The sequence below is a fragment of the Williamsia sp. 1135 genome, from assembly GCF_002095395.1.
In the GTDB taxonomy this organism is placed as follows: domain Bacteria; phylum Actinomycetota; class Actinomycetes; order Mycobacteriales; family Mycobacteriaceae; genus Williamsia.
In genome coordinates, this window is the sequence record NZ_MJEI01000094.1 from 1 (window position 1) to 115,343 (window position 115,343).

Annotated in this window: 94 protein-coding genes, 1 tRNA gene and 5 pseudogenes (1 of these 100 running past the window's edge); 47 read left to right on the forward strand and 53 right to left on the reverse strand. The window is 65.4% G+C overall.

The window, feature by feature from the left end; translation table 11 throughout:
- Positions 1 to 385 precede the first annotated feature (385 nt).
- The 11 genes and pseudogenes from BFL43_RS14115 to BFL43_RS14165 all read left to right on the forward strand — a co-directional run bounded on the left by BFL43_RS14115 (position 386) and on the right by BFL43_RS14165 (position 13,808).
- Complete coding sequence (locus tag BFL43_RS14115) at positions 386 to 1,513, forward strand: NDMA-dependent alcohol dehydrogenase (protein ID WP_084893268.1); 1,128 nt, start codon at positions 386 to 388, stop codon at positions 1,511 to 1,513.
- 274 nt (positions 1,514 to 1,787) lie between these two features.
- The gene (locus BFL43_RS14120; protein ID WP_240498267.1) at positions 1,788 to 3,380 is read left to right on the forward strand and encodes an SMP-30/gluconolactonase/LRE family protein; all 1,593 of its coding nucleotides are present in this window, start codon (positions 1,788 to 1,790) and stop codon (positions 3,378 to 3,380) included.
- Positions 3,380 to 4,233: pseudogene (locus tag BFL43_RS14125) on the forward strand (SDR family oxidoreductase). Before BFL43_RS14120 ends, BFL43_RS14125 begins: the two are co-directional and overlap by 1 nt.
- A 25-nt stretch (positions 4,234 to 4,258) precedes the next feature.
- Positions 4,259 to 5,653 carry an aromatic ring-hydroxylating dioxygenase subunit alpha gene (locus BFL43_RS14130; RefSeq protein ID WP_084893169.1) on the forward strand — a complete coding sequence of 465 codons (1,395 nt, stop codon included), beginning with the start codon at positions 4,259 to 4,261 and terminating at the stop codon, positions 5,651 to 5,653.
- Positions 5,654 to 5,699: 46 nt separating this feature from the next.
- Positions 5,700 to 7,533: pseudogene (locus tag BFL43_RS14135) on the forward strand (NAD(P)/FAD-dependent oxidoreductase).
- Positions 7,530 to 8,471, forward strand: coding sequence for an SDR family NAD(P)-dependent oxidoreductase (locus BFL43_RS14140; RefSeq protein ID WP_084893170.1), 942 nt, complete (start codon positions 7,530 to 7,532; stop codon positions 8,469 to 8,471). The pseudogene BFL43_RS14135 and the gene BFL43_RS14140 overlap by 4 nt, the downstream one beginning before the upstream one ends.
- Positions 8,461 to 10,166 (forward strand): annotated as a pseudogene (locus BFL43_RS14145) (thiamine pyrophosphate-binding protein). The gene BFL43_RS14140 and the pseudogene BFL43_RS14145 overlap by 11 nt, the downstream one beginning before the upstream one ends.
- A gap of 40 nt (positions 10,167 to 10,206) precedes the next feature.
- Positions 10,207 to 11,630, forward strand: a pseudogene (locus BFL43_RS14150) (aldehyde dehydrogenase family protein).
- A 17-nt stretch (positions 11,631 to 11,647) separates the two neighbouring features.
- Positions 11,648 to 12,481 carry a TauD/TfdA family dioxygenase gene (locus tag BFL43_RS14155; protein WP_084893171.1) on the forward strand — a complete coding sequence of 278 codons (834 nt, stop codon included), beginning with the start codon at positions 11,648 to 11,650 and terminating at the stop codon, positions 12,479 to 12,481.
- Positions 12,478 to 13,221, forward strand: coding sequence for an SDR family NAD(P)-dependent oxidoreductase (locus BFL43_RS14160; RefSeq protein ID WP_084893172.1), 744 nt, complete (start codon positions 12,478 to 12,480; stop codon positions 13,219 to 13,221). Before BFL43_RS14155 ends, BFL43_RS14160 begins: the two co-directional genes overlap by 4 nt.
- Entirely contained in the window at positions 13,218 to 13,808 is a 591-nt protein-coding gene (locus tag BFL43_RS14165) for a carboxymuconolactone decarboxylase family protein (protein ID WP_240498255.1), read from the forward strand. The genes BFL43_RS14160 and BFL43_RS14165 overlap by 4 nt, the downstream gene beginning before the upstream one ends.
- 388 nt (positions 13,809 to 14,196) lie before the next feature.
- Here the strand turns inward: BFL43_RS14165 and BFL43_RS14170 are convergent, their stop codons facing one another.
- From BFL43_RS14170 to BFL43_RS14185, 4 genes are read right to left on the reverse strand one after another with little or no spacing between them, the layout of a single operon-like run.
- Positions 14,197 to 14,961 carry an enoyl-CoA hydratase-related protein gene (locus tag BFL43_RS14170; RefSeq protein ID WP_084893174.1) on the reverse strand — a complete coding sequence of 255 codons (765 nt, stop codon included), beginning with the start codon at positions 14,959 to 14,961 and terminating at the stop codon, positions 14,197 to 14,199.
- Positions 14,962 to 16,233, reverse strand: coding sequence for an acetyl-CoA hydrolase/transferase C-terminal domain-containing protein (locus BFL43_RS14175; RefSeq protein WP_084893175.1), 1,272 nt, complete (start codon positions 16,231 to 16,233; stop codon positions 14,962 to 14,964).
- On the reverse strand, positions 16,230 to 17,117 hold the full coding sequence (locus BFL43_RS14180; protein WP_084893176.1) for a CoA ester lyase: 888 nt from the start codon (positions 17,115 to 17,117) through the stop codon (positions 16,230 to 16,232). Before BFL43_RS14180 ends, BFL43_RS14175 begins: the two co-directional genes overlap by 4 nt.
- Complete coding sequence (locus BFL43_RS14185) at positions 17,114 to 18,268, reverse strand: CoA transferase (protein WP_084893177.1); 1,155 nt, start codon at positions 18,266 to 18,268, stop codon at positions 17,114 to 17,116. The genes BFL43_RS14180 and BFL43_RS14185 overlap by 4 nt, the downstream gene beginning before the upstream one ends.
- A 60-nt stretch (positions 18,269 to 18,328) precedes the next feature.
- Between BFL43_RS14185 and BFL43_RS14190 the strand changes: the two genes are divergently transcribed.
- The 6 genes from BFL43_RS14190 (at position 18,329) to BFL43_RS29775 (ending at position 24,639) form a co-directional block, all read left to right on the forward strand.
- A complete protein-coding gene (locus tag BFL43_RS14190) occupies positions 18,329 to 19,861 on the forward strand; it encodes a class I adenylate-forming enzyme family protein (RefSeq protein WP_084893269.1) in 1,533 nt (510 codons plus the stop codon).
- Entirely contained in the window at positions 19,858 to 20,619 is a 762-nt protein-coding gene (locus BFL43_RS14195; RefSeq protein WP_240498256.1) for an SDR family oxidoreductase, read from the forward strand. Before BFL43_RS14190 ends, BFL43_RS14195 begins: the two co-directional genes overlap by 4 nt.
- 87 nt (positions 20,620 to 20,706) lie before the next feature.
- On the forward strand, positions 20,707 to 21,690 hold the full coding sequence (locus BFL43_RS14200) for an MDR family oxidoreductase (protein WP_084893271.1): 984 nt from the start codon (positions 20,707 to 20,709) through the stop codon (positions 21,688 to 21,690).
- A 421-nt stretch (positions 21,691 to 22,111) separates the two neighbouring features.
- Positions 22,112 to 22,897 carry a hypothetical protein gene (locus tag BFL43_RS29470; RefSeq protein WP_240498257.1) on the forward strand — a complete coding sequence of 262 codons (786 nt, stop codon included), beginning with the start codon at positions 22,112 to 22,114 and terminating at the stop codon, positions 22,895 to 22,897.
- Between the two features lie 36 nt (positions 22,898 to 22,933).
- A complete protein-coding gene (locus BFL43_RS29175) occupies positions 22,934 to 24,001 on the forward strand; it encodes an AMP-binding protein (protein WP_206186671.1) in 1,068 nt (355 codons plus the stop codon).
- Positions 23,887 to 24,639 carry a fatty acid--CoA ligase family protein gene (locus BFL43_RS29775; RefSeq protein WP_206186672.1) on the forward strand — a complete coding sequence of 251 codons (753 nt, stop codon included), beginning with the start codon at positions 23,887 to 23,889 and terminating at the stop codon, positions 24,637 to 24,639. The genes BFL43_RS29175 and BFL43_RS29775 overlap by 115 nt, the downstream gene beginning before the upstream one ends.
- 7 nt (positions 24,640 to 24,646) lie before the next feature.
- Here the strand turns inward: BFL43_RS29775 and BFL43_RS14215 are convergent, their stop codons facing one another.
- From BFL43_RS14215 to BFL43_RS14235, 5 genes are read right to left on the reverse strand one after another with little or no spacing between them, the layout of a single operon-like run.
- Complete coding sequence (locus BFL43_RS14215; RefSeq protein WP_084893178.1) at positions 24,647 to 25,723, reverse strand: acyl-CoA dehydrogenase family protein; 1,077 nt, start codon at positions 25,721 to 25,723, stop codon at positions 24,647 to 24,649.
- On the reverse strand, positions 25,683 to 26,909 hold the full coding sequence (locus BFL43_RS14220; protein ID WP_084893179.1) for an acyl-CoA dehydrogenase family protein: 1,227 nt from the start codon (positions 26,907 to 26,909) through the stop codon (positions 25,683 to 25,685). The genes BFL43_RS14215 and BFL43_RS14220 overlap by 41 nt, the downstream gene beginning before the upstream one ends.
- A complete protein-coding gene (locus tag BFL43_RS14225) occupies positions 26,906 to 27,688 on the reverse strand; it encodes an enoyl-CoA hydratase/isomerase family protein (RefSeq protein WP_084893180.1) in 783 nt (260 codons plus the stop codon). Before BFL43_RS14225 ends, BFL43_RS14220 begins: the two co-directional genes overlap by 4 nt.
- A complete protein-coding gene (locus tag BFL43_RS14230; RefSeq protein ID WP_084893181.1) occupies positions 27,685 to 28,638 on the reverse strand; it encodes an acyl-CoA dehydrogenase family protein in 954 nt (317 codons plus the stop codon). The genes BFL43_RS14225 and BFL43_RS14230 overlap by 4 nt, the downstream gene beginning before the upstream one ends.
- On the reverse strand, positions 28,635 to 29,774 hold the full coding sequence (locus BFL43_RS14235; protein ID WP_084893272.1) for an acyl-CoA dehydrogenase family protein: 1,140 nt from the start codon (positions 29,772 to 29,774) through the stop codon (positions 28,635 to 28,637). Before BFL43_RS14235 ends, BFL43_RS14230 begins: the two co-directional genes overlap by 4 nt.
- Positions 29,775 to 29,887: 113 nt before the next feature.
- Between BFL43_RS14235 and BFL43_RS14240 the strand changes: the two genes are divergently transcribed.
- Positions 29,888 to 30,691 (forward strand): GntR family transcriptional regulator, encoded by an 804-nt coding sequence (locus BFL43_RS14240; protein WP_084893182.1) that lies wholly within the window; start codon positions 29,888 to 29,890, stop codon positions 30,689 to 30,691.
- 8 nt (positions 30,692 to 30,699) lie between these two features.
- On the opposite strand, the gene BFL43_RS14245 is transcribed toward BFL43_RS14240, so the two are convergent.
- Entirely contained in the window at positions 30,700 to 31,119 is a 420-nt protein-coding gene (locus BFL43_RS14245; RefSeq protein WP_084893183.1) for a hypothetical protein, read from the reverse strand.
- A complete protein-coding gene (locus BFL43_RS14250; RefSeq protein ID WP_084893184.1) occupies positions 31,119 to 32,072 on the reverse strand; it encodes an aldo/keto reductase in 954 nt (317 codons plus the stop codon). Before BFL43_RS14250 ends, BFL43_RS14245 begins: the two co-directional genes overlap by 1 nt.
- Positions 32,073 to 32,153: 81 nt before the next feature.
- On the opposite strand from BFL43_RS14250, the gene BFL43_RS14255 reads away from it, so the two are divergent.
- A complete protein-coding gene (locus BFL43_RS14255) occupies positions 32,154 to 33,641 on the forward strand; it encodes an AMP-binding protein (RefSeq protein WP_168176639.1) in 1,488 nt (495 codons plus the stop codon).
- A 77-nt stretch (positions 33,642 to 33,718) separates the two neighbouring features.
- On the opposite strand, the gene ggt is transcribed toward BFL43_RS14255, so the two are convergent.
- A complete protein-coding gene (ggt, locus tag BFL43_RS14260) occupies positions 33,719 to 35,680 on the reverse strand; it encodes a gamma-glutamyltransferase (RefSeq protein ID WP_084893273.1) in 1,962 nt (653 codons plus the stop codon).
- Positions 35,681 to 35,767: 87 nt separating this feature from the next.
- Here ggt and BFL43_RS14265 point away from each other — a divergent pair, with 87 nt between their 5' ends.
- On the forward strand, positions 35,768 to 36,196 hold the full coding sequence (locus BFL43_RS14265) for an SRPBCC family protein (protein WP_084893274.1): 429 nt from the start codon (positions 35,768 to 35,770) through the stop codon (positions 36,194 to 36,196).
- Here BFL43_RS14265 and BFL43_RS14270 read toward each other — a convergent pair whose 3' ends face one another.
- The 6 genes from BFL43_RS14270 to BFL43_RS14295 form a co-directional block, all read right to left on the reverse strand.
- Positions 36,197 to 37,543 carry a lipase family protein gene (locus BFL43_RS14270; protein ID WP_084893186.1) on the reverse strand — a complete coding sequence of 449 codons (1,347 nt, stop codon included), beginning with the start codon at positions 37,541 to 37,543 and terminating at the stop codon, positions 36,197 to 36,199.
- Positions 37,544 to 37,632: 89 nt separating this feature from the next.
- Positions 37,633 to 37,938: a GlsB/YeaQ/YmgE family stress response membrane protein gene (locus BFL43_RS14275; RefSeq protein WP_084893187.1), complete on the reverse strand. Its 306-nt coding sequence runs from the start codon at positions 37,936 to 37,938 to the stop codon at positions 37,633 to 37,635.
- Positions 37,939 to 38,149: 211 nt separating this feature from the next.
- Positions 38,150 to 38,578 (reverse strand): SRPBCC family protein, encoded by a 429-nt coding sequence (locus BFL43_RS14280; protein ID WP_084893188.1) that lies wholly within the window; start codon positions 38,576 to 38,578, stop codon positions 38,150 to 38,152.
- A 39-nt stretch (positions 38,579 to 38,617) separates the two neighbouring features.
- Positions 38,618 to 39,322 (reverse strand): type II CAAX endopeptidase family protein, encoded by a 705-nt coding sequence (locus tag BFL43_RS14285; RefSeq protein WP_084893189.1) that lies wholly within the window; start codon positions 39,320 to 39,322, stop codon positions 38,618 to 38,620.
- Positions 39,319 to 40,392, reverse strand: coding sequence for an NAD(P)H-binding protein (locus BFL43_RS14290; RefSeq protein ID WP_084893190.1), 1,074 nt, complete (start codon positions 40,390 to 40,392; stop codon positions 39,319 to 39,321). The genes BFL43_RS14285 and BFL43_RS14290 overlap by 4 nt, the downstream gene beginning before the upstream one ends.
- A 261-nt stretch (positions 40,393 to 40,653) precedes the next feature.
- Positions 40,654 to 41,037, reverse strand: coding sequence for an SHOCT domain-containing protein (locus BFL43_RS14295; protein WP_084893191.1), 384 nt, complete (start codon positions 41,035 to 41,037; stop codon positions 40,654 to 40,656).
- A gap of 198 nt (positions 41,038 to 41,235) precedes the next feature.
- Between BFL43_RS14295 and BFL43_RS14300 the strand changes: the two genes are divergently transcribed.
- From BFL43_RS14300 to BFL43_RS14320, 5 genes are all read left to right on the forward strand, one after another.
- On the forward strand, positions 41,236 to 41,643 hold the full coding sequence (locus BFL43_RS14300; protein ID WP_084893192.1) for a hypothetical protein: 408 nt from the start codon (positions 41,236 to 41,238) through the stop codon (positions 41,641 to 41,643).
- A gap of 124 nt (positions 41,644 to 41,767) precedes the next feature.
- The gene (locus BFL43_RS14305; RefSeq protein WP_084893193.1) at positions 41,768 to 42,601 is read left to right on the forward strand and encodes a Stf0 family sulfotransferase; all 834 of its coding nucleotides are present in this window, start codon (positions 41,768 to 41,770) and stop codon (positions 42,599 to 42,601) included.
- A complete protein-coding gene (gene cysD / locus BFL43_RS14310) occupies positions 42,598 to 43,527 on the forward strand; it encodes a sulfate adenylyltransferase subunit CysD (RefSeq protein ID WP_084893194.1) in 930 nt (309 codons plus the stop codon). Before BFL43_RS14305 ends, cysD begins: the two co-directional genes overlap by 4 nt.
- Positions 43,527 to 45,464, forward strand: a complete 1,938-nt coding sequence (gene cysC / locus BFL43_RS14315; RefSeq protein ID WP_084893195.1) for an adenylyl-sulfate kinase — start codon at positions 43,527 to 43,529, stop codon at positions 45,462 to 45,464. Before cysD ends, cysC begins: the two co-directional genes overlap by 1 nt.
- A 32-nt stretch (positions 45,465 to 45,496) precedes the next feature.
- Complete coding sequence (locus tag BFL43_RS14320; protein ID WP_084893196.1) at positions 45,497 to 46,903, forward strand: sulfatase; 1,407 nt, start codon at positions 45,497 to 45,499, stop codon at positions 46,901 to 46,903.
- Between the two features lie 16 nt (positions 46,904 to 46,919).
- On the opposite strand, the gene BFL43_RS14325 is transcribed toward BFL43_RS14320, so the two are convergent.
- Positions 46,920 to 47,678: an SDR family oxidoreductase gene (locus BFL43_RS14325; protein ID WP_084893197.1), complete on the reverse strand. Its 759-nt coding sequence runs from the start codon at positions 47,676 to 47,678 to the stop codon at positions 46,920 to 46,922.
- Positions 47,679 to 47,860: 182 nt separating this feature from the next.
- On the reverse strand, positions 47,861 to 49,282 hold the full coding sequence (locus tag BFL43_RS14330; RefSeq protein WP_084893275.1) for an LLM class flavin-dependent oxidoreductase: 1,422 nt from the start codon (positions 49,280 to 49,282) through the stop codon (positions 47,861 to 47,863).
- Positions 49,283 to 49,399: 117 nt separating this feature from the next.
- Here BFL43_RS14330 and BFL43_RS14335 point away from each other — a divergent pair, with 117 nt between their 5' ends.
- Positions 49,400 to 51,133 (forward strand): FAD-dependent oxidoreductase, encoded by a 1,734-nt coding sequence (locus tag BFL43_RS14335; protein WP_084893198.1) that lies wholly within the window; start codon positions 49,400 to 49,402, stop codon positions 51,131 to 51,133.
- Positions 51,134 to 51,153: 20 nt separating this feature from the next.
- On the opposite strand, the gene BFL43_RS14340 is transcribed toward BFL43_RS14335, so the two are convergent.
- Positions 51,154 to 52,410 carry an amidohydrolase family protein gene (locus tag BFL43_RS14340; protein WP_084893199.1) on the reverse strand — a complete coding sequence of 419 codons (1,257 nt, stop codon included), beginning with the start codon at positions 52,408 to 52,410 and terminating at the stop codon, positions 51,154 to 51,156.
- Between the two features lie 122 nt (positions 52,411 to 52,532).
- Between BFL43_RS14340 and BFL43_RS14345 the strand changes: the two genes are divergently transcribed.
- Positions 52,533 to 53,684 carry an FAD-binding oxidoreductase gene (locus tag BFL43_RS14345; protein ID WP_084893200.1) on the forward strand — a complete coding sequence of 384 codons (1,152 nt, stop codon included), beginning with the start codon at positions 52,533 to 52,535 and terminating at the stop codon, positions 53,682 to 53,684.
- A gap of 3 nt (positions 53,685 to 53,687) precedes the next feature.
- Here BFL43_RS14345 and BFL43_RS28985 read toward each other — a convergent pair whose 3' ends face one another.
- From BFL43_RS28985 to dnaK, 5 genes are all read right to left on the reverse strand, one after another.
- On the reverse strand, positions 53,688 to 54,875 hold the full coding sequence (locus BFL43_RS28985; protein WP_168176640.1) for a hypothetical protein: 1,188 nt from the start codon (positions 54,873 to 54,875) through the stop codon (positions 53,688 to 53,690).
- Between the two features lie 30 nt (positions 54,876 to 54,905).
- Positions 54,906 to 55,316: a helix-turn-helix domain-containing protein gene (locus tag BFL43_RS14365; RefSeq protein WP_084893204.1), complete on the reverse strand. Its 411-nt coding sequence runs from the start codon at positions 55,314 to 55,316 to the stop codon at positions 54,906 to 54,908.
- Entirely contained in the window at positions 55,313 to 56,506 is a 1,194-nt protein-coding gene (gene dnaJ, locus BFL43_RS14370) for a molecular chaperone DnaJ (RefSeq protein WP_084893205.1), read from the reverse strand. The genes BFL43_RS14365 and dnaJ overlap by 4 nt, the downstream gene beginning before the upstream one ends.
- 96 nt (positions 56,507 to 56,602) lie before the next feature.
- Complete coding sequence (gene grpE, locus BFL43_RS14375) at positions 56,603 to 57,184, reverse strand: nucleotide exchange factor GrpE (RefSeq protein WP_084893206.1); 582 nt, start codon at positions 57,182 to 57,184, stop codon at positions 56,603 to 56,605.
- The gene (gene dnaK, locus BFL43_RS14380; RefSeq protein ID WP_084893207.1) at positions 57,181 to 59,022 is read right to left on the reverse strand and encodes a molecular chaperone DnaK; all 1,842 of its coding nucleotides are present in this window, start codon (positions 59,020 to 59,022) and stop codon (positions 57,181 to 57,183) included. The genes grpE and dnaK overlap by 4 nt, the downstream gene beginning before the upstream one ends.
- A 352-nt stretch (positions 59,023 to 59,374) precedes the next feature.
- On the opposite strand from dnaK, the gene BFL43_RS14385 reads away from it, so the two are divergent.
- Positions 59,375 to 59,935 (forward strand): hypothetical protein, encoded by a 561-nt coding sequence (locus BFL43_RS14385; protein WP_084893208.1) that lies wholly within the window; start codon positions 59,375 to 59,377, stop codon positions 59,933 to 59,935.
- Here the strand turns inward: BFL43_RS14385 and BFL43_RS14390 are convergent, their stop codons facing one another.
- From BFL43_RS14390 to BFL43_RS14405, 4 genes are all read right to left on the reverse strand, one after another.
- A complete protein-coding gene (locus BFL43_RS14390) occupies positions 59,936 to 60,547 on the reverse strand; it encodes a hypothetical protein (RefSeq protein ID WP_084893209.1) in 612 nt (203 codons plus the stop codon).
- A complete protein-coding gene (locus BFL43_RS14395) occupies positions 60,544 to 62,013 on the reverse strand; it encodes a dynamin family protein (RefSeq protein ID WP_084893210.1) in 1,470 nt (489 codons plus the stop codon). Before BFL43_RS14395 ends, BFL43_RS14390 begins: the two co-directional genes overlap by 4 nt.
- Positions 62,010 to 63,851, reverse strand: a complete 1,842-nt coding sequence (locus BFL43_RS14400) for a dynamin family protein (RefSeq protein ID WP_084893276.1) — start codon at positions 63,849 to 63,851, stop codon at positions 62,010 to 62,012. The genes BFL43_RS14395 and BFL43_RS14400 overlap by 4 nt, the downstream gene beginning before the upstream one ends.
- 172 nt (positions 63,852 to 64,023) lie before the next feature.
- The gene (locus tag BFL43_RS14405) at positions 64,024 to 67,026 is read right to left on the reverse strand and encodes an IniB N-terminal domain-containing protein (RefSeq protein WP_084893211.1); all 3,003 of its coding nucleotides are present in this window, start codon (positions 67,024 to 67,026) and stop codon (positions 64,024 to 64,026) included.
- Between the two features lie 306 nt (positions 67,027 to 67,332).
- Between BFL43_RS14405 and BFL43_RS14410 the strand changes: the two genes are divergently transcribed.
- Both BFL43_RS14410 and BFL43_RS14415 read left to right on the forward strand, forming a co-directional pair.
- Complete coding sequence (locus BFL43_RS14410; RefSeq protein WP_084893212.1) at positions 67,333 to 69,054, forward strand: Hsp70 family protein; 1,722 nt, start codon at positions 67,333 to 67,335, stop codon at positions 69,052 to 69,054.
- A 17-nt stretch (positions 69,055 to 69,071) separates the two neighbouring features.
- Positions 69,072 to 71,516 carry a LuxR C-terminal-related transcriptional regulator gene (locus tag BFL43_RS14415; RefSeq protein ID WP_168176641.1) on the forward strand — a complete coding sequence of 815 codons (2,445 nt, stop codon included), beginning with the start codon at positions 69,072 to 69,074 and terminating at the stop codon, positions 71,514 to 71,516.
- Positions 71,517 to 71,546: 30 nt separating this feature from the next.
- Here the strand turns inward: BFL43_RS14415 and BFL43_RS14420 are convergent, their stop codons facing one another.
- The 3 genes from BFL43_RS14420 to map form a co-directional block, all read right to left on the reverse strand.
- Positions 71,547 to 72,752, reverse strand: coding sequence for a hypothetical protein (locus tag BFL43_RS14420; RefSeq protein ID WP_084893214.1), 1,206 nt, complete (start codon positions 72,750 to 72,752; stop codon positions 71,547 to 71,549).
- 89 nt (positions 72,753 to 72,841) lie between these two features.
- A complete protein-coding gene (locus BFL43_RS14425; RefSeq protein WP_206186673.1) occupies positions 72,842 to 73,795 on the reverse strand; it encodes an alpha/beta hydrolase in 954 nt (317 codons plus the stop codon).
- 34 nt (positions 73,796 to 73,829) lie between these two features.
- Positions 73,830 to 74,597, reverse strand: coding sequence for a type I methionyl aminopeptidase (gene map, locus BFL43_RS14430; protein WP_084893278.1), 768 nt, complete (start codon positions 74,595 to 74,597; stop codon positions 73,830 to 73,832).
- A gap of 51 nt (positions 74,598 to 74,648) precedes the next feature.
- On the opposite strand from map, the gene BFL43_RS14435 reads away from it, so the two are divergent.
- Complete coding sequence (locus BFL43_RS14435) at positions 74,649 to 74,909, forward strand: helix-turn-helix transcriptional regulator (protein WP_084834973.1); 261 nt, start codon at positions 74,649 to 74,651, stop codon at positions 74,907 to 74,909.
- Between the two features lie 63 nt (positions 74,910 to 74,972).
- Positions 74,973 to 77,129 (forward strand): acyltransferase family protein, encoded by a 2,157-nt coding sequence (locus BFL43_RS14440; RefSeq protein ID WP_240498269.1) that lies wholly within the window; start codon positions 74,973 to 74,975, stop codon positions 77,127 to 77,129.
- A 7-nt stretch (positions 77,130 to 77,136) separates the two neighbouring features.
- Here the strand turns inward: BFL43_RS14440 and BFL43_RS14445 are convergent, their stop codons facing one another.
- From BFL43_RS14445 to BFL43_RS14455, 3 genes are read right to left on the reverse strand one after another with little or no spacing between them, the layout of a single operon-like run.
- A complete protein-coding gene (locus BFL43_RS14445; RefSeq protein ID WP_084893216.1) occupies positions 77,137 to 77,601 on the reverse strand; it encodes a VOC family protein in 465 nt (154 codons plus the stop codon).
- A 10-nt stretch (positions 77,602 to 77,611) separates the two neighbouring features.
- On the reverse strand, positions 77,612 to 78,037 hold the full coding sequence (locus BFL43_RS14450; protein ID WP_240498258.1) for an AraC family transcriptional regulator: 426 nt from the start codon (positions 78,035 to 78,037) through the stop codon (positions 77,612 to 77,614).
- Between the two features lie 32 nt (positions 78,038 to 78,069).
- Complete coding sequence (locus BFL43_RS14455) at positions 78,070 to 79,632, reverse strand: HNH endonuclease signature motif containing protein (protein WP_084893217.1); 1,563 nt, start codon at positions 79,630 to 79,632, stop codon at positions 78,070 to 78,072.
- 84 nt (positions 79,633 to 79,716) lie between these two features.
- Between BFL43_RS14455 and BFL43_RS28605 the strand changes: the two genes are divergently transcribed.
- Complete coding sequence (locus BFL43_RS28605) at positions 79,717 to 80,151, forward strand: hypothetical protein (RefSeq protein ID WP_143695319.1); 435 nt, start codon at positions 79,717 to 79,719, stop codon at positions 80,149 to 80,151.
- A 142-nt stretch (positions 80,152 to 80,293) separates the two neighbouring features.
- Here BFL43_RS28605 and BFL43_RS14470 read toward each other — a convergent pair.
- A pseudogene (locus BFL43_RS14470) lies at positions 80,294 to 81,066 on the reverse strand (TSUP family transporter).
- 192 nt (positions 81,067 to 81,258) lie between these two features.
- Here BFL43_RS14470 and BFL43_RS14475 point away from each other — a divergent pair.
- Positions 81,259 to 82,434, forward strand: coding sequence for an acyltransferase (locus BFL43_RS14475; protein WP_346425967.1), 1,176 nt, complete (start codon positions 81,259 to 81,261; stop codon positions 82,432 to 82,434).
- Here BFL43_RS14475 and BFL43_RS14480 read toward each other — a convergent pair.
- Positions 82,420 to 83,025, reverse strand: a complete 606-nt coding sequence (locus BFL43_RS14480) for an ElyC/SanA/YdcF family protein (RefSeq protein ID WP_084893221.1) — start codon at positions 83,023 to 83,025, stop codon at positions 82,420 to 82,422. The two genes, BFL43_RS14475 and BFL43_RS14480, sit on opposite strands and share 15 nt — an antisense overlap.
- Before the next feature lie 187 nt (positions 83,026 to 83,212).
- On the opposite strand from BFL43_RS14480, the gene BFL43_RS14485 reads away from it, so the two are divergent.
- On the forward strand, positions 83,213 to 86,707 hold the full coding sequence (locus BFL43_RS14485) for a (Fe-S)-binding protein (protein ID WP_084893222.1): 3,495 nt from the start codon (positions 83,213 to 83,215) through the stop codon (positions 86,705 to 86,707).
- A 2-nt stretch (positions 86,708 to 86,709) separates the two neighbouring features.
- Here the strand turns inward: BFL43_RS14485 and BFL43_RS14490 are convergent, their stop codons facing one another.
- Positions 86,710 to 87,834, reverse strand: coding sequence for a GGDEF domain-containing protein (locus BFL43_RS14490; protein ID WP_084893223.1), 1,125 nt, complete (start codon positions 87,832 to 87,834; stop codon positions 86,710 to 86,712).
- Positions 87,835 to 88,027: 193 nt separating this feature from the next.
- On the opposite strand from BFL43_RS14490, the gene BFL43_RS14495 reads away from it, so the two are divergent.
- From BFL43_RS14495 to BFL43_RS14515, 5 genes are all read left to right on the forward strand, one after another.
- Positions 88,028 to 89,281, forward strand: a complete 1,254-nt coding sequence (locus BFL43_RS14495; protein ID WP_084893224.1) for a pyridoxal phosphate-dependent aminotransferase — start codon at positions 88,028 to 88,030, stop codon at positions 89,279 to 89,281.
- 128 nt (positions 89,282 to 89,409) lie between these two features.
- On the forward strand, positions 89,410 to 91,194 hold the full coding sequence (locus BFL43_RS14500; protein ID WP_084893225.1) for an SDR family oxidoreductase: 1,785 nt from the start codon (positions 89,410 to 89,412) through the stop codon (positions 91,192 to 91,194).
- A gap of 11 nt (positions 91,195 to 91,205) precedes the next feature.
- Positions 91,206 to 92,111 carry a metal-dependent hydrolase gene (locus BFL43_RS14505; RefSeq protein WP_084893226.1) on the forward strand — a complete coding sequence of 302 codons (906 nt, stop codon included), beginning with the start codon at positions 91,206 to 91,208 and terminating at the stop codon, positions 92,109 to 92,111.
- A gap of 47 nt (positions 92,112 to 92,158) precedes the next feature.
- Positions 92,159 to 93,244, forward strand: a complete 1,086-nt coding sequence (locus tag BFL43_RS14510; protein WP_084893280.1) for a PDR/VanB family oxidoreductase — start codon at positions 92,159 to 92,161, stop codon at positions 93,242 to 93,244.
- A gap of 42 nt (positions 93,245 to 93,286) precedes the next feature.
- Positions 93,287 to 94,777: an NAD(P)/FAD-dependent oxidoreductase gene (locus BFL43_RS14515; protein ID WP_084893227.1), complete on the forward strand. Its 1,491-nt coding sequence runs from the start codon at positions 93,287 to 93,289 to the stop codon at positions 94,775 to 94,777.
- 81 nt (positions 94,778 to 94,858) lie between these two features.
- Here the strand turns inward: BFL43_RS14515 and BFL43_RS14520 are convergent, their stop codons facing one another.
- Together BFL43_RS14520 and BFL43_RS14525 are read right to left on the reverse strand one after the other, a co-directional pair.
- Positions 94,859 to 95,794: a hypothetical protein gene (locus BFL43_RS14520; protein WP_084893228.1), complete on the reverse strand. Its 936-nt coding sequence runs from the start codon at positions 95,792 to 95,794 to the stop codon at positions 94,859 to 94,861.
- Between the two features lie 166 nt (positions 95,795 to 95,960).
- On the reverse strand, positions 95,961 to 97,559 hold the full coding sequence (locus BFL43_RS14525; protein ID WP_084893229.1) for an MFS transporter: 1,599 nt from the start codon (positions 97,557 to 97,559) through the stop codon (positions 95,961 to 95,963).
- Between the two features lie 124 nt (positions 97,560 to 97,683).
- Here BFL43_RS14525 and BFL43_RS14530 point away from each other — a divergent pair, with 124 nt between their 5' ends.
- The gene (locus BFL43_RS14530) at positions 97,684 to 98,271 is read left to right on the forward strand and encodes a TetR/AcrR family transcriptional regulator (protein ID WP_084893230.1); all 588 of its coding nucleotides are present in this window, start codon (positions 97,684 to 97,686) and stop codon (positions 98,269 to 98,271) included.
- Between the two features lie 10 nt (positions 98,272 to 98,281).
- On the opposite strand, the gene BFL43_RS14535 is transcribed toward BFL43_RS14530, so the two are convergent.
- From BFL43_RS14535 to BFL43_RS14555, 5 genes are all read right to left on the reverse strand, one after another.
- A complete protein-coding gene (locus tag BFL43_RS14535; protein ID WP_168176642.1) occupies positions 98,282 to 99,406 on the reverse strand; it encodes a hypothetical protein in 1,125 nt (374 codons plus the stop codon).
- A gap of 85 nt (positions 99,407 to 99,491) precedes the next feature.
- Positions 99,492 to 101,009 (reverse strand): NAD(P)/FAD-dependent oxidoreductase, encoded by a 1,518-nt coding sequence (locus BFL43_RS14540; protein WP_084893232.1) that lies wholly within the window; start codon positions 101,007 to 101,009, stop codon positions 99,492 to 99,494.
- Positions 101,006 to 101,923, reverse strand: coding sequence for a reductase (locus BFL43_RS14545; protein ID WP_084893233.1), 918 nt, complete (start codon positions 101,921 to 101,923; stop codon positions 101,006 to 101,008). Before BFL43_RS14545 ends, BFL43_RS14540 begins: the two co-directional genes overlap by 4 nt.
- Before the next feature lie 2 nt (positions 101,924 to 101,925).
- On the reverse strand, positions 101,926 to 102,786 hold the full coding sequence (locus BFL43_RS14550) for an SDR family NAD(P)-dependent oxidoreductase (RefSeq protein ID WP_084893234.1): 861 nt from the start codon (positions 102,784 to 102,786) through the stop codon (positions 101,926 to 101,928).
- A complete protein-coding gene (locus tag BFL43_RS14555; RefSeq protein ID WP_240498259.1) occupies positions 102,786 to 103,754 on the reverse strand; it encodes an alpha/beta hydrolase in 969 nt (322 codons plus the stop codon). The genes BFL43_RS14550 and BFL43_RS14555 overlap by 1 nt, the downstream gene beginning before the upstream one ends.
- Before the next feature lie 102 nt (positions 103,755 to 103,856).
- Here BFL43_RS14555 and BFL43_RS14560 point away from each other — a divergent pair, with 102 nt between their 5' ends.
- Positions 103,857 to 104,603: a MerR family transcriptional regulator gene (locus BFL43_RS14560; RefSeq protein WP_084893236.1), complete on the forward strand. Its 747-nt coding sequence runs from the start codon at positions 103,857 to 103,859 to the stop codon at positions 104,601 to 104,603.
- Positions 104,604 to 104,610: 7 nt separating this feature from the next.
- Here the strand turns inward: BFL43_RS14560 and BFL43_RS14565 are convergent, their stop codons facing one another.
- The 4 genes from BFL43_RS14565 to BFL43_RS14580 all read right to left on the reverse strand — a co-directional run bounded on the left by BFL43_RS14565 (position 104,611) and on the right by BFL43_RS14580 (position 108,398).
- On the reverse strand, positions 104,611 to 105,798 hold the full coding sequence (locus BFL43_RS14565) for a hypothetical protein (protein ID WP_084893237.1): 1,188 nt from the start codon (positions 105,796 to 105,798) through the stop codon (positions 104,611 to 104,613).
- 76 nt (positions 105,799 to 105,874) lie between these two features.
- On the reverse strand, positions 105,875 to 107,230 hold the full coding sequence (locus tag BFL43_RS14570; RefSeq protein ID WP_084893281.1) for a UDP-glucose/GDP-mannose dehydrogenase family protein: 1,356 nt from the start codon (positions 107,228 to 107,230) through the stop codon (positions 105,875 to 105,877).
- 112 nt (positions 107,231 to 107,342) lie between these two features.
- Positions 107,343 to 107,912 carry a dCTP deaminase gene (gene dcd, locus BFL43_RS14575; RefSeq protein WP_084834277.1) on the reverse strand — a complete coding sequence of 190 codons (570 nt, stop codon included), beginning with the start codon at positions 107,910 to 107,912 and terminating at the stop codon, positions 107,343 to 107,345.
- Positions 107,913 to 107,936: 24 nt separating this feature from the next.
- Positions 107,937 to 108,398 (reverse strand): carboxymuconolactone decarboxylase family protein, encoded by a 462-nt coding sequence (locus tag BFL43_RS14580; RefSeq protein ID WP_084893238.1) that lies wholly within the window; start codon positions 108,396 to 108,398, stop codon positions 107,937 to 107,939.
- A gap of 94 nt (positions 108,399 to 108,492) precedes the next feature.
- Here BFL43_RS14580 and BFL43_RS14585 point away from each other — a divergent pair, with 94 nt between their 5' ends.
- Positions 108,493 to 109,371 carry a sigma-70 family RNA polymerase sigma factor gene (locus tag BFL43_RS14585; protein WP_084893239.1) on the forward strand — a complete coding sequence of 293 codons (879 nt, stop codon included), beginning with the start codon at positions 108,493 to 108,495 and terminating at the stop codon, positions 109,369 to 109,371.
- On the opposite strand, the gene BFL43_RS14590 is transcribed toward BFL43_RS14585, so the two are convergent.
- On the reverse strand, positions 109,368 to 110,789 hold the full coding sequence (locus BFL43_RS14590) for an HNH endonuclease signature motif containing protein (RefSeq protein ID WP_168176643.1): 1,422 nt from the start codon (positions 110,787 to 110,789) through the stop codon (positions 109,368 to 109,370). The two genes, BFL43_RS14585 and BFL43_RS14590, sit on opposite strands and share 4 nt — an antisense overlap.
- 123 nt (positions 110,790 to 110,912) lie before the next feature.
- Between BFL43_RS14590 and BFL43_RS14595 the strand changes: the two genes are divergently transcribed.
- The 3 genes from BFL43_RS14595 (at position 110,913) to BFL43_RS14605 (ending at position 113,076) form a co-directional block, all read left to right on the forward strand.
- Positions 110,913 to 110,986, forward strand: a tRNA-Gly gene (locus BFL43_RS14595).
- Between the two features lie 140 nt (positions 110,987 to 111,126).
- A complete protein-coding gene (locus BFL43_RS14600) occupies positions 111,127 to 111,927 on the forward strand; it encodes an FRG domain-containing protein (RefSeq protein WP_168176644.1) in 801 nt (266 codons plus the stop codon).
- Between the two features lie 3 nt (positions 111,928 to 111,930).
- Positions 111,931 to 113,076 (forward strand): DUF262 domain-containing protein, encoded by a 1,146-nt coding sequence (locus BFL43_RS14605; protein ID WP_084893242.1) that lies wholly within the window; start codon positions 111,931 to 111,933, stop codon positions 113,074 to 113,076.
- 7 nt (positions 113,077 to 113,083) lie between these two features.
- Here the strand turns inward: BFL43_RS14605 and BFL43_RS14610 are convergent, their stop codons facing one another.
- Together BFL43_RS14610 and BFL43_RS29480 are read right to left on the reverse strand one after the other, a co-directional pair.
- Positions 113,084 to 113,917: a hypothetical protein gene (locus BFL43_RS14610; RefSeq protein ID WP_143695321.1), complete on the reverse strand. Its 834-nt coding sequence runs from the start codon at positions 113,915 to 113,917 to the stop codon at positions 113,084 to 113,086.
- 39 nt (positions 113,918 to 113,956) lie between these two features.
- Complete coding sequence (locus BFL43_RS29480) at positions 113,957 to 114,391, reverse strand: tyrosine-type recombinase/integrase (protein WP_240498260.1); 435 nt, start codon at positions 114,389 to 114,391, stop codon at positions 113,957 to 113,959.
- 677 nt (positions 114,392 to 115,068) lie between these two features.
- Here BFL43_RS29480 and BFL43_RS14620 point away from each other — a divergent pair.
- Positions 115,069 to 115,343 carry the 5' portion of a hypothetical protein gene (locus BFL43_RS14620; protein ID WP_084893244.1) on the forward strand. Its footprint extends 232 nt past the window's final position, so only the first 275 of its 507 coding nucleotides appear in the window; the start codon lies at positions 115,069 to 115,071; the stop codon falls past the right edge of the window.

Here is a 115,343-nt window from a genome sequence, read left to right on the forward strand (position 1 = left end):
CGGCGAGGGACTTCTTGATATTCTCGGCAATGGTTTGGTCGATCTCAGACATCAGGACTCCTGTGCGGTGTGTGGGTGCACGATCAAGACAGTGCGAGACTTGGTATTTTCAGCAGCTTCCAAGGGGGCACTCGGCACTTCGATGTGCTGCGTTCGGCCTGACACCAATTACAGGTGCGGATTATTTCTGGATGGTCACGCCGGGACTAACAAGGTGTTTCATAGTGCTCTCAGCACCTCGGCAGAGGGTCTGAGAAGCCGCGTTCTCAGTCTTCGGTGAATCTCAGCCTCGCAGCTTGACACATGAGTACAGTGGCATGAGTCATAGTAGTTGCATGGTCGGGTGCTGCATCACAGCCGCGGCCGCGAGCAGAGAGTCACCGCGATGAAAACAAAGGCTGCAATCCTGACCGAGCTGAACACCGATTGGAAGATCGACGAGATCGACCTCGGCGACCCGGTTGCCGGAGAGGTGCAGGTCAAGCTCGCCGCGTCCGGCCTCTGCCACTCGGACGCACATGTCGTCGACGGCTCGAGCCCGATCCCGATTCTTCCGGTGCTCGGCGGCCACGAGGGTGCGGGCGTCATCACCAAGGTCGGCCCCGGTGTCTCAGGCCTCGAAGAAGGCGACCACGTCGTCCTCGCATTCATCCCCGCCTGCGGCACCTGCCCGTCGTGCGCCAAGGGTCTGCAGAACATCTGCGATCTGGGTGCAGGCCTGCTCACCGGACAGGCGATATCCGATGGCACGTTCCGCGTCACCAAAGACGGTGCGCCCGTTGTCCAGATGTGCCTGCTCGGCACCTTCGCCCCGTACGTCACCGTGCACCAGGCATCGGTGGTCAAGATCGAGAAGGACATCCCCCTGGACAAGGCGGCCCTGCTCGGCTGCGGCGTCTCCACCGGCTGGGGTTCCGCCGTGGACATCGGCAACACCCGTCCCGGTGACACTGTGGTGATCGCGGGGATCGGCGGCGTCGGGATCAACTCGGTCCAGGGTGCGGCCTACGCCGGCGCACGCCACGTCATCGCGATCGACCCCGTTGAGGACAAGAGGAAGAAGGCGCTCGATTTCGGAGCAACCCACACCTACGCGACGATCGAAGAGGCCGCCGCCGAGCTCCCCGATCTCACGTGGGGCGCCATGGCCAACACCGTCATCCTGACGATGGGCGTGGTCAAGGGCGAGTACGTACAGCAAGGTCTGTCGTTGGCCGGCAAGGGCGGCCAGGTCATCGTCACCGCGATGGGACCCTACGACCAGGTCGATGCGCACCTCAATCTGTTCGAGCTGACGCTGCTGCAGAAGCGGGTCCAGGGTGCGATCTTCGGTGGCGTCGGCCCCCGTACCCAGATCCCGAAGCTGCTCAATCTCTACCGCAGCGGCGCCCTCAAGCTCGACGAACTGGTGACCACCACCTACAAGCTCGAGGACATCAACCAGGGTTACCGCGACATGGCCGCAGGCAAGAACCTCCGCGGTGTCGTGATCTACGGAGACGACGACTACTGATCAACCCGCGCCGACTCGGCGCGACCCTTGAACGCCATCAGCGGCGACCGGCAAAGGCCGGTCGCCGCTGATTTTTTGTGCGCCGGCGCATTCCGCCGACCGTGCCGATATCGCCGAGCCCGACCGTTCGGCAGCCACCACAGCGACGTGCTGCGAGAACGCAATTCTTCAATCAAAACATTAATGTTGGTCACATTCGAGCGCTACACTCCAATCCTAACAAGGATAGCAATGATTGAAGAAGTGCAGCTTCTTCGACGAATGGAGGCCCACCTTGACGCAGGCGGCCCGCTACACCGGCACGACATCGATCACCCTCGCCGAAGGGTGGAACCTAGAGCGGGTCACCGCACCCAGCCGGCTGTTCGGCGCGAACGGCATCCGGACCGGCCCGGACGGTCGCATCTACGTCGCCCAGGTGGCGGGCAGTCAGATCAGCGCACTCGACCTCGACACCGGGCAGTTGGAGACGATCAGCGCCAAGGGCGGCGACATCGTCGCTCCTGACGACGTCGCCTTCGCACCGTCGGGCGACATGTACATCACCGAGTACTACGACGGCCGGGTCAGCGTGCGCAGCCCCGACGGCGGCACCCGCCTGGTCCGCGACGACCTCCCCGGGGCCAACGGCATCACCATCCACCAGGGCAGGCTCTTCGTGAACGAGTGCCGCGTCGGCGGCCGGCTGATGGAGATCGATCCGGCGGGCGGCGCGCCGCGGGTACTGCTGGACGAACTGCCGATGCCCAACGGCATGGAGGTCGGACCCGACGGCAAGCTCTACTACCCCCTGCTCGGGACCAACGACATCTGGCGCATCGACCCCGAAGGAGGCGAACCCGAGCGTGTCGCAGGCGATCTCGGGGTACCCGACGCCGTGAAGTTCGACTCCGAGGGCTTCATCGTCTCGACCCAGGTCGCTTCGGGACAGGTGCTGCGGATCAATCCGCGCAACGGCGATCAGACGGTGCTCGCGAGTTTGAGCCCCGGGCTCGACAACCTCACATTCGTGGGCGACCGGCTCTTCGTCTCCAGCTTCACCGGTCAGATCACCGAGATCCTCGGTGGCGGCGAGACCCGCACCGCCCTGCCCGACGGTTTGACCTGGCCCCTCGACATCACCGTCGGAGGAGACGGCACCCTCTACATCGCCGACGGCACGTTCCTGCTCGCGAAACCGCGCGGCGGTGAATTGCACACGTTGGGCATGCTTTTCAGTCCCGGCTATCCGGGCTACATCCGAGGCCTCACCGCCACCGGCGATGGCGAGTTCATCGTGACCGGCAACGGCACGGTGTCGCGGTACCACCCGGCGAGCAGCGAGAGCGAAGTCCTGGTCGAGGGACTCGACCAGCTCTACGGCGTCGCGGTCTCGGCCACCGGCGCGATCGCGGTCGCCGACCTGGGCACCGGCAAGGTGTACTCCGTCGAATCCGGGAACGCGACCGAGCTCGCAGGCGGACTGGCCGACCCGACCGGCGTCGCGTTCACCGCCGATGGCACCCTGCTCGTCTCCGAAGCCGGTGCGGGACGCATTGTCTCGGTGACCAGTTCGGGGGTCGACACCCTGGTCGATGGACTCGAACGCCCCCAGGGCATCGTCGTGGTCGGCAGCACGCTCTACATCGTCGACGTCGACGCCAAGGCACTCGTCGCGTTCGACCTCGAGTCGAAGGCCAGGCAGACACTGGCACAGAACCTCCCCGTCGGCGCACCCCCCGGTGTCGAACCCAAGCCGCTCGTGGGCCTCGCGCCGTTCTCCGGCCCCCAGGGGCCCTACGCCGGTATCGCCGCCGACGCCGAGGGGACGCTGTACATCTCGGGCGATGCGGAAGGCAGTGTCCTGGCTCTGCGGGCGGGGAGCTGATCGTGGCGCAGGATTTCATCGGACTCGAAGGCAAAGTCGTTGTCGTCTCTGGGGCGGCAGGCGGTGGCATCGGAACATCGGTGACCCGCATGGTCGCCCGCGCCGGCGCCACCGTGATCGCGGTCAGCCGCTCGGAAGACAACCTCGGCAAACACATCGAGCCGCTGGCTGCCGAGGGCCTGTCGGTGATCCCGGTGGCCGCCGATGCCTCCACCGACGAGGGGATTGCGGCCGTCCTGCATGAGGTCCGGCGGACCGAGGGAGATCTACACGGTCTGGTCAACGTCGCCGGCGGAGCCGGGCCGGCGACCTGGATGCCCGCCACCCGCGTCACCCGGGCCGACTGGCGGGATCTGTTCACCCAGAACCTCGAGACGATGTTCTTCATGAGTCAGGCCGTGGCGGCCGAACTCAAGTCCGCGGGTAAGCCGGGTTCCATCGTCTCGATCTCGTCGATCAGCGGGATGAACACAGCCCCGTTCCACATCGGCTACGGCACCGCGAAAGCGGCATTGGTTGCCGCAACCCGCACGATGGCAGTCGAATTGGCGACCGACGGGATCCGCGTGAATGCCATCGCTCCGGGCGTGACCGCGACTCCGGCGTCGCTCATGTACGTCGACGACGACGCCGATCGCGACCAGCGAGCCATCGCCATGGGTCGCCCCGCGGAAATCCGGAGGAGCAGGCCGGGGCCATCCTCTTCCTGCTGTCAGATCTCTCGACATACATCACCGGGCAAACCCTGCTGGTCGACGGCGGCGTCAACCTCAAGTGGACCCACATGGGCGCCGACCACACGTCGCTCTTCCTCAAGGACGAGTCGTTCCGCGCAGCCATGACGCGGTCGTAACAACAATTTTCAACGGGAGAAGGTCATGACCGACACTGTCGAGAACGCCCAGAAAACAGACGCCGAGACACCGGCGACGACCCCGCTCACCATCGGCGTCGACGCCTACCTGTCGCCGGAATACGCGAGGGCAGAAGCCGATCTGCTCTGGTCGAAGGTGTGGCAGCAGGTCGGCCGGATCGAGGAGATCCCGAAGGTAGGCGATTACCTCACGTACGAGGTCATGGACGACTCGATCATCATCACCCGTACCGGGCCTGACAGCTCCGATGGCACCCCGAGTCTCAGCGCCTATCACAACGTTTGCTCCCACCGTGGGCGCCGGCTGGTCGACAGGCCATCGTGCGAACATGAGGCACGCGGCAACTGCCGCGCCTTTGTCTGCGGCTTCCACGGGTGGACGTACGACCTCGAAGGCAACAACACCTGGGCCGCCGAGAAAGAGGACTGGCCGACCGGATTGACCGACAAGCGAACCAGACTCACGCCCGTACAGGTGGACACCTGGGGCGGCTGGGTGTGGATCAACATGGATCCCGACGCCGAACCGCTGCGGCAGTATCTCGAACCGGCGGCGACCCTCCTCGACCCGTTCGGGCTGCAGAACATGCGGTACCGCTGGCGGAAATGGCTTGTGTTCGACTGCAACTGGAAGGTGGCACTCGAGGCGTTCATGGAGACCTACCATGTGCCGTACACCCACCCCGAGTTCCGGAAGTTCGGCACCTTCCTGGGCTGGTCGCGGTACCAGGGCCGGCACAGCAACATCGGCTACGACGCACCCAAGGGCATGGAGGAGAACCAGGCGAAGCTCCGCGTCGCCGACGGACCCGACGCACGCCTGTCGACCATCGAGCTGCAGAACTTCACCTGGGAGAACGCCAACACCAACACCACCCGCACCCTCGTCGATGCGGCGGAACGGCTGACCGACGAACTCCCCGCAGATACCCCGCCGGGCGAGGTACTGCGGCACTGGCTCGCCTCGGCCAAGAAAGACGACGCCAACCGTGGAGTGGTGTGGCCGGAAGTCGACCCCGAGGTGATCGCCAAGAGCGGCACCGCGTGGCAGATCTTTCCCAACTTCCAGATCGGGCACGCGCTGAACAACATGCTCTGCTACAGCGCACGCCCGTACGGGGACGATCCGGACAAGTGCATCTTCGAGGCCGCTGTCTACGAGTTGTTCCCCGAAGGTGAAGAGCCCGAGACGAAGTGGGAATACACACCCGAGGACGATCCCGGGTGGCGGACCGTGCTGCCGCAAGATTTCTCGAACATGGCCGCGGTCCAAAAGGGCATGAAGGCACGCGGGTTCACCGGCCCCAAGCCCAACCCCTATCGCGAGCGCAGCATCGTCAACCTGCACCACAACCTGGCTATGTACATGGGCACCGGCGCGCCCACCGATCTCGACTGACCATCCATCTCCCCATCTGCCCGAACCCCCGAGTCAAGGAATCACCATGCAGCCCTGCGCACCTACGCAGACTCCCGAGGTCGACATCCCCGCCCTCCGCGAGAAGTACCTCCTCGAGCGCGACAAGCGCATCCGACCCGACGGACAGCAGCAGTACCTGGAGGCCGAGGACGACTTCTCGGAGTTCTACGAAGGCGATCCCCACACACCGGTGGTGCCGCGGCAGCCGATCACCGACGACATCGAGGTGGTGATCCTCGGTGGCGGGTTCTGCGGTCTGATCACCGCGCAGCGCCTGCAGCAGGCGGGGGTCACGGACTTCAAGATCATCGAACTGGGCGGCGACTTCGGCGGTGTCTGGTACTGGAACCGCTACCCCGGCATCCAGATCGATTCCGATGCCTACTGTTACCTCCCGCTGCTCGAGGAGACCGGCTACATCCCGAAAGAGAAGTTCTCCAAGGGTGACGAATGCTTCGAACACGCCCAGCGCATCGGCACGCATTTCGGGCTCTACGACAACGCGATCTTCCACACCCTGATCCGCTCACTGGAATGGGATGGCGAGATCAACCGCTGGCAGATCAGCACAAACCGGGGCGACGAAATCCGTGCGCGACACGTCATCCTGTGCCAGGGTCCCTACAACCGGCCGAAGCTACCCGGCATCCCAGGCATCAAGGACTTCAAGGGGCACACCTTCCACACCGCCCGTTGGGATTACGAGTACACCGGCGGCACCCTGCACGGCGATCTCGACAAGATCGCCGACAAGAATATCGCGGTCATCGGCACGGGATCCAGTGGTATCCAGGCGATCCCGCACCTGGCCAAGGGTGCGAAGCACTTGAACGTCTTCCAGCGCACCCCGTCCTACATCTTCGAGCGGGCCAACTATCCGACCGACCCCGAGTGGGTGGCGAGCCTGGAGCCTGGGTGGCGGGCGGCGCGCCAGCGCAACTTCCACAACGCGGCCTTCTCGTTCTACTCCCCCGGCGAGCCCGACCTCATCTGCGACGGTTGGACCGAGGTCTCGCGCAACATGGCCGCGAAACTCAACGCGACCGAGAATTTCTCGGGCTGGGCGGCCTTGGCCGATCCGGCGAAGTTCATGGAGCTCAAAGAGATCGAGGACTACCGGGCGGTGGAGCGCCTGCGGCAGCGCGTCGAGCAGATCGTCGAGGATCCGGCGACCGCGGAACTGCTGAAGCCCTACTACCGCAACATGTGCAAGCGGCCCGTCTTCAACGATGAGTACCTACCGACGTTCAACCGTCCCAACGTGACCCTCGTCGACGTGTCGGAGACCAAGGGCGTCGAGCGCATCACCGAGAAGGGATCATCGTCGACGGCGTCGAGCACGAGTTCGACTGCATCGTCTTCGCCAGCGGCTTCGAGATCACCACGGCCCTTGACCGACAGTTCGACATCAAGCCGTTCGCCGGCCGCGAGGGGACCTCGCTGTACGACCACTGGGGCAAGGGTTCCGCACGCTGCACGGGGTGATGGCTCACGGATTCCCGAACCACTTCGCGACCGGATTCGTCCAGGGTGGCGTCACCGCGTCGACGACTCTGATGTTCGAACAGCAGGCCGATCACATCGCCTACATCATCAAGGAAGCCCAGGACCGTGGGGCCACGTACGTCGAGCCGACCGCGGAGGCCGAAGACGAATGGGTCGCGACGATCCGGGCGAACTCCGTCGACAACAGCACCTTCACCTCCGAGTGCACCCCCGGTTACTACAACAGCGAGGGAGAGCCGAACGGCCGGTCCTTCCTCGGTGATCCGTTCTGGGGCGGGTTCTACGAGCTCACCGAGTTGCTGCAGGCTTGGCGCGACACCGGAGAACTCGAAGGCCTGGTGCTCGAGAAATGACCGGACAGCAAGAACCCGAGCTCAGGTTCGACGACCGGGTTGCCGTGATCACCGGCGCAGGCAGGGGGCTGGGCCGCGCCTACGCCCTGCTGCTCGCGTCGAAGGGCGCCAAGGTCGTCGTCAACGATCCCGGCGCCGCGATCAGCGGGGAGAGTATCGACGCGGGTCCGGCCGACGACGTGGTCGCCGAGATCCGAGCCGCCGGCGGTGAGGCCGTGGCCAGCACCGCGTCTGTGGCCACCCCTGACGGCGGCAAGGCCATCGTCGACACCGCGATCGAGCACTACGGCAAGATCGACATCCTCATCCACAACGCCGGCAACAATCGCTATGCCTCCCTGGCCGAGATGTCATACGAGGACTTCGACGCCGTGCTCGACGTCCACCTACGGGGCGCCTTTCATGTTGTCCGGCCCGCATTCCCACTGATGCGCGATGCCGGATATAGGCGCATAGTGCTGACGTCGTCGATCGGTGGCATCTACGGCAACAAGAACGTCGCCAATTACGGCGCGGCCAAGGCCGGAATCATCGGCCTGTCCAACGTCGCCGCGCTGGAGGGTCACGAGCACGGGGTGATGTCCAACGTCATCGTGCCCGCGGCGCTGACGCGGCTCGCCGAGGGGCTCGACACCTCTGCGTACCCACCGATGGGACCTGAGCTGACGGCCCCTGCGGTCGGCTGGCTTGCACACGAGAACTGTTCGATCACAGGAGAAATGCTGGTGGCGATCGCCGGCAGGGTCGCACGGGCATTCATCGCGGAGACACCCGGCGTCTACCGGCCGTCCTGGACCATCGAGGAGGTCGGCGAGCAGATGGCCGCCATCCGCGACACCAGCGACCCGTGGATTCTCCCGGTCGTCCCGTCGGCCCACGTCGACCACATCACCAAGAGCTTCGCGACAGCCATGGAGGGCAGCGCACATGTCGGTTAAAGTCTACGAACGCATCCTCGACCTCTTCGAGGCCGAAGGCATCAACACCATCTTCGGTATCCCCGATCCCAACTTCGTCCATCTCTTCCACCTCGCCGAAGAGCGCGGCTGGAATGTTGTTGCGCCCCATCATGAGGAATCCGCAGGCTTCATGGCCGAGGCCGTCTCGCGGATGACCGGCAAGGCCGCGGTGTGCATCGGCACCCTCGGCCCCGGTATCGCCAACCTCGCCGGCGCCATCATGTGCGCCAAGGTCGAGAACTCGCCGGTCATCTTCCTCGGTGGACAGCGTGCCCGCATCACCGAACAGCGGGTCCGTCGCGGTCGGATCCAGTTCGTTCAGCAGTCGGCGCTGGTCGAGGCGTCTGTGAAGTACAGCGCCAGTATCGAATACGCCGATCAGACCGACGACATCATCCGCGAGGGCCTACGCAAGGCGCTCTCCGGAACCCCCGGCCCGGTGTACATCGAGTACCCGTCCCACGTCATCCAGGAAGAACTGGACGTGCCGCCGGCCCTGCCGCCGAAGGCATACCGTCTCGTCGGACAAACTGCGGGCCAAGCTCAGATCGATGAGGCCGTCCGCCTGATCGGCGCGGCGAAGCAACCCCTTCTCCTGGTCGGTCACGGTGTCCACACCACGCGCGCGGGCGCCTCGGTGAAGCAACTCGCCGACCTGCTCGCCTGCCCGGTCATCCAGACCTCCGGCGGCACGTCGTTCATCGAAGGGCTCGAGGATCGCACGTTCCCCTAAGGCTTCTCGACCGCAGCGGTCGACGCGGTCGTCACATCCGACCTCTGCCTGGCCATCGGCACCGAACTCGGCGAGCCCGTCCACTTCGGTCGCGGCAGGCATTGGGTGGCGAACGAGGCCAATCGCAGCTGGATCTACATCGAGCAGGACCCGGCAGCCATCGGAGTGAACCGGTCGATCGATGTGCCCCTGGTGGGTGATCTGCGGGCCATTGTCCCGCAGCTGGTCGACGCGCTGAAGGAATCACCGCGTACCGCAACACCAGAGCTGGCCGCCTGGATCAAAGAGGACGCCGCGCAACTGGCCGAACTCGCCGAGACCGCTCCGTCGGGGATGTCGCCCGTCCACCCGGCCAGGCTCATCGTCGAGGCCACCAAGGACTTCCCATCCGACGGCATCATGGTCCGCGACGGCGGCGCCACCACCATCTTCGGCTGGACGTACTCGCAGGCCAAACCCCATGACGTCATGTGGAATCAGAACTTCGGCCACCTCGGTACCGGCCTGCCGTACGCGGTCGGGGCCGGTGTCGCCGACGGCGGCAAACGCCCGATGATGCTGATCACCGGCGACTCGTCATTCCAGTTCCACATCGCCGAACTGGAAACGGCTGCACGCCTGAACCTCCCGCTGGTCTGCGTGGTCGCCGTCGACTACGCCTGGGGCCTGGAGGTCGGTGTCTACAAGCGCACCTACGGCCAGGGGTCGCTCGAGACCGGCGTCCACTGGAGCAGCGACACCCGGCTCGACAAGGTCGCCGAGGGCTTCGGCTGCTACGGCGAATACGTCGACCGCGACGAGGACATCGCCCCGGCCATCAAGCGCGCCTACGCCAGTGGCAAACCGGGTGTCATCCACGTCGCCGTCGACCCGAAGGCCAACTCGGAGGAGATGCCGAGCTCGACGAGTTCCGGACCTGGTACGCCGAGGGCCAGCAGTGATCCCTCGTCCCGTTGCACAACAAGAGAGTTAGGACTCCTCATGCGTGAATACACGAAGCTCTTCATCGACGGCCAATGGGTCGATCCTGCGAAACCCGCGACCCTTGATGTCATCAACCCGGCAACGGAAGAGCTCGCCGGCACCGTGGCCGTCGGATCATCGGCCGATGTCGACAAAGCTGTCGCTGCGGCGCGCCGCGCCTTCACGACCTGGTCGACCACACCCGTCGCCGACCGAGTCGCGCTCCTCGAGAACATCGCCGCGGAATACCAGCAGCGTGCAGGCGATCTCGGTGCGGCGTTGACCGAACAGATGGGCGCTCCGAAGGAACTGGCGAACGGTTTTCAGATCAACCTGGGTGCCGGACATCTCGCGACGGCCATCGAGGCGCTCAAGGCGTACACCTTCGAGGAGCAGCAGGGCAGTTCTCTGATCGTCAAAGAGCCGATCGGCGTCTGCGGCCTGATCACCCCGTGGAACTGGCCGCTGAACCAGATCGCCGTCAAGGTGTTCCCAGCGCTGGCGACCGGCTGCACGATGATTCTCAAGCCGTCTGAACGCTCCCCGTTCACCGGGCAGATCTTCACCGAGATCCTCGACGCCGCAGGGGTTCCCGCGGGTGTTTTCAACCTCGTGCAGGGGACGGTCCTGGCGTCGGCGTACCGCTGTCGAGTCATCCCGACGTGGACATGATCTCGTTCACCGGCTCCACGCGTGCCGGCATCGACACCAACGCGGCCTCCGGGGTCAAGCGGGTCACCCAGGAACTCGGCGGCAAGGGCCCCAACATCGTCCTCGACGACAAGGACTTCGCCGAGAACGTCGGCAAGGGCGTTGTCACCATGATGCTGAACTCCGGGCAGACCTGCAGCGCACCGTCGCGCATGTTGGTTCCGAGCGAGCGCATGGAGGAGGCGATCGGCGTTGCGAAGGAAGCTGCGGCGTCGGTGACCGTCGGAGATCCGAACGGCGACTTCGCCATCGGTCCGGTGGTCTCGAAATCACAGTTCGACAAGATCCAGGAGCTGATTGCCCAGGGCATCGCAGACGGCGCGACGCTGGCCGCCGGAGGTCCCGGCCGTCCAGAGGGTATCGACAAGGGCTTCTTCGTGCAGCCGACGGTGTTCGCCGACGTGAAGAACGACATGACCATTGCCCGCGAGGAGATCTTCGGCCCGGTCCTGACGATCCTGGGTTACGACAGCGTCGACCACGCGATCGAGATCGCCAACGACACCGAGTACGGTCTCGCAGGCGCTGTCGCAGGTGCCGACCTCGAACTCGCCCGGTCGGTGGCCCGGCGCATCCGCTCGGGATCCGTTGCCATCAAGGGCGGATTCGACTTCAGTGCTCCGTTCGGCGGATACAAGAAAAGCGGAAACGGCCGGGAATGGGGTGCATTCGGGTTCGAGGACTACCTGGAGGTCAAGGGAATCCTCGGCTACGCACCGGACGAGGCCTGAGGGAGAGGAGAACGACCATGAGCACACTTGCCGTCGAACGGCTCACCGACACCGTCGGGGCCAAGCTGTTGGACATCGACGCCGAGCGATTACGGAACGACTACGACCTCGCGGATGCGGTGGCGGAGGCACTCGAAACCCATTCGGTGCTGCTGTTTCCCCAACTCGATGCCGACGACGAGACCCTGGTCGAGTTCTGCCGGAAACTGGGCACCCTGATCAATTTCTCTCATCTGCCCCCGGCAACCGCCGAGGTGATGGAGATCAGTTTAGACCCCAGTAATCCGAATGCGGAATACTTTGCCAGCAAATGCTTTTGGCACATCGACGGCCTGCTCGACGAGATCGCCCCGAAGACGTCGATGCTCACCGCACGGGTGACCTCCGCCGAGGGTGGTGAGACGGAGTTCGCGAGCACCTACGCGGCGTACGACGCGCTGACCGACGACGAGAAGACGCGATTTGCCGACCTTCGGGTGGTGCACACCTTCGAGGCCATCCAGCGGCTCACCTACCCCGATCCGACACCGGAGCAGGTCACCGAGTGGGCGTCTCGCTCGGTCCGCGAACATCCCCTGGTGTGGGAACACGATTCGGGTCGACGTTCTCTCGTGCTGGGTGCCAAGGCTTCTCACATCGTCGGCATGGACCTCGACGAGGGTCGCACTCTGTTGCGGGAACTGCAAGAACGCATCACGGCACCGGAGCTCGTGTGTCAGCACAGTTGGTCAGAGGGCGACACGGTGCTCTGGGACAACACCGGACTCGTTCATCGCGTCCGCGACTTCGATCGAAGCAAGCCACGCACCATGCATCGGTCCACCGTCAAGGGTCAGGAGAAGATCAAATGAGCGGTCATACTGCCATCGTCACCGGAGGCGCGTCGGGTATCGGCGAGGCCATCGCCCGGCGCCTAGCTGCAGACGGCGATCTGGTCGCGATCTTCGACATCAACGAGAAGGCCGCCGAGGCCGCGGCCCTGTCGATCGAGAACGCCGGCGGCAAGGCGGTCGGGCTCGGCGTCGATGTCACCGACCGTAGTCGCATCGATGCAGGTGTCGGCGAGGTCAAGGCACGACTCGGACGTCCGACCGTCCTGGTGAACAGCGCCGGTGGGACGCTCGCCGGGCCGTTCCTCGACATCACCGCCGACACCTGGGACCGTGTGCTGGCACTGAATCTGTCGAGTACCTTCCACTGCTGTCAGGCCGTCATCCCCGAGATGCTCGAGGAGGGCTGGGGCCGCATCGTGAACATCTCCTCGTCGAGTGTGCACAGCGGCTCTCCCGGACTCGCCGGTTACGTCACAGCGAAATCCGGTGTGGTGGGACTGACCAAAGTGCTGGCGCTCGAATTCGGCAGGCGTGGAATCACTGTCAACACCGTTCCTCCCGGATTCATCGACACCCCGATGCTGCGCGCCACCGTCGAGTCGGGAATGGTCGACGTCGATGCACAGGTCGCCAAGACCCCGGTGGGCCGGATCGGGCAACCCGAAGATGTCGCGGCGACGTGCGCCTTTCTCGTCAGCGAGGAAGCCGGCTACATCACCGGTCAGATCATCGGCGTCAACGGCGGACGAAACACGTGACGGCCAGGATTTCGCCTGCGCTGCGGGCGGATTGGTCGCCGGAGATGACCGCGTTCGTCGACGGGTTCCGATCGGCGGTCGCGAGCGCCGGACCGGAAGAGGGTCGGCAGGCGGGCGACAATCTGCTCGGCACCCTCGCTCGCTATCCGGGTCTGTCGATGGCGTTCCTCACCTTCAACCGGCATCTGCTCTCGGAATCAGCGCTCTCGGTACGCCAGCGGGAGTTGCTGGTACTGAGGGTCGCTCGCATCAAGCGGTCGGACTACGAGTGGGCCCAGCATGTGATTCTCGCCGATCGCGCCGGGATGACGACCGACGAGATCGCCGCCGTGGCGGAAGGACCGGAGGCCCCTGGTTGGTCGGCGATCGACCGTGCCCTGCTGCAGTCGGTGGACGATCTGCTCAACGACGGCGCCATCGGCGACGCGACCTGGGCCGTCCTGGCCGGTGAGTTCGGGGAGCAGAAGCTGATGGACGTCGTGTTCACCGTCGGCTGTTACTCGATGCTCGCCATGGCGCTGCGCAGCTTCGGCGTCCAACCCGAGGAAGCGCTCGTACCGTTCCTCCCCGCTCCCCAACCCCACTGACCCGCCGAGCGTGCCAAAACCACCCTCGACCGTGCCAAAATTGCCGTCGACCGTGCCAAAGTTGCATTGCACGGAGGAGTCGGCACAGTCAGTGGTCGGATCGGCACGGTCGGCGACTGGCCCACGGGGTGAACGAGGACGCGCGCATAACGTTCCTCCCCGTCCTTCACCCCCGCTAGCCCTCCGTCGAACTTGCCAAAATCACCGCCGACTGTGCCAAAGTTGCCTCCTACGCAACCGATTCGGCACGGTCGGCGCGTCGGATCGGCACAGTCAGTGGTCGGTTCGGCACGGTCGGCGGTGGTATCGGCACTGTCCGTGGTCCGTTCGGCACGGTCGGCGGCAGTTTTGGCACGGTCGGCGGTCGGATCGGCACGGTCGGGGTTGGTCAGGTGTTGGTCCACACGGGAGCGCGCTTTTCGGCGAACGCCCGTGGGCCTTCTTGCGCGTCGTTGCTGGTGTAGCACCGTTCCGACGCCGCGCGGGCAGCCTGCAACGCGGCTGATCGGCCCATCTCGGTGGCCAGCATGACGGTCTCGCGGGCTGCCTTCACCGACAGCGGCGCACCGACGAGGATCTCCCTCGCCAGGTCGATTGCGCTGTCCAGCAGAGCCTCCGGCGCGGCAAGTCGATTGACCAGGCCGATCTCGTACGCCCGTTCAGCGGTGATCGGCTTACCGGTCAGCAGGATCTCCATCATGATCCGTTGCGGGATCATGTGTATCAGAGGTGAGGCCCATGGCGAGCTGCGTCCCACCTTGACCTCGGTGACCGCGAACTTCGCACCGGTACTCGCGACGCAGAGATCACAGGCCTGGGCGATCATCCAGCCTCCCGCGAAGGCTGCGCCGTTGACCGCCGCGATGGTGGGCTTGGAGAGTTCTACGGTGTCGTAGGGCAGTGGGAACATGTCCCGGGGCGGAACCTGCATGCCGGTCCGGACCATCTCTTTGAGGTCGCCGCCCGCACAGAATGTGTCGCCGGCACCGGTCAGGATCCCGACGCGCAGCGACGAGTCGGCCTCGAATCTGTACCAGGCGTCACGCAAACCGTCGCGCACGTCCGAGAACAAGCAGTTCCGCGTCTCGGGACGGTTCAGGGTGATGACGGCGATGCCGTCGTCGCGAGCGTCGAACAGGACGGCATCACCCATCTAGAAGCCCCTCTGCTGAATCGTGTGCGCATCGCGGGCCAGGTCTTCCTGAAAGTCCGGGTGCGCGATGGCGATCAGCCGTTTGGTGCGCTCGCCGAGCGACTGTCCACGCAGTTCCGCTGCGCCGAATTCGGTGACGATGATGTCGACATCGCTTCGCGGAGTGGTGACCGGACCCGACAACGTGGTCGTGATCCGGCTGATCGTGCCACCTTTGGCGGTGGCGGGCAGCGCGATGATGGCGTGCCCGCCGGGGGAACGGGATCCTGCCCGGACGAAATCCAGTTGGCCGCCGGTCCCACCCAGATAAGACGAGCCACTCTGCTCCGCATTGACCTGGCCGGTGAGGTCGACCTCCAGAGCGGAGTTGATGGTCACCAGCTTGTCGAGCTGTGCCATGACGGCCGCGTTATGGGTGTAATCCGTGGTGCACATACGGATCTGGGGATTCTGGTGGGCGTACTCATATAGCCGGCGGGTGCCGATCAGCGCCCCCGTGATGGTCACACCACGATCGATCCGCTTGCGGGCGTTGGTCACCGCTCCCGCCTCGATCAGGTCGACGAGACCGTCTCCCAGCATCCCCGAGTGGACGCCTAGATCGGTACGGTCACGCAACAAGCGCAGCATGGCCTCGGGGACCGCTCCGATCCCCATCTGGATGACCGAACCGTCGCCGATGTAGGCGGCGGCATGTTCTGCCATGGCGAGGTCGGTGTCACCGATCGGTGCCGATCTCACCTCCACCGGCGGCCGCGAGACGTGCACCGCGTAGTCAATCTTGCTGCGGTGCAGTAGTTCACCGCGGGTGTAGGGAACCTGGTCGTTGATCTCGGCCACGACCACCCGGGCCCTGGCGACCGCTGCCTGGACGTAGTCGCTGATCAGTCCCAGACTGTGGTTGCCGTCGGCATCAGCGGGGCTGACCTGGATCAGCGCGACGTCGCAGCCGAGTGCGCCTGCGACGATCATCGGTCCGACCTGACTGACATGACACGGAATGATCTGCAGTTCATGAGCTTTGGTCATCGAGCGCAGCGATCCCATCGCGCCCATGCTCGACAACTCGAAGCTCGCCGCCGAGTTCGGGGTGAAAAGTCCGGAGAAGCTGGTGGCGATGAAGGCTGACAGCCCACCGACGCCGCCGCCCTGTTCGATCAATGCCTCGATCAGGGTGGTGGGCTCACCGCATGCCTGCCCGACGACGATGCGGTCACCGGGTGCCGAGAACTGGGCCAGATCGATCCCGGCAACGTCCGCCACCACTGTCATGCCCGACCGCCGGCGCTCAACAACGCCTTCGCCCGGGCCAGATGCGGCCGGTCGAGCATGGCGCCGCGGTGGCCGATGGCCCCGACCCCCGGATTGGCCGCAAACAGGTCGACGATCTCCTGTGCGGCTTCGAGTTCGCCGATCGACGGGGTGAACGCCTCGTTGATGACGTCGACCTGCGCGGGGTGGATGGCCAGCATGCCTCGGTAGCCGTCGCGGCGGACCTTCTCTGCCCGCGCGCGTAGTCCGTCGAGATCCTTGAAGTCTCCTGCGATCGTCTCGATGGCGAGCACACCTGCGGTCGCCGCGCCGAGCAGGCACATGCTCCGCACGAGTTCGTACGTGAAACCGTAACTCCCGTCGGTATTCCGGTTCTCGCTTGCACCCACCGCGTCGGCCAGGTCTTCCGCACCCCAGGTCAAGGCGACCACCCGAGGCGCGCCGCGATAGGTGCCCGTGGTGAACATGGCCTCGGCGGTCTCGGTCACCAGCACGATCACCTTCGTCGCACCCGGCTCGATGCCGGCCGCCACCTCCAATGCCGACAGATAGTGGTCGAGCAGTTCGACGTCCTGGCGACCGCGCGACTTGGGCAACATGATGCCGCCCGGTCTCCCCGGGACGATCGCCGCGAGATCGGCCAGCGTGTGAGGTCCGTCGAGCGGGTTCACCCGCACCCACAGCCGCGTTCGGTCCGCCTCCGACCGAGCGCTGAGAAAGCCGGCGATGAGAGTACGTGCCGCGGGCTTTTCGTCCTCGGTGACGGCATCTTCGAGATCGAAGATGACGACGTCCGCGGGTCCTGCGGTTGCCTTCTCCATCTTCTTGACGCTGTCGCCCGGCGCGAACAGCCATGATCGAGCACTGAACGGACTCTGGCTCATGTGGTTCTCCGGCTCTGGTCCAACTCGTCGCGGACATCATCGTTGTGGGCGCCGAGTCGCGGCGCCGGTCCCGCCACCCGACCGGGCGTCCGGGAAAACCACGTCGGCGGTCCGGGGAATCTCACCGGCCCGTTGGGCGAATCGACCTCCTCGAAGAACCCGACCGCCTCGAGGTGCGGATTGTCGAAGAGTTCGTCGAGGGTGCGCACCGGCGCGGCCGGAATGTCCCGCGAGCGAAACAGATCGAGCCATTCCTGCGTGGTCCGTTCGGCAAACGTCTCGGCCAGCAGCCCGTAGACCGTGTCGATCTGACGCGCCCGTTGCTCCAGAGTGGCGTAGTGCTCCCCCGCCCACGCCGGGTTCACCGCGTCGATGAACGCCGCCCACTGTTTGTCGTTGTAGACCAACGCCGAGATGTGACCATCTTTAGTGCGGTACGGCTTTCGGTTCGGTGACACAGCGCGCGGATATCCGGCAGGCGCGAGCGGCGGGTCGAACATCGCGCCTCCCGCGTGCTCGACCAACATGAAGGCGGCCATGGTCTCGAACATCGCAACCTCGACCTCCTGCCCTTCCCCGGTGCGTTCTCGGTGGTAGAGGGCCATGGTGGTGGCGTACAGCGCCGTCATCCCGGCGACCTTGTCGGCGATGATGGTGCCCACGTATCCGGTCTCGCCGGTCAACTGCTGCTGCACATACGGCAGTCCGCACTCGGCCTGGATGGTGTCGTCGTAGGCGGTGCGCCCGGAATCCGGTCCGCCTCGGCCGTAGCCGTAACAGTTCGTGTAGATGATCGACGGATTGATGGCGGCGACGTCGTCGTACGCAAATCCCAGTGCCGCGACCGCCGTCGCGCGCATGGAGTGGATGAAAACATCGCTCTGCGCGATCAGTTCGCGAAGCACGGACGCACCTTCTTCGGTCCGCAGGTCCAGCACCACACTGCGTTTGCCGCGGTTGACGTTGGCGAACACGCCGCTCATGCCCGGTTCGGGCCCGACGGAGATGTACCGGGTGTTGTCACCGGCCGGCGGTTCGACCTTGATGACCTCGGCCCCCATGTCGGCCATGATCTGGGTGCAGTACGGACCCATCACCATGGCCGTGAGGTCCACGACGCGCAACCCCGCGAGTGGGCCCGTGTGCTTCATAATTTCACGCTATCAGGTCAATGTTTACAAGGATAGTGGTATTAGTAACGGGTGACCACAATGCGGACGATCGACAAAATCCTCGACACCGCCCTCGCAGAGCGCCCGGACGCCCCGGCCATCGAGGCCGTGTCCGGGATCTGGTCTTATGCAGAGCTCGATGATCAGGCCCGACGCGCTGCGGGCGCCCTGTGGTCGCTCGGTGTCCGGCCCGGCGATCGGGTGGCGGCCTGCCTGCCCAACGATCTGGGCATCGTCGCGGCTTTTCACGGCACCCAGCGGATCGGGGCGATCTGGGCCGGGATCGGCGAGGCGCTGGCCGCCGGCGAACAGGAGCAGGTACGCGAGCTGTGCGATCCGAAAGTGGTTCTCGCAGGGCCCAAGTGTCAGATCGACTCCGCGAGCGCGGTGGATCCTGAACGCTGGGCAGACCTCCTGGCCCGCGACGAGTCGGCGCCACTTGTCGATGTCGACATCGATGCACCGGCCGGAATCGCTTTCACCAGTGGGACATCGGGGACGCCAAAGGCGGTCGTGCACAGTCAGCGCAACCTGTTGCTCCCGGGTGCGGTGCTCGGCGCCACCCGCGGCTGGGGTCCGGACCTGCGCAAGGGCGACAGCTTTCCGCTGACCATCCTCAACCTCATGGTCTTGTCCACGCTGCTCACAGCTCAAGTCGGCGGCTGCAGCGTGATCATGAATCGACGCGATGTCGACGGCGTCACCGAATGGATCTCGACTCGCAAGATCACCGTGTGGAACGGGGCGCCCGCGCAGCTCTACGACCTCGCCCGGCGCAGCAACGTCGATCTGTCGTCGCTGCGTGAGGTGTGGAGCGGCGGCGCCGACACCTCCGATGCGCTGCGCGACGAGTTCGCGCGAGCGCACGGCCTGGTCCCGAGGGCGACGTATGGACTCACCGAGGCCCCGACCGTCGTGTCGATCGATCCGCCGGGACGGGACTGGCGGGCAGGCAGCAGTGGCCGGGTCCAGCCGCAGTACGACGTCGCGGCCTACGACGACGACGGCAAGCGGCTGCCGGCCGGCGAACTGGGCGAACTGCGGCTGACCGGAGCCACCGACGGACCATGGGCCGACGAATGGCGACCTCTGCTCGGCTACTGGGAGAACGGCGCTGTCCGGCAATGGGAATCAGGCCCGTTCGCCACCGGCGACGTCGGGACGGTCGACGCCGAGGGGTGGCTGACCGTCCTGGACCGCAAGAAGCTCGTCATCATCCGAGGCGGTGCCAACGTCTACCCGCTCGAGGTCGAGCGGGTCATCGCTGCCCACCCTGATGTGACCCGCGCGGCGGTTTATCCCGTCGCCGACGACCGGCTGGGCCAGCGGGTGGCGGTGGCGCTCGAGAGCCCCGTTCCGCTCGATATCGCGGCTCTCGACGACCTGTGTCGTCGCGAACTGTCGCCCTACAAGGTCCCGGAGATCTGGGCACAGGTGGCGGAACTCCCTGTCAACGCCATGGGCAAGGTGCAGCGGCCTGGTCTCGCCGAATACGTTGATGCCCAACGTATCGCGGACATCGAACAGGGAGCGGAGCGGAGCCCGACCATGATGCTGCGGGGCACCACGTGAGCGGCACGGACATGTTCGACCTCGACGGCCGGGTCGCCGTGGTCACCGGCGCCTCGTCGGGACTCGGGGTGGCGATCGCGGAAGCCCTGGCGTCGGTGGGCGCTCGGGTCGCAGTGGTCGCTCGCCGCGCCGACAAACTCGCCGCCGTCGCGAAGCGCATCGGCGGAGTGGCCATCGCCCGAGACCTGTCAGATCTCGACCAGGCCGGTTCGGTGATTCCCGCAGTCGTCGACGCCCTCGGTCCACCGGAGATCCTCATCAACGCTGCCGGCAGCATGTTCACGGAGGAGAGGGCCGAGGCCGAACCGCGCGTCGCCATCGAGCAGACCCTGGGTCTCAACCTCATCGCGCCATTCTTGCTCGCGCAGGCCGCATTTCCGCACATGGTCGAAGCCGGACGCGGCTCGATCGTGAACATCTCGTCGATCAGCGGACGCGTCGGAATTCCCGGTATCCCCCAAGCGTCGTACGCGGCGAGCAAGGCCGGCCTGTCCGGGCTCACCGCCGAGCTCGCGGTTCAGTGGGCGCGGCACTCGATCCGAGTGAACACCGTGGCACCCGGGTTCTTCCGGAGCGAGATCACCGGTCCGCTCTACGACAGCAGCAAGGCCGCCGAATACCTCAGGCGCAACACACCCCTGCCCAAAGAGGGTTCGGCACAGGACATCGTGGGCGCCGTGCTGTGGCTGGCGGGCGATGCGGGGAGCTATGTCACGGGCCAGACCATCGTCGTCGACGGGGGCTGGACGGCACGCTAGCAAGTATTGCAATCCTTGTGAGGATTGAAGTAATGTCGGCCACACTGCGTGACCGACGTTTCGGCCCAGAAAGGAATGACTCTCACGATGTTTTCTGCTGTTGTCATCGAGAAAGGCGAAGCGGGCCAATCGGTTGCGCTCGCGAGCCTCGACGAGGCCGACCTACCAGAGGGCGAGGTCGACATCACCGTCGACTACTCCTCGCTCAACTACAAAGACGCACTTGCCATCACGGGTAGCTCCCCCGTGGTACGGAAGTTTCCGATGGTTCCCGGCATCGACCTCGCCGGCACCATCACCCGCAGCGCGCACGCCGGCTGGTCCGAAGGTGATCGCGTGGTCCTCAACGGCTGGGGTGTCGGCGAAAGCCATTGGGGCGGTTTCGCTCAGCAGGCGCGACTCAAGGGCGACTGGCTCGTGCCCCTGCCCCCGGAGTTCACCACCCGCCAGGCCATGGCGATCGGCACCGCCGGGTACACCGCCAGCCTTTGCGTCGACGCCCTCCTGAACTTCGGAGTCCAACCCGACCAGGGCGAAATCCTGGTGACCGGTGCGACCGGCGGGGTCGGCAGCGTCGCCATCGCACTGCTGAAGAAGGCCGGCTTCACCGTCGCTGCGTCCACCGGAAAGACCTCGGAGTCAGCTTATCTCGAGCAGCTCGGTGCGAGTTCCGTGGTCGATCGCGCCGAACTCGCAGAGAAGGGCAAGGCGATGCAGAAGGAGCGCTGGGCAGGCGTCGTCGATTCTGTCGGCAGTCACACCCTGGCCAACGCCTGCGCGCAGACGAAGTACGGCGGCGCGGTCGCAGCCTGCGGTCTCGCCCAGGGAATGGACTTCCCGGCAACCGTCGCACCGTTCATCCTGCGTGGGGTCACCTTGCTCGGCATCGACAGCGTGATGGCTCCGCTCGAGAAGCGTCAGAGAGCATGGGAGCGGCTCGCCCGAGACCTCGATCCGAGTGCGATCGAGGCCATCGCCGAAGAGATCACGCTCGCAGAGTCCATCGATGCCGCAACCAGGCTCATCGAAGGCACGGTGCGTGGTCGCATCGTCATCGACGTCAACAGATAAGCGGGAGAACACATGACGACACACGCAACTGAACCGGACACCGTCGAACTCGACCTCTCCGATGTCGATCATCGAGTCGGCAAACCCATCGGCGGCGGGCAACTGTGGGATCCGTGCAGCACCTCCGACATCCGGCGCTGGGCGATGGCCATGGACAATCCGAACCCCATGCACTGGGACGAGAGGTTCGCCCGAGAGTCCAAGTTCGGCGGTCTCATCGCCCCGCAATCCATCGCAGTGGCCCTGGACTACGGACACGGCGCGGCACCAGCGTGCGTGGGACACATCCCGAACAGTCACCTGATCTTCGGCGGCGAGGAGTGGTGGTTCTACGGCACCCCTGTCCGCCCGGGCGACAAACTGTTCCAGGAGCGTCGCTTTCACGACTACAAGGTCCGACACCAAGTTCGCCGGACCCACGATGTTCTCGCGCGGCGACACGACGCACAAGAATCAGCACGGAGCCCTCGTCGCCCGAGAGCGGTCGACCGCCATCCGGTACCTCTCGGCAGAGGCGAACAAGCGCGGCATGTACGACGACCAGATCGGCGCCACCAAGAAATGGACCGCCGACGAGCTCGCCGAGGTCGACAAGCTGCGGCACGCATGGCTGCTGTCGAACCGTCTCGGGATCTCGCCGCGTTTCGGCGAGGTCAAGATCGGCGACACCCTGCATCGCCGCGTCATCGGCCCGCACACCATCGCGAGTTTCACCACCGAGTACCGCGCGTTCCTGTTCAACATCTGGGGCACGTTCGAGTGGGTCGCCCCCGAAGGGGTGGAGGACCCGTGGGTCTACCAGGATCCCGGCTGGAGTGAGGGTTTCGGGTTCGACGAGGAAGGCGCGATGATCGACCCCCGCCTGCGCGACGGTCTCTATGTCGGGCCGTCACGCGGGCACATCGACGCAGACAAGGCCGGTGAGGTGGGCATGGCCCGGGCCTACGGTTACGGCGCGACCATGGGCGCCTGGTGCACCGACTACCTCGCGAACTGGGCGGGCCACGAAGGCATGGTCCGGCACACCAAGGCCGACTTCCGCGGCCCCGCCTTCGAAGGCGACGTCACGTACTTCGATGCCGAGGTCGTCGACAAGCAGGCCGACTCCGAGTGGGGCGTACCGCTCGTCCAGATCAAGGTCAAGCTCACCAGCCAGGACGGCACCACGCTGGTGACGTGCACCGCCGAGGTTGAACTGCCCGTCTAGCCACCACCCATCGAGCGGCACCTGAGAGGTCGAGTCATGAGCACACCCACCGTTGATTCATCAGTGCGACCTCTGTCGATCGTGTCGGGTCCACCGCTCGACGAAGAGCCCGGGCTCGGCACGCTGACGATGCCCGGATTCCTCCGCGAGGTGACTGCGCTCTACGGCGAGCGCGAAGCGCTCGTCTTCCATACCGAGGACGGCGTCGTCCGCTGGACGTACGCCGAGCTGTGGGAGCGTGCGATCGAGGTCGCGCAGGCACTCAGGGCGGCCGGAATCGGCAAGGACGGCCGGGTGGGCGTGCTCATGACCAATCGCCCCGAATGGATCTCGGCAGTCTTCGGGACGTCACTGGCCGGAGGGGTCGCGGTCACCCTGAGCACCTTTTCCACACCGGCCGAACTCGATCACCTCATCGGGGTATCCGAGATCTCGGTGCTGCTGTTCGACCGCCAGATCCTGAAAACCGACGTGGCCACCGTCCTTACCGAGCTCGAACCACAGCTCGCGTCGGTCTCCCCCGGCCAACTACGCTCCCTCGACTATCCGTTCCTGCGCCACCTCGCGATGGTCGGCGATGAAGAGAATGGGCCAAGCGGAATCGAGACCTGGGATACCTTCCTTGCCCGCGGCGCATCCGAACCGAGGGAGCTGATCGAGGCGACCGCGGCGACGACCAAACCCAGTGACACCGCCGTGCTCTTTTTCTCCTCCGGATCGACCAGCAAGCCGAAGGGCATTCTCAGCGCACATCGCGGAGTTGCCATCCAGCTGTGGCGGTTCCGGCAGCTGTACCATTTCGGACCCGATGACAACATCCGCTGCTGGAGCGCCAACGGGTTCTTCTGGTCGGGTAATTTCGCGATGGCGCTGGGCAACACACTGTCCAGCGGCGGTTCCCTGGTGTTGCAGAAGACCTTCGATCCGGTCGAGGCACTCGATCTCATCGAAGCGGAGAAGGTCAACTTCCCGTTCGCCTGGCCGCATCAGTGGGCACAGTTCGAGTCCACTCCCAACTGGGGTACAGCCGACCTGAGCAGTCTGCGGTTCGTGGACCACCGCACGCCCGTGGCCCGCCACCCGTCCGTCACCGCGACTGGATAGAACCCGGATACGCCTACGGGAACACCGAGACCTTCACCATCTCATCGATTTTTCCGGCCAACACCACCGAGGAAGAAGCCGGCGGCAGCAGCGGCACACCTCTTCCCGGCGTGACATTCAAAATTGTCGACTCGTTGACCGGTGACACCCTCCCGTTGGGCGAGCGCGGCGAGATCTGTGTCAAAGGCCCCACCCTGATGCTCGGCTACCTCGGCACCCCGCTGAGTGAGACCGTCGACGACGAAGGATTCTTCCCCACCGGCGACGGCGGATACCTCGACGACGCGGGGCGGCTCTTCTGGGAAGGCCGCCTCACCGACATCATCAAGACCGGCGGCGCCAACGTTTCACCCCTCGAGGTCGACGAGGTACTCGTCTCCCACCCGGGCGTCAAAGTGACTCGCACGGTGGGCCTTCCGCACGAGACCCTGGGCGAGATCGTGGTCGCCTGCATCGTGCCTCACGCCGACGCGAGTCTCGACGCCGACGGCATCCGCGCGTTCATGAAACAGAAGCTCGCCAGCTACAAGGTCCCGCGTGAGGTGCTCTTCTTCGACGACGAAGAAATCACCCTGACCGGCAGCGCGAAGATCAAGACCAGCGACGTCAAAGCCCTGGCAGCCCGACGATTGGCGTGAGCCCTCTTCAATACCTCATCGCCAACCTCTTACGATGTGCCGCAGGCGAACCGAAGAGTGAGCGGTTGAGGGTGGCCCGCTTGAAGTAGACGTGAATGCCGCTTTCCCACGTGTAGCCCATGCCTCCGTGCAGTTGCATTGCCTTGCCCGCGATGTCGACGGCCATGGCAGTGGTGAACGACTTCGCCATGGCGGCTGCGACACCGGCCTCGGCGTCGGGATCGGTGAGTGCCTTCACCGCCGCGGCGACAAGCGTCCGGGCGATCGTGATCTGGACGAGCATGTCTGCGCAGGCGTGCTTGACCGCTTGGAACGATCCGATCTTGCGGCCGAACTGTTCGCGGACGCCGACATAGGCGACCGTGGCGTCCAGCATCGCTTCGCTCAGTCCGAGACTGTCGAGGGCGACAGTGACGGCTGCCCGGTCATACAGGCGCTGCAGTGAGTGTTCGGGGTCTGGATTGAATCTCAGTACTGAATCAGGTGATACAAGCACATCGTCGCCGGCCACCCTGCCGAGAGATCGGGTCTTATCCACCACCGGCTGCCCTTCGACGTGCAGGCCGGTCGTATGCGCGCCCAGATCGACGATGACGGCGACTCCATCTCCACCGACCGCGGGAATGAGCAGCCGATCGGCCCCGGGCCCGTCCAGCACGAAATCTGCTGCTCCACTCAAGGCCGGACCGTGTGTTGTGTCGATGAGCCGAAAGCTGTTCGCGAACAGACCTTCACCGGCCATCGCCACCACTGGCGCCCTGTCCCCGGAGGCGGTGGCAGCGAGTAGATCGTCACGCCGCGCGCTTGGTTCGAGCAGTCCGAGTGCTCCGACCGCGATGCCGGTGACTGCAGGATAGGGTCCGCGCGCCGCCGCCCGTCCGATCTCTCTCAGGATCACCGCCACCTCGGCGAACGTCGCGCCGGCGCCCCCGAGCGTCTCCGGTACCTCGAGTCCGGTCCAGCCGGATCGGATGATCAGGCTCCAGTCGACGTTTACCTCTCGTGGCGCGGAGGCGAGCAGATCACGGGCGACCGCGGTGAGTTCATCGTGGAGTTCGGCGAATTCGACGTGTGCAGTTGTCATTTCGCCACCTGGGGTTCGCGGGGAAGCCGAGGCCTCGCTCCCCGATGATGGTGCGCTGGATCTCGCTGGTCCCGCCGGGGATCGTCCATTCCCAGGATCCGATGAAGTCGAGCACCCAGCTTCCCGACTCCCATCCGCTCGACATCGGCTTGCGCAGCGCGGTCTGACCGGCGACACCCGCCACGTCTGCGCCGAAGTCGGTCATGCGCTGGAGAAGTTCGCTGTAGTACAGCTTCACGATCGACGCATCGGCCGGGCCGGGGTTGCCGTCGGCGACGAACGCCGCACAGAGCGCACGCAGCCCGGTGAGCTCGGTCTCCAGGCAGGCGAGTCGATCTGCGACCGCCGCGTCGTCGAGCGGCCGTGTCCCGTCAGTCCCGACTCGTCCACACAGGTCGACGAGCCAGGGAAACCCCGCGTGGCCCAGACGTTCCGCCAACTCGAGCATGGTCATCCCCCGTTCGGCGCCGAGCGTCTCCTGAGCGACCCGCCACCCTTCGTTCTCCGGTCCCACCAGGTTCTCGGCCGGGATCACCACATCGCTGAGGAAGATCTCGCAGAAGTGGGATTCGCCGGTGGCCTGCCGGATCGGCCGGACCTCGACGCCGGGGGTACGCATGTCCATCAGGAAGTACGAGATGCCGCGGCGTTTGGGGGCGTCGGGGTCGGTGCGGGCGAGCAGCAGACACCAGTCGGCGTGTGCTGCCCCACTGGCCCAGAGCTTTTGACCGTTGACCACGTACGTCTCGCCGACCTTGCGGGCAGAGGTGGAGAGCGCTGCCATGTCGGAGCCGGCACCGGGCTCGGAGAACCCCTGGCACCAGATCTCGCCGTCGCCGATCGCAGGCAGATGACGGCGGCGCTGCTCGTCGGTACCGGCAGCGAGCAGGGTGGACGCCGCGTGATGGATCGACACGAACGGCAGGACCAGGCGGGGTGCGTCGTGGGCGGCCAATTCCTGGTACAGCACAATCTGATCGGCGACCGACATACCCCCGCCCCACTCCTCCGGCCAATGCGGTACGGCATAGCCGGCCGCGTGGAGTTCGGCGAACCACTCCTTCTGAAAAGCCACAAAGGTCTCATCACCGACGCCGGTCTGCTCGCTCCGCCAGTTGGTGGGTACGTGCGCCGCGCACCAGTCGCGGACCTCGGTGCGGAAGTCCTGCCGGTCCGGCGCCGTCATCGACTGGCCACCGTGCGACCCAGCGCCAGCAGCTTGTCCCGGTGCTCTGCCGATTGCATGGTCGCGACCTCTGCGGCGAAACCGGCTTGCAGGGGGCCCGACAACGCTTGCGAGAGATGCATGTTGACAATGCGTTTGGTGCTCCGCAGCGCCTCGGACGGTTGCGCGGCGAACCGTCCGGCCAAGGCGTGGGCGGAAGGCAACAGCTCGTCAGGTGCGGTGGTGCGCGTGGCGAGACCGAGTTCGACGGCCATCGCCGCCGAAATCTTGTCACCGGTGTAAAGGTATTCGCGGGACCGCAGGATGGGTGTCAACAGCGGCCAGAAGGCCGCTCCGCCGTCACCGGCGACGAGTCCGACGGCCACATGCGGATCGGCGAAATGCGCCTTCTCCGACATCAACACGACGTCGCACAACACCGCCATACTGCAGCCCAACCCAACCGCCGGACCGTTGACGGCAGCGATGACCGGCAGCGGGAACCGCAGCATCTCGTCGATGATCTCCGCGCCCTCTCGCACGCTCTCGTCCCGCGCGACGGGGTCGTCGAGGAACGAGGTGATCCAGTTCAGGTCACCGCCAGCGCTGAAGGCCCGGCCGGCACCGGTGAGGACGACCACGGCTGCACCCCGGTCGGCAGCGAGTTGGCGCCAGACGTTGGCGAGTGCCCAGTGCAAGTCCTTGTTGACCGCGTTGAGGTCGTCGGGCCGGTTGATCACCACGGTACGAATCGGCCCGTCGGACTGGACGATCAGCTCGGGTGGCAGGTCGTACGTCACGGGGCCACCGCCTCGTCGTTGAACAGTCCGGTCAACCCGCGCCGCCCGAGGCGCGCGGTCAGTGCGGCGCCGGTGGCCGACAGTCCCAGTGGCAGCCGGCGCAACGGAAGGCTGTACCTGGAAAGCCACGACAGGGTGGTCTCGTCGCAAAAGCCTGTCGCTCCGTGCAATTGGTGGGCGACACGGAAGACCACGTCCGCGGCCTCGATCGCCGCCAGCCGCAGCGCGAGGGCGTCGTCGACGGCTTCGTCGTGTCCGGCCTGGACACTCCACAACGCATACTTCGCGAGGACTTCGACGCCGCTGCGTTCGACCTCGGCATCGGTGAGCTGGAACTGGACGCCCTGCAACTGCGCGAGCGGACGGCCGAATTGTTCCCGCAGCAGGACGTGGGTGCGGGTGAGGGCCAGTGCACGGTCGAGCATTCCGAGCAGCGTCCAACACGGCAGCACCAGCCCTAGGGCCACGTCAGCAGCTCCACCGGCGTCGAGTGACTCGAGTTCCAGGGGTGCGACGAACGCGAACGCGGACGTGCGCGGCGACTCGCCCGTCGAGCGCGCTGTCGCAACAGCGCGCTGACCGGTCAGGGTGACTGCCGCCCAAAGCAGATCCAGATCAGCCACGGCTGCTGCCGGGTTGCGATCCGCCACGACCAGGAGACCGTCGACGTCTAGATCGGTGGGCCGGGACAGTCGTTCGGCGACCGGATAGGGCACCGCCCAGTGTCCTGCGCTACGACATAGTGCCGCCGCGGCTTCCAGTTCGTCGCCGTTCTTGCGGGGTTCCAGCTCCCATGCACCGAGCCCGTCGAAGACCGGGGCGACCAGTTTGTCGCGTCCGCCCGGGTCGCGTTCCGCGGATTCGATCAGCGCGTCGCCGCCCGCGGACTCGAATGCCCGCAGCGCCGCTGCGCCGTACTCGGTTGCCTCCGCGCTCAACTCGATGTTCATGACGCCGCCGGCAGGAGGGTTCGCGCCAACAAGATCCGCTGCATCTCGATGCTTCCCGATGCCACGGTGGCGGCCTGCGAGTAGCTCCAGTGATCTCGGACGTCGAGCCGAAAGCGTTCGGTGTCGTCGTCTGATGAGGTTGCATACGAAGCGATCTCGGTGAGAACCTCGGCACTGTCCTGGTCGAGAGTGGTCACGGCTATGCGGTAGACCGCGGCGTCGGCGGGCCGCACCCGTCCCTCGCTCTGCATCGCCACGACCCGGTAGGCGAGCAACCGGGCGCGCCGGCAATGCACCAGCATGCGGCTCCAACGTCCGTGCAACTCGGCAGGCAAGTCGTCCCACTCGTCGCCGAGCACGGTCGGGGCTTCTTGCAGGAGACGCTCACACCGGGCGTACCGGGCGATACCCACGCGCTCGAAGGCCAGCACCTCCTGGACCACCTGCCATCCCTCGTCGACAGTGCCCAGGACGTGCGCCTGCGTGACCTCGAGATCGTTGAAGAAGACCTCGTTGAGGTGGTGAGGTCCCAACATCGCGCGGATGGGGCGTACCTCGATCGCCGGGTCCGACATAGGGACCAGGAACACGGTCAGGCCTTGCTGCTTGCGTTCTCCCGTCGACGTGCGGGCGAGCAGGAAGCACCACTGCGCCATCGTCGCGTACGACGTCCAGATCTTCTGACCCGAGATCCGCCATCCATCACCGCTGCGTCGAGCAGCCGTGCGCAGGGACGCGAGGTCGGAGCCCGACCCCGGCTCGGAGAAGCCCTGACACCAGATCACGTCGCCCCGGGCGATGGGCGGCAAGTGTTCGCGCTGCTGTTCGGGCGTGCCGTGCCGCATGATGGTCGGCCCCACCCAATTCACGCCCATGTACTGGGCGCCCCGCGGCTCGTGATGCGCCCACATCTCCTCGCGGACCACGGTCTGCTCCCACACCGACGCGCCGCGTCCGCCGAACTCTTCAGGCCAGGCCAGACACAGCAACCCGCGCTCGGCCAGGAATCGGCAGAACTCCTGCGCAGTCTCGAGATCGGCCGGATCATCGGTGAACGCGCCGCGAAAGTCTGCGGGGACCTGTTCCTGCAGCAACCCTCGCAATTCCTCGCGCAGTCGGGTCGCCGCCTCCCCCATGGTGAAGTCCGTACGGATCACATTACTTCAATCATTGATAGGATTGGAATACTTGCATGGTCGGGGGTCGACGATTCGATTATACTCCCCGGAATGAACGAAATGCGGTCTGAGTGACGACGGTCAGGAACGGTCGGGTTCCCCAGCGCCGGATCGCCGAGACGGTTGCCGCGGAGATCCGCGACGCCATCCTCGACGACGAAGACTACCGCTTGCCCACTCAAGAACAGCTGGTCAAGGACTTCGGTGTCAGCTATCCGTCGATCCGTGAGGCCTTGCGGATCCTGGAGACCGAGGGTCTGGTCACTGTCCGTCGAGGGAACGTCGGCGGCGCAGACGTGCACCGGCCGGACGAGACCTCGGCGGCGTATCACCTGGGATTGTCTTTGCAGGCCGCCCGCGTCACGCTCCGGGATCTCGCCGCGGGGCTCCAGATGCTGGAACCGACGTGCGCGGCCGAGTGCGCCCGGCGCGATGACCGCGCCGACGTCGTCGTACCGGCGTTGACAGCTGCCATCGATGCCTCGGTCGGCTTTGTCGGCAACGGCGTCGAGTTCACCCACAGCGCCCGCGATTTCCACGATCTCGTCGTCTCGTTCACGCCAAACGTGACCATTCGGTACGCGGTCGGCAGCTATGTTGCGCTGTGGTCGGCGCAGGAAGAAGCCTGGGCCGAAGCGCGGACCCGCCACGGCGAGTACCCCTCCGAGGTCGAGGCCGAGGAAGCTGTCCGGGCACATCGCCGTCTGGTCGAAGAGATCGCAGCCGGACGCGCCGACGAGGCCGAACGCCTGGCCCGCGCGCACCTGGCCGCAACCCAGGCGCTGGTTCTCGATCGATACGGCGACCGGGTCGTCAACGCCTCCGCCGCCATGTCGCGGCAGGCCATCCAGTCGATCCGGCGTTCGCGGATCTGAGCTGCCGCCTACTCGGCCGACGGCCGGTTACCGCCGACCATCCCCACCAGCAACCGGCAACCGATCTCGGTATTCCAACTGTGGCCGGCGCCGTTGACGACCACCACGTCACCGACGTCCAGTCCGATGGTCTCGGAGTCGACCGCGAAGTCGACAGTTCCGTCGACGACAACGGTGATGTCGACGCTGTCGGTGTGATGGAACGGGATGTCTCGGCCCGGCCAGAACTCGATGAGTCGCCACGTCACCGTGCCCGGCTCCGGGGCGAAGTCGAGCGGGATGCCCGACGCCGGTCGCGTCAGGTCGGGCGCGGACGAGTGTTCGTAGACACCGACAGATCCTGACTCCACGATCGGGCCGTCGTGGACCGTGACGGACTCCAGGAACGATGTCCCGTCCTCGCCGATGCCGGTGACCACGTGTTTCATCAGCCGACCGCCGTGACCTTCGCCGAGACGTCGTCCAGTCGCTCGAGTTCGGTGGCGGAGAGCGTCAGATCCACCGATGCCAGCAGCGCGCCGAGCTGATCCGGTATCCGCGCACTGACGATCGGGGCGACGATCGTCGGCTGTTGTCGGGTCCAGGCGATGGCCACCGTCGCGATGGCAACCTCATGTGCCTTGGCGATGTCAGCGAGGACGTCGACCACCGCCAGTCCTTCGGTGCTGAAGTAGCGGTCGACGATCTTGCTGCGGGCCGCAGCATCGACGTCCTCCTGTGTGCGGTACTTACCGGTCAGGAAGCCACTGGCCAGCGCCCAGTACGGCATCACCCCGAGGCTGTGTTTCTCGGCGAGCGGACGTAATTGCGCCTCGAACGGCTCCCGGGCCACCAGGCTGTAGTGGGGCTGCAGCGCAACAGGCTTCGCGAAACCGTTGGCCTCGGCGATCGCCATCCACTCGGCGATCCGTTCGGGCGAGTAGTTCGAGATTCCGAGGTACCTCACCTTTCCGGCCTTGACCAGCGCGTCGAACGCACCGAGCGTCTCGCCGAGGGGGACGTCCGGATCGTCGTAGTGCGCGTAGTAGAGGTCGATGCGGTCGGTCTGCAGCCGTCGCAGGGAGGCCTCTGCCGCACGGGCGATGTTGTCGGGCGCCAGACCGAGGAACTCAGGATGCCTGCTGACCTTGGTGGCGAGTACGACGTCGTCGCGTCGCCCCTCCTTGCTGAACCACTGCCCGAGGATGGTTTCGGACTCGCCGCCCGTGTTGCCCGGAATCGACGCCATGTAGCTGTCGGAGGTGTCGATGAAATTGCCGCCGGCGGCGACGAAGTCGTCGAGCACCGTGAACGACGTATCGGCGTCACTGGTCCAGCCGAACGTATTGCCGCCGAGATTGAGTGGATAGACGTCAAGGGTCGAGTCGCCGATTCGAGTCATGCCCACCACACTATTGATTCGTCCGTCGTCCTGCCGCCGCGCACAATGGACCAGGACCTCCAGTCGGGACAAGGAGCCACCATGACGTCCTCACCACACTCCACTCATACCGGCATCACGCACGCCGACAAGGTGATGGATTCACTGTCGTCGCGTCCCGATGAAGACGTGATCAGCGACGAGACCAGGAGTTTCACCGCTTCCGAGTTCTTCGATCTGACGACGCGCCTGACCCATGTCCTCGCCGCGCACGGGCTCGGCCGCGGCGACACCGTTGCCGTCCTCGCCCCCATTGCGATCGAAGCGATCGCAATTCGGTATGCGGCCACCCGGTTGGGGTGTGTCACGGTTCTGTGCCCGGACGCCGGGACACCGCAGCGACTCTCGGTTTTCCTGTCCCGGATCAGCGCCGACGCCGCGATCGTCTTCCCGGACACCGCAGCCGCGTTCCCCGCCGGGTCCGTTTCACTGGTGCTGGGGGTAGGACCGATCGAGGGTGTACCCGACCTACTGACCGCTGTGGGCTCGGCGCCCACGGCACCGCTGCGCGTCGATCTCGGCCCCGACGAGCAGTGCGTCCTGGTCGCGACCGGCGGCACCACGGGCGTGTCGAAGGCCAGCGTTCGCAGTGTTGCCGCGTACGACCGGCTCGTCGATCTCGGACCGACCCCCGGCCGTAGGCAATTGATCTGCACTCCGCTCCCCTACATCGCTCAGACCCTTGTCGACACTGTTCTGATCGGCGGCGGCCAACTCATCCTCCGCAGAACGTTCGAACCGGTGTCGATCGCCACCACCATTGCCGAGCAGCGCGTCACCCATGTCGCGCTCGTCGAACCGCTCCTCGTCGAACTGCTCGACGGCATCGAGATGACGGACTTCGACCTGTCGTCCCTTCTCGCGATAAGCCATATCGGCGCCGACGCCTCGCCCGCACTGCGACGGAGGCTGCTGACCCGCGCCGGACGCCCCCTTCTCGTGCACCCCTACGGTGCAAGCGAATTCGGAGTTGTCAGCGCTCTTGCCGGCCCCGATTACAGCCTCGAGCATCCTGAACTTCTGAGCTCGGCTGGTAGACCGATCCCCACTGTGCAGGTCCGAATCACGGACGCCGCCGGAAACATCCTGTCCGCAGGCGAGACCGGACTGATCAACGTCCGCACCCGGGCGATGGCGCAGGGATATTCCGTCGCGCCGGAGTCCTCGGGCTTCCACGACGACGGCTCGTTCACCACCGGCGACGCCGGGTTCCTCGACAGCGATGGATACCTGCACATCCGCGGTCGTGCCGCTGACGAACGATTCATCGACGGGCACTCGATTTTTCCGCTCGACGTGCAGCAGGATCTCTGCTCGAATCCCGAGGTCGCCTACGCGGTGGCGGTCCCCGGTCCCAGGGGTGGTTTCGGTGCGGCAGTGGTGCTCACCGCCGACGCAACCAGCTCAGGAGACGACCTCGCCAAGCGGCATCCTTGGTCGATCGTGATCGTCGACCACATCCCGACCACCGAACAGGGCAAGCCGCATCGGCAACAGGTCACCGACCTCATCTGGCCATCGACTCCTTGACGGCACATGGGATATCGACGGTCAGAAGAGCACGCTCGATCGCTGTTTCGGCACGGTCGACGGCCGGTTCGGCACGGTCAACGAGAGTCGCCGAGAACTATCCCTTCGCGGCGTGGATCCGCTCCACCGGACCATCCTTGCTCGGTACGCAACAGGGCGCTCAGCCCGCTGGATTGGTCGTCGAGGTCGACCTCATGACCCTTGGCGCGCAATCCCTGGACAAGTGGGTCGTTGTCCCCGTTGTTCGCGGTGTCGATGTTGGGGTGCTCACCGCCGACGTTGGTGCTCGGCGTGTTGGCCGCACCGAAGTCGACCATCGACACCGCCTGTTGTGGATCCATACCCCAATCAGTCAGTCCGATCAGCGTTTTCACCACGAACTGGATGATCACCGACCCACCGGGTGATCCGACGACCATCTCGAGGTCGCCGTACTCGCCGCCGGCGGCAGGTCCACTGAAGACCAGCGTCGGCGCCATGGAACTGCGCGGCCGCTTGTTCGGCTCCACCCGGTTGACCAGAGGCAGACCCTGCGGATCGGTCGGCTCGGCGGAGAAATCGGTGAGCTGGTTGTTCAGCAGGAAGCCGTCGACCATGTGAAAGGATCCGAACGCGGACTCCACCGTGGTGGTCATGGACGCGGCGTTGCCTTCCTTGTCGACAACGGAGATGTGGCTGGTCCCGTGCTCGACACCGGCGTACCAGCCGACGGGTGCGGCAGCATCGAATTGACCTGCCGTCGCAGTCCCCATCGAGCGGTCCGGATTGATGAGTGCCGCCCGACCTTTCAGGTAGGCGGGATCCAAGAGGGCAGCAGGACTTCCGCCGGGCAGGGGCACGAAGTCGGAATCGGCGATGTACTTGTCGCGGTCTGCGTAGGCCAGTCGCTCGGCCTCGGAGATCAGGTGCACCCCCATCACCGACGGCTTCCCACCGTTGAGATCGGTTGCGGTCGGCGGGTATTGATCCATCTCGAAGTTCGAGAGGATCCCCAGCGTCGACGCCACGGCGAGCCCGCCCGATGACGGGTTCGGCATCCCGCAGACCTGCACGTCGCGGTATGGGACGCAGATGGGTTCGCGCACCTTCGACTCGTAGTTCTGCAGATCGGCGACTGTCATCGCGGACGGGGTCATCCCGTTGGCGGTGGACCCCGCCTTCGCCACGATGGCCTCGGCGATGTCACCGGAGTAGAACGCGTCGGCTCCCTCGGACGCGATGGCGCCCAACGTCTTCGAGTACGCCGGGTTTGTCAGGACCTCTCCCGCGGGCTTGCCTGACCCGTCCGGCAGCAAGAAATACGATTTGGCAGCTGGATCGACCGCGAGCTCGGCACTGGACTCGTCGATGGCCGCAGCCATCCGGGGGCTGATCGCGAAGCCGCTGTCGGCCAGGCTGGTCGCAGGTTCGAACAGACTGCGCCAGGCGTTGTTCCCGTGCTCCGAGTGAACGTCCTCCAGCAGTCGCAGGACCCCGGGTACACCGATCGACCGGCCGCTCTCGCGTGCACTGGGCACCGGCTCGGTGCGATTGATGTCGTCGACCCAGCGCAGGTAGTTCTCGGTGGCCGCCGCCGGTGCCACCTCGCGGCCGTCGTAGGCCTGCACCGACTTGTCGGCTGCGTCGTAATACAGCGCGAATGCACCGCCGCCGATGCCCGAACTCTGCGGCTCGGCGAGGCCGAGGACCATCTGGGCAGCCACCAGCGCGTCTGCGGCGTCGCCACCATCGGCCAGGACCTCACAGGCTGCCTGTGTGGCCAGCGGATTCGCGGTGGCCGCGGCGAAAGACTTCGTGTGCACCACGGTCATGTCCGACCGGTACCCCGTCGCCACCTCAGGGTTGGTCGAGATGTCCTCCGTCGCACCATCCGGCTCGGAGGGCGCGGTGACCGCTGTACTCGGCGACTCGGGTAGAGCACACACGCGCTCAGGTGACGCAATCTCGTCGGAGGACGTCGAACACGACGCCGCCAGGAGCAGTGCGGTGACAATCACAGCCACAGCACCTGCGCGGGGGCGGGCCACAGGTCCGGTCATGGTCACATGTTCCCCGATCGTATGCAGCAGAAACCCTCGATCCACGATTTCGTTTGGCGATCAGCGCAGTTGGGTTACCTTCAGACCATGGCAGTTAGCGGAAGCAAGAGTATCGACATCGAAGCGCCACCAGCCGCGGTGCTCGACGCCATCGCGGACATCGAGGGCATGCCGTCATGGTCGTCCATTCACAAGAGCGCCGCCGTGATCGACCGTCACGACGATGGCAGGCCCAGGCAGGCACGCATGAGCGTCCAGCTGATGGGCAACACCGACGATCAGGTCGTCGAGTACACCTGGGCCGACAACTCCGTGGTGTGGGAGATGCTCGAGAGCTCGCAGCAGAAGATGCAGCGCGCCGAATATCGCCTCACCGAAACGGAAACCGGCACCCACGTCGAGTTCGAGATGACCATCGATCTCAAGATCCCGGTGCCGGGGCTACTCGTCAAAAGAGGTCAGAAAACAGTTCTGGAGATGGCGACGAAGGGTTTGCGCGACCAGGTCGTCGGCTGATCACAACTTGCCGCCCACCAGGGTGAACAGCGCGGCCTTGCCCATTCCCAGAAATCCGCGGCCCGTACCCAGCAATCCGCGTAGCGAGGTGGGCGAGAGCGCGGTCGACCACACGGTGCGGGTCGACCCGATCGGCTCGGGTGCGCCTTCGAACCGGGCGGTCAGCCATTCGAGCACAGTGGGCGTCGAGAGAATCATCAACGACAAGTGTTCGCTGACACGGTCGCGGATGTACGTCACGTTGGCTCCGAACTCGTTGTAGCGCTCCACCTGTCCATCCACGTCCTCGACGGCGATGATCTGATCGTGAACCGGCTGCAGTACGAGCAGCGGGCAATCGGGCCGCCGGGAACCCAGCCGGATGTCGTCGAACAATTCGAGAACCGCGGGCGAGGCGAGCACATCGGCCAGCGGGATGTCGGTGTAGTTGTCGAAATCGTCGCCGGCGAACCGGGCGATCGCCCACGCGGTGGACATCGTCTCGATCTCGTCGAGTCGCGCCCTGCCCTCGTCGTTGACGTGCGCCTCGATCACCCGCCCCAACCCGGGGTACAGGTGACGTAGGCCGGCGACCACCAACGCGGGCAGACCTGCGAAGAACGTGTCGTTGAGGCGAATGTACGTCTGGCCCGGATCACCTACCGGCGCACCGAGAACCGCCCCGACGATGTTCAGTTCCGGAGCGTACTCCGGCGCCATCTCGGCGACCCACGACGACGCCATGCCGCCGCCGGAATAGCCCCAGACACCCACGGGAGTCGACTGCGAGAGACGCAAGGGTGCAAAATCGGTCGCCGCCCTGATCCCATCCAGGACGCGGTACCCAGGCTCACGCGGGGCGCCGAAGTAGCCACCGAGTCCCTCGTGATCGGCGATCGTGACCGCCCAGCCCCGAGACACCGCGTTGGCGATGATCAGCAGCTCGAAGGGTGCAACGTTGCCGAGAGACGTCGATCCGCGTTGCAAGGCGTACGACGGGAAGCTTCGGGATGAGATCGCATCGATGGCGCACTGATAGGCCAGCAGCGGGCGCTCTTGCGCCGATTCCGCATCTTCATCCGCGTCGGCAGGCAACAGCACCGTGGTGACAGACGCTTCGGGCGTCCCGTTCAGATCCGCTGTGCAGTACAGCAACTGCCAGGCGCGGACTTTCTGCGGAATCACACCGAGCAGCGCGATCTCCACCTCACGACTTCGCAACAGCGTGCCGGCGGGCAGTGTCTCGAAGTCTGCGGGCGGGCGGTAGAACGGGTCGTTGACGGGCAGCTGCGGCCTGTGCCACCTCGTCGGTCGCGGTGTCGTCGCTTCGGCGGTCCAGCCGCTTGCGACATCGATGTTTTCGCTCATCGGACTTCCTGTAGAAGGCGACAACCGGCGCGGGCTCCATGAGCCCGCGCCGGTTTCTGTCTCACCTGGTGCGTGGATGCACTACCGCGTCAGCGTCTGAGCCGCTTCACGATGAACAGCAGGATGCACGCGCCGAGAAGTGCGGTGAAGAATGTGAACCACCAACCGCCACTCGCGGTGTCGAAGAAGAAGCTGAGGATGAATCCACCCAGGAAGGCACCGATGACACCGACGACGATGTTGAGCAGAATTCCCATCTGCTTGTCGGTACCCATGAACTTGCTGGCGATCCAGCCGGCGAGACCGCCGATGATGATGTAGCCAACCCAACCGACCGCAGTCGTGGTGGTGGAACGTTCGGCCAAAACCTCGACCGCTTGAGTAGTGGTACTCACAGTGCTTCCTAACGTTGGTGGTGCTCGCTGGTCACGGATGCGTGACCACGCTGCCCACTTGGAATCCCCACCGATGGGGTCGATGAAACCTCGGGTCTGAAAGCGGTCAGCACCTCAAGTCTCGTCCACCGACCTCGGCCACGTCCAGCCCTACGCGACAGCCGCCCCCGACTCCAGGTGTGTGGCCCCCGAACCGGTGATCCCGGCCCTCTCAGCGCAGGGCCACGAGGTTCGCCACCGACTTGCGGACATCGGAGTCGATCACCCGGGCGACCAGGTCTCCGATCGGCCCGTTCAGGACACTGCCACTCAAGGTCGCATCGAGATCGAAGATCGAGCCGTCGCCCTGCGGCGTCACTTTCAGCGCGATCGCGATCTTCACGCCGCCCCGGCCGCTACCCGACAGCTCGAGCAGTCTCGGTTCGTCGTAGCGCGTGACCTCCCAGTGGATGGTGTTGCGAAAACCCTTGACCTTGATCAGGGACGACACCTTGGTGCCCTCGGCAATGGTGTCCGGCACGGGGCTCTTCCAGCCGGCGAAGATGGTCATCCATTCGTCGAACCGACTCAGATCAGACGCCATCTGCCACGCCTTCTCGGGTTCCAGATCGCTTGTCACCGATACGTTCACACCAGCCATGCGGGTATTACCTCCAAGTATGTTTTGCGCTGCGATTTCCTAGAAGAGCAGCGGGAGCACGAGGACCATGACAAGCGTCCACGCAATGTGGGTGAATGCCGGAGCGAGCACTCCGGCAGTGGCCCGGCGTTCGAGCGCGCACACCACGCCGAGCAAGATGGCCGCGAATCCCAGCATCGGGTTACCGCTGGCCAGCGTCGCGATCACATAGATCAAAGTCGAGAAGATCACTGGTGCATGGCCTTTGAAGGCCGAGTAGACCGCGCCACGGAAGAACAGCTCTTCGGCGATGCCGTTGACGATTGCCGTCGCCAGCACCAACGCCAGCCCTCCGGTGTCGGCGTGGTCGAGTACTTCGGCGATGAAATCTCGCAGCGGCGGGATCTCCCTGATGACGAGACCACCGACAACGAAGATCGCCCCGAGGATCAGCCCGACGATGATGCCGATCCCAGCGGCCTGCACGTGACCGCCGCGGGGAGGCGGAAAGCAGCCGATGCGTATCGGACCCGACGCGAAGGCACCCACCAGCCATATTGCGGCCAGGGCAAAGGTCATCGGATAGAAGGACGAATCACCGGGTTCGATCGAGAGCGAGAATCCCAGCGTCACGCTGCCCGCGATGAGCACCACAGCCACGACGATCCGCCGGCGCAGCACCGAGGCCCTGGACTCGACCGGCTCGTCCGAATCGTCGACGACGGTGTCCAGCAGGAACTGGAATTTGTCGGGAACCGTGATCACGTCGCACCCCGCACCGCGTTGATCAACCCCGCCACCACGCCGACCGCCTGGACGGTCCGATCCCGTACCTCACGCTTGACGCGCATCAGGTCGCCGCCCGCCCACGAGGGATCCGTGTCCGCGAGATGATGAATATCGGGGAGTTCGTTCACCGGCCGAGGTAGACCGCTGGCCACCGATAGCTTCACGGCTTGCCGGACGGTCAACAGTCCTCCCGGGGGATCGGGTACATGGTCACGAATCGTATGCTCGGACGCCTTCATCGGGTAGTCCAACGACCGCACCAGGTCGGACGCGAGCCCGGTGGGTACCGGTACGAGCAAACCACCGACGAAGCCGGCCAGGCGGACGTCCACCGACGGCATCACGACACCCACACGGGGTGCCTTGATCGCGCGCAGGTAGGCGAACAGGAGTGCGCTGTACGACGCGGTGTCCGCGCTGGTGATGTCGTAACTGCCCGGCGGGACCTGGTCGGTTGCCGCCGCGGCCAGGTAGTAGACGGCATCGCGGACGGAGATCGGGTCCATCGGGTTGTCCACCCAGGTGGGCAGCGGGATCACGGCGAGGCGGTCCGAGATGTACCGGACCATCTCGAACGATGTCGACCCGGCGCCGATCACGACGGCCGCCTTCAGCCACACCAGATCAGCCCCGCCATCGAGGTCGAGAGCCTTGCCGACCTCGGCGCGGCTCTCGAGGTGTTCGGACAGTTCCGCATCATCCGGCACGAACCCGCCGAGATAGACGATGCGACCGACGTTGTGACCGCGGGCGCCGGCGGCGACATTCTCGGCGGCGCGGCGATCGATGTCGCGAAAGTTCTTCTCGCCGATGCCGTGGACGAGGTAGTACACGACGTCGACATCCCCCGCGGCGGAGAAGCCGGCCTGGACCGATTCGGGATCGGAGGCGTTGAACTCGATCGTCTTGACGTCGTCGACCCAGCCGAAGCGTTCGAGAGAGGCGAGGTCACGGGACGCGGCCACCACCTCGTGGCCTGCATCGAGGAGAGCAGGGATCAGTCGGGAGCCGATGTAGCCGGTGGCCCCGAGAACAAGTACGTGCATGTCACCACCTGGTTCTATGCGTACCTCGGTCGGTCACCTCTGGCGAACTCGCAACGCCTGGTGTTCACGGTGACCGCAAGAGCACACGCGCATTGCGTTCGTGAGCGGACCAAATGGACTTACCCCGCAGCGTGAGGGAACAATCGTGGCGCCGATCACTGCGGATGGGAACGGAACAGTCCGCGGGTCGGCACAGACGACAAACGTCGACCGCACCGGCGAACGGTGCGATCGACGCCCGAGGTGTCTTGCGATCGGCGACTAGGCCAGCGCTTTGGCCTTGAGCTTGTCGAACTCTTCCTGCGTGATGGTGCCGTTGTCGAGCAGCGCCTTCGCCGAGTGGATCTGATCTGACGGCGACGTCGTTCCGGCAGCCTGCTTGATGTAGGCGTCGGCCTGCTGGCGGGCCGCTTCCTGCGAGGCCTGCGCCCGCTCTGCCATTCCGCGCCCACGCGCGATCAGGTAGACGAACACCGTGATGTAGGGCACCAGGATCAGGAAGATGATCCAGACCGCCTTGACGAAACCTGAGGTCTTGTGGTCACGGAACAGATCCGCGAGCACATTGAAAAGAATCATCAAATACGCGATGAACGCGAAGATCACCAACGTGTACCAGATGAAATCCCAGAAAGAATCCCACATTTTCTGACCACTCCTTGCTCGAAGCTGCCCCCGTACATCGGTGACGAAGTCGATCATCGCACGTGAGCGTAGTTTTTCTTCACCCTTCCCGGATGAATCACAGCAGGCGGGAAGGGTTCATCCGAGACGGGTGAGGACACAACCGACTCCCCCGATGACACTCGATGCAAACAATGTCTCATCGAGAAAGGCCCAGCTGTGAGTACTTCATCTGACATCGAGCGGCATCCGGTCAAGCAAGGCATTGCCGGGGGCACGACCTTCGCCGCCGCGATTCTGTTGCTCGTCGGCTCGTTTCTGGCGATTTTCCAGGGAATTGCCGCAATTGCGAACGATGACCTCTTCGTGGTCGGTCCGAAATACACCTACGAGTTCGATTTGACCGCATGGGGCTGGATTCATCTGATCCTGGGCGTCCTCGGCATTCTGGTCGGCGCAGGCTTGATGGCCGGAGCCGTGTGGGCGCGGGCCACCGCCATCGTGCTGGCCGCCATCTCGATCGTCATCAATTTTCTCTGGCTGCCGCAGTATCCGCTGTGGTCCATCGTGATCATCGCGTTGGATCTCATCGTGATCTGGGCTGTGTCGACCTGGAAGAACGACTGATCTGCGCGCGGCGACGACCGACCGGACACCCGATTCCTAGCCCAGGTTCGCCGGTCGGTCAATAATCCGGATCAGGCCGATTCATCGAGGTCGCGGATTTTTTGGGGCCGCTAAGGTCTCGTTCATGGCATCCCGTCCCGACAACTCGACCCTTCACGAAAGTGGTCCGGGGGGCTCGTACCTCGTGCTGGCGTCGCAGCGCAGCGGCAGCACGCTCCTCGTCGAGTCTCTCCGGGCCACCGGTATCGCCGGCAACCCCGAGGAGTTCTTCCAGTACCTGCCGACCACGAGTGCGGCCCCCCAACCACGCGAATGGTTCGCGGAAGTGACCGATCCGGCAGTGCTCGCGCTCCTCGATCCCTTGGATCCGGGCACCCCCGCCGTGGAGACCCCAACGCAGTGGCGAGACCGGATATTGCAGGCCGGACGCAGCGACAACGGCGTCTGGGGCGGCAAACTCATGTGGAATCAGACCCCGCTGCTCGTCACCTGGGCCGCCGGACTGCCCGAGCGTTCCGGGTCCGACCTGCGTTCGGCCATCGACGACGTACTCGGAGATGTGCTGCTGATCAAGGTCTCCCGGGAGAACGTCGTCGATCAGGCCGTGTCCTTTTGGCGTGCGGTACAAACGCGGGTCTGGCGGGGCAAAGCCGACCCCGAGCGCGATGCGCAAGCGCAGTACAACGCCGACGGGATCGCCCACCTGGTGACCGAATTGCGCAATCAAGAGGCCGGATGGCGGGCATGGTTCGCCGACAACGACATCACACCGTTCGAGGTCAGCTACGAAGAGTTGACCGCCGACACCACCAAGGTGGTGGCCACCATCCTGGAGGCACTCGGTCTGGACCCGGCCGCGGCCCCACCGCCTGATCTGGAAAAGCAGGGCGACGCCCGCTCCAACGAGTGGGCGGAGCGTTATCGCCACGACGCCGCAACGAGAGGTCTGCCGCTGTGAGCACAACCGAGACTCTTCCCGCCCACATCAGCAGGGTCGAGGAACTACGTGCACTCGAAGCCGAGTCCGTGCACATCATCCGCGAGGTGGTCGCCGAACTCGAGCGACCCGTACTGCTGTTCTCGGCCGGCAAGGACTCCATCGTCTTGCTCCGACTGGCGGAGAAAGCTTTTCGGCCGAGTCCCGTACCCTTCCCCATCCTCCACGTCGACACCGGCCACAACTTCCCCGAGGTCATCGAGTTCCGAGACCGGAGGCTCGCCGAAGGCGGCCACAGGTTGATCGTCGGATCGGTGCAGGAAGCGATCGACAGCGGCCGCAGTACCGAGATCGGTGGGTCCAGCGGTTCCCGAAATCGCCTGCAGACCAGGACACTTCTCGACGCACTCGACGCCGGTCGTTTCGATGCGGCCTTCGGCGGCGCCCGCCGCGACGAAGAACGCGCCCGCGCCAAGGAACGGGTCCTGAGCTTCCGCGACGAGTTCGGCCAATGGGATCCGCGAGCCCAGCGGCCCGAGCCGTGGTCGCTGTACAACGGTCGCATCCGCCGCGGTGAGCAGGTGCGGGTGTTCCCGCTGAGCAATTGGACCGAGCTCGACATCTGGCGATACATCGAACTCGAGGAACTCGACCTACCGTCGATCTACTTCGCGCACGAGCGCGAGGTGTTCGAACGCGACGGAATCTTGGCGACATCCGAGTTCACCCAGGCCGCCGAACACGAGGCAGCGAAGACCGAATGGGTCCGTTACCGCACCGTCGGCGATCTCACCATCACCGGCGCCGTCCGATCCACCGCGACCGAGATCAGCCAGGTCATCGAAGAGATCTCCGCAGCGGTGGTGTCCGAGCGCGGCGAGACCCGGGCCGACGACCGCACCTCCGAGGCAGCCATGGAAGACCGCAAACGTGAGGGATACTTCTGATGAGCGAGACAACCGAGCTGAGTGAAACACCGGAGATCACAGCAGATCTCACCGACCAACCACCGCGGCAGCTACTCCGGCTGGCCACCGCCGGATCTGTCGACGACGGCAAGAGCACCCTGATCGGGCGGCTCCTCCTGGACACCGACAGCCTGCCGCTCGACCATCTCGAGTCGGTGACCGACGACGGTGGCGGCGTCGATCTCGCAGCGCTGTCCGACGGTTTGCGGGCCGAGCGGGAACAGGGCATCACGATCGATGTCGCCTATCGTTTCTTCTCCACCCCGTCACGCAACTACATCCTCGCCGACACCCCGGGCCACGAGCGCTACACCCGAAACATGTTCACCGGCGCGTCCAACGCCCACGTCGCCGTCCTGCTCGTGGACGCGCGCGCCGGAGTGTTGCGGCAGACCCGAAGGCATGCGCGAATCGCCTCCCTGCTCGGGGTTCCGCACCTCGTCGCCGCAGTGAACAAGATCGATCTCGTCGACTACGACGAGGCGCGCTTCCGGGAACTCGAATCCGAATTACACGCTCTGGCACACCGACTCGGTGTCTCCGACCTCACCGTGGTCCCGGTGGCGGCCCGTGACGGCGACAACGTCGTGCACCGTTCGACGCGGACGCCGTGGTACGACGGCCCGACCCTGCTCGGTCACCTCGAGGAGATCGATCTCAAGGCTCCGCACGCCGCTGTCGACGAGCTACGTCTGCCCATCCAGTGGGTCTCGCGTCCGAGCGCGCAAGAGCGTCGGCGGTACACCGGGCGACTGTCAGCCGGAACGCTGTCCGTCGGTGATCGCGTCGCGGTCCTGCCCGCGGGCACGCAGAGCACGGTGACCGCGCTCGACACCCTCGACGACACCCGCGACATCGCGGTGGCACCACTGTCGGTGTCCGTCGAACTCGCCGACGACATCGATGTCGGCCGCGGGGATGTGCTCGTGTCCGCAGACGCCACCGAGCTACCGGTCCTCGCAAGGGAACTCGAGGTCAACCTCTGCTGGTTCGCGGACAGTCCCCTGCGCGCAGGGGACCGGTTGGCACTCAAGCACACCACCCGCACGGTGCGCGCCACGGTCCAGGAACTGCACAGCCGACTCGATCCCGAGACCCTCGAGATCGACCAGAACCCGATCGAGTTGTCGCTGAACGACATCGGCACCGTCACCTTGCGCACCAGCTCGGTGGTGGTTGCCGACCGATACGCCGGGAACCAGGATGCGGGCGCGTTCATCCTGATCGACGAGAACTCGAACGACACCGTCGGTGCCGGCACGATCTTGGAGGCCCGCGAGGTCAAGCCAGGCGAGCGGACACGTAACGACGTCAAGTGGCATCCGTCGTCGCTCGACCGTGGCCATCGCTGGACGACCGTCGGGCAACGCGGTGCGACGGTGTGGCTCACCGGCCTGCCCGCCTCCGGCAAGTCCACCCTCGCGGTCGGCCTCGAACGCGCGCTCGTCGAATCCGGCAGGGTTGCCTACCTGCTCGACGGCGACAACGTCCGCCACGGACTGTCCGACGATCTGGGCTTCTCCCCTGGCGATCGCGCCGAGAACATCCGCCGCGTGGGGCACCTGACCCGGTTGTTCGCCGACGCGGGCGTGGTCGCGATCGCGTCTCTGGTGTCACCACTGGAATCAGACCGCGAGATCGCGAGAACACTCAACGACGCGGCCGGGCTGCCCTTCATCGAGATCCACGTCGCGACCCCGCTCGCCGAATGTGAACGCCGCGACCCGAAGGGCCTCTACAAGCGGGCCCGCGCGGGCGAACTGAAGGGCCTCACCGGCATCGACGCACCCTACGAGGTGCCGGAGAATCCCGACCTCGTGGTCGACACCACCGGGGCAGATCTCGACGCTCTGGTGACACAGATCTTGCAGGTGCTGGAAACACGGGCACCGACGGCGCAGCAGAGCACGGGCTAGCCTGTCGGAGACATCGCTGAAGGGTTATATGTATGACCGGCTATGACGCCGCCTCCAGGAAAGAGAACGTTCTCCTGGTTCACTGGCACGACCTGGGTCGCCATCTGGAGCTCTACGGGGCATCCGGGGCCCATTGCCCCAATCTCGAGCGACTCGCGGCGGAGGGTGTTCTCCTCACCGGGGCGCACGCGACCGCACCGCTGTGCTCACCTTCGCGTGGCTCGCTGCTGACCGGTCGATATCCACACAGCAACGGTGTCGTCGGGCTTGCGCATCACGGCTGGGAGTACCGCGAAGGCGTCCGAACGCTGCCTCAGATCCTGGGCGCCAACGGCTGGAAAAGCGCACTCTTCGGCATGCAGCACGAATCCGCGGTTCCCGGACGGCTCGGTTACGACGACTACGACGTCACCGATTCCGACTGCGACTACGTCGTCGACCGCGCGGAGGAATGGCTCAAAGCCACGGCGCAGACTCGCGACTCCGGCGACCACACGCCGTTCTTGCTGAACACGGGCTTCTTCGAGGTGCATCGGCCGTACTCACCCGATCGCTACCCGGTGCCCGATCCCAACGGGTTCGACGTCCCCGACTACCTGCCCGACACCGCAGAGGTCCGCGGCGACCTCGCGGCGTTCCACGGCAGCATCGAGGTCGCCGACATCGCGACCGGGCGCCTACTCGAAGCGCTCGACGCGTCCGGATTCGCAGAGGACACCTGGGTGGTCTTCTTCACCGATCACGGCGAGGCCTTCCCCGGCGCGAAATCGACGTTGTACGACCGCGGCACGGGCATCTCGTTCATCGTTCGCCCGCCGCGCTCGCGGTCGATCGCACCGGTGCGTTACGAGGGACTCTTCAGCGGCGTCGACCTCGTCCCGACACTGCTAGAGCTCCTCGGGGTCGAGGTCCCCGACGAGGTCGAAGGTGTCTCCCATGCCGACGTTCTCTCCGGCGCCGACCGGGAGACCGTGGTCCGCGATGCGGTCTTCACGCAGAAGAACTATCACGACAGCTACGACCCGATCCGCGCGATCCGCACGGTCGACTACAGCTTCATCGAGAACTTCGCGTCCCGGAGCGCCCTGGAGCTACCCCTCGACATCGCCGACAGTCCGTCGGGCCGGGCGCTCGGCGGATCACACCTGGGTCCACGCAGTGCCAAAGAACTCTACGATCTGCGCTCGGATCCGGGTGAGGTGAACAATCTCGCCGGTGACCCCGCCTACGCCGCGGTGCAGAACGAACTCGAGAACCGGCTGCACGAATGGCAGGAGAAACTGGGCGACACGGTGACCAGTGACGCCGAGGGCAGTGCCATCGCCGCCGAGTTCATGCATCGGTACCAGGCGACGCTCGGCGACAAAGAAGCCGTGCCCCGCTCGCCCAAGGGGCGAGATCGTCAGCTCAAGACCCCGGAGACCCGCGCGACCGGGTAACGATCACGCCCGCGGGTCAAAGGGTGGTGGCAATTCCCCCGTCGACCGGGATCACCGCACCGGTGAGGTAGCTACCTGCTCGACTGGACAAATACACCACGGCGCCGACCACATCGTCGGGTCTGCCGATGCGGCCGAGCGGTGATGCTGCTTCCACCTCGTCCCGCAGTTCGGCCAGGATCGGGGCCATCATCTTGGACTCGAACGGTCCCGGTGCGATGGCATTGACGGTGACATGACGCGGACCCAGGTCGCGGGCGAGGTGCCGAGTCAGCTGGTGGATGGCCGCCTTGCTCGACGAGTAGGAGTACGACGCCGTGCGGGGCACCCGGATCCCGTCGATGCTGCCGATGTTGATCACCCGCGACGGATCTTCTGCGGTGGCGCCCCTGGTCAGCAGCGGCAGCAGTGCTTGGGTCAGCGCGAACGGTGCCTGCACGTTGAGCTTCAGCACCCGATCCCACGCCGCGTCGGGGAACTCATCCAGCGGTGCACCCCACGTCGCGCCTGCGTTGTTCACGAGGATGTCCAGACCGTCCACCTCTGCTGCGACCTGTTCGGCCAACGCGCGGGCACCCTCGGGCGTGGAGAGGTTCGCCTGCAGCGCGGTCAGACCGGCGGCGCGGGCCTCTTCCAGAGCGTCGGGCTTGCGACCGGCGATCACCACGCGGGCACCGCGTTCGAGAAGTCCGTGGGCGATCATCGCACCGATACCGCTGGTACCGCCGGTGACCAGGGCGGTCTTGCCACTCACGTCGAACAGATCAAGCGTCATCGTTGTCGATACTCCGGTGCTCGTTCATCCAAGAATGCGGCGGTTGCCTCCGCCCGATCATCGGTCATTGCCGGGATCATCTGCTGGCGGTTCTCGGATTTCGCCCTGAGATCGTCCGTTTCCGGGGTGTCCAAGGGCGATATGCCCTCAGTGGGTGCGGAAAGGGACGATCTCAGGGCGCGTCAGGCCTGCACCCCGGCGCCGTGCCTCAGGGAGTCATCGACGGTCGAGTTCGCCCCGCCCACGCGGAAGCTCGCACCCCGATGGTGATCGGGCAATAGATCGCCCTGGCCGAAGAGCTTGTGCCGAAGCGTGCCGGGCACATACTCGCGGTCGTAGGCACCACGCGCCTCGAGGGCGGGCACCACATGCTCGATGACGTCGGTGAATGTCCCCGGTGTCACGGCGTAGGCGAGGTTGAAACCGTCGACGTCGGTTTCCTCGGCCCACTCCAGCAATTGTTCGGCGACGCTGTCACCCGATCCCACGAGCACGGGCCCCATCCCACCGATGCCGCCCCAGGCCGCGATGTCGCGGATCGTCCACTCTTTGCCGGTGTCGGAGGCCTGCTGGAACGCGGCGACGGCTGATTGGATGGCGTTGCTCTCGACGTTGCCGATCGGTTCATCGAGGTCGTAGCGCGACAGGTCGATGCCCATCCATCCCGACATGAACACAAGCGCGCCCTCGGCGCTCGCATAGCGCTGGTATTCCTCCGCCTTCGCGCGAGCAGCCTCGTCGGTCTCGGCCGTGATGATCGTGAGCAACGTGTAGATGCGGGCGTCGTAGGCGCCGCGTCCCGCGCCCACCAACTGCTCACGGATGTTCGTGACCAGGTTCCGCAGAATGTCTTTCGTCGGCGCTCCGACGAAGATCGCCTCGGCGTTCTCGGCCGCGAACTTCACCCCACGTGGCGACGCCCCGGCCTGGTAGATCACGGGCGAACCCTGCGGCGACGGCTCGGACAGGTGGATACCGGGCACGCTGAAGTGCTCGCCGCGATGGCCGATGTGGTGGACCTTGGCCGGGTCGGCGAAGACCCCATGGTCCTTGTCGCGGCGCACGGCGTCGCGCTCCCACGAACCCTCCCAGAGTTTGTAGAGCACGGTCAGGTACTCGTCGGCGTGGTCGTAGCGGGCGTCGTGCTCGAGCTGATCCACCTCGCCCATGTTGCGGGCCGCGGCCGGTAGATAGCCGGTGACGATGTTCCAGCCGATGCGACCGCGGGTCAGATGATCGAGGGTCGAGAGCCGGCGGGCGAACGGGTAGGGATGCTCGAACCCGGTGCCTGCGGTGATCCCGAAGCCGAGGTGCTCGGTGGCGTGGGCCATCGCCGACACCAGCAGCAGCGGATCTGCCACGGGGATCTGCGCGCCCTGCCGGATCGCGGCCTCGTCGGTGCCCGCGTAGACGTCGTAGGTGCCGAGGACGTCTGCGATGAACAGGCCGTCGAACCCGCCGACCTCCAACGCCTTGGCGAGGTCGACCCAGTAGTCGAGGGTGTTGTAGTCCCACGACCGGTCTTCTGGGTGGCGCCACAATCCCGGGGACTGATGGGCGACGCAGTTCATGTCGAACGCGTTGAACCGGATGGTGCGGGACATCGGTGCCAGCCTCTCACCGGGCGGTCGTACCCGGACCCGACCGATCCTCCGGTGCACGGACTGTGCCGAAAACACTTGCGATCACAGTGACCCGAAACCGGGGTTAGATTTGACGGCGTGACTTCTGAATCTTTCTTCGATCTGCCCGATGCGAACGAACGACTGACGCCGGCGATCGTCCTCTCGGCGACCGAGAGCGCCCGCAACACCGTCATCGACGAGATCCGCAGCCGCTACGGCCGCGACTACAACATCAAGTTCGCCGCGACCGGCGGCGAATGCCTCGAACTGACGAAGAGCCTGCTCGCCAAGAAGGTGCCGATCGCCCTGTTCCTCATCGAACTCGGCGATCTCGGTGACTGGCAGGGCGACGCCCTGCTCCAGAAGCTGCGGTTCGTCGTCCCCTCGGCGCGGCGCGTGGCCCTGATTCCCTCGATCCGGTTCGGCGACTCTTTCGACGAGCTGCGCACCGGCGTCGCCGAGGGCCGCTATGACACCTACCTCGGCATCCCGCGCGGACAACGCGACGAGGAGTTCCACACCGCGATCGTCGAGTACCTGTCGGACTGGGGCTGGTCGGTGGCCGCCCCCGAGGTCGCCTACCTGCAGATCGTCGCCGACGGACCATCCCCTGAGCTGTCGGCGATCCGCGATTTCCTCGACCGGATGGGTATGCCGGTGGAGATCAATCACCCGGATTCCGTCGTGGGACGCGACATCCTCGCCTCGGTCGAGGGCGACTCCGAACTCCCCGTACTGAGCCGCCTCGGGAAGCCGCCGCTGTCCCGTCCGACGGTCAGTGAGGTGGCGGCCACCATCTACGGCACCCCCGACAAGATCCCCGAGGGCACGGTCGCCGACCTCCTGGTGATCGGTGCAGGCCCCGCCGGGTTGGCCGCGGCCGTCTACGGCGCCTCCGAGGGGCTCTCCACCACCGTCATCGAGCAGGGCGCCATCGGCGGACAGGCCGGCACCAGCTCCATGATCCGCAACTACCTCGGATTCCCTCGCGGCATCTCCGGCATGCGCCTCGCCCAGCGGGCACGGATCCAGGCCAGCCGCTTCGGGGCACAGTTCTTCTCCGGTGAGGGCGTCACCGAGATCGAGGTCAACGACGAGTACGACCACCACCACGTCCGGGTAGGCGACGCCCGCATCTGCGCGCGCGCGATCGTCATCGCCACCGGCGTCGCCTACCGCCGTTTCGGCGTCCGCGGATGCGAGGACCTCGTCGGGTCGGGCGTCTACTACGGGGCCGCCACCAGCGCAGCCCGCGAGATGACCGGACGCGATGTCGTGGTGGTCGGTGGTGGCAATTCCGCCGGGCAGGCCGCGATGCACCTGTCGCGGTTCGCCAAGTCGGTGACGATCGCGATCCGTCGAGAGTCGCTGACCGAGACCATGTCGGACTACCTCATCCGGGAGATCGAGGCGAGCCCGTGCATTACGGTGAAGGGCCACACCGAAGTGGTGGACGGCGGCGGCGACGGGCATCTCGAGTGGCTCGAATTGTGCAACAACCAGACCCGCACCTCCGAACGGGTCGACGCCTCGGGCTTGTTCCTGCTCCTCGGCGCCGCCCCGACGTGCGACTGGATCCCGCAGGCCATCAAACGTGACGAGCACAGCTTCCTGGTCACCGGCCGGTCGATGCCGAAGGAGTACTGGCAGGACGGCGTTCCCCCGGCGTTCCTCGAGACCACGGTGCCGGGGATCTTCGCGGTCGGCGACGTGCGGAGCGGATCGATGAAGCGCGTCGCATCGGCGAGCGGCGAGGGCGCCTCGGCGGTGCCTCTGGTGCACGAGCATCTACAGCGGGTGCGGCTGGCGAATCTGACACCCAAGCACTAGCAATCGCGGCGCGCCGGCGATCAGTCGATCCGGTAGACCCTGCGGGCGTTGTCGCGAAAGACCTTCCGCAACAACTCTTCGCCATATGGCTCGAGCACATCGAGCTCCGTGCCGACGATGGTGGCCATCGTGGCATTCGGTTTGTCGGCGGGAAAGTTCGATCCGAACATCATGCGGTCGGGGCCGAACACCGACACCACGTGTTCGAGGAGCGGACCGGTCATGCTGGTCAGCGTCTGCTGGGTGCCGATGTTGCCGGAACGCTGGTGTCCGTAGCCGAGGAGCGGGAAGGCCAGTCCGGAGAGTTTCACGACCACGTTCTGGCACTGGGCAACTGCCGAGATGTCCTCACGCCAGGCCCGCATCAGCTCGTGACGCTGGGCGGCGGTGTGGCCGGTGCTCTGCCCCATCGGCCCGAAAAGGCCGACCGGTGTACCGAAGTGATTGAGCACGATGGTGGTCTCGGGGTACTCGCGCGCGAGCGTCCGGACGTCGCGTAACTGGTGCGAGTACACCCAGGCATCGAACACCAGATCTCGCTCGGCCAGCGCGGCGAAGCCACGGAGGAAGTCGGGGTCCGCGAGCAGTCCTTCGACCTCGGCCCAACTGCGCACCTTCGGGTCCGGATGATGGGCCGCCATGGCGCGGATGCCGGTGACGCGGTCGGAGATGTCGAGGTGCACGTCCAGCAACTGCGAGAAGAACGGGCTCCGTGGATCACCGCGCGCGACGATGGCTCCCAGCTCAGGCGCTCCGTTCACACCGAACGGCAGGCCCGCGACCCACCTGGTCTCGGCCGCCGCCGCCATGGGTTCGTCCGTCCGCCAGTCCGCCTGCATGTGGACGACGGATTCCACCGGTACCCCGGCGGTCAGCAGCACCGCCGCGGCGTCGTGCTGGTAGTGCTTCGGCAGATACGGCCTGGTCACGAACTTCGGATCCAGGACGAGTTCGCGATCCTTTTGCGTCACCGCGTACCGGAATATCGCTCGGCCGAACACCGGGGCCGCCCGGTAGAGCCGAGTCCGCTTCGACGCCTCCCGCGGAGAGCGCAGCGGATCCCACTGATGCACGTGCGTGTCGACGATCCCGGGGATCACCCCCGCCAATGCTCCCGTCGACACCGACAGCCGCGACTCCCCCACTCGCTGGTTCTCCCCCGCCCCTTTGGTCTTCTCGTCCGTCTGCAGTCCACGTGCCAGCACACCGGACCCATCCTCACCCGACCCGGCGTGTGCGCCCCGGCGCACCTGGTGCTTGGCACGCTCCTCTGCCATCAGACAACTGTACCCAGCCATCCGCCGTCGCCTGGGCGTATATACAGGCCTTGGGCAATAAACTGTCCGGGAAAGCGAACGCGCCGGCCGCACGAGGCCGCACACGGGGAGGTCGGCTCGAAGTGGGAACGCATACTCAGCACGTGCTCTTGCAGGTGCGTGATGTGCTGAACGCAGACCCCGATCGGTTCACCTCGAACTTCTACTTACGCCTCTTCGCGACGAATCCGGAGTTGCGTGAGCTCTTCCCGGCGAACATGGGCCACCAGCGGGCGATGCTGTTCCGGGTCATCGAGTACGTGCTGGAAACCGTCCCCGACCGGGACAATCACCCACGACTTCTCGAGTTCCTCGGGCAACTCGGGCGGGATCATCGCAAGTACGGCGTCACCGAAGAGAACTATCACCAGTTCTTCGCCGCCCTGATGCGTGAGATCGCGGTGACGATGGGCGACCGCTGGGACGAAGACATCGCGAATGTCGTCTCGCAGGCCTTCATGCTCACCACCGGCGTCATGCGCGGTGCCGCCCACTCTGCGCCCGGACCTGCGACCTGGCAGGCTGTTGTTGCCGAGAAGTACCGGTTGTCAAGGGATTTGGCCGTGGTGCGACTGAAATCGGCGCAGCCACTGACATTTGCAGCGGGCCAGTACCTCGAGGTTCAGATACCTCAGTGGCCGCGGATCTGGCGGCATTTCTCTCCGTCGATCCCGCCGAATCCCGACGGCGAGATCGAGTTCCATGTACGCGCGGTCCCCGGTGGTTCCATCAGTAACTCCATCGTCACCGAGACCCAGGTCGGCGACGTCTGGCGGCTGGCGCAGAGCCACGGCACCCTCACTGTCGACACCGACCGCGAGGTCCTGATGATCGCCGGTGGCACCGGACTGGCGCCGCTGCGGGCGCTGCTCATCGAACTCTCGTTCCGCGCCGACGCGCCCGCGGTCCACCTGTTCTGCGGAGCGCGATACCCGGCAGATCTGTACGACCTGTCCCGGCTGTGGCGGATGGTCGCCACCAATCCGTGGCTGACGGTCACAACGGTGGTCGAAGACGACACCGATCCGTGGTGGAGCACTGCCAGTGAAGAATCCGGGCGCATCACCCTGGAGCGAGTACAGGGGCAACTCGCCGACGCCGTACTCGGATACGGCAAGGACTGGACGCAGCATCAGGTACTACTCGCCGGGTCTCCGGAGATGATCGCGAACACGCGACGTCGACTGCTGATCGCAGGACTTCCGGCGAGCAAGATGCAGCACGACCCGGTCTGAGTCCTACTCCTCGACGTCCGCGTCTTCGCTCTCGGAGGCCGACACCGGTGGCGTCGTGGTTGTCGTCGTCGTTGTAGTCGTGGTTGTCGGCGGCGTGGTTGTCGTGACCGGCGGCGGCGCCTGGGTCACCGTCACCGGCGGCGGCACCTGGGTGATCGTCCTGGTCGGCGGCGGAGGTGGAGGCGGCGCGAGGGTGGTCGTGGTGGTCGGCGGCGGAGGCGGCAGCGTGGGCGAGGAGATGCGCGACTGACCCTTCGACGTGGACACCGCGGTGGTGGTGCTCGAACTCGCAGACGCCGTGGACACCGGATTGTCGTCCACTGCGGTCTCGGGGGTGTTGTTGCCGCCGGTCATCACCACTGCGACGATCACGCCGATCGCGAGCAGGAGGGCTGCGCCGGCGGCTGCGGAGAGCAGCACCCAACGGTTGTTGTCGCGGCTCGCCCCTGCCGCGGCGGCCGCGACCAGAGCGGCGCCATGGGCCGAGGTGTACTGGGGATCCTCGGCGATCTGAACCGGCAGTTGTAGTGCGTACTCCAAAGACGGTGCGACACCTGGGATCTGAGCCCCGGGTCCGATCACGAGCACACCGAACAATCCGCCGGTGGGGTTTCCGATCACGCCGATGGCATCGGCCAGGGTCTGCGCACCATCCGGTTCTGTCACAGCCAGCCGGTCACCGAGGGGAGACACCGCGCTGGCCCCGACAACAGTCCGGGTGTCGGTGTCGACGAGTGCCACGGACTGTCCGGGGAAGAGCGCGCCGCTGGTGTCGAGGGCGGCCACCGCGACCACGCCGCGTGACTCGAACTGCGGGGAGCCGAACGGCCCGGCAGCGATCTCGGCGAAGGCGACCGGCGTGCCGACCACGGTTGTCCGGGGGAACCAGCTCGGCTTTCGCGCGGGCGCCGGCTCCGTCGGGTCCGGCGGCGCCAGGAAATCCGGTACGACCCCGGCCGCGATGATGTCGGCGATGGCAAGCTGCATGCCGCTGTCCGAGCACGCGATGGTGATCGCCGCGGGCTCGATGGGAGCTGACTCGATCAGCTGGTAGATGGCATCGAAGGCCACGTCCGGGCCGGTGCCGGGCAGCTCGACGAAGTTGCGGGCGAGAATGTCACCGGTACCGGATTCGGCCACGACCGAAGCGATCTCCACGTCTGTGACGGAGATCCCGAGTACCTGACTCATACCCGCGTATCGCCCGGCACTGGTCGCTCGTTACCGATTCGGGCGATCGCGGCGAGGCTTCCACACCACGAGAGCGCTGGTACGGGGCATCGGCACGAGGTCGCCTGGCCGTCCGCCGCGGGCGTTGGCGAGTTCTGCCTCGAGTTCGCGAACCCGGCTCTGCAGTGCGTCCACCTGATTCGTCAGCTCGATCACCCGCTTGATTCCCGCGAGGTTCACGCCTTCGTCCTGAGAGAGCCGCTGCACCTCGCGCAACAATTCGACGTCGCGCGAGGAGTAGCGGCGGCCCCCGCCTGCCGCACGCTGCGGCGTGACCAGACCGAGCCGGTCGTAGGTCCGCAGCGTCTGTGCATGCATCCCGGCCAGTTCCGCGGCCACCGAGATCACGAACATCCTGGCCGTCTGCTCGGCCGATTCCCGGTCATCGCGAGGTGGGGTCATGACTTGCCCCAATTCGCTCGTGGGTCGAAGCCGCTCGCTTTCTCTGCGGCTGCGTACTTGCTGAGCGCCTCGACCGCGGCATCGTCGAGCTTCGATGGCACAGCCACCTTCACCGTGACGAGCAGGTCGCCCGCTCCGCCGGCCCGTTTGGCGACACCGCGTCCGCGGACCCGCAGGGTGCGGCCGTCGACGGTGTTCGCCGGGATCTTCAAACCGACGGATCCGTCCAGGGTCGGCACTGACACCGTGGTGCCCAGAACCAGTTCGGCGAAGCTCACCGGCAGCGTGACCTTGACGTCGTCGCCGCTGCGCGTGAACGTGCGGTCGGGTGAGACGTGCACGACCACATAGAGATCGCCTGAGGGGGCTCCGCGCAGTCCGGCCTCACCCTGACCGGCGAGCCGGATCCGGCCGCCGTCGGAGACGCCCGGTGGGATCCGGACCGTGATCGGGCGGGTGCGCACGGTGGCGCCGTCGCCGTCACAGACCGGGCACGGATCGTCGATCTTCGAACCCGTGCCACGGCAATCCGAGCACGGTTCGCTGAAGCCGAACGCGCCCTGGTTCCGGCTGACCACGCCGGCACCGTTGCAGGTCGGGCACACGCGCGGACTGGTACCGGGCTTCGCACCGCTGCCGTGGCAGTTGGTGCAGGGCGCGGAACTCGTGACGGTGATCGTCTTCGAGGTGCCCAGCGCAGCTTCCTTGAAGCTCAGTGTCGTCTCGGTCTCGAGATCATTTCCGCGCCTGTTGCGGGTGGTGGTGTTGCCCCGGGGAGCAGATCCCCGGTTGAACAGACCGCCGAAGAGGTCGCTGAAGTTACCTCCGGCGCCGGCTCCGCCGGCCGTGGCACTGTCACCGAACAGGTCGTTGATGTTGAACTCCTGGCCGCCCGCGGTGGTGCCGTAACCACCTGGGAAGCCGGCGCCGCCTCCGCGGCCCCGGGCGCCTGCGAACATGCGCCGGGTGTCGTCGTACTCTTTGCGTTTCGCCGGATCGGCCAGCACGCTGTGCGCCTCGGAGACCAGCTTGAAGCGCTCTTCGGCGGCAGGGTCGTTCGGGTTGGCATCGGGATGTAGTTCCCGCGCCAGCTTGCGGTAGGCCTTCTTGATCTCGTCGGCGGACGCATCGGGTGCAACGCCCAGCGCTTTGTAGAAGTCCTGTTCGAGCCATTCACGTTGTGGAGCCACCAGGCGTCACCTCCTTCTCTTTGTCATTCTCGTCCATATATTTGTTTGCGGGTGGAGAGATCCCGGCCCAGGCGCGATGCGCCTGGGCCGAGGAGCTCATTCCTGGGTGGCCGCGGCCGGGGTTTCCGGTCCGTCCACGACGACCACCATGGCGGTGCGCAGTACGCGGTCACCGAGACGGAAGCCCTGTCGGTACACGGTCCCGATCACCGGTCGCGATCCCTCACCTTCGTGCTGCACGGCTTCATGAAGAGCCGGGTCGAACGGGTCTCCCTCGGCTCCGAAGGCCGCAAGGCCCGCGCTGCTGAGGGTTTCCGTGATCTTATCGGCAACCGCACGCAACGGACCCGCTTCCAGGTCGCCATGTGCGCGAGCCCGGTCGAGGTCGTCGAGCACCGGCAACAGCGACCTGATCAGATCGCCCTTGCCGTACTGCTGTGCCGAGACCTTGTCGCGCTCGGCGCGACGCCGGTAGTTGGCGTACTCGGCGTGCACGCGTTGCAGGTCCGCGATCAGTTCGGTCTCCCGATCCGAACCAGACGCGTCCGATACGGCCTCGTCGAGGGCAGCGTCCACGGTGTCTTCCGAATCCGGCTGTGCGAAGACGTCTTCCGTTTCCGGTACGTCCGCAGCTTCCGTGTCTGCCTCTGTGACCGGTTCGGATCCCGGACCGGTCACTTCTTGTCCTCGGCGTTGTCGTCGGCGCCTTCGTCGACAACCTCTGCATCGACGACGTCGTCGGCTCCGCCGGGCGTCGCTGCGCCCTCTTCGGCACCGGCGTTGGCGTAGATCGCCTGACCGAGCTCCTGCGACTCGGTGGTCAGCTTCTCGACCGCCGACTTCACCGCACCGAGATCGGTGCCCTTGAGCGCTTCGCGAACACCCTCGATCGAACCCTCGACCTTGGTCTTGAGTTCGGCGGGAACCTTGTCGTCGGAGTCCTTGAGGAACTTCTCGGTCTGGTTCACCAGCGACTCCGCCTGGTTGCGGGTCTCGGCCTCTTCACGACGCTGACGATCTTCGTCGGCGTGTGCTTCGGCATCCTTGATCATGCGGTCGATCTCGTCCTTCGACAGGCCCGAGCCGTCCTGGATCCGGATGGTGTTCTCCTTGCCGGTGCCCTTGTCCTTCGCGGTGACGTGCACGATGCCGTTGGCGTCGATGTCGAAGGTCACCTCGATCTGCGGGACACCCTGCGGTGCAGGAGCGATCCCGGCCAGCTCGAACGATCCGAGCAGCTTGTTGTGCGAGGCGATCTCGCGCTCACCCTGATAGACCTGGATCTGCACCGACGGCTGGTTGTCCTCTGCCGTCGTGTAGGTCTCGGACCGCTTGGTCGGGATGGTGGTGTTGCGCTCGATCAGCTTGTGCATGACGCCACCCTTGGTCTCGATACCGAGGCTCAGCGGGGTCACGTCGAGCAGCAGCACGTCCTTGACCTCGCCGCGCAGCACACCGGCCTGCAGTGCGGCACCGACGGCGACGACCTCGTCCGGGTTCACACCACGGTTGGGGTCCTGGCCACCGGTGAGCTCCTTGACCAGTTCGCTCACTGCGGGCATGCGGGTCGAACCACCGACGAGCACGACGTGATCGATGTCGCCGACGGCGATGCCGGCGTCCTTGACCACGGCCTGGAACGGCGCACGGGTGCGCTCGAGCAGATCGTTCGTGATCTTCTGGAACTCGCTGCGGGAGAGCTGCTCGTCGAGGAAGAGCGGGTTCTTGTCCGCGTCGACCGTGATGTACGGCAGGTTGATCGAGGTGCTCTGTCCCGAGGACAGTTCGATCTTCGCCTTCTCCGCGGCCTCACGCAGACGCTGCAGGGCCATCTTGTCCTTGGTCAGGTCGATGCCGTTCTGCGCCTTGAACTTCTCCACGAGCCAGTCGACGACGCGCTGGTCCCAGTCGTCGCCACCGAGGTGGTTGTCGCCGGAGGTCGCACGGACCTCGACGACGCCGTCGCCGATCTCGAGCAGGGACACGTCGAACGTGCCGCCACCGAGGTCGAAGACGAGGATGGTCTGTTCCTTCTCGCCCTTGTCCAGGCCGTATGCCAGTGCGGCAGCGGTCGGCTCGTTGACGATGCGGAGCACGTTGAGGCCGGCGATCTGGCCGGCTTCCTTGGTCGCCTGACGCTGGGCGTCGTTGAAGTAGGCCGGGACGGTGATGACCGCGTCCACGACCTCGTCACCGAGGTAGCTCTCTGCGTCACGCTTGAGCTTCATCAGCGTACGAGCGCTGATCTCCTGCGGGGTGTAGTCCTTGTCGTCGATCGACTGGTTCCACTCTTCGCCCATGTGGCGCTTGACGGAACGGATGGTGCGATCGACGTTGGTGACTGCCTGGTTCTTGGCCGGCTGTCCGACCAGAACCTCGCCGTTGCGGGCGAAAGCAACCACCGACGGGGTGGTGCGGGCGCCCTCGGCGTTGGCGATGACGGTGGGTTCTCCACCTTCGAGCACTGCGACCACCGAGTTGGTGGTGCCCAGGTCGATTCCAACAGCACGAGCCATTTGTTGCCTCCTATAAGCAGTGCGTCCGCGGCAAGCGGAGCACGGGGTGTTCACGTTTTGGTCTTTTGGCTTGAGACCTCAGCGCAATCGACTCAACTTCTACCGATTGACGGTACCTTCCGTCAAACCGGCTTGAGTCTTGGCCGCTCAGGTCTCTCGAGAGGTGTAACGGACCCCGTGCCGAATGTGTTCCCGATTCTCGAAAAAACTTGAGCCCAGTTCGCTCAAGTCACGGGAAGACGCCCCCCCACCCCCGGAAATGGGCCCTTCTGGCGAACGAAAGCCCAGGTCGGCCTCGCCAAAACAGCACATCATCGGGGGTGCCGGGGGCTCCCCGGCGTAACATCGCGCTATGACCGAACCCGGACGGCCACCTCCGCGCCCGCGTCCGGGTAGGCCGGAGATCCGGATCGCCCCACTGCGTGAGCCCGTCGCCGACGAGCGACCCCGGGTCGTCGACGCCGCCGTGATCGTGTGGCTGGCCGCGCTTGCGGCTTTGGCGATCGCCGCCATCTGGCAGGCCTTCAACCACGTTGCCGTCCGCGCCGCGATCAGCGACTCACTCGCCGCAAACCATCCCGCGACCAGTCGCAGCGACATCGACGACACCGTGACCATCATCATGGTCGGCAACGGCGCCGCAGCGCTGGTGATCCTGGCCGTCGCGGTGGTCGGGATCATTCGGGTCCGGGACCGGATCAGTTCGGGTCGCACGATGCTCACCGTGATTGGTGCGCTGGCGGTTGCCGTCGGCATCCAGTTCTGGCTGGTTGCCGAGCCCGCCAGAGACGCCGTCGGACCGGTGATCTCGGTTCTTCCCCTGGTCCTGAGCGGAGGGGCGCTGATCGGCACGGCGCTGCTCTACGCACCCGCCGTCGGGACATGGCTCAAGGCCGCGCCACCGCGGCGCTGATCAGACACCCGAATCTTGGTCGATCGTCGTAGTGATCAGAGTTGTAGACGGGGCCTTCGGGGTGGAGCCGAACCCGAACCGGACGGGCGGATCCACCGGCGTCAGGTCTCCGAGATCCTTCCCCTGCCACGTCGCCGTTGCGCTGGTGATGCGCCGCTGACCGCGGGCGCCGTAGTACTCACGTCTGCCGCCACCTGCCGTACCCCGAGTCCGGACACCGCGAAGGAAGACGCGGGCGATGGGGTCGCTGATCGCGCAGAACCACGGCGCGGTGACCACCGCTCTCGGCATGATCGACAGCAGCCGGCCGAGCAGAGTGGGGGATCCGACCTCGAAGGACACCGCCAACTCCCCCGCCACCACATGCGTCCAGGATCCCTTGGAGCGGTAGGTCACCTCGGCGATGACGGTGCGGTCGAAATTGTAGGTGGCCGTGACGAATTCGCGAACGTCCTCGCTCGGCGCGATCAACAGCCGCTCGCCGTCGGCGAACTCGACCATCGCGTCGGCGAACTCACCGAGGTGCGATCGCGGCCAGTGACCGATGACGATCCTGGTGCCGCCGGAGGTGCCGATGCCGGAGATGTCGCCGTCGAAACGCAGCCTGCTCATGAACCGAGTTCCGCGAGAATGCCCTCGGCACTGCGGGCGGCGACGGTGCAGGCGACCGAGGTCTGCCGGTCGAACAACGGGTGCGCCGCCCTGGTGCGCCAGCGTCGAACCTCGTCCATCGCAGCGGTGCGGTGCAATTCGAGCGGATCGTCGGGGGCGATCCCGAGCCGGGCCCACGGCTGGGTTCCCTGCCCGCCGATGATCCGCTGCAGATCATCGCGTTCGGCGGGCGGCAATGCGGTTTCTTCGGCTCGCAGCCTGCCGAGCAACCGGAGTTCGGCGAACCCGTGGGTGTCCGCGAGCAGGTGCGCGGTGGCGCGTCGCAATGCAGCGGTGTCCGCCGAATCGTAGTGGGACAGAATCCGATCGAGGGCGATCAACGCCGTGTGCGACTTCAACTGGTCGGCCCGCTGTCCGAACTGGACGTCGATGATCTGGCGCAGCTCGGTCAGGCCGCTGCGATCGACCAGTTCCGTTGCGAGGGTCGGCGAATCGGAGGTGCCCAGCCTGATCAGGGTGACGGCCAGCCGGATCCCGTACATCCCGAACCGATCGAGGATCTCGGCGCGCAGCTGCGGCTCCACCGGTAATGCCGTCTCGGCCCGTACAAATCTGTCCGCCGACAACATCGCGAGTTGCAGATCCTCCGGCGGCACGGCCGCGAGCGCCTCGAAGGCAACGAATTCCACCTGACGCAACGTCCGCGCGCCCAAGGCCAGCAATCCGGCGACCGGTACCACCGCCTGGCACAGACCGGTGCGCTCGAGTTCGGTGGCGAACCGCGCCGCCACCTGCTTCGCGGACATCATCGCGTCCATCCGCCCGGCACCGATCTCATCGGCCCGCGACACCACCCCGATCACCCCGAGAGGTCCGGAGTCCCCGCCGATCGAATCCCCGAGCCGGCCCAGGAACGAGGTGTCCGTGTTGGTCAGCGTCCGCAGCAGGTAGACCACCGCGTCTGCCCCCGACTCCCCGTCGTCCGGGGTGAGCATGTCGACCGTCAGGGCGGAGACGTCACGCGAGAGCGACGCTGTGCCGGGGGTATCGATGATCGTGGTCGTCCGCAGGGCCCGGGCCGGCCATTCGACGTCGAGGCGATCCACCCGTTCGGCGGTCAGCTCCCCGAAGTCGAAGGTGAGGTGGCCGTCGCGGCGCACCACCGGGATGCCCGCTGACCGGTCGCCGTCGTAGTGGGCGGTGACCTTGGGGTTGATCCCCCGCCGGTACCAGGTCACCACCCGGGTGCACTCGGTCGCGTCCGTCGGCGCGATGTCCTGGCCGACCATCGCGTTGAGCAAGGTCGACTTGCCGGCCTTCAGCGACCCCGCGATGGCGATCCGCAGCGGCTCCTCGAGACGGTGGGAACACTCGGCGAGCCGCTCGGCAGCCCAGCGGTCACCAGCGCACACCGATTCGGTGGCATCGATCAATTCCCGGGCACGATCGAGGGTGCTCGGGGTCACGACTGCTCTCCCTGCGATACCGCGGGGTCGAGTTGCAATGCCAGTTTTCGCAGCGCTGCAACCGCTTTGAGCTCTCCTTCGAGCTGCGCGGTCCGCTGTCGCTGCTCGGACGTCGCAAGTGCCGCGCCTTCCTGTGCGGCCTGCAGCGAGTCGCCGATCGATCGCGCAGACTGCTCGGCGATCTCGGTGAAGTGATCGCGCAGCGCGCGGTGGACGTGGCGCAGCCGATCCTTGGACTCCTTGCCCACCTGGAAGCTGACGTCGTCGGTGAACTTGCGGATCGCGGCCTTCGCCTTCTGCCGCCGATCGACCGTCCGAGCTTCTTTGTCGTCCTTGTAGGCCTTGGTACCCAGCAACAGTCCGGCGCCGACCGAGATCGGGTTGATCAGGGCCAGGCCGGCGAAGGTGCCGATGAGCCCGAACATGAGGACTCCACCGTAGGAGCCACGCATCCCGATCAGCACCTTCTGGGTGATCCCGACGCGCCCCGATTCGAGTTCGGACAGTTCGGTCACGGTGTCGAAGACGCCGTCGATGTCGGTGATGTCGAGTGAGGGCAGATGCGCTTCGGCGGAGTCGGCGAAGTGCTCGGCGATCCGTTCCGAGAGCCAGATCGCGCGATCGTGTGCCCAGACGAAATTGTCGCCGACCACCACCGCTATCTGATCTTCGAGCCATTCGCCGAGTTGCGCCCAGTCCTTACCGGGGTCGCCTTGGTCGACGGCTTCCTCGGCTTCCCGGGTGACGGCCCGCAGTCGGTCGCGGAGGTCGTGGTCGATGTCGGCGGCGAGATCGGTGATGCCGTCGGACAGGGTCTGCTGCCACAGGGCCGTCCGCTTCTTCATCTCATCGGCCGTCGCCTTGGCCCGTTGCAGTTCGGCGACCGCCGCGGCCGCCTTCTCCGGATCGCGCAACGCCGCGAGCTCGCTACCCAACGTCAGCGCGAGGTGCTCGGAGACAGACCGTAGATCGAGCGCCACGGAAGTCTTCGTCGACTCGGCTGCTCTGGCGACCACCCGATCGCGCAAGAACTGGTAGACCTCGACGAACCCGGCCTCGGCGTTGAGCGAATCGTCCTTGAGCCGCAGCGCATGCGAGCGCAGCAGCGACGACACCGGCAGCAGCGGAACGTCGACGCCTTCGCGGCTCAGGTGCGCCTGATCGGCCTCGACGATGGCGCGCCAGTGTGGATACAGGTCGGTCTTGGTGATCAGGCACGCCACGGTCGGGCACAGACCGACGACCTGTTTGAGGAACGCCACCTCGGGCTCGGTGAACTCCTGGCTGGCGTCCGAGACGACGAAGACCGCATCTGCTGCGGGGAGGAGGCCGAGAGTGCTTGCCGCATGCGGATTCCCATGCCCTCCGACGCCGGGGGTGTCGACGAGGACGAGACCGTCCGCGAGCAGCGGACTCGGCACGTTCACCTCGAGACGCAACACCGTCGACCCACCCGCCAACGGATGGTCCGGGGTGATCGCGTTGATCTGATCGAGCGGCACCACCACCCGCTCCGGCTCGGAGCCGGGGCGGTCGAGAACCAGGTGCGCCGACGCCTCGGCAGCATGCGCGGCCAAGGTCGGGACGGCCGTCGTCTCGTCGTCGCCCACCGAACACACGTCGATGCCGAGCAGCGAGTTCACGAATTGGCTCTTGCCCTGTTTGAGGGGTCCGACGACAACGATCCGTAACCGGGGGTCGGTGACCCTTGTCCGGGCGCCGTCGAGACGCGCCACCAGATCCTGCCTACCCGACCGGGCCGCGATCTCGCCCATCCGGCCGAGAAGCTCACCGAGCTCGCCCGTGGTGGTGGGCGCTGTGGCCACTTCGCTTTTCATCCGGCATCCGACCTGTTCGTCAACGAGAGCAACCCCGATGTGGCCGCACCCGCCGGGTTCGGGGCACACGCCAATCGGTCCCGCTCACAGTATCTCGATGAGGCACCGTGATCGGGACCGATGGCGCGGGAATCTCTCGACAACTACACCCCTCGTGTCTGTGCTCGAAGCACTAGTCGTCGATACCGTCATCCACCGTCGAGGTCGCACCGGCGTCGGTGTCGCCGCCGACTCCCGCTCCGCCGAGCAGACCACCGGTGAGGTTGCCGGTCAGGCCACCTGCGTCGAGCCCTGTGTCGGCGCCGACTGCTTCGAGCCCCGTGTCGGCGCCGCCGACATCCAGTCCCGTGTCGGTTCCGCCTCCGGCACCAAAGGTGTTGTCGGCATCGATGTCCGACCAGGCGTTCCCGCCGACGACACCGGTGGTGGTCTCGGTCAGCGATCCGGTCAGGCCGCCGGCAGTGTCCGCAGCGATGTCGGCTGTGCCGCCGAGAGTTGCTGCCGGGTCGGCCAGTCCGCCGGTGACGTCAGCGGTCGGGGCGAGATCATCGAGAGCGCCCTGCAGTTCGGTCGTGGCGCCGCCACCGAGGCCCGTGTCCAGACCACCCGAGCCGAGACCACCCAGGTCCAGTCCGCCGCCCGCGGTTCCCGCGAGTCCGCCGGTGACCGAACCGACGATGCCTGTGTCGAGGCCGGCGGTGGTATCGAGCGCGGTGTCCAGCAGTCCGCCCGCGACCACGTCACCACCGGCGATCACACCACCGCCGGTGGAGATCGCTGCGCCGAGACCTGTTTCGAGTCCGCCTCCGACAACGCCTGCGGCTGCGAGCCCACCGCCCACTCCTCCATCGACCGCGGTGTTCAAGCCGGTTGCCAGTGCTCCGGCGGCACCGAGTGTTCCTGCCAGCCCACCGTCGACCACGGCGCCGGCGCCTCCGGCGAGCGCGCCGGCCGCGAGGAGCGAGGTGTCGAGGCCGGTCTCGAGTTTGGTTTCGAGTAGCCCGGTGACGTCAGCTGCGACCACCCCGCCTGCAGCCAGCGCCGCGCCGAGCTGAGTGCCGAGCCCTGCGGCCAGATCGCCGTCGAGAGCGAGCGCGCCCTCGAGGACGACGCCGAGGCCGGTCCCGAGATCGACGCCCCCGTCGAGGACACCCAGGAGCTGGGTGCCGAGTTCACCGGAGAGGACGCCACCCAGGGTCGTTCCCACGGTGGCGCCGATGGTTGCCGCCACGTCACCGCCTGCGGAGAGGATGCCGGCGAGGTCCAGATCGGTATCCAGGACCCCGCCGACACCTAGGGCGCCGACCAGGTCGGTGGCCAGGCCCAGCCCGAGTTCCGGGTTCAGCAACCCGGAAAGATCAGTTGCGGCAGCAAGTCCGGTGGTCGCCGCGAGAACTGCGCTCAGCGACCCGCCGAAGCCTGCGGCGAGATCGCCGCCTGCCGCGAGAGTGGTGGCCAGCGCGGTGGCGAGCTGAGCACTGAGCCCACCGGCCAGCCGTCCGGCGACATCGACGTCGAGCAGGCCGCCCGCGCCGAGCGCGGTGGCGAGTGCCCCGCCGAATGCAGCGGTGAGGCCGGCCGTGAGATCGGCCGCCCCGGCGAGATCGAGAGCGCCATCGAACACTGTCGCCAGTGCGAGGCCGAGATCCACGTCGCCCGCCAACAGTCCGGTCAGCTGTGCACCGAGGTCGCCGGTCAAGACGCCGCCGACGACTCCGCCGAGTGCCACACCGAACAGGCCACCCAGATCGCCACCGGCCTCGAGCACCCCCGAGAGCACCGTGCCGACCGCGAGACCCAGGTCGCCACCGGCCGCGAGGACGCCGTCGATGTCGATGCCACCGCCGGCACCGATGAGCGCGGTCAGGGCACCGGTCAATCCCGCGGTGACGCCGCCACCGAGCTCGAGGGCGCCTGCGAGCACCGCAGCGATCGTGGCGTCGGCACCGAGTACCGCGTCGAGATCGAGGACGTCGAGGTCGAGTGCGCCGCCGAGCAGGGCACCGACTGCCAGACCGAGGTCGGCCCCGACCTCACCGCCGGCCGCCAGGACACCGCCCAGAGTGGTCTGCAGCGTAGCGGTCAACCCGCCGACCAGGCCTGCGACGACATCGGCGTCGAGGACTGCGGCCAGGGCTCCTTCCAGAGCGCCGGTGGCACCGAGGAGGCCGGTGAGGGTTCCACCGAAGCCGCCTGCGAGATCTGCGCCGACCCCGATCGCGCCGCCCACAACAGCACCGATGGCGGCGCCGACATCCACTCCGGCGATGAGGGCACCGGCGAGGTCACCCACGAGGTCGGCACTCGCGCCGATACCGGCACCGAGCACCGCGCCGAAGGTGGCACCGACCGCAGCGGCCAGGTCGCCGCCGAGCGCGAGAGCTCCCGAGAGCGCCGCGGAAATCGCGCCGCCGGCAGCGAGTGCTGCATCGAGGTCGAGACCACCGGCCGCCGCGATCGCCGCGTTGATGGTCGCGGCCAGCTGTCCGGTCAGGCCGGCCGTGACACCCAGTCCGCCGCCGATGATCGCGGCGATCGTGGCGCCGATGTCGAGCACGCCGTCGAGGTCGAGGACACCGGTCAGGTCGCCGCCGAGTTCGAGGGCTGCCTCGATCACGCCGCCGAGTACCGCACCGAAGCCTGCCGCGAGCTCGCCGCCGACGGTCAGCGCGGCCGACAAGCTCGCGGCGAGGATGGCCGCGAACTGGGCGGTGAAGTCGAGATCACCGAAGTTGATGGCGCCCAGGTCGAGGGAGCCGAGGTCGATGGCACCCAGATCGATGCCGCCCAGATCGATACCGCCGAGGTTGCCGAACTCGAAGTTGCCGAAGTCGATGCCACCGAAGACCTGATCGCCGAAATCGACGTTGCCGAACTCGAGGCCACCCGCCGCGATACCGCCACCGATCGCCCCGATGGTTCCAATGTTGCCGATGTTCACCACGTTGACCATGCCTGCACCTGCGCCGGCGTTGACGATCTGGGTGAGCCGGGAGCCACCGTCGAAGAGAGCGGAGTCGGCCACCAGCGGAGCCGCGGCGACGATGTCGGCGTGGTTGAGGTCGGGCAAGCCGGCCGCGTTGAGCGCGCCCTGCGGATTGAGGCAATAGGCCGAGGCCGCCTGATCGTCGCGAAGGAGCCCGAGGATGAAATCGAGTACTGCGTTGCTGGCCATGGGATCTCCTGTATCCGGGCAGATCCAGGCATCGGATCCGCGGTGAGTGACTACAACGCTACGAATTCCGCGCCCTGTGCCCAACGGGTTGATGCCCCATGCTTTTCGAACCCTCCATAGGGGATCGGGGGCCGGGGCATTAGGGGATTCGGGGCGGACGGGGACCGGGGATCGGTGCATTGCCCCCTTCCTGATGAACGATTCCCCGAATGGGTAACACCGGTCTCACCTGCAGCGACACAATGGGGGACGGCATCACAGCGCGCCGACGCATACGAAACATTCGCAGCAGAGGGAGTCGTCGACATGGCCGCATCGCAGATGGGGACAGCGCTCGGGTTGAAGATCGGAAGCACCACGTGTGTCGCGGTACCGGCGGACGAGGCCGGGCCTGTTGGTGGTGTCGTGGTCACCGGGCCGTATCTCGACCTCACGCCCGACCAGGAGCCCCGACTCGCCGACACCGCGGGCGCGCACCGCATCACCGGCTTCGCCGACCGGGTCGGCGATCCGGTCGCCCTCCTCGGCGACGACGGCACCCAGTACACCGGTCAGGACCTCTACGCCGCTGCGATGAGCTCGCTGGCCGCCGAAGCCGACCGCTGGAACGCCGATCAGATCGTGGTGGCCATCCCCAACGATTGGCAGGCGCACGCGATCGAGGCTCTTCGGTCAGCCGCCGACGACCAGGCCCTTCCACCGGTCACCGTTGTCACCGAAGCTGTCGCGGCCGTCGCCGCCCTCGAGTCCCGTCGCGGCCCTGTGGACGGCGTGCAGGTTGTCTACGACCTGGGCGGTTCTGCACTCGACGTCGCGGTCGTCACCGGTGGACCGGACTCGCAGATCCTCGGACGGCCACTGCGTTCCGAGGAGGTGAGCGGCGCGCAATTCGACCATCTGGTCCTGGGCCACGTGCTCGCCTCGGTCGGTGCCGCGGACGCGATCGATCCGTTCGATCCCGCCACCATCACCGCTCTGACCGAACTCCGCACCCGCTGCGCGGCCGCGCGTGAGGCCCTGTCCGTCGACACCGAGACAGTCATCTCCATCGATCTGCCAGGTCTGCGCACCGAGGCCCGCCTGGTGCGTTCAGAACTCGAAGAGTTGCTGCGCGGACCGCTGACCTCCTCGATGTCACTGATCGGCGAAGCCCTTCACCTGGCAGAGACCGACTTGGCCGGGGTGTCGACCATCGTGCTGATCGGTGGCGGTTCGGCCACACCGCTGGTGAGCGAACTGGTGTCGTCGACGTTGCGACTACCGGTGGCCGTCAACACAGATCCCACCATCACCTCCGCCACGGGGGCGGCGACGATTGCTGCTGCCAATGTTGCTGCCGCACAGGCGGATGTCGCACTCGCGGCGCCGGCCTCAGCGTCGGCAGAGATGGTCCCGTCGGCGTCCCGGGCGATCACCCCCGCCCCGAGAACCCTTGTTGCAGAACCAAAGACGATGTCGCGGCCCAGACGGATCGCCGTCGTCGTCGGAGTCGCCGCCGCCATCGCCCTCTTGACCGCGGGCGGCCTGTCGGTCGGGACCGCGTTGACCGACGACAACAAGCCGACGGCCGGGTCCTCCGAGTCCACGGCCCCGGCGAAGAGTTCGTCGGCCCCCTCGACCACCGCCGGCGCTCCAGGATCTGCTGCGCGTAACCCCGACGGCACCGTCGGTACCAGTTCGACCCCCGGCCAACCCGGCGCCCGGAGCACAACGGGTGCGACAGCGACCACCGCAGGAGGAGCACCGCCGGTAGCGGGTCAGACAGGCGCCGCACCTGCTCCGAACGCACCGGCTGCGGGCACGCCTGCCCCCGCGCAACCCGGAGGTGGTGACACCTCGGGAGGCGGAGACACCTCGGGCGGTGGCACCGGCGGCGGGGACACGTCCGGCGGCGGCGAGTCGCCCGGTGGCGACACCGGCGGCAGTGGGGGTGGCGGGACCCCCGCCGATGTCGGCAACGGCGTCGGTGGCGTGGTCGGTGGGGTGGGCAACGGCGTCGGCGGACTGCTCGGCGGCGTCGTCGGGTGACAACGGCAGGAATGCCTGTGTCATCGGTCGATCTCCGCTCCGCGTCGTCCCCGGCCCCGCAGGTCCTGCTGGCGCGACTGCAGGCCGGTAAACCAACGGTCGCCTTCGTGACCGGGGTGTCCGGTAGCGGGAAAACCGAGCTGCTCGACTCGTGTCGATCGGTGTTGCAACGAGCCGGAACCCCGGTGTCGTCGACACCCGACGAACAGCCCGGTTCCGCGATCGTCGTCGACGACGCACACAGCCGCGACCCCGAGACACTCAGCCGCATAGCCCGATTCGCCGAATCTCCGCAGGCGACCGTGATCGTCGCCTCCGAACCACGCTTCCACGACCCCGCGGTGAAGGAACTGCGCCGCGATCTCGGAACGACCGGCTCCGCTTTCACCCTCGCACCCCTGTCGCGTGCGGAGATCGTCGCGCGCGCCGGCGGGACGATCACCCCTGTGGTCGCCGAAGCGATCCGGGTCGAGAGCGGTGGCATCCGGGCCGCGGTGAATGCCGCCCTGGTTGCCGCCCGATCGGCCGCCGACGGTTCGGGAGAGCCCGAAGTGGTCGCCCGCGAAGCCATCTCCCAGTGGCAGCAGCGACGGCTGCGGGAGCTGGATCCGACCACCTTGGACGTGCTCACCATCGCCGGCCTCCATCCCGCGCCGGACCCGAACACGGTCGCCGAGACCCTCGGGATCGACCACGAGAGCGCGTGCAGCGCTGTGGATCGGGCGCGCGGCAGTGGATTTCTCAGTGCCGCAGACGCCTTGCTCGCCTCGGCGGCCCCGAGACTCCGGGTGGTGCGAGGCGACCACGTCGTGGCCTCGATCCACCGGGCTCTGGTGGACGTACTGCTCGCCCACGGCGTGCTACGCGAGGACACCGCCATCACCGCGGCGCACGCGGGTATCAGCACGCCTGCTCTTGCGCAGATGCTCTCGGACGCCGCGGCCCTTGCACCCGCACCTCGAGCCGTCACCCTGTGGACGGCCGCGATCGCCGCGGGCACCGAACCCGGCGTCGCCCATCTCCCCCTCGCCGATGCCGCTGTGCGTTCCGGAGACCTCGACACCGCAACCGCTCTCGTCGACCCGGTCCTCGCCGACGGTTCCCCTGACGCACGACGTGACGCCGTGCGTATCGCGACGGCAGCGGCCGCGAGGCGTGGCAGTTACTCCAGATGCGCGGCTCTCTATCGATGGCTCGGGCCCGAGCAAGCGGGGGCCGATGCCCCGCTCGGTGTCCTGGCCCTTCTCGCCACCGGTGACCGGGCCGGCGCCGATGAATTCACTGCCGCAGCGGCCAGCGCGCCCCCGACCACCGAGAACTCGAGGGCCCTGCTGCTGTCCACCGGACTGGTGACGTCCCTGACCACCTCTCGAGCCGCCGCGATCGGCAGCGTGCTGCGGTCCGCTTCCCTGTCCCGCCCGCACGACCGGGCGGAGCCGGAGTCGGCCACCGCGATCGCAGCCCTGCTCGCGCTACACGGCGGCGACCTCGTCGGTGCCCGCTCCGTGCTCACCCGATCCGCCAACTCGAGTACCACCCGCGAAAAGCTGCTGTTCGGCTGGACCGTGATGCTCGGCGGCGACCTCAGCGGTGCCGCCGACATCGTCCGATCCTGCGAGCCGAAGGAGTTCCGGGACCACGTGGTGGCGCGCGCTCTCACCGTGGCGATCGCCCGGCGGCGCGGCGACGCCGGTGGCCTGCTCAACGCCTGGAAAGATGCGGCATCCGTCGTCGCGGAGATGGAGGTCGACCTCTTCAGCCTCCTGCCGGTCGGTGAACTCTGGCTCGCTGCAGTGCGATTGGGCGAGACCGCCCGCCTCACTCATCTCGTCGACGAGGCCGATCGTCTACTCACCGACCTGGGTTCGCCGCCGGCGTGGGCCTCGTCGTGGAGCTGGTTTGGCGTGCAGGCTGCGATTCTGTCCGACGATCCGGCCGCCCTGGTTCCCTACGCCCGCACGCTCGGCCAGGCAGCAGGCGATGACGCTTTTGCCGCGGCGCTCGCCGACGCCGGCCGGGCGTGGCTGCGAGTGATGCAGGGGAGTCCCGACGTCGTCGAGGTCGAATCGGCCGCCCGTAGGCTCGAGACCGCCGGATTGTCTTGGGACGCAGCTCGTCTGGCGGGCGAGGCGGCCCTCCGGGTCGAGGACACCCAGTCGGCGACGACACTGTTGCAGGTCGCTCGCCTGGTGTCGGGGTCATCGGGCCCAGCTGCCCCGACGCCGACGTCGGGGCCGACAGACCAGGCCACCGTCAGCCAGCTTTCCGAACGGGAAGCCGAGGTCGCACGGCACCTGCTCCTCGGCCACACCTACCGCGAGATCGGTGCCGAGCTGTACATCTCGGCGAAGACCGTCGAGCACCACGTGGCACGGATCAGGCGCCGAATCGGAGCAGGATCGCGGTCCGAGATGCTCTCCATGCTCCGAGCAGCCGGTTACGGCCCGGCCGGGCCGGAGTAGTCGACAGCATCGGCCGAACGCCGTTCGATGTCAGTCAGCCGAGACCTCTGCTGCCGGCGGGGTCGAGGTAGGCGTCGACGATGTGGTGTCAGGCTTTTCGGTGGTGTCAGGCTCCTCCGTGGTGGCCGCTGCCGCAGGTTCAGCTTCCGGCTCGAACTCGGGTGCCGTGTCCTTGACGTCCTCCGGCGCAGTCCAGATCGCCTCGGCCGGTTCCTCTTCCACGTCGGCTTCCGGCTCCGCCGCCCGATGCTTGCCGACGTACGTCTGCTCGGCTTCGGCAGCGGGCTCCGACTCATCCGCGACTGCGGGCGGCTCCGGCGCAGCGGCGACTCTGGCGGATGCCAGGGTGGACGTCGCGGTCGGCGGCACCAGGTCGCTCTCGACACGGATTCCGCCGGGGCCACCGACGCCGATGCGCAAGATGTCGCGAGTGAATTGCGGAATCGGAAGCGGAATCAGCCCGCCGTCGTCGCTCAATATCTGCAACGAGGTCGGATCGGCTATCGCGAATACGTACTCAGGTGATCCCGCCGCTTGCTCGACGCTGAAGAGGAACAGCAATCCCGCACAGCTTCCGATGTCGGATGCCGAGGCATAGGTGACCAACCCCAGGCAACTGACGTTCTGGGCGACACCGATCACGTCGATGGCGGTCGCGATTCCGCCGATCGCGAATGCTGTGGAGGTGCCGGAATCAGAGGCTGCGATGGTGACGCCCAGCGGCAACGACGTGGCGGTCGCCGTACCCCCGCCAAGGGCGTTGAGCGCCACCGCAGCGCTGACGAAGCCCCACGCGTTTGCCTCGGCGTGGCCGGTTCCGAGTTGCGAGTTGGCGTACGCAACTCCGACACCGGAGATCTTGGCAGTCGATCCAGGATCGATGACGATCTCCGGGGTTATCTCTACCCCGAGAATGATCAATGGTGGAACGACGATCGGCGCCCGTGCTGCGGCGGTACTGGTGATCGGGAGATCGACCCCCAGTTGATCGAGGACACCGATCAACGGCGGCGCGATGCTGTCTTTGCAGTCGACCGTGCTGGTCTTGACACCGCTCCCGGCGGTGCATTCGCGGAAAGTCAGTACGTCCAGCGCCGACGCCGGCGTCGCTCCGAGCGTCACGCTCGCACCCATCGCTGCGGTCATCACGGCCGCGGTTGCGACCCCCGCGCGTTGTCGCCGGCGAACCGACTTCGACTTCTTGTGCCTGCCTGCCGATTTCGCCGCTCGCGCCATGCGATGTGCCTCTCTGCTGAAGTGTAAGAGAAGTTACAGCCCCCGCGTCAGCTGCACAGGACAAATCGCGCGATTGGTCCGGAGACCGATCAGAGGACCTCTCGCAGGAACGCGGTGATGTCCCGAAGGGCGGCGCGAGCAGGAGGCGCAACGCCGGGCAGCGCCGCGAAGCCGTGAACGGTGTCCGGGTAGTCGATGAGCTCGGCCCGCACTCCCGCCGCACGGAGGACCTCGCGGTACTTCTGGCCGTGGTCGCGCAGCGGATCGTGACCCGCCGTCAGGATCAGCGCCGGGGGTAGATCCTGGTGCGAGGCAGCGCGAATCGGCGATGCGCGCCAGTCCTCGGTGCCGTAGGCACCGGCCAGATACAGCTCGGTGAACGTGTGCATGACGGACGAGGTCAGGACCGGGGCGTCAGCATTCGCGTCCTCGGACGGCCAACGCTCGTACATCTCGACCGCCGGATAGACCAGGACCTGACCGCGTAGCCCTGGCCCGCCGGCATCGCGCGCCGCCAGTGCCACGACCGAGGCCAGATTGCCGCCGGCACTGTCGCCCATCACCGCCATCCGATCGGGGTCGCCACCGATGTCGGCCGCGTGACGGGCGACCCACTGCAGGGCTCCCCAGGCGTCGTCGACGGCGGCCGGAAAAGGATGTTCCGGCGCAAGTCGATATACCGGCGACACCACGATCGCTGTGGCTTGCGCTGCGACGCGGGTCGCCATCCAGCGCGACTGTTCCGGAGATCCGAGGCACCATCCGCCGCCGTGATAGTTCACGACCACCGGGAGCACGCCGTCTGCCGCGACCGGCCGCTGGACGCGGAGCCTGCACGGACGCCCGCCGATTTCCGCGACGACATCGGAGACCTCGACGTCCTCGGAATCGGCCCCGAAGACGAAACGGCCGACGCCGGTCGCCAGGAGCTTCTCTCGTTTCGCGCGCAGCGCGATCATTTCGTCAGCGGTGGCCGGCTCCTTGGCGACCGTCTTGAGCAGAGCGCCGAAGGCGCGCGTTCGCAGCGGGAGCGGAACGGTCACGAAGGAAGTCCTCTCGATCAGACGGCGGCGGACTCTAGAGCGTCGTCAGGATCTGCGGACCGGCCTCGGTGATTGCGACGGTGTGTTCCGAGTGTGCCGCGCGGGCGCCGGAGGCAGTGCGCAGTTCCCAGCCGTCCGGGGCGTGGACGTACTCGTCGGTTCCACCACGGATCAGCATCGGTTCGATGGCGATCACGAGTCCCGGCCTCAACGTCAGCCCCCGCCCGGCGCGTCCCTCGTTCGGAACAGGCGGCGCCTCGTGCATGGTGCGTCCGATGCCGTGACCCCCATGATCTTCGAGCATCCCGTATCCGGCGATCCGGGCCGGACCGGCGATCGCGTGCCCGATGTCGCCCATCTTGGCGCCGGGTTGTGCAGCCTCGATACCCCGCATCAGGGCGGCGTCGGTCGCGGCGATGAGGTCGAGGTCGGCTTGGTCCGCCTCTCCGACGACAAAGCTGATAGCGGCATCCCCGCACCACCCGTCGAGCAGTGCGCCGCAGTCGATGCTCACCAGATCGCCGTCTCTGATCACTCGCCCATCAGGTATCCCGTGCACCACAGCGTCGTTGACGCTCGCGCAGATGACCCCGGCGAACGGTGTCGGCGCCCAGTTCGGGTGGTAGTTCAGGAACACCGGCTCGGCGCCGGCATCGGAGATGACCGCGGCAGCGACGTCGTCGAGCTCCTTGAGGGTCGTTCCGATGACGGCTGCACCCTTCACCGCGGCAAGCGCTCGGGCGACGACACTGCCCGCCTCACGCATCATCTCGATCTCACCGGGAGTCTTGAGGTCGACCACGCCCACACCGTCCTTTGCGCGAATTAAAATACCGGTATTACTATACGGGTCATGGTTCGCGTACCCCTCACCCCCGGCGAAGTCGACCGGGGCCGCCGGCTCGGTGCAGTTCTGCGCGCAGCGCGTGGCGATCGCAGCATGGGACAGGTGGCGGTTGCGGCCGGCATCTCCGTGGAGACGCTGCGGAAAATCGAGACCGGACGCATCCCGACACCGGCCTTCTTCACCATCGCCGCCTTGGCCGACGAACTGTCTCTGTCGATGGATCAGCTGGCCGTTGCCCTCGCCGAGCCACAGAGATCTGCCTCATAAACGCGTGCGTCAACCGCAGAATCCACAGCTTCGTCTGGAACAATCTCACCGGTGAGCGCGACTGTGACCGACCCCCTCGTCGAGTCCAGCCCTCCCAAGCGCTCCTCGGGTGGCGAATATCGCCTGGACCTCGACGGCTTGCGCGGCATCGCGATTACGCTCGTCGCGGTCTTCCACATCTGGTTCGGAAGGGTTTCCGGCGGCGTCGATGTCTTCTTGACGCTGTCGGGCTACTTCTTCGTGGCGTCGCTGCTCAAACACGTCTTGGCGACCAATCCGACCACTGAGAACTGGGCGGAAGCGCTCAACCCCGGGCCCCGTCTGTGGCGACTGGCCCGACGGCTGTTGCCCGCGCTGCTGACCGTGCTGCTGTTCATCGTCGTGATGTGCCTGATCCTGATGCCGCGTACCCGCTGGTCACCGCTGGGCAACGAGGCCATCGCCTCGGCGCTGTACTACCAGAACTGGCATCTCGCTCTGGCGTCGCAGGATTACGCCGCTGCCGACTCTGCCAACAGCCCGATGCAGCATCTCTGGTCGATGTCGGTGCAAGGTCAGTTCTTCGTCGTGACGATGCTGGCAGCGTTCGCCCTCGGCGGGATCCTCAAGCTGTTGGCGATGCGATTCGCCGCCTTCCGCAACCCACCGGTGATCCGCGGGATCGTGTTCACGGCGCTGCTCGCCGTAGCGGCGGTGTCCTTCGCCTGGGCGCACTACCGACACGGCATCAATCAGCCCTTCAACTACTACGACACCATCGCCCGAACGTGGGAACCCATCGTCGGCGGTCTGCTCGCGGTGTGGATGCCGCGTGTCCGGATGCCGCAGTGGATGCGCAACCTGCTGGGTCTGATCGCGCTGGGGCTGATCATCAGCTGCGGTTGGTGGATCGTCGGCGTGCAGCAATATCCGTCGACGATGGCACTGGTGCCCGTCGGTGCAACCCTGTTGCTGATCTGGAGTGGATCACGCCAGACCGCGCCCGGAGATGCTGCAGCGCCCGGCGCGGTGAGTTCGTGGCTCGCACATCCGTCGATCGTCTGGCTCGGCTCCATCGCATACGCGCTGTACCTCTGGCACTGGCCGCTGCTCATCTTCTACCTGACCTGGCAGTACAAGGATCGCGCCGATTTCATCGAGGGCGCAGGCATCATCGCCGTCTCGCTGGTGCTGGCGTGGGCGACGGCCAAGTACATCGAGTCGCCGCTGCGAGCAGGAAAGAAGAAGCCCGCCGCGCCTGCCCCGATACCCGCTCGGAGCCCTCGCTGGCTCAGCTACGCAACGGTGCTCACCTCTATTCTGGTCGTCCTGACCGCGGTCACCGGCGTCGGGATCTGGCGCTGGAACGACCATGTCAAGAACCTGACCGTCGATACCGAAAACCTCGATCCACGCCTCTATCCCGGCGCCCGCGCATTCCTTGACGACGCGCCGGTTCCTCGCGTCGACGCCGAACCCAGCCCTCAGGTGGCGGACAAGGATTGGCCGATCACCTCCTACGACTCGGTGATCTCCGGCTGGAAGGACGGCTCGATCATCGTCGGGCAGTATGGCGACCCCACCGCGACCCGCACTGTCGCGCTGGTCGGTGGATCGCACGCCGAGTACTGGATCACCGCGCTCGACGCGATCGGCAAGGCCCATGGTTTCAAGGTCACCACGTACCTCAAGGTCGGCTGCCCGTTGACGACGGATCACGTCTTCACCTGGTTCGGCCAGAAGTATTACCAGTGCAACGAGTGGTCCCGCGACGTGATGGCACGCCTCGCCGTCGACAAGCCGGATGTGGTGTTCACCAACAGCACTCGCCCGGTCGAGGGCCAGATCACCGGCGACTTCGTGCCCAAGGACTACATCGACGTCTTCAGTGAGTTCCGCGATCGGGGCCAGAAAGTCGTTGCGGTACGCGACAACCCGTGGTCGGTGGGGCAGGAAAGCCCACCCGAATGCCTGGCCCTGGGCAAGAAGCCGTCGGTGTGCGGCGTCGAGAGGTCGCTCGTGATGGCGCCCACCGACCCGGCGCTCGCCATCGCTCCCGACTTCCCGAACACGACCTTCCTCGACTACACCGACGCCATGTGCGACGCCACCTACTGCCCCGCCGTGGTGGGCAACATCCTGCTGTGGCACGACTTTCACCACCTGACCGCCACCTTCGTCCGCAGCTTGATCCCGGCGCTGACCGTGGATCTGCAGAAGGCTTTGCCCGGCTGGTGGTGAGAAGCCGTCAGGCGTTGTCCCCGGCCCACTTTGCGATGTCGGCAGGAGTGATCTCAACCGGACCTGTCGCCGGCTGCGTGACCCGTATGTGGTTACCGAACGGATCTCTCAGGGCACAATCGATGCCGTAAGGCTGCTCGACCGGCTCTTCGGTGAACTCGACGCCCTTCGCGGAAAGCTCCGCGAAGGTCTTACGGCAGTCGTCGGTGGTGAGGATCGCGGCGGCCCCGAGCGCACCCTTGGTCACCAGGTCGCGCACCTGCGCGGCCACCTCTTCCGTCAGCGCGGGTGGTCCCGGCACTTCGAGGAGGATCTGCCGCTCCGGGTCCGAGGGCAACGTGATGGTGAGCCAGCGCATGAAACCCATGTCGACGTCGTCCGCGACCTCGAATCCGAGTTTGCCCACATAGAAGTCGAGCGCTTCGTCCTGATCGAGTACCTGGATGGAGTGAATGGTGATCTTGTTGAACATGCCGCTGACGCTAGTTGCTGTGCGTCGACGAGGCTTCTCCGAAACTGCTCGGTTTCGACCAGCTCTTCACAAAGCACACCGGCACATTCACCGCCCCGACACCCTTCCGGAAATCGCTGGGTGAACTACCGGTGACCGCCCTGAAGGTGCGGCTGAAGGTTCCGAGGCTTTCGAACCCGACCAGGCGCGCGACGTCGGTGACCGAGGTGTCCGTCCCTCGCAGCAATGCCATCGCACGTTCGATCCGGCGCCGCTGCAGATGACGATGCGGCGTCTCGCCGAAGGTGGCGCGGAACGTCCTCGTGAAGTGCGCCGGTGACATGTACGCGATGGCGGCCAGTTTCGGGACATCGAGTTCCTGCGCGTAGTCGCGGTCCATCGTGTCGCGGGCACGGAGCAACCGCCGGTTCTGGTCTTCCGCAGGGCTCATCGCCATGGGGTGAGTCTATTGCTCGTCGACCGCCATTTTCAGGCAGCCACCGGCCGTCGCCATCCGTAGTCGACGGTGCGAATGGGTGGTTCCGACCGTGGCGCTCCGAACGCCTCGCGTGCGCGTTCTTTGAACCATGCGACGTCGTCTTCACCGTCGGGATTCCACATCTCCGGATGGGTGAAGAACAGCTCCGAGAAGTGTGAGTTGTTGGGACGCGGTGGATCAGCTGTGCCGCGTTGGCGCCATCCGATCCGGCCTTGCCAGCCCGGTGGTCCGGTGCGGTTGGTGATGATCTCGGTGAGCCAGCCATTCGCGCCGTCGTGAACTTGTGCGTGGTCGCCGTCGCAGACCAGTGCCAACGCCGTGATGTCGGTGCGGCCGCCTTTGGACCATTCGGTGAGGTGATGAACCGCAGTGCGGGTGGCCGGTTTGTCGCATCCCGGGCGGCAGCACCCACGGTCGGCGGCGATCAGCGCCAGTCGCTGATCGGCTGATGCCAGCCGCGCTTGGCGGCCCAGGAACAACGGGCGATGCTTGTTGTCGAGCAACGCCAGAAACTTACGCGTCGCCCCAGCCAGAGCGAGCGCATCGCGGACCGGAATCACACCGCCGGACGCAGTGGTCGCCAAGCCGACTTCGGATTCGAGTTGCTCGAGGGTCATGGTCACGATGACCCGGGCCGGCAGTCCGCGGTGCTGACCGAGTTTGCCTTGTCCGACAACCATTTCCAGCAACCGGCGGAACGCATCGTGGTTGCGTTGCCCCTGACTGCGACTGTCGCGCGCTGCAGCTTCCTTGATGGTTTGCGGGTCGGCCTTGTCGACATTACCGCTCGGCGACTGCGGGTCCTCCGGATTGTTCATGCCTTTCGCCGCCCATTTCTCAGCGACCATGTCCCACAACGCCTTCGTCGCCGGATCGAGGTTGCCCTTGATCCCCGCCATGTGATCGGCACCCTGCTTGGAGGTGTTCAATTCTCGCTTCTGCTTGCGGTCGACATCGTCGAACGTTCCGTCGGGATTCAGATACGCGTGGAGGTGCAATCCGACCTTTTTCAGCTCGTCAGGGTCCATGGTCCGGGCAGCATCGGCCATCGACCTCTCGCCCTTCGCCCACAACCCGAGATCGCTGCGAATACTCGCGGGTAGCGCGGTCATCGTCTCGAAGATGACCTTCTCGTGCGCGAGGCCAATAGCACCGTCCCGCAGGGCTTTGGCGGTGTGGGGGTACCTCGGTTCGGTTACTTCACCGGTGATGCTGTGCCAGATCCCTGTTCGCTCAGCCCGCTTCGATCTGGCGGACGCCTGTGCAGCTGAGATGCGTAGCACTAATCGCAGGAAATTGTTGTGCTTGTGTCCTAACTTGGCAGCAACCCTGCGCTCCGTCAGCTCGGCCGACAGCCTTATCTTGACGGCCTCGTCACGGCGGGTCTGCATCTCGACGGCCTGCGCCAACTCCACGGCTTCTTTGTCCGACATCATTGCCAATGGGACGTCGATCAATTTGCGCGACAACACCTCACGGACAGCAACGATCTCCGTCGCGTCGAGAGCCATGCCCTCGATGCGGTCGATCAGATCAGCCATGCCCGTGCTCATGAGATATTTCTATCAGCACCCTCCGACAATCAGGCGACGCCAGAATCGACCAGCTGATCGCGATCTGATGAGAGACTTCAGGTCGTGAGGGATACACCACTCGGAGCGATGACGGGTGTCGCGATTGTTGCCGCGTCCTTCTTGGTGGGTTGCTCACCTGACGAAAGGCTGAACACCGACGACAGCCGAGCTTCGTCGGCGCCGGGGAGCGAGGAGGTACGCCGTGCGTTCACGGCCTTTATCGACGCCCTGAACAGAGGGGAGACGCAGACGATCGAGGCGCTCTCCTGCGAATTGGCACCTTCGATTCCGCCTGAACCGAGGACCACCACCGTGGTCGACGTTCGAGTGATCACGATTGAGGGTGCCAACGCACGCGTCGACGCAGAGACCGTCCACAGTGCGCCAGGCGAATCGGCTTCGGACGCCGAACATATCAACTTCACCTGGAACTTCGTTCGCGAGGCAGGGACGTGGAAATACTGCCCTCTCATGTGGGAGCGCGGAGCAGGCGGGTAGCGGCGGTCCACTCGCTCACACGAGCGCTCCCGAACACGAAAAGAGCACATTCGGAGCGAGTTTGGGCACGGTCGGCGGTTGGTTCGGCACGGTCGGCGGTTGGTTCGGCACGGTCGGCGGTTGGTTCGGCACGGTGGGCGGTTCAGCCCCACTGATCCCAGGCGAGCTTCGCGGACATCACGACGACGACCACGAGCAACGCGACCCGGATCACGCCGGTGCCACGGTTCAGCACAGTCCGCGAACCGAGCAGCGAACCACCGGTGTTGGCGACCGCGAGCATGAAACCAAGTGCCCACCAGACATTTCCGCCGATCGAGAACACGACGAGCGCACCCAGGTTCGTGGCGGTGTTGGCGATCTTCGCCAGCGCGGCACTCTCGATGAAGTTCCGCGACAGCAGCGCCGTCAGCGCGATGATCAGGAACATACCGGTGCCGGGTCCGAAAATGCCGTCGTAGTAACCGATCACGGCGAAGGCAACACAACCGGCGACGGTCTGTTTGGCCGTGAGAGGCGGACTCTCACCGGTGTTGCTCCCGAACGACGGGCGAACTGCGACGAAGATGCCCACCGCGAGCATCAGCACGATCACGACCGGTCGGATGATCTCGGTCGACACCGCTTTCGCCGACAGCGCCCCGGCCGCCGAACACACGAACGCGATCGGCACCGAGATCAGTGCCAGGCGGCGCGGGATGGCGGTGACCCGCGAGTAGGCGATGGCCGCGGCGCCTGTCCCCAGATCGCCGCCAGTTTGTTGGTCCCCAGCGCACTCGCGGGCGGCGCTCCGGGAAAGGCGATCAGCAACGCGGGAATGAGCACCAGCCCACCGCCGCCGATCACCGCGTCGATCCACCCGGCGACGCCCGCGGCGGCGAGCAACAAAACCAGGACATCCCAGTCAGGGATCATCGGCCACATCCGTCACAACGCACTCGGTCACGGTAACCACCTGATGTGAGGAACCCCTCCCGCCCAGCGAAAACTCAGGGTTATACGGCATGCTGTACCGCGATGACTGCCTCGACCTCCGCCCGCACCTGTGACGCAGGATCTGTCGCACGAACCCCCCGAAAATCTGATAAGCGAACTTATCTTCACCACGTGGATCTGATCCGTGCGACCACGTTTTCGCTGGTCATCTTCGTGCACTGCCTGACTGCGACGACGGATGAGTGGGACAGCGTCCCCGTCAATTCGACGACTCTGCTGCTCCATTTCACCCGCAACACCTTTTTTGCGCTGACTGGTTTTGTGCTCATGCACCAGAACTTCGACAAGGTCGATTTCCGGTCGACGGACTTCTGGCGCCGCCGCATGAAGCTGGTGATCTTCCCGTACCTGATCTGGTCGTTCGTCTACTGGGCTGTCGAGGACATGTGGGCCCACGGACGAACGAACGACATCCCGGGAAGCCTCGACGAGTTCTGGGACCTGCTCAAGTGGGGCCTGTCGGGCTTCCACATGTACTTCCTGTTCGTGATGCTCCAGGTCTATCTCCTGTTCCCGGTGGTGCTGTGGGTGGTCCGCAAGACGCGTAACCACCACGTCGCGCTGCTCGCGGCCAGTCTGGGCGTCCAGATCGCCGTCACGTCGGTCATCACGTACTGGCAGCCCCCGGCGAGCATCGCGGGCATCTGGTGGCACTACTACGCAACCTTCGTGCCGTATCAGTTCCTGATCTTCCTCGGCGCGGTCGTCGCGGTGCATCGAGAGGCCATCCGGCTCTGGTTGCGCGGCAAAGGCTGGTGGCTGTTCGCCGCACTGGTCGTCACCGGCACATTCGCGCAGGTCACGTATCTCATGCGGGTCGCCGGCGGTGAGCGCGCCATCTACGCGAGCGCAGCGTTCCAGCCGACCCTGATCCCGTTCATCCTCGTCGCGATCGGGTGCCTCTACGCGATCGGCCAGCACTGGGCCGACCGCTACCGGGAGAGCACCCCGCGCTTCGACCGCGTGGTCAAGTACGCATCGAACCGGTCCTTCAGCGTCTTCCTGTGCCACGCCATCTTCATCTTCTTCATCCTGTACCCACAGAAGAACGGTGAGCCCTGGATCAACACCCTGGGGGCACCGTGGGCGACGATCCTGATGTACGTCGGCACGATCGCCTGCTCGCTGCTCCTCGTCGAGCTCCTTCGCCGCCTCCCGGGCTCGTCGTACCTGACCGGCCGCCCCCGGCTACCGCTGATGAAGAAGCGCGAGCGTCCCGCAGCTGCCGAGACCCAGGACGACGACTTCGTCTCCGAGATCGAAGAGCGCAGCTCAGTTCGTCAGTGAGGTGAGCAGCGCGCGAGGTCCGGCCAGCACGGTCTCGCGAATGTGGTTGCGGGCGACCGTCCACGACGCGCACTCGCACTCGGCGTAGACGCCCTGCGCATCGATCCCGATGTCCCGGCACAATCCGATCGCCCGACCGAGATGGAAGTCCTGCGTGACGATCAGCACCGCCTCGACGTCGTAGACATCGCGGGCGCGCCGACAACTCTCTGCGGTGTCGAAGCCCTCGGGGTCGTCGATGATGGCGCCCGCGGGAACGCCACGCCGCTCCAGATAATTGCGCATGACCTGCGGTTCGTCCCCTGCAGCCCGGTCTCCGTTGCCCGAGTTCAAGATCTGCTGGACCCGCCCGTCCCGATACAACTTGAGCGCCGAATCCAGCCTGCCGCGTACGTACGACCCGGGTTCACCACCGGAGACCTTGGAGCCGAGCACCAACGCCACCGGCGCCGAAGGGGCCTCGGAAACGGCGAACTCGCGATCAAATGCCATGACGTAGATCCACGTTGCCGCGCTTGCGATCACGAACTGGACGGTCGCCATCGAGGCGCCGATCAGCAGTAGAATTCTTGTGCGAGTTATGGCGGACATCACAAAGGATCTTACCGATTAGTAACTTAGGCCAACCTGCGCAATAGTGCTGCGAAGACAAGCCTTAACGTACCTAGTGGAGAACACTGCGCGAGCCGTGTTCTGCCATCCCGGGTGAACGAACGGCCGCTGTGCGAAAGAGCCGTACCACTGGCCGTGAAGTTCCATAGAGAAAGGCCGTGACGCCGTGACGACCGCGACGATCACCATCGGCACCATTGCCGCCCTGGCCAGCCTGGTGTGCTGGGCCCTGTTCTTCGGTGGGGTGTGGAGAATGATCCGCACCATCGCCCAGGGGCAGAAGGACACCACCAGGATTTTCCCGATCTGGCCCCGTTTCAAGCAGATGATGATCGAGTTCATCGCTCACACGCGCATGGCCAAGTTCCGAACGGTCGGCTGGGCGCACTGGCTGGTGATGGTCGGCTTCCTCCTCGGCGCGCTGCTGTGGTTCGAGGCCTACGGTCAGGTGTTCGATCCCGAGTTCCACTGGCCGCTGTTCGGCGACACGTTCGCCTGGCACCTGCTGGACGAGATCCTGGGGCTCGGCACCGTCATCGGTGTCCTGGTCCTGATCGTGATCCGCCAGCTCAATCACCCCCGGGTACCCGAGCGGCTGTCGCGCTTCAGCGGCTCCAACTTCGGCGCTGCGTACTTCGTCGAGATCGTGGTGCTGCTCGAGGGCCTCGGCATGGTCTTCGTCAAGGCCGGCAAGATCGCCACCTACGGCCACGCCCATGCCGGGTCCGACTTCTTCACGATGCAGGTCGCCAAGCTCTTGCCTGCGAGCGCGATCATGGTCTCGATCTTCGCGCTGATCAAGCTGATGTCTGGCATGATCTGGCTCGCCGTAGTCGGCCGGAACATCAACTGGGGCGTTGCCTGGCACCGCTTCTCTGCCTTCTTCAACATCTACTTCAAGCGTGAGGCAGACGGCGGCGTCGCTCTCGGTGCGGCCAAGCCCATGATGTCGGCGGGCAAGGTCCTCGACATGGAGAGCGCCGACCCCGACGTCGACGCATTCGGCGCAGGCAAGATCGAGGACTTCTCGTGGAAGGGGTGGCTCGACTTCTCCACCTGTACCGAGTGCGGCCGCTGCCAGAGCCAGTGCCCGGCATGGAACACCGGTAAGCCCCTCTCTCCCAAGCTGCTCATCATGTCGTTGCGGGACCACGGTCAGGCCAAGGCCCCGTACCTGCTCGCCGGCGGCAAGAAAGACCTGGGCGGTGACGAGGTGGGTCTCGTCGACGCCGATGGCAATGTCCTCCAGGACAAGCTCGACGCCATCCCCGAGTCCGCCCGCCTCGAGGCCGAGCGCAAGCTCGTCGGCGAGAGCGAAGGTGCCACCGGTGCCGTCATCGACACCGAGACGCTGTGGAGTTGCACCTCTTGTGGCGCCTGCGTGGAGCAGTGCCCCGTCGACATCGAGCATGTGGACCACATCATCGACATGCGCCGGTATCAGGTGCTGATCGAGTCGGACTTCCCGTCCGAGCTCGCCGGCCTGTTCAAGAACCTCGAGAACAAGGGCAACCCCTGGGGCCAGAACTCGAAGGACCGCACCAAGTGGATCGACGAGATGGACATCGAGATCCCGGTCTTCGGCCAGGACGTCGAGAGCTTCGAAGGCTTCGAGTACCTGTTCTGGGTCGGCTGTGCCGGCGCCTACGAGGACCGCGCGAAGAAGACCACCAAGGCCGTTGCCGAACTCCTCGACATCGCGGCCGTCGACTTCCTCGTTCTCGGCGAAGGTGAGACCTGTACCGGTGACTCGGCCCGCCGCGCGGGCAACGAGTTCCTGTTCCAGATGCTCGCGCAACAGAACATCGAGATGCTCGGCGAAGTGTTCGCGACGGCACCGCAGCAGAAGAAGAAGATCGTCGTCACCTGCGCCCATTGCTTCAATGCCCTGGGCAACGAGTACCCGCAGGTCGGCGGCAAGTACGAGGTCGTGCACCACACGCAGCTGCTGAACCGGCTGATCCGCGACAAGCGACTGATCCCGGTCGCAGAGGTCAACGAGGACATCACCTACCACGACCCCTGCTTCCTGGGTCGGCACAACAAGGTCTACGACGCGCCTCGTGAACTGATGGCGGCGTCGGGCGCAAAGCTCAAGGAGATGCCTCGCCACGGCGAGCGGTCCATGTGCTGCGGCGCCGGCGGTGCTCGCATGTGGATGGAAGAGAGCATCGGCAAGCGCATCAACATCGACCGGGTCGACGAAGCGCTGAGCACCAATCCCAAAAAGGTCGCGACCGGTTGCCCGTTCTGCAAGGTGATGTTGAGTGACGGCGTAACCGCGCAGACCTCGGGCACCGAGCAGGAGGGCAAGGTCGAGGTCGTCGACGTCTCGCAGTTGATCCTCGAGGCCGTCAAGCGCGGCGCCCCGGAGATCAAGCGTGGCGGACGATTCCTCGGCGCAGCGTCGCTGGGCCTGTCGGCTCCGACGATCGAGCCCGAGGCGAAGCCGGCAGAGAAGAAGGAGCCCGAGCCCGCAAAGGCTTCAGCCCCAGCTGCCACCGACACCAAAGAAAAGCCTGCGGCCGACAAGCCGAAGGTCGGCGGCGGTCTCGGAATCGGCGGCGGTGCCAAAAAGCCCGGCGGCGGCGCCCCCAAACCGGGTGGCGCAGCGAAGAAGCCCGGCGGTGGAGCCCCGAGGCCGGGTGCTGCGAAGGCAGCCGAACCCGAAGCCCCCGCGGCCGAAGAGACGGCAGCGGCACCGGCCAAGGGACTGTCGATCGGCGGCGGCGCCAAACGTCCTGGAGCACCGAAACCCGGTGGTGCGGCAAAGAAGCCGGGCGGCGCCAAGCCGGCCGCAGAAGCCACGCCCGCGGACACCGAGACGACGGAGGCCACCGCGACGGCGAGCGACACCGCAACCGAGGAAGCCGCCGACAAGCCGGCTGCCCCGGTGAAGGGTCTCGCCATCGGTGGCGGCGCGAAGCGTCCTGGCGCCCCGAAACCGGGCGGCGCGGCGAAGAAGCCCGGTGCGGCAGCCAAGAAGGCTGCACCCGAGGCAGATTCCGGACCGGCGACCGACGAGGCCCCGGCCACGGAAGAAGCCACGGTCACCGAAGAGGCCCCGGCCACCGAGGAAGCACAGGTCGACGACAAGCCTGCGGTCCCGGTCAAGGGACTCGCCATCGGCGGCAAGGCGAAGCGTCCGGGAGCTCCCAAGCCCGGCGCGAAGGCAAAGGCGCCGGCCACCGAGACCAAGTCCGAGCCAGAACCTGAGTCAGAGCCTGAGCCGGAGACGGAGACGGAGACGGAGACGGCCCAGGCCACCCCGGAACCGGCCGAGGCCGCACCGGAGGCGACTGCCGAGCCGGAGGCACCAGCGGAACCGGCGGTGCCGGTCAAGGGCCTGGCAATGGGTGGCAGAGCAAAGCGCCCGGGCGCTCCCAAGGCAGCGGTGAAGGCGGAATCGAAGCCGGATCCTGAGCCTGAGGCGGAGGCGGAGGCGGAGGCGGACGCAGAGCCCGAGCCAGAGGCGCCTGCAGAGCCGGAGGCCAAGCCCGAGGCCGAAGCCAAAGCCGAAGTAGCCTCCGAGTCTGCACCCGAGGAGCCGGCCACCAATGGCTCAGGTCCGGCTGACGCCGCGACGCTCACGGAGACCGGCACCAGCAAGGCAAAGGGTTTCGGAATCGCGGCGGGCAAGAAGCGTCCCGGCAACCGCTGAAATCAGGCAGGATTTCCGGCCGCATCCACGTCCACCACCCGGACATGGTTGCGGCCGGCCTGTTTTGCCAGGTAAAGGGCTTCGTCCGCAGCGTTGATCGCGACGTCGAGGACCTTCCGCGCGTCCGTACGCGTGGTGTTGCCCCGTAGCAGGCAGGAAGCGACACCGACACTGATCGTGACCGGTTGCCCGTGCCATAAGCTCGAGGATCGCAACCGCATGCGCTCGGCGAGTGCCACGAGCGCATCGCGGTCGAGGTCGGTGGCGAATGCGAACTCGTCGCCGCCCACGCGCGCCAATACGGCATATTCTCCGGTCACGCCACGCAGGCTTTCGGCTATCCGCCGGAGGATCTGGTCGCCGACGTCGTGTCCGAACCGGTCGTTGAGCAGTTTGTAGTTGTCGATGTCGGCGACCACCACACCGAAGTTGCGGGTCGCGGGCACAACCATGGAACCGGCCCAGTACTCGAATCCACGGCGGTTGAACAGCCCGGTCAGAGAGTCCGTGTTCGCCAACTTCAACTGCGTGCGCAGGGCGTGCTGAAAGTCGTCCGTGTAGATGCTGAGCAGGAAAACGGTTCCGTTGATCGCCAGCAGCGACACCACCACCCGGTAGCAGGCTCCGCCGAGATCGTCCCCGATCAACCACATGTCGAGGCCGAGCGCGCAGACGACGACGCTGGTGAAGACCATGTGGACGATGCGCACCCGGTGCGTCACGAAATGCGCCGCGTAACAACCGATGATCGCGAACAGGGCGGTGCCGTGCAGTGCCACCGACGGGTTGACGAACGTGATCAGGATGACGGTGACGCCAATGTCTGCGTAGGCGAGAAAGGCCGTGTTGATGCCTGGGATCGAAGCCTGCTTCGACCACCACACCGGCCCCAGGTCGACGCGGGTCATGATCACGGCCATGGGGATGGTCGACAGGGCCGTCACGGACGCGATCACGATCCGGAGTGTCGACGCCTCGCCGTCGTCGGCATACATGGCCAGCACCGCGACGGCACCGAAGACCGGCACGAACGCCGCAATGCTGTAGCGAATGAGCCGTTCGCGAACTCGAATCTGATTGAGGACATGCCGCTGCTCGCGCTGCAGATCGTCAAAACCGTTGGGCATCGGACCTCGTGGCACTTCCAATAATTGCTGATGACAACTGGGACCCCGACCCGCTCATCCGCCGATTTCTCATAGTGACCCAGGTTTGAAGTAAAGACAATTCCTGGCACGAAAACGGTCCGCGGGCCCCTATTTAGTACCAATAACGCCGTGGAGCAAAACCTGCTTGCCTAGTGCTGGCACCATAAGAGGCGTGAGCAGACCCCACGTTTCGCATGTGCACAGCGACCTCAAACCCCTCGAGCAATCGGCGAAGCTTCGCAACGTCGCCTACGAGATTCGCGGGCCGGTGACCGCCCAGGCCGCGCGACTCGAGGCCGAGGGCCACCGGATCCTCAAGCTGAACATCGGCAATCCCGCCCAGTTCGGCTTCGAGGCCCCGGACGTCATCATGCGCGACATGATCCACGCTCTGCCGTACTCACAGGGATACAGCGAATCGATGGGTGTCCTCCCGGCGCGCCGGGCCGTGGTCACCCGGTACGAACTGCTTCCCGACTTCCCTTACTTCGACGTCGATGACGTGATCCTCGGCAACGGCGTTTCCGAGCTCATCACCATGACGATGCAGGCATTGCTCGACGACGGTGACGAGGTCCTGATCCCATCGCCGGACTACCCGCTGTGGACCGCGATGACAGCCCTGTCCGGAGGCAAGGCCATCCACTACATGTGCGACGAGGCGAACGACTGGAATCCCGACATCGCCGACATCGAGTCCAAGATCACGCCTCGTACCAAGGCGTTGCTTGTGATCAACCCGAACAACCCCACCGGCGCGGTCTATTCGCGCGAGATCCTCACGCAGATCGTCGAACTGGCACGCAAGCACTCCCTGCTGCTGCTCGCGGACGAGATCTACGACAAGATCCTCTACGACGACGCCAAGCACATCAACCTGGCCTCGCTCGCGCCGGACCTGCTGTGCCTCACCTTCAACGGCCTGTCGAAGGCGTACCGGGTGTGCGGATATCGGGCCGGCTGGGTCGCGATCACCGGACCTCAGGACCACGCCCGCGGTTTCGTCGACGGAATGAAGATGCTGGCCTCCACCCGGTTGTGCTCGAACGTGCCCGGACAGCATGCCATCCAGGTCGCGCTCGGCGGATATCAGAGCATCGACGCGCTGGTCCTGCCCGGCGGCAGATTGCTCGAGCAGCGCAACGTGACGTGGGAGAAGCTCAACGAGATTCCCGGGGTCAGCTGCGTGAAGCCGATGGGCGCGCTGTACGCCTTCCCGCGACTGGACCCCGAGGTCCACGAGATACACAACGACGAGAAGTTCGTGACCGATCTGCTCCTGCGCGAGAAGATCCTCGTCGTGCAGGGCACGGGCTTCAACTGGCCGAGCCCCGATCACTTCCGGGTCGTGACATTGCCGTGGGCCCGGGATCTGTCCGACGCTGTGGAACGGATGGGCAATTTCTTGTCCAGCTACAAGCAGTAGTACCGGCGATTCACCACCGAAAACCCACCTGCGAGGTTGCTCCGGGTGGGTTTTCGCAGTTCAGCGCCCCTTTATTTAAGTGTGACGGCTGGTAACGTCTAGTCCACACGGAGCTCAAAGGGGAGTTGATGACCGCAATCGATCACAAGCCACAGATCGGGTGGCGCCGGCGCACGGTAGAACGCGACGGCGTCCGGCTCGCCGTCTTCGAACTCGGCGAACCCGCCGCGGATCGTCCGACCGTTCTGCTCGTCCATGGCTGGCCCGACACCCACGCGCTGTGGGCGCCTGTTGCCGACGCCATCGCATCCCGGTACCACCTCGTGGCCTACGACACCCGCGGCTACGGCGAGAGTGACGCCCCGAACGGCGATGCGCCCTACCGGCTGCCCGAGTTGGCGGCAGACCTCTTCGCGGTCGCTGATGCGGTCAGTCCGGACGAACCCGTCCACGTGGTCGCGCACGACTGGGGGTCGGTGCAGACCTGGGAGGCCGTCACCACGCCTGGCGCGGAAGAGCGCATCGCGTCGTTCGTGTCGGTGTCCGGGCCCAACCTCGATCATCTCGGCGCCTGGACCCGCCAACAGCTGCGACGTCCGACACCGAAGGCTCTGGCGCAGGCGCTGTCCCAAGCCCTGTCCTCGGCATACACCGCGGTGTTCCAGCTCCCGGTCGTCCCGAAGGTACTGTTCGCAGCCGGTATGCGGCCCGCGGTCTGGCGTCAGTTCCTCACCACCCTGGAGGGCACGCACCCGAACAACCTCGAGTTCGCACCCACCTTCCGCGCCGACGCGGTGTCCGGGCTGCGCTACTACCGCGCCAACATTCGTGAGCGCCTCGGTTCTCCGAATCCGCGCAGCACCAGGGTCCCCGTGTTCGAGATCGTCAACACCCGCGATATCGCGCTGCGCAAGGCGATCTTCGCGAACACGCACGAGTACACCGACAGCCTCTGGCGTATCGACACCCCGACGGGGCACTGGTTGCCCTACACGAATCCGGGCTACCTGGCCGACATCGCGACGCAATTCATCGAGTCGATCCGCGGGGCCGATTCATCACCGGTCATCGATCGGGCTCGCCAGCGCGGTGCGCGTCAGCCACAGTCCGGCAAACTCGCCGTGATCACCGGGGCAGGAAGTGGCATCGGTCGCGAGACCGCCTACCTGCTCTCGGCACAGGGTGCCGAGGTGATTCTCGCCGACATCAACCTCGACGCCGCCGAGAAGACCGCCGCAACAATCACTTCCGGTGGAGGCAGCGCACACGCTTACCGGCTCGACGTCGCCGACACCGACGGCTTCGGGGCATTCGCGGAGGAGGTGACGAAGAAACACGGGGTCGCCGACATCGTCATCAACAATGCGGGCATCGGACTCGCCGGGCACGTCCTCGACGCGACCGATGAGCAGATCCGCCGTCTCGTCGACATCAACCTCATGGGTGTGATGACGGGGAGCCGGGTGTTCGGCCGCAAGATGGTGGAGCGCGGATTGGGTGGCCAGATCGTCAATCTCGCGTCTGCGGCTGCCTTCACACCCCAACAGGGCCTCGGCGGATACTCTGCGACAAAGGCGGGCGTGCTGATGTTCAGCGAATCGCTGCGGGCCGAACTGGCGGAGCACCGCATCGGGGTCTCTGCGATCTGCCCAGGCATCGTCGACACGAACATCGTGGCTGCAACGGAGTTCGCCGGAGCTTCTGCCGATGGACAGAAACAGTTGCAGGACAAGATGAGCGGCATGTACCACAAGCGGAACTTCACGCCCGACCGCGTCGCTGCCGCCATCGTCGGCGCGATCGAGTCCAACGCGCCGGTCGTCCCGGTCACCGTCGAAGCGAAGGTCGGATACCGCATCTACCGCTTCGCACCCGGCTTGTCGCGCCGGATGGCGCGCACCAAACTGTTCTGAGGAGGACAACGATGTCCAACGCCGCCTACGCGCACCACGAATCGCACGACTTCGACCCGGGTCCGGTCGAATTGCACGCCCGCAATGTCGAGTTCGAGTGGGAAGACACACCGCTGCACTGGATCCCGAACCATCCGGTCTCGTCCAACGTGATCAGCATGCTCAACCTGCTCCTGCCAGAAGGCGAGCGCTGGTTTGTGCAGACCTACAACGAGACCCTGCCGCTGGTGAAGGACGAGGAACTGGCTTCCGCCATGCGCGGATTCATCGGCCAGGAAGCGATGCACGCGGAGACCCACGACCGCGTGCTGTGGGAGTTCCTGAAGAACAACGGTGTCGATCCGACGCCCTTCCAGCGACAGATGGAATGGGTGTTCCGCAAGGTGCTCGGGCCGTCGAACCACCCGGATCCCAACGTGCGGCACAAGCATCTCGTCGAACGGCTGTGGCTGATCGCCGCCATCGAGCACTACACGGCGGTCCTCGGTGATTTCGCGCTGAACAACACGTGGTCCGAACACGATGCCGACCCCGCGATGACCGACCTGTTCCGCTGGCACGGTGCCGAGGAGGTGGAACACCGGGAAGTCGCCCACGATGTGGCGAGCTACTTCGGCGACAGCTACCTCAAGCGTGGACGAGCCATGCTCGCAGTGCTTCCCGCCCTGCTCTTCGTGATCAACCGCGGAACCCGCTTCATCGCACTCAACGATCCTGCCGGCCGGACCGGTTACGTCGGACAATGGTTCGGCTACTTCCGTGGCGCCCGCAAAGGTCTGCTGCCCACCATGCGGTCCATCATCTTTGCGACGTTCACCTACTTCAAGCCGACGTTCCGGCCCAGTCAGGTCGGATCGACATCCCAGGCGGTGGCGTATCTCGCGTCGTCGCCGGCAGCACGGGCCGCACACAAGTGAATCCCCCGACCCGCTCCGATCACCGCCACCAGCCGCACACCACCACGATGACGACACCGCCCCCACACCTGTGGGGCCGCTATCAGCACGATCCGGCGATGCGACTGGCCAGTGCGATCGGCAAGGTCTGGTTTCCGTTGTGGGGCAAACTGACCCACCTCGATCTGCCCGATCAGGTCAGCCGCGTCACCGCGGTGAAGATCGTCCGGCGCGATGTCGTCGCCAGCGACGACAACGTGGTGGCACTCACGCTCGGCGCGCTCGACGGCGGAGAACTCACGCCGTGGTACGCCGGAGCCCATCTCGACCTGCTGCTGCCGTCGGGCCGGATGCGGGAGTACTCACTCTGCGGTGACCCCGCCGATCGACACCACTACCGCATCGCGGTCCGACGGATTCCCGGCGGCGGAGGCGGTTCGATCGAAGTCCACGACGACCTCAACGAGGGTGACGTCCTGCGGATCAAGGGTCCTCGCAACGCGTTCCCGTTGGCCATGCCCGGATACGGATCGCCCGCCCGCAGCCTGCGCTTCATCAGCGGCGGCATCGGGATCACACCGATCCTGCCGATGCTCGCGGCTGCCGAGCGCCTGGGTCTGGACTGGTCGATGGTCTACACCGGCCGGAGTACCGATTCCCTGCCCTTCCTCGATGAACTGGCCCGCTACGGCGACAAGATCACGGTCCGCACCGACGACGAGCACGGACTCCCCACCCCGGCAGATCTACTGGGCCCCATCGCCTCCGGGACCGCGGTCTACTGCTGTGGCCCGGTCCCGATGCTCGGGGGCATCCGCATCGCGCTGGTCGGCCGCGCGGATGTGGAACTGCATTTCGAGCGGTTCAGCCCGCCGCCGGTGGAGGACGGACGGCCGTTCACCGTCACCCTCGCGTCATCGGGCACGCAGGTCCCGGTCAGCGCAACGGAATCAGCACTCGCCGCGATCCGTCGCGACCTGCCGTCGGTGCCGTACTCGTGCCAGCAGGGATTCTGCGGCACGTGCAAGGTCCGCGTCCTCGCGGGCGCTGTCGAGCATCGCGACAACATCTTGACCGAACCCGAGCGTGACGCCGGAGTAATGCTCACCTGCGTCTCCCGGGCCGAGGGCGATCACCTCCGCCTCGACCTCTAGAGCGTCTTCAGCCCACACCGCCCCCAGCCCAAGGAGCACCCCATGGCGTCAACCGCCACCACCCCCGACCACACCGTCGCCATCGTCGGCGCGGGTTTCGGCGGCCTCGCCGCCGGAATCAAACTGCAGGAACGCGGGATCGACGATTACGTCATCTTCGACCGCAACGACGACGTGGGCGGAACGTGGCTCGCAAACCGGTACCCCGGGGTCGAGGTCGACATCCCCTCGGTCACGTATTCGTACAAGTTCGCCCTGAATCCGGAGTGGTCACAGATTTTCGCACCGGGTTCGGAGCTGCTGCAGTATGCCCGCGACATCGCCGAGCGGTACGGCATCCGCGAACACATCCGGTTCGGCACAGCCGTCGTCGCCGCAGATTTCGATGATGAGTCGGATGTCTGGACCATCACCACCGCCGCCGGCGCCACGGTCACCGTCCGGTTCCTGATCTCCTGCCATGGCGCGCTGTCGACGCCCGCCACCCCGAATCTGCCCGGGCTGGAGAACTTCTCCGGGAAGGTGTTGCGATCGGCTTCGTGGGACCACGATTACGACCTGACCGGCAAGAAGGTCGCCATCATCGGCACCGGTGCCACCGGTATCCAGATCATTCCCACCATCGCGCCCGACGTCGAGCAGCTCACCGTCATCCAGCGCACCGCGATCTGGGTGCTGCCCAAGCCGAACGCCGTCGTCCCCGGCTTCCTCCGGTCGGTGTACCGCCGGATCCCGAAACTGCAACTACTGCCGCGCTTTCTGATCGACTCGACCTTCGAGATCGCCGAGACGCTCGGGGTGGTCTACAACAAGCAACTGCCCGCGATCACCCGTGGCATGGAGAAGCTGTGTCTGCGCCACCTGCGGGCTCAGGTCAAGGACGCCGAGACCCGGGAGAAGCTCACGCCGCACTACGGCTACGCCTGCAAGCGTCCGTCGTTCTCCAACGACTACTTCCCCACCTTCAACCGGGACAACGTCAACCTGGAAACCTCCCCCATCGCCCAGATCACCGCCGCCGGAATCAAGTTCGCCGATGGCAACGATCTGGAACTGGATGCGCTGATCCTCGCCACCGGTTTCAAGATCTTCGACCTGCCGTACGAGATCCGAGGGGTCGGCGGGCAAGATCTGGGGCAGACCTGGGCTTCGGAGCGGATGCACGCCTACGAGGGGATCACGGTGCCGAACTTCCCCAACCTGTTCCTGGCACCGGGACCGTATGGCGTCATCGGCTTCTCTTGGTTCGACACCATCGAACTGTGTGTCACGCATGCCGTGCAGGTGGTGGCGAAAGCGGTGGCCGCCGGCTCCAACAGGGTGAGCGCCACCGACGAACAGACCGACGAGTTCGTCGAGAAGATGCGTAAAAGGGTGCGCAGCACGGTCTTTGCCAGTCCACGCTGCGCCGGGTCGAACACGTACTACATCAACGCCCAGGGCGATTCGCCCTATCTTCGCCCGTCGAGCCGCGTCGAGTCCATCATCTCGCTGCGCAAAGCACTCAAGAGTGGGTACGAGTACTCCGCCTGACCTCGATCCCACAAAAGCACACCGTTGAGTCAAATGCACACGTTTGAACGTGTGCAAATGACTCAACGGTGTGCATCTGTGTCAGATCACCCCGGCGCCATGGAGCACCCTACGAATTCGACTGCGCAACAATTGCGGAGTCCTGAAGTCGTCCCACACCCACCTGATGACCATGATCCCCTCCTCGCGCAACCGGTCCTCTCGACGTTTCTCCCGGATCACCGCATCTGACATCGATTCGCCTGGTCGCCGGTGCTTCTCGTACTTCACCTTGCCGTCGAACTCACCCACCACCTTTCCTTCCCAGTCGAAGTCCACTCGTGCGATCAGGATTCCCTTCTCGTCGTGGAACTCCGTCTGCAGCGTCGGCAATGGAATGTCGGCCCATTCGATGAACAGGCTTCGGCTCAACGACTCACCCACCGACTCCGAGTTTCGGTCGGCAACGTCCAATGCCCGACGCAACACAGCGATGCCGGAACTCTTTGCTGACCGCCTGACGATCGATGTCAGCTCTGCTTTGTCGACCCCCAAACGCAGCGCGTGGTCGAGGACCACAACTGCCTGCGCAAAAGACCCCTGTCGAGCCACATCGCACGCCGTGATCCCCAGCTTTGTCAACAGCACCCCGTCGACCACGGTCACATCGGCCCTCGTCAGAGAACCAGTGTGGAGATGCACCTCACGGCCCCGGCGCCCACCGGCCCGAACATAGAAGTGGACCCGCCGCTGATCCGGTGCCAGCTGGTTCAGCCCGTGCATCACCGCCGCTGACGAATGACTGACCACCCGTTCCGTGGATCGGCCGGCAATGGCGATCACGAGTTGCCGGTAGGCCTCGTCGTAGACCGGTTCTGCGGTGTCCTCGTCGGGGTCGACCGTCCGGTACACACCACGAGTGACGCGTACCAACCTTCCTCGACGGTGGTCACGCCGAAGTTGGGCGGCATCACCACCATTGTGAACGAACTCTTTTCGACGGACGAGACCGTCCTCGGGATCTGGTGTGAAGTCCATGGACCCGATCTTGACCGGCCCGATAGGACCGACCAGACCGCAAAACCCTGTTGACGCCGTACTTGTGGATCACGCCCCACACTGTGGACAAACGCAGATGCACACCGTCGAGTCATCCGCACACGTTTGAACGTGTGCAAGTGACTCGGGCGGTGTGCTTGTGTCGTCAAGCTTCTTGCTGGACGAGTTCGGGCTCGGCGACGACCGGGTCCCCAAGTTGCCTGTTACGCAGGGTGATCCAGGCGACAGGTGCGGCCAGTCCGGCCGCGACGACTGCGACGATGACCGAGCTGTGCAGTCCGTCGACGAAGGCGTCCTGAATGGTGACCAGCATCTGGCGGCCGTCCGGTCCCGGTATTCCTGCCGCCACCTGGACGCCGGCCATCACCGAGTTCTTGGATGCCTCTACCGCCTCTGCAGGTAGGCCGCTGCGATCGAGCTGGTCGCCGATCTGTGTGGTGTAGACCGACGAGAGCACCGAGCCCAGCACCGCGACGCCGAGGGTTCCACCGAGTTCGCGGGTCACGTCGTTGACCGCTGATCCGGCACCTGCCTCTTGCGGCGCAAGGGAGTTCATGATGATGTTGGTCGCCGGGCCCTGGACGAATGCCAGACCCATGGCCATCAGGCTCATCGACCAGACGATCAGCCCCCAGTACGAGGCGTCGCGGCCGGCGAGTAGCACCAGCGCAAATCCCGATGCCATGACGGCCGATCCGAGCGCCGCCACCCGGCCGGGCCCGAGCGTCCGGGCGAGGACCATCGCCAGTGGCGAGAACACGGCCATGACAATTGCGAACGGCAGCGTGTGCAGGCCCGCGTCGAGCGGTCCGTATCCCTTTACGGCTTGGAAGTACTGGGTGATCAGGAAGATGAATCCGAACAGACTGAAGAACGCCACCGCGATCAGACCCGACGCGACGGCGAACGGGCGATTCTTGAACAACCGCACGTTCAGGATCGGATGTGCCGAGCGGAGCTCTCGCAACACGAAGACCGCGAGAATGAGTGCGGCGCCGATGAATCCCGTAATCGTCCGCACCGATCCCCAGCCGTGGTTGGGCCCCTCGATCAGGGTGTAGACCAGTAGCGAGACACCCGCGATCGACGTCACCGCTCCGACCAGATCGAACGGTCCGGGCTGCGCTTTGCCACCGCTGGGCACCACTGCGGCGATTCCGGCGAGCACGGCAGCTGCGATGGGGAGATTGACCCAGAACACGGACGACCAGGAGTAGTGCTCGAGCAACCAGCCGCCGAGGACCGGGCCGACAGCTACGGAGATGCCTGACGTACCTGCCCAGATGCCGACCGCGATCGCCCGTTCCTTCAGGTCGGGGAACAACCCGATCAGGATGGCAAGGGTCGCTGGGAAGACCATTGCGGCAAAGAGGCCCAGACCGGCCCTGGTGGCGATCAGCTGACCGAGAGTTGACGACTCCGCGGCGAGAACGGACACCGCGGCGAATCCCACCACGCCGATGACCAAGAGCCTGCGACGCCCGAAACGGTCGGCGAAGTGTCCTGCGGTGAGGAGCAACCCCGCAAACGTGAGGGTGTATGCGTCGACGACCCACTGCAGTCCGGAGTTACTTGCAGCGAGATCGCGACTGATGGTCGGCAGCGCGACGTTGACGATCGTGTTGTCGATCATCACCAGCAGGACTGCGCCGCACAGCGCGACGAGGGCCCACCAGCGCCGGTCGGGCGGTGCTGTGTCCGGCGATGTCGAACCGCCGGGTTCGATCAGATGTGTCTTCCTCATCGCTACTCCTCGAATAGTATGTCGTTCCAGTGTTGTAGTACAACGTTCTATTCAAGAAGAACAGTGTGCTACAAAGATGTCAAGGGATATCCCCGAATCGTGTGGAAGGATCGACGTCTTGGCAATGAAGCCTGCAGGTACGGCAACCCGCACTCCGGCCGGAGACGTCCGCGGATTGCTGCTGGCAGCGGCCTTGCGAGTCCTGGACTCCGGCGGGGAGAAGGGGCTGACGGTCCGGGCTGTTGCGGCCGAGGCCAACGTTGCGCCGATGGGTGTGTACAACCATTTCGACGGCAAGACCGGTCTGATGACCGCGTTGGTCACCGAGGGCTTCGCACAGCTCCGCAACGCAGTTGCCGCTGTCGTCGACACCGATTCGCACGCACGACTCCACCAGGCAGGCGTCGCCTACCGCGCGTTCGCCCTTCGGTCCCCGACTCTCTACCGGATGATGTTCTCTGGCCAGTGCACACCCGCTGGCGACGTCGCCAGCAGTGCGCTCGGTTCACTCACCGAGATCATCCGTTACGGCCAGGCGGCCGGAACCATCCGGGCGGGTGAGCCTTTCGACCTCACGCTGCAGGTGTGGGCGTGTGTACACGGAGCCGTCAGCCTCGAACTCGACAGCAGTGGACCTCCGGGCACCGAAGAACACTGGGCCTTCATCTATCAGCAGACCCTCGACCTCATCAGCCGCGGCGTCGCACCCTGACCGGTGTGGACTAGGGCAGCACGATCGGCGGTTGTCCGGGAATCGGATTCGGGATCGTGTTCTGTCGCGGCCGCGGGGCCGGGCGCCTCGTGCTCGGCGGCGGCGGCGGGGGCGGGGTGGTGTATTTGACCACCGGCGCGAGGGCAGCCAAGGTGTTGATCGGCGGAACCGCCGGCGTCGAACTCGGTGCCGTTGTGGTCGTGATGGTCGCGCCCGTCGGGTCCGGCGTCGTGAGGTAGCGCTGCGACTGCGGCTGGGTGGCGTCGTCTCGCCACGGGGTGGTCACCAGGGTCGCGCCGCCGACGAGGATCAGCACCGACAACAACGCTGCACCGACGAGAACCAGACGGTTCTGCTTCCGGCGATCTGCTGGGACCGCCGGCTCGAGATGGGGTGCCGGTACCGAGACCTCGTGCAGCTGAGGTGCCGGGCCGGAGGCAGGCGGCGGTGACGGTGGTGGAAGTGGCAACGGAAGCTGTGTCGCCGGAAGCGGCACGGGGGGCGGCACGAAGGGCGCAGTCTCCCCGTCCGACGGCCGGGCGTGCCTGCTCGGCCGCAGCGTCGAGAGGGGGTTCTTCAGGGGCGTGACGGCCATGGTCGGCGGCACAGCGCCCGACAACGCCACCCCGAGACCCTCCAGGAGTCCCGGCCACTCGGTGTGGTTGGGCATGACCACCGCGGCCGTCACCGGCAGCGGTGAGGCGATGGACACCGAACGAGCCACACTGACGGCTCGGACAATCGACGCGCCCAACGCCTCGTCGAGGTCGGCGCGCGTCACGCGAAGCAGCCCCACATGCTGCTGCCCCATCACGAACGTACCCGGCGACGTAGTCAGCAACATCCTGGCCTGAGGCATGAGATCGAGCAGCTCCCGCGCCCACTCGGCGGTCTCGGGCATCTGAGCCTTGCCGACCCGCACCAGGTAGTCGGCTATCGCCCGATCGAATGCCGTCGCCTGGAGGGTGTGATCGTTCAGCTCGATCAGGCACTGGCCGGTCGCGGCGTCCACGGCCGCGCCGCGCAGACCGTTCTCGTCCAGATCGATGAGAGTGAACGCCGGACCGACGTGACCGACCGTGGTCGTGAGCAAGTCACGGATGTCCCGCAGCAGAGATTCTTCCAACCAGATCACGCGACTCGGCATCCGTGACCTGCCCGATTCCCCGTACATCGGGGTCATTCTGCCCTGACACCGCACGGGTGTCGCATTTGCGGTGCTATTTTCTTGCCGGCACCGGCGACTTCGCGGCCACCGCTGTGAAATCTGCGGTGAGGTCGACCGACCGCATCTGCTGCGCGAACTGGGTGGCGAAACCGGGGAACATGGTCGCGTTGAACCCGTCGTCGGTGAGGTACCAGCTCCGGCAACCCGAGTTCCACGTCGTCTTCGTCAGCCGGCGCTGCAGATCGTCGTTCAGACGATCCTGCACATCGCGGCGAACGTCGAGCACCTGCAGGTCCCGCTTCAAGATCGTGTCGATGGTCAGGGCGATGGCCTCGATCTGCTCCTCCATGTACACGAGCGCCGAGTTGTGCCCGGGCCCGGAGTTGGGACCGAAGGTCAGATAGAGATTGGGGTAACCCGACACGGCGTAGCTCTTGTACGCGTACGCACCCTTTTTCCATTCCGCGGCGAGCTCGCGTCCGTCGCGGCCGAAGATGGGGATGGGGCTGCCCTGTTTGGAGACCTCGAACCCGGTGGCGAACACGATGCAATCCGCCCGGTGTTCGATGCCTTCCACTGTCCTGATCCCGTTGTCGACGATCTTGGCGATGGGCCAGGTGACGAGCGTGCAGTTGTCCTTCTGCAGGGCCGGGTAATAGTCACTGCTCATCAACAGCCGCTTGCAGCCGGGGCGGAACTCCGGGGTGAGCTGTCGCCTCATCCACGGATCCGATACCTGTTGCCGCAGATGCGCCTTCGAGATCCACGACACCACCCGCGTCAGGGGCGTGTCCCACACGACGGCGAGAGCGACCGATTCGTGACCGTAGAACCACGCTTTCCGGGCAAGCTTCTGGGTGAGCGGGACCTTGCGGTAGATGTCTTGCGTGCGCCCCGCGACCGGACGATCCAACCGCGGCAATACCCAGCCGGGGGTCCGTTGATAGACATTCACCGCCTGAGCCTTCTTCACGATCTCGGGGATGATCTGCACCGCACTGGCACCGGTGCCGATGACGGCCACACGTTTGCCGGTGAAGTCGTAGTCGTGATCCCAGGCCGCAGAATGGATCTTCTTGCCTGCAAAGTCGTCGATGCCGGGGATGTCGGGAAATCCCGGCGTCGACAGCGGACCGGAAGCCACGACCACGGTGCGCGCGTAGCGGGTTCCGCCCGTGACCTCGATGCGCCAGCGGCCGTGTTCTTCTTCGAAAGTCAGGCCGGTGACGTTCGATCCGTACCTGATGATCCTGTCGAGATCATGGTCCGCCACCATCGCGTCGATGTAACCGAGGATCTCCGAACTTCCTGAGTAGGTGCGTGACCAGTCAGGGTTCGGCGCAAACGAATACGAGTACAACCGCGACGGGATGTCGCACGCCGCACCCGGATAGGTGTTGTCGCGCCACGTCCCGCCCGGGCGCTGCCCCCGTTCGAGGATCACGATGTCGTCGATCCCCCTCTGCTGCAGCCGGATCGCGGCTCCGATACCCGCAAAACCGGCGCCGATGATCACCACATCGGACACGACGGGCTCGGCCTCGATGACCACTGTCTCCATGGTGCTCATGCGACGGTCTCGTAGGTCAGTTCCTTGGACCAGGTCGGCTGCGCCCGGAGCAACCGGCGCGGATAGTTGTCGGTGACCTTCACCATGAGTTCGGCGAACAGATGGTAGGGGCTGTTGCGGTCGATCACCCAGCCGGCGTGACGCTTGAGGACCTGGTACGTCATCAAACGGGTGCCCTTTCCGCGCTCGCCGTTCTTCTTGAAGCGGCTCATCGCCTCGTACAGGCGTTCTTCTTTCAGACCCATGTCGACGATGTTGTCGCGCATCTTGTTCAGCAGCGGAACGTACATCAGCGCACCGATGATCACACCGGGGTGCAGCACACTGCCGACCGATTCGATCAACAGCTTGCGCATACGCGCCTGCCCGATCAGGTCGAGTGCGTAGAAATCGACCGCGAGATGGCGGCTCTCGTCTGCATTGATCTTCTTGAAGGTGGCATGGCAGATGGGATCGTCGACCTCTTCGAGGAGGAACTTCAGCAATGCGCCGTCGAGCGCGACCTCCAGCATCGGGATCACCGTTCCCAGCACCGAGAGCGACATGTGGTCAGAGAACTTGTCGAGCCATTCGATGGCGAGCCGGATGTTGACGTTGGGCTCGGGCACCTCTCCTTCTTCGAGCATTCCCCACCGTTGCATCAGTGCCAGTTCGGCATTCGCGTGCTTCTGCTCTTCGGCGTGGAAGTAGCGGTAGATCTCGGCGAGGGTCTCGTTCGGCGCCTTCTTGGCGAGCGCGGCGAACCCGCGGGCACCGACGTTCTCGATCCAGACCAGATCGGCCATGAAGGCCTTGAGTTTCGGACGCTGCTCATCGGTGATCATCTCGGCACCGGGGGCATCCCAGTCGATGTCCGCGAGTGCCCACTGGCGGTCTTTGATGGTCTGCAGCATGTCTTCCAGCACGATTACCATGACTACGCTCCCACTCTCTCGGTTGCCTTGATCGGATCATGTTGCGGAACAATTCGATTGAGGATGCCCGCGCCGGCACCGTACGACCGGGGGAAATGTCTCTTGAGGGCCCAGATGGCCTTGGCATCGACCTGCGGGACCACGTACAGCCGGCCTTTGTCGTTGGCGTCCAGGGTCATGCGGGCGACTCGTTCGGGCGAATACCCGATCCATTTCATGGCGACGTCGACGATCTTGCCCGCCTCGTCGGTGATCCGGCCGTCGGTGCCGACGTTGGTCTTGACGAAGGTCGGGCACAGGACGGTGACCTTGACCGGCGTACCACGCACCTCGGCGGCGATCGTCTCCGACAAGGCCAGCACGCCGGCCTTGCCGACGTTGTACGCCGCCATACCCGGCGCGGCCGAAAACGCCGCTGCCGATGCCACGTTGATCAATCCCGCGGGGCGGCCGGCCTTCTGCAGTTCGGGCACGAACAGCTCGCTGCCGTGCACCATGCCCCACAGGTTGATCCCGAGCGCCCACTGCCAGTCGTCGACACCGATCTGACCGACGGGCTTGCCGCCGATTCCCACTCCAGCGTTGTTGATCATCAGCGAAACAGGCTCTGTGAAAACTTCTTTCGCGTAGTCCGCCAGCCTCTGCAGGTCGGCTGTGCGCGACACGTCGACCACCACCGGATACGCCGAGCCCTTGCCTGCGGCTCGAATCCGATCCGCGGTCTCCTGGGCTCGCTCACGATTGATATCGGCGCAGATCACCTCCCCACCGCGGCGGGCCAGCTCGAACGCGAATGCGCGGCCGATGCCGCTGCCGGCGCCGGTGACGACGGCTCGTGCTTCGTGAGAGATTTTCGTGGCCATCAAATACTCCTGGGGCTCGCGGTGATGAAGTCAGCGGCATCGCGCAATGCGGTCCGCGCCTCTGGGATCAATCGGGAAAAGGCCTGGAATACGTGCAGCTGACCGGGCCAGATCTGCAGGTGAGCGGTGCCACCCGCGTTCTGCACCATGCGCGCCATCTCTTCCGCATCGGCTCGCAGCATCTCGACCCCGCCTACCTGGATGAGGAAGGGCGGCAGGGTCTGCGACTGATCGAGTCGCAGCTGCAACCTCGGCAGATCAGCAGGCTGCTGCGCCGTGTACAGCCCGACCAACCGTTTCGCGGCGGCCGCGGAGATGAGCGGGTCGCGGCGCACCTTCTCCTGCCGCGCGGCCAGCTCCAGGGTGAGGTCGAGCAGCGGCGAGAACAACACCACCGAACGCGGTTGCTCGCGTCCGGTGCGGGCATTCTCTGCGATCAGATCGAGAGCAAGGTGCCCGCCGGCGGAATCGCCGGCGATCACGATGTCCTTCGCCGCGTAGCCCTGACGGAGAAGCCAGGCGTACGCCGCGTCCACGTCATCCGCCGCTGCCGGGTAGCGATACTTCGGCGCGAGACGGTATTCCACACAGAACGCCGCCAAGCCGGTGTACCTCGCCAGCCTCGCCACCAATCCCCGGTGAGTGCGGGGCGAGCAGATCGCATATCCGCTGCCGTGCAGATACAGGATCACCTGACCTGCCTCGACCTCCGCTGCTCTGGCGTTCTGGGGCCGCACCCACTCACCACGGACCGCTCCACATCGCACCTTCTCGACGTCCACCCCTCGTGGCGAATCTCCCGCCAACATGGACGCCGCGACCAGCGATCTCGTGAATGCGACACCCGGCCTATTGGTCGGGACCCTTTCGGCGAGAGGACGCAAGAACAGGCCGGTGGCACCGACCAGCGCTTGCGAACGTGGCGAGGGCCGTAACGCGGGCCCCTTCAACACTGTGTTCTGCTGCACACTTCTGAGTGTCACCGCCCACTGTGCCATTTGTCAATGTCACGTTTGCATTCGCTAGAATCGGCTGCTACCACCACTGACGGCGTGAGGCGAAGGCGAGCGATGACCGAATACCGGATCGACGATCTGGCACGGGCGGCCGGAACCACCACCCGTAACGTTCGCGGCTACCAGGACCGCGGACTGCTGCCCAGGCCCACTCGCCGCGGTCGCATCGCCATCTACACCGACACCCACCTCGCCCGCCTGAAGGTCATCAACGACCTGTTGCATCGCGGGTTCACTATCCGGCACATCGCCGATTTCCTCCTCGGGATCCAGCGAGGTGATGATCTCGCCGACGTGCTGGGCATTCGGGAGGTGGTCACCGAACCGTGGTCGAAGGCAAAATCCGAGACCATTTCGGCCGAAGCCCTCAAGTCACTACTGAACTCCGGTAACCCGTCCCACTATCTCAAGCTCGCCGAGTTCGGACTGATCGAGCCCGAGGGCGACGACTACGTGCTGCTCGACCGCGAAACCGTTTACGCCTTCGGCAGACTGACCAAACTCGGACTCTCGCTCAGCACGATTCTCGATGTGCACGGGCACGTCGAGCGGGAAATGGCTGCCGTCGCAACGACTCTGATCTCCGCAGGCCGCTCAGTGGTGGCTGCCGAACACGGTGACGGCTGGGTGCCGGCGAGCGGTTCCGAAACCGACTGGCTTGCTGAACTGCTCGGTGAGATGCGCCGCACAGCGACCATCTCCGCACACAGCGCCCTTGACCGCGCGCTCGACCGCGATCTCGCGCACCAGCTCAAGGACTACCTCGAGCGGGCCGACATCGATCCGAAGGATCTCCCTTGATCCTGCACTAGGGCAGCAGGATCGGCGGCAGACCCGGGATCGGATTGGGCAGAGTCCTCGGCGCCGGAGCGGGGGGACCCTGCCGCGGCGGAGGCGGCGGCTGTGTCACCGGCGGCGGGGTCGTCGGCGGAGGAACGGGTGCCTCGTACTGCACCGCCGGTGCCAGCGCCCGTGCGGTGTCGAGCGGCGGGATCACAGTGGTCGGCGGATCGACCGGAGCCCCCGGAGTCTTCTGGGTTGGCGAAGGCGTCTGCGGCGCAGGGGTTGTCGGCGACGGTGGATCGGCCGGCCCCTCGAGGACTCGCTCGATGCTCAGCGGCCGCGACTCGACATGTTCCGCATCTTGCCACGGCGCAGCCCATGCAGCAGCACCGCCGATGGCGATGAGTGCCGCGGCCACTGCACCTGCGAGCACCTTCCTGTTCTGCGTCCGGATCTTCTTGGTCTCTTCCGGATCGGGCGCCGCAGGGGCAGGCAGGTAGAACCGCGCGCGCCGATTCGGGGCGATCGCGACGACATCGGGATTCGTCGACCAGTCCGCGTCATGTCTACCGAGTGACTGCCGCAGAGGAGCAGACCGCAGCGCGACCACGGGCAGCCGACCGACCCGCTCTGACCCCATGGCGGCGGTCAGCCCCTCGAGGAGCCCGGGCCAGCGGGTGTGGCCAGGCATGACGACCAGCGAGGTCACCTGCTGCGGAGACCCGATGGCGACCGATCGGGCAAGGCTGGCTGCCCGAGACAGAGCCGGCGCCAGGGCCTCGTCGAGGTCGTGGTGAGTCACCCGGACGAGCCCGACACTGTTGCGCCCGATCACGAAGGCGCCGCTGGCACCGGCGAGTTTGATCCGCACCAGTGGCATCAGGCCGATGAGTTCGAGCGCCTCGGACCTCGTCTCCGGCGACTTCGCCCGGCCGGTGCGGACGAGGTGGTCGGCGAGCATCCGGTCCAGCGCCGCCGGCTCCACCAGCGGTTCGCACAACTCGATGAGCCTCTCGCCGGTCTCGGCGTCGACTGCGCTGGCCCGAAGGCCGGTGTCATCGAGTCTGACCAGCACAAATGCGGGCCAGCCCGCTGCGGAGGTGATGTCGGCCAGTGCGCCGCGTATCTCGGCGAGCAGTGGTGCTGCGAGGTGGCCACGCACGCGCACCTCGTCGACTTCGGGATCGGCTCCCGTGCCCGTCGTTACCGACAATCTATGCCTTCTCTCGCCCTCCCCGGCCAGTTAACTTGTTTCGCCATTGTGCACCCGCCGATGGCCGGTGTCCGCATCACATCAGAATCGGATCTCGCACGTCGATGCTGCGTACCGGCCCACCCAGGCTCGAATAATGCCAGCCTGCCCGCCGCCAGACCCCGGCATCGAGGCACCGACGGCCATCGACGATGTTGGTCCGGCGGACCACGGGAGCGAGCTCGTCGGGATCCATGTGGACGAACTCATCCCATTCCGTCAGCACCAGTACTGCGTCCGCCTGATCGCATGCCTCGCGGGCAGTCTCGGCGTAACTCAGTGTCGGGAAGATGTTGCGTGAGTTCCCCATCGCCTTGGGATCGAAAACGCTGACCGCAGCGCCCTTCAGCTGCAACTGGCCGGCGACGTTCAATGCGGGCGAATCGCGCACATCGTCGCTTTCGGGTTTGAATGCCGCGCCCAGTACGGCGATGTTGCTACCGAGAAGGCTGCCACCGCACACCTCGGTCGCCAGCTCCACCATCGCGGTCCGGCGACGCATGTTGATCGAGTCGACCTCGCGAAGGAAGGTCAGCGCCTGGTCGGCGCCGAGTTCGCCGGCACGGGCCATGAAAGCGCGGATGTCTTTCGGCAGGCACCCGCCACCGAAGCCGAGCCCCGCGTTGAGAAACCGGCGCCCGATGCGGTTGTCGTAACCGATGGCGTCCGCGAGCATCGTGACGTCGGCGCCCGCAGCCTCACAGACCTCGCTGATCGCGTTGATGAACGAGATCTTGGTGGCCAGGAAGGCGTTGGCCGAGACCTTGACCATCTCGGCGGTTGCCAGATCGGTGCACAAGAATGGAATCTGCTCGTCGAGTAGCTGGGCGTACAGCGCTCGCACCTTGGCCTCGGCTGTGCTCTTCTCCCCGGAGAAACCGAGCACGATCCGATCGGGATGCAGCGTGTCCTTGACTGCGTAACCCTCACGCAGGAACTCCGGATTCCAGGCGACCTCGACCGTGGTGCCCTCAGACGCCGCAGCGTCGGCGCGACGCTGCAGCTCACTCGCAGTCCCCACCGGAACCGTCGACTTGCCGATGATCAGATGCTCACCGCGCAGTCGCGGGACGAGATGCTCGACCATCGAGTACACATGGCGGAGATCCGCCGCGTATTCGCCCTTCTTCTGCGGCGTGCCGACGCCGAGGAAGTGGATGTCGGCGAACGCGGCGGCGTCGTCGTAGTCCGATGTGAAGCGCAGGCGCCCTGATTCCAGATTGCGCCGCAGCACGTCGACCAGCCCTGGTTCGTAGAAGGGCAACTCCCCCGACGTCAGCGTCGCGATCTTCTTCTCGTCGACGTCCACTCCGAGCACCTCGTGGCCCAACTCCGCCAGGCACGCAGCGTGGGTTGCCCCGAGGTAGCCGCAGCCGAACACTGTCACTCTCATACCCGTGGTCATACCCATGTGCGTACGGAGTATGTCTGTCCAACCGGCGCACTTTGGGTGACGTGCCGGCCATCATCCGGCGAAAGTTGTGCGACCAGGGCCGTAAGGGACGCTAGTCCTGGGGAAAGTTCAGATACGCCTTCGACGGGGTCGGTCCGCGCTGACCCTGATATTTGGATCCCACCGACGCGCTGCCGTAGGGATTTTCTGCCGGACTCGACAGTTTGATCAGGCAGAGCTGACCGATTTTCATGCCCGGCCACAGGGTGATCGGGAGGTTCGCGACGTTCGAGAGCTCCAGCGTGATGTGACCGGTGAACCCGGGATCGATGAAGCCGGCGGTCGAGTGCGTCAGCAACCCGAGTCGGCCGAGCGACGACTTGCCCTCGAGCCGGCCCGCCAGGTCGTCGGGCAAGGTGCACACCTCGAGCGTGGACCCGAGGACGAACTCGCCGGGGTGCAACACGAACGGTTCGCCCTCGGTGCGCTCGACCAGCGTGGTCAGCTCGTCCTGCCGTTGCGCGGGATCGATGTGGGTGTACCGGGTGTTGTTGAAGACCCGGAACAGGCCATCGAGCCGGACGTCGATGCTGGACGGTTGGACCAGCACGGGGTCGAAGGGCTCGATGGCCAGACGGCCATCAGCGATCTGGGCGCGGATGTCGCGGTCTGAGAGCAGCACACGACGAGGTTAGCTGCTCTGCCATCAGCTCCACGTCGTGCCTGCGGGTTCCTGAATGGTGACGTTGATGCGGTTGAAGAAGTTGATGGTCGCGATCGCCAAGATGATGCCCGCGAGTTCCTTTTCGTCGAAGTGATCGGCGGCTTCGTCCCAGATGGCGTCGGGCACCGCAGCACCGCGGGAATCAGCCAGACGCGTTGCCGCTTCGGCCAGATTCAGCGCGGCACGTTCGGAGTCGGTGAAGAACGGCGATTCCCGCCACACCGCAACCGTGTCGATGCGGTCGTCGGATTCGCCTTCCTTCCGCAGGGTCGCCGAGTGTGCGTACACGCAGGCGGCGCAGCCGTTGATCTGGCTGGCGCGAAGCATGATGATCTCACGCAACGTAGTGGAAACCCCGCCCTGCTCGATGGCACCGAGCAGGTGTGGGACGGCGGCGTACGCCTGCGGGAGGATGGTGGCGGGGTTGGTCATACGTGCAGACATGGTGTGCTCCTCAGGTTGACCGGCGACGTCTTGTCACATCGTCGGTGTCGGGCGGTTCATAGCTCTGACACTCCGGAGAAGGGATATGTGACCGATGAACGACAACGAGTTTTTGGTCAGCGAGTTCGAGGCACATCGCGGGCATCTGCGAGCTGTCGCCTACCGGATGCTGGGGTCGCTGCCCGAAGCCGAGGACGCGGTGCAGGAGACCTGGCTGAAGGTGGCTGCGGCCTACACCGATGAGATCGCAAACATCGGTGGTTGGTTCACCACGGTGACCTCGAGGGTATGCCTGAACATGTTGCGGTCACGACGAACCCGGAACGAGGAACCGTTGGAGATAGTGCACGTCCCGGATCCGATCGTGGCCCCGCTCCACTCCGATGACGACCCCGAAAGTCAAGCGGTGCTGGCTGATTCCGTGAGCGTGGCGCTGCTCGTGGTCCTGGAGACGTTGACGCCGAGCGAGCGCCTGGCGTTCGTGCTGCATGATCTGTTCGCGATGCCCTTCGACGAGGTCGCTCCTATTGTCGGCAAGACGCCGGCAGCTGCGCGGAAGCTGGCGAGCAGAGCGCGGGTGAGGGTGCAGGGTGGCACGCCCCGGTCGACGCAGCCGGCGGAGCAGCGACGGGTGGTGGAGGCTTTCCTGGCCGCTGCTCAAGGTGGGGATCTCGAAGCCCTGTTGAGGGTCCTCGACCCCGACGTCGTCCTGCGCAACGACACGGCCCCCGGCAAGCAACCGCTGGAGTTGGTGGGCGCCCAGCAGGTGGGCCGCGGGGCGATCATCTACCGGCGCGCCAATGCGCGCAGTCAGATGGTGCGGGTGAACGGCGGCTTCGGTGTGTTGTCGTTCGACGGCGGCGCGGTGTCGGCGATCGCGGCTTTCACGGTCGCCGACGGACGCGTCGTCGCGATGAACATCATCTCCGATCCGGAAAGGCTTGCGCGAATCGACTTCTCAGACGTTGTCTAACCCGTCTGTCGACGTACCGCCGGTTTGGTGACAACCCTTTGACCGGCTCGGGTGTCGATCCAGTACTCCCGGTTGCCGCGCATCTCCACCCGGATGATGCCCCGGGTTTTGAGGTCGTGATGCTCCTTGCACAGGCATGCGAGGTTCGATTCGATGGTCCAGCCGCCGGCCATGGGGTTGTCGTGGTTGAACGGCACGATGTGGTCGATCTCGCAGTCCTTCGCCGGCTTCTTGCACCCAGAGAAACGGCACGTCCCGTCGAGTGCTCGGATGAGCCGGGCAAGCTTGCGCCCGGGCTTGTATTTCAACGCACCCCGCGGCGGCCTCTTCCACCCACCGTGACCATCCTTGGAATGCGGCGCTTTCACCGGCGGAGCCGGACCGACATCCTTCTCCCCGAGAACCAGCCGGTCGCCGTTGTCGACAGCGTTCATCAACGCAACCGTCAGCTCCTCCGCAGTGACAGGACGACCCTGGGCAGCATTGATCAACTCCACCAGCGCTGCGATCGCGTCCTCACCAATCGTCACCAACGCTCGCCACCGGGAACGGCCTGCCAGTGACCGCGACTGATCACAATCGAGAGATCCGTACCCCAGCAAGTACCCGGGATCCTTCGACAACCCGAGCAGGGTCGGGAGATCAAGCACCAACTCGGTCCAGGCACGCTTGGCAGTGCGCGAAGGTGCAGCAGCAGACGGGCGGGCCGCAGGCTCGGGCTCGGGTTCTACTTCTGGCTCGGGCTCGGGTTCGGCATCCTCGGTAGCTGCAGCGTTGGCGTTCGCGATCGCATCGAGCACCGCATCGACCTCACCCGCAGGGTCATCGAGCGCCATCTCCTCCAGCTGGGCTTTGGCCCGGATCGCCTCCTCGGCCGTGCACCCCGTGGTCAGGCTCGCCATCCCATCCGCTCGACGACGCACCGTCACCCGACGCATCGGATCAACCGCCCCGTCGTCGTCAGGGCGGTCCGGTTCGAACGGCATCAGATGGCGATCGAGTTCTTCAGCGAACGTGTTGTCACCCAACAACATCGCATCTTCAGCCAACACCCCATCGAGATCCATCAACGCATCCCGATAACCCCGCGAGGCACGGTGATACAACGCCTTGAGCTTCTCGATGGACACCTCACCGGCCGAGAACGCCTCAGCCAACTCCGGCAGATGATCCAACAACCGCCGGCACCGCAACAGATGATCAGCCTGACCAGTCGTGCACCGCCACGCCACCGCGATCTCACACGCCGCCGCCCGCGTCCCATGCTCATCCTCGTTCGAGGAGACATATCGGTAATAGGCGAGACCATCATCGAGACGCGCAGCCCACGCCTGATTCACCTCACGAGTCCCAGATTGCACCCGCGACAACAACTCCGACGCCTCAGCGTCCATCGTTGCGGTCCCCACCCAAGCCATGAATAGAACATACATTCGAGGTATGACAACCGCCCGCCGCCGAGCTCACCAGCCAGGACGGTGTCGACAAACGCTCTTCGCCGGCAGCCTGTTAATATCGCTCTCGCGGCCTTCGGGCCGCACGCCGATGTAGTTCAATGGCAGAACGGCAGCTTCCCAAGCTGCACACGCGGGTTCGATTCCCGTCATCGGCTCCACCATCACCGCAGGTAGAAACGATAGGGCGCATACATTCCGTTTCAGCGCGCCGTGTCGGGGCCGCGTCCGGACCGCATGACCGGTTACGCTCGACCAGCCCTGCATCCAGAGGGCCTCATACCGATGGAGGATTCCAACCGTGGAGGCGACCCAGTTCACCTCAGTCAACGAGCTAATCTCGTTGGTCCTAGCTGATCGGACGGCTGGAAAATCACTCTGGTTTCGTGGACACAGCAGTGATCAATACCGCCTAATACCCAAACTGATGCGGGACGGTCGGCGAACTGACAAAGAGATTTACCGTCGCGAATCGCGACTCCTCGCGAGGTTTCGTGAACGCAGTCTCCCTTTTTGGGCAGCCGGTTACCCCCAGGGCCCGTGGGAGCACTTGTTCTCGATGCAGCACCACGGCGTACCAACTCGCCTCCTCGACTGGTCAGAGAACCTTCTCGTCGCCGCATATTTCGCGAGCTTGGCCCCAACGCAGTCAGATGACGACGCGAGCGGGTCACATCTTGCCGAACCGACGGTCTGGACACTTGACCCAGTCGGCTGGAATCAGCAGGTTCCTCAGCTCCAAGAGACTGGCATAAACATCCTGACTATTGCCGACGAAATTGGCGAACGCTGGGCGCCCGTAACTTCCGAAAATCACCTTGGCTGGCGTGCGAAACACCCTGTGGCCATCTACGGAGTTCACAACAGCCCGCGAATCGTCGCACAACGCGGCACTTTCACAATGGCAGGCGAGCTGCAGGACGCAATGGAAGAAATCGCTTCGAGCGAGCCTAAGTGGTCCGGCCTTCTTAAGAAGTACACGTACACCAGCGACCATGCCACTCTTCGGTCCGAACTTAAGTTCATCGGTTTTACCGAATCGATGGTATTTCCCGACCTCTCCAGCCTTTCAGCCGAACTAACAGAACTCGAGGGTTGGTAAACGATGACAGAGCCCGCGAACCTTCCCGACCAAATCGAGACAAGAAGACGCGAGATCTCCTCTGATCGCCTCGCAATGTCGATCAGAGAGCTAACGTCCATGTTCGAAAATGGTGAGCTCGTAATTCGTCCCGAGTTTCAACGATTCTTCCGTTGGGATGACGAGCAAAAGTCCAAGTTGATCGAGAGCATTCTACTTGGAATACCTTTACCCTCCATCTTCGTAGCCACCACCGACGACGGCACTTGGGAGATTGTTGATGGTCTGCAGCGGATTAGCACATTACTTCAGCTCCAAGGCCTGCTTCCAAAGGACGATGGCTCTCTCATGGAGCCGCTTCGCCTGCTTGGCACAAAGTACCTACCCGATTTAGAAGGGCGGGTCTGGAGCGGATTCGAGGAATACTCGCGAGAAGACGGCGAACCAAGCCGCGAACTACCTCGAACGCAAGTCCTCGATATAAAGCAGTCGCGTATCGACGTCCAAATAATTAAGCGCGAATCTTCCACTGATGCAAAATATGATCTCTTCCAGCGATTGAACAGCTACGGCTCGATGCTCACGGCTCAAGAGCTGCGCAGCGCAATGCTGGTTGCTGTAGATCCAGATTTCTTGAAGTGGGCGGAGGCACTGGCCCACAATAAGGATTTTAGGGAAAGCGTTCAGCCCTCTGAACGATTCCTAAAGGAACAATACGACATCGAACTTGTTCTTCGATTTCTGGTACTACATGATAGGAAACCTCTGCGTCAAAATGATCTACGGAACTTCACGCAATTCCTTGATGATCAAGCTATCAAACTGGCAGCCGAGCCGATGTCTAAGCTGGCAAGATTGGAGGAGACTTTCGCGGAAGTCTTCAAGACGATCAACACGCGACTCGGCGAAGATGCATTCAGACGTTGGATCCCAGAAAAGAACGATTTCAGCGGTCAATTTCTGAACACGTCGTACGAATCAATCGCGATCGGCCTTGGCTTTCACGTCGCCAACCGGGAACCCTACCGGGATGATGTTGCAGCTGTCGTTAAAGAGTTCTGGCTGCGACCAGAGATGACTCGAAAGTTCGCGACGGGCGTAAGCACCGAGAAAAGGTTGTCACAGTTCATCCAGATCGGAAGAGACCTGTTCTCAATCAGAACCCCATAGGTGCGCGCTAAATTTGCCGACGCTGCACAATCCAGCCGTCGCGGTACCACTGCACTATGGTCGCGGTGAGCGTAACGACGGCGCGGGCCTCCTGGTTTGATGGTCTCCGCTTCGGGGTTGGGCCACCATGCCGGTCATGATTCGGCCAGATCAGGTCGAGCATGCCGACGAGCGGTGCTACATCGTGGTCCTGGTCTTTGCCGGGCAGCACCAGTCTCCATTGGTTGGGCTGATTGCGCAGCTGACCAACCACGTGGCCGAGGTTGGGCTTAGATTGGTTCGGAACCACCGCAGGGATGAGCATGTCCTCCAGCGCTTTAATCGCATGGTCCCAGGCGTCTGACGGGTCTCCGCTGCGGCCAAACGCATTTGACCAAGCCTCCCTCAGCTCAGTCGAAATCTCGTCGGCTTTCGAGACCGCCACATCGTAGGTGGTTTGCGCCTCGTCTCCAACCACCCGTACTAGCGAGAGACCGTCCTCGGCAGCTGTCCAAACCGATCCTCCTGCTGCGAGAACTTTGGACAGCATCTGTGCGTATACCTTGTTATTCCAAATCTGCAAGGCTCCATCGACTAAGTCGAGAAAATCGTCGTCGCTTCGTTCAGCATCGCTCAGTAACCCATTCATCAAACCTTGCGCACTCCAATTGGGCTCGACTCGACTTCGCAAGAAGACCGCCAGCTCGCGAAGCCTTCGTTCATCCATGCCATGGCCACTGCGGTAGCCCGAAAGGCCCTCAAACCAGTACCTCAGGCCATGTATCAGATGCTCAGGGACACCCTCAAACGGACCATCGGGTGCCGCCTTGCCTGTACGTTGCGACAATCGCTGTCCGGTCATACGGGCCAGCGTATGCCGTCCGTGTGACACGAAACGCGCCTATCGGCGTAGTCGGACGACGTTGTCAGCGGTCGGATGCTCGCCCATCGCCCCGAGTGCAGCCATGGCGTCGGTGTGGTCGTCCTCGAAGAGGTGGGCGTAGACCGAGAGCGTCGTTGTGACCTTCGCGTGCCCCATGAACCGCGCGATCTCCAATGGGGTGATCCCGGCGGCAACGCACAACGATGCATACGTGTGGCGCAGGCTGTGGAACCTTAGGTCTCGGGCCAGGGCGCAAGTTGGCGTGAACCGCAGAGCGCGTAGCACTGTTGGCCGGTACACCGCTTTGTAGAAGCGGCCGTGCCGCAACGGTTCCGTCCAGTCGAGCCGCAGCCGTTGCTCGGCCTCGTCCACCGCGAGCGCGGCGAATGCGTCCTCAGCCTTTGGCACGATGGGGCGTCCGGTCTCGTCGGTCGCCTTGATCCCGGTCGGCATGCAGCGATGAGGTTCATCGACGGGAACAGCGGTGCCGTGGGCTCTTCGCTGCGCGGATGGAGTGCGAGGTACCCCCGAAGCAGGTCCACAGTTGCAGGCGTCAACGGCACGCGCCGCGACTTCCCCGCGTCTTGGGTGTGTCGTAGCTGATCTCCCCGTCTATCACCATCACAGTGCGCTGGACATGCAACAGTCCCGGCTTCGTTTTGGCATTGGGGTTGATGGATCGCGGGGGCAGCTCGACGTCACCAACCTGCAGCCCGCCCAACTCCGCAGCCCGCACGCCTCGGCCAGGCCATACGCCCGGGGTCTGCAGCACCCGGGCGCGCACTGACGCTCAACCCATCAGAGCCTGACAGGTCTCGCAGCTAGCTCCCGTTCGCGTACAACGCGAGCAGCGGACCGAGAAACGCGAACACGACCGTGAGGGCGATTTCAGAAGACACAGGGGTTCCTTTCAGCAACGGTTTCACTGGATCGGCAGTCGGGAAGATCCTCCATCCGACAACCAGCGTTGACACTGTCACCCATCGGCCGATTTGTCAGCAAAACGAAGCATATTTGGTCCAGCTAATGCATCATTCGAAGTCACCATGCCTGTGCGGCAGCCGAACTCAGGTGTCGGCCGCTTGGCGCCCATCCGCCACGCTATCCTTCGACAAACGAAGGGACGCGCATTGAATCTCGAAGAATTCCGTCGCATCATCCAGAGCTCGGGGCCGGACGACTGGCACGTGATCAAACACCAGGGCCCGAGTTACCACAACTGGTTCGATGGTTCTCCGGGTGCGAACGGCTATCGCCTCGAGGTGAACAGCCACTACGCGACCGCGTCCTACAAACCCGACCTCAACATCACGATCGCCTGGGGAATGGGCCTGGATTTCGAGCACGAAGGCGACCAGAGCCACGCCCGGATCTTCGAGTGGTCGAAAACATTCAACGACAAGAC

Coding starts and splice junctions, on each gene's coding strand:
- BFL43_RS14115 (WP_084893268.1), top strand. CDS start 386: ATGAAAACAAAGGCTGCAATCCTGACCGAGCTGAACACCGATTGGAAG.
- BFL43_RS14130 (WP_084893169.1), top strand. CDS start 4,259: ATGACCGACACTGTCGAGAACGCCCAGAAAACAGACGCCGAGACACCG.
- BFL43_RS14140 (WP_084893170.1), top strand. CDS start 7,530: ATGACCGGACAGCAAGAACCCGAGCTCAGGTTCGACGACCGGGTTGCC.
- BFL43_RS14155 (WP_084893171.1), top strand. CDS start 11,648: ATGAGCACACTTGCCGTCGAACGGCTCACCGACACCGTCGGGGCCAAG.
- BFL43_RS14160 (WP_084893172.1), top strand. CDS start 12,478: ATGAGCGGTCATACTGCCATCGTCACCGGAGGCGCGTCGGGTATCGGC.
- BFL43_RS14170 (WP_084893174.1), bottom strand. CDS start 14,961: ATGGGTGATGCCGTCCTGTTCGACGCTCGCGACGACGGCATCGCCGTC.
- BFL43_RS14175 (WP_084893175.1), bottom strand. CDS start 16,233: ATGACAGTGGTGGCGGACGTTGCCGGGATCGATCTGGCCCAGTTCTCG.
- BFL43_RS14180 (WP_084893176.1), bottom strand. CDS start 17,117: ATGAGCCAGAGTCCGTTCAGTGCTCGATCATGGCTGTTCGCGCCGGGC.
- BFL43_RS14185 (WP_084893177.1), bottom strand. CDS start 18,268: ATGAAGCACACGGGCCCACTCGCGGGGTTGCGCGTCGTGGACCTCACG.
- BFL43_RS14190 (WP_084893269.1), top strand. CDS start 18,329: ATGCGGACGATCGACAAAATCCTCGACACCGCCCTCGCAGAGCGCCCG.
- BFL43_RS14200 (WP_084893271.1), top strand. CDS start 20,707: ATGTTTTCTGCTGTTGTCATCGAGAAAGGCGAAGCGGGCCAATCGGTT.
- BFL43_RS29470 (WP_240498257.1), top strand. CDS start 22,112: ATGTTCTCGCGCGGCGACACGACGCACAAGAATCAGCACGGAGCCCTC.
- BFL43_RS29175 (WP_206186671.1), top strand. CDS start 22,934: ATGAGCACACCCACCGTTGATTCATCAGTGCGACCTCTGTCGATCGTG.
- BFL43_RS14215 (WP_084893178.1), bottom strand. CDS start 25,723: ATGACAACTGCACACGTCGAATTCGCCGAACTCCACGATGAACTCACC.
- BFL43_RS14220 (WP_084893179.1), bottom strand. CDS start 26,909: ATGACGGCGCCGGACCGGCAGGACTTCCGCACCGAGGTCCGCGACTGG.
- BFL43_RS14230 (WP_084893181.1), bottom strand. CDS start 28,638: ATGAACATCGAGTTGAGCGCGGAGGCAACCGAGTACGGCGCAGCGGCG.
- BFL43_RS14235 (WP_084893272.1), bottom strand. CDS start 29,774: ATGGGGGAGGCGGCGACCCGACTGCGCGAGGAATTGCGAGGGTTGCTG.
- BFL43_RS14245 (WP_084893183.1), bottom strand. CDS start 31,119: ATGAAACACGTGGTCACCGGCATCGGCGAGGACGGGACATCGTTCCTG.
- BFL43_RS14250 (WP_084893184.1), bottom strand. CDS start 32,072: ATGACTCGAATCGGCGACTCGACCCTTGACGTCTATCCACTCAATCTC.
- BFL43_RS14255 (WP_168176639.1), top strand. CDS start 32,154: ATGACGTCCTCACCACACTCCACTCATACCGGCATCACGCACGCCGAC.
- ggt (WP_084893273.1), bottom strand. CDS start 35,680: ATGACCGGACCTGTGGCCCGCCCCCGCGCAGGTGCTGTGGCTGTGATT.
- BFL43_RS14265 (WP_084893274.1), top strand. CDS start 35,768: ATGGCAGTTAGCGGAAGCAAGAGTATCGACATCGAAGCGCCACCAGCC.
- BFL43_RS14270 (WP_084893186.1), bottom strand. CDS start 37,543: ATGAGCGAAAACATCGATGTCGCAAGCGGCTGGACCGCCGAAGCGACG.
- BFL43_RS14280 (WP_084893188.1), bottom strand. CDS start 38,578: ATGGCTGGTGTGAACGTATCGGTGACAAGCGATCTGGAACCCGAGAAG.
- BFL43_RS14290 (WP_084893190.1), bottom strand. CDS start 40,392: ATGCACGTACTTGTTCTCGGGGCCACCGGCTACATCGGCTCCCGACTG.
- BFL43_RS14295 (WP_084893191.1), bottom strand. CDS start 41,037: ATGTGGGATTCTTTCTGGGATTTCATCTGGTACACGTTGGTGATCTTC.
- BFL43_RS14305 (WP_084893193.1), top strand. CDS start 41,768: ATGGCATCCCGTCCCGACAACTCGACCCTTCACGAAAGTGGTCCGGGG.
- cysC (WP_084893195.1), top strand. CDS start 43,527: ATGAGCGAGACAACCGAGCTGAGTGAAACACCGGAGATCACAGCAGAT.
- BFL43_RS14320 (WP_084893196.1), top strand. CDS start 45,497: ATGACCGGCTATGACGCCGCCTCCAGGAAAGAGAACGTTCTCCTGGTT.
- BFL43_RS14325 (WP_084893197.1), bottom strand. CDS start 47,678: ATGACGCTTGATCTGTTCGACGTGAGTGGCAAGACCGCCCTGGTCACC.
- BFL43_RS14330 (WP_084893275.1), bottom strand. CDS start 49,282: ATGTCCCGCACCATCCGGTTCAACGCGTTCGACATGAACTGCGTCGCC.
- BFL43_RS14340 (WP_084893199.1), bottom strand. CDS start 52,410: ATGGCAGAGGAGCGTGCCAAGCACCAGGTGCGCCGGGGCGCACACGCC.
- BFL43_RS28985 (WP_168176640.1), bottom strand. CDS start 54,875: ATGAGTCAGGTACTCGGGATCTCCGTCACAGACGTGGAGATCGCTTCG.
- BFL43_RS14365 (WP_084893204.1), bottom strand. CDS start 55,316: ATGACCCCACCTCGCGATGACCGGGAATCGGCCGAGCAGACGGCCAGG.
- dnaK (WP_084893207.1), bottom strand. CDS start 59,022: ATGGCTCGTGCTGTTGGAATCGACCTGGGCACCACCAACTCGGTGGTC.
- BFL43_RS14385 (WP_084893208.1), top strand. CDS start 59,375: ATGACCGAACCCGGACGGCCACCTCCGCGCCCGCGTCCGGGTAGGCCG.
- BFL43_RS14390 (WP_084893209.1), bottom strand. CDS start 60,547: ATGAGCAGGCTGCGTTTCGACGGCGACATCTCCGGCATCGGCACCTCC.
- BFL43_RS14400 (WP_084893276.1), bottom strand. CDS start 63,851: ATGAAAAGCGAAGTGGCCACAGCGCCCACCACCACGGGCGAGCTCGGT.
- BFL43_RS14405 (WP_084893211.1), bottom strand. CDS start 67,026: ATGGCCAGCAACGCAGTACTCGATTTCATCCTCGGGCTCCTTCGCGAC.
- BFL43_RS14410 (WP_084893212.1), top strand. CDS start 67,333: ATGGCCGCATCGCAGATGGGGACAGCGCTCGGGTTGAAGATCGGAAGC.
- BFL43_RS14420 (WP_084893214.1), bottom strand. CDS start 72,752: ATGGCGCGAGCGGCGAAATCGGCAGGCAGGCACAAGAAGTCGAAGTCG.
- BFL43_RS14435 (WP_084834973.1), top strand. CDS start 74,649: ATGGTTCGCGTACCCCTCACCCCCGGCGAAGTCGACCGGGGCCGCCGG.
- BFL43_RS14445 (WP_084893216.1), bottom strand. CDS start 77,601: ATGTTCAACAAGATCACCATTCACTCCATCCAGGTACTCGATCAGGAC.
- BFL43_RS14450 (WP_240498258.1), bottom strand. CDS start 78,037: ATGGCGATGAGCCCTGCGGAAGACCAGAACCGGCGGTTGCTCCGTGCC.
- BFL43_RS14455 (WP_084893217.1), bottom strand. CDS start 79,632: ATGAGCACGGGCATGGCTGATCTGATCGACCGCATCGAGGGCATGGCT.
- BFL43_RS14480 (WP_084893221.1), bottom strand. CDS start 83,025: ATGTCCGCCATAACTCGCACAAGAATTCTACTGCTGATCGGCGCCTCG.
- BFL43_RS14490 (WP_084893223.1), bottom strand. CDS start 87,834: ATGCCCAACGGTTTTGACGATCTGCAGCGCGAGCAGCGGCATGTCCTC.
- BFL43_RS14500 (WP_084893225.1), top strand. CDS start 89,410: ATGACCGCAATCGATCACAAGCCACAGATCGGGTGGCGCCGGCGCACG.
- BFL43_RS14505 (WP_084893226.1), top strand. CDS start 91,206: ATGTCCAACGCCGCCTACGCGCACCACGAATCGCACGACTTCGACCCG.
- BFL43_RS14510 (WP_084893280.1), top strand. CDS start 92,159: ATGACGACACCGCCCCCACACCTGTGGGGCCGCTATCAGCACGATCCG.
- BFL43_RS14515 (WP_084893227.1), top strand. CDS start 93,287: ATGGCGTCAACCGCCACCACCCCCGACCACACCGTCGCCATCGTCGGC.
- BFL43_RS14520 (WP_084893228.1), bottom strand. CDS start 95,794: ATGGACTTCACACCAGATCCCGAGGACGGTCTCGTCCGTCGAAAAGAG.
- BFL43_RS14525 (WP_084893229.1), bottom strand. CDS start 97,559: ATGAGGAAGACACATCTGATCGAACCCGGCGGTTCGACATCGCCGGAC.
- BFL43_RS14530 (WP_084893230.1), top strand. CDS start 97,684: ATGAAGCCTGCAGGTACGGCAACCCGCACTCCGGCCGGAGACGTCCGC.
- BFL43_RS14540 (WP_084893232.1), bottom strand. CDS start 101,009: ATGAGCACCATGGAGACAGTGGTCATCGAGGCCGAGCCCGTCGTGTCC.
- BFL43_RS14545 (WP_084893233.1), bottom strand. CDS start 101,923: ATGGTAATCGTGCTGGAAGACATGCTGCAGACCATCAAAGACCGCCAG.
- BFL43_RS14550 (WP_084893234.1), bottom strand. CDS start 102,786: ATGGCCACGAAAATCTCTCACGAAGCACGAGCCGTCGTCACCGGCGCC.
- BFL43_RS14560 (WP_084893236.1), top strand. CDS start 103,857: ATGACCGAATACCGGATCGACGATCTGGCACGGGCGGCCGGAACCACC.
- BFL43_RS14570 (WP_084893281.1), bottom strand. CDS start 107,230: ATGAGAGTGACAGTGTTCGGCTGCGGCTACCTCGGGGCAACCCACGCT.
- BFL43_RS14580 (WP_084893238.1), bottom strand. CDS start 108,398: ATGTCTGCACGTATGACCAACCCCGCCACCATCCTCCCGCAGGCGTAC.
- BFL43_RS14585 (WP_084893239.1), top strand. CDS start 108,493: ATGAACGACAACGAGTTTTTGGTCAGCGAGTTCGAGGCACATCGCGGG.
- BFL43_RS14590 (WP_168176643.1), bottom strand. CDS start 110,789: ATGGCTTGGGTGGGGACCGCAACGATGGACGCTGAGGCGTCGGAGTTG.
- BFL43_RS14605 (WP_084893242.1), top strand. CDS start 111,931: ATGACAGAGCCCGCGAACCTTCCCGACCAAATCGAGACAAGAAGACGC.
- BFL43_RS14610 (WP_143695321.1), bottom strand. CDS start 113,917: ATGACCGGACAGCGATTGTCGCAACGTACAGGCAAGGCGGCACCCGAT.
- BFL43_RS29480 (WP_240498260.1), bottom strand. CDS start 114,391: ATGCCGACCGGGATCAAGGCGACCGACGAGACCGGACGCCCCATCGTG.